Source organism: Lactobacillus sp. M0393 (assembly GCF_016102025.1).
In the GTDB taxonomy this organism is placed as follows: Bacteria; Bacillota; Bacilli; order Lactobacillales; family Lactobacillaceae; genus Lactobacillus; species Lactobacillus melliventris.
Map to the genome: position 1 here is coordinate 1 of NZ_JACFPK010000008.1, position 90,816 is coordinate 90,816.

The following is a 90,816-nucleotide window of genomic DNA, read 5'->3' on the forward strand; positions in this document are numbered from 1 at the left end:
GTAGAGCGCTTGACTGTTAATCAAGATGTCGTCAGTTCGAGTCTGACAGCCGGAGCAAAGAGAGAAGAGGACCTGGAAAGGTCCTCTTTTTTTGTGCCTGATGATGTTTAAGTGACGATGGCTATTATATTAGAAATACGTGAGCTAATTTTTAAAGAATGTGACATCAAACCTTTTTAACGATAAAATAATATTGGATATGTTTTATCTAAAGGAGGAAATCTCATGGTAGGAATTATTTTAGCCAGCCATGGTGGTTTTGCTGACGGTATTGCGGAATCTGCGCAGATGCTGTTTGGCGAACAAGATAATTTTGCTCATGTCATTTTGAAACCTGATGAAGGTCCAGATGATATTAGAGGCAAAATGGAAACGGCAATTGCTTCATTTGCAAATCAAGATGAAGTTTTGCTGATAGTTGATTTGTGGGGAGGTACGCCATTTAATCAAGCTAATGCCCTGCTTGAAAAGCATCCTAATTGGGCTATTGTTACTGGTATGAACTTACCAATGGTTGTTGAAGCACTAACGCAGAGAATGGCCAATCCCGATGCTACTGCTCATCAGATTGCAAGTGCCATTATTGAGCCGGCAAAGGACGGTATTAAAACCAAGCCAGTTGACTTAATGCCGCAGGAATCTGCAGCAGCTCAAAAACCGTCCCAACCTGCTAATTCAGCTAATAAGAAAACTATTCCTGAAGGTACAGTTGTTGGTGATGGTCACATTAAGTTTGTCTTAGCGCGAATTGATTCACGTCTTTTGCATGGTCAGGTAGCAACGGGCTGGATACCGACTATGCACCCAGATCGTGTAATTGTAGTTTCCGATAGTGTAGCTAAAGACGAAATGCGTAAAAGCATGATTCGTGAAGCCGCTCCTGCAGGGGTCAAAGCGCATACTGTTCCGTTGAAGAAGATGGTAGAGATTGCTAAAGATCCCCGTTTTGGTAATACACATGCCTTATTGCTTTTTGAAAACCCGGAAGATGTTTTAAAAGTAATCAAAGCAGGTGTTGACATTAAGACTGTTAATGTCGGTTCAATGTCTTACAAAGTCGGAGACGTCAATGCAAATAACGTATTGTCTATGAATCAAGAAGATGTTGATACTTTCCACGAACTTGAAAAAATGGGAGTCAAGTACGATGTGCGTAAAGTTCCAACAGATAAAGAAGGCAATATGGAAGCTATTTTAAATAAAGCCCAAAGTTTGCTTGACGAACAAAACAAGTAGGAGAATAGGAGTAAAAAATGAACGCTATTCAAATGATTTTAGTTGTCATAGTGGCCTTTCTTGCAGGTATGGAAGGTATCTTAGACCAATGGGAATTTCACCAACCATTAGTTGCTTGTACATTAATTGGTCTTGTAACTGGTAATCTAGTTTTAGGTGTTATCCTAGGTGGATATTTACAAATGATTGCCTTAGGTTGGGCTAACATTGGTGCTGCTGTTGCTCCTGATGCCGCTTTAGCTTCAGTAGCTTCCGCAATCATTTTGGTTCAAAGTGGTCAAGGAACAAAAGGAATTGGTATGGCTACTGGTATTGCTATGCCTTTGGCCGTTGCCGGACTCTTTTTAACCATGATTGTGCGGACTATTTCTACTGGTATTGTCCACATTATGGATGCTGATGCTAAAAAGGGTGATTGGCGTAAAATTAATATGTGGCAATGGCTTGATGTTTGTCTACAAGGGTTGAGAATCGCTATTCCGGCTGCATTGCTGTTAGCTATTCCTGCTTCACAAGTTAGATACTGGCTGGGCTTAATGCCAGCATGGCTGAGCGACGGTATGTCAATTGGTGGTGCTATGGTTGTTGCTGTTGGTTACGCAATGGTTATCAACATGATGGCTAGTCGTGAAGTTTGGCCATTCTTTGCCATCGGTTTTGCTCTGGCAGCAATAAAAGATTTAACTTTGATTGCTTTAGGTGCAATTGGCTTAGCTTTAGCACTGATGTACTTATCTTTAGAGTCAAAAGGTGGCAATGGCGGTAGCTCAAATTCTGATAATGACGGTACCGGCGATCCACTCGGCGATATCATAGATGACTATTAGAGTGATATTTAAGAGGAGGATTTTATAATGGCTGATAAAAAAATAAAATTAACTAAAGCCGACCGCTTCAAAGTTATGTGGCACTCACAATTTTTGCAAGCTTCATGGAACTATGAAAGAATGCAGAACGGTGGTTATGCCTATTCACTTATACCCGCTTTAAGGAAACTTTATCCTAAAAAGGATGATATGGCAGCTGCTTTGCAAAGACACCTGGTATTCTTTAACGTTCACCCTTATCTGGTATCACCAATTTTAGGTGTTACTTTAGCCTTAGAGGAAGACAAGGCTAATGGTGCTAAAGTTGAAGACGAAGCTATTCAAGGTGTTAAGGTCGGAATGATGGGACCTTTGGCTGGTGTTGGTGACCCTGTATTCTGGTACACGGTAAGACCAATAGTTGGTGCCTTAGGTGCTTCAATGGCTATTCAGGGTAACGTGTTAGGACCGATTTTGTTCTTCGTTATTTGGAATGTAATTAGATTGGCCTTTATGTGGTATACACAGGAATTTGGTTACAAGGCCGGTTCTGCTATTACCAGTGATATGTCTGGTGGTCTATTGCAAAAAGTAACTCGTGGCGCCTCCATGATGGGTATGTTTGTTTTAGGCTCCTTAATTGAACGCTGGGTTAACATTAAGTTCACTCCGATTGTTTCAAAAACCCCTATTCAAAAGGGTGGCTATATTGACTGGGGATCACTTCCTGCTGGTGCCAAAGGAATTCAGCAAGCTTTAATAGATCAAGCCAACGGCTTATCACTAACCAAGTTTAAAGTAACTACTTTGCAAAACAACTTGGATAGCTTAATCCCTGGTTTAGCCGGACTACTGCTCACTTTCCTTTGTATGTGGCTATTAAAGAAGAAAGTTTCACCAATTTTGATCATTATTGCCATCTTTATTGTCGGTGTTGTTTTGCACGTTCTGCATGTGCTTTAATTTAAAATGGTTGAATCAAAAAATACTAAAGTTGATTTAACGGCAAATGCAACTTGGTTTCGTGCGTTATCAACATACGGTAAAGTAATGGTTGGAGATAAGGCGTTTGAATTCTATAATGAGCGCAATATCTCTGATTATGTCCAAATTCCGTGGCAAGAGGTTACCTACGTGGTAGCGGATGTTTATTTTCATGGACGCTATATACCTCGTTTTGAAATTCGCACTCGTGCAAGTGGTAAGTTTATTTTTACTACGCGAGACAATAAGAAAACTTTACGTGCTATTTGTCAATATGTTCCCGCTGAACATATGCGACAAGCGCTGGGATTATGGCAAAAAATCAAAAGAAGAATAAGACATAATTAAAAAAGTTCCTAGACAAAATCAATTGTCTAGGAATTTTTTGTTAATTATTGGTTTTAATACTTATGTCTACCACAACACCGAATTCCGCAGGAATTTTTTGTTTCAATGCTGGCATTGCTATGCCTTCTTTTCTTTGTGCCAAACTTTAGATACGGTTGACAAAACTATAAAGATTAACAGAGCTGAAACCATTGATACTCTGTTTGCAGGTAAAATTAATAGTAAAATTATCATTAAAATAAAAAAGATTAAAGTCATGTAATCTAAAAAAGGAAACCCTGGCATTTTGAAATCGGTAAGTTCTTGTGCAGGTGTCTTTTTCCGGTAGGCAATATGTGTTAAAAGCATTAGACACCAAATAATTAAAAACATACTGGTAGAAGTAGAAGAAATAAAATTAAAGGCCTCATTGCCAATAATAATAATAACAAATGGTGCTAAGGCCATTAGGCAGGCTGATAGAGTTAAAGCATTTTGTGGTAATTGTCTTCTTAAATGACCAAATGTCTGGTTAAATTTACCCTTACCGTTAAAAGTAACAGAAAATAATAATCGGCCTGCACTATACAAAATACTATTAGTTGAAGAAACAGCTGCTGAAATGACAACAAAGTTGATAATTGAACCAGCATTGCGAATGCCAGTTGCTGCTAAAGTCTGCACAAATGGGCTAGAGTTAGTAGCCACCTTATCCCAGGGAATAACGACCAAAATGGCGATAATAGCGAGAACATAAAATAATATTATCCGCATTGGTACTTCGTTAATAGCCTTTTTAATCGTTACCTTAGGATTTTGGGCTTCGGCAGCAGTCAATCCGACTAGTTCAACGCCAACAAAGCTAAAGATAACCATTTGAAAGCCAGAGAAAAAGCCGGTACTCCCTTTAGCAAAGAAGCCACCATGCGCAGACAAGTTAGCTAGAGTAACGGGACCAAAAGTGGTTTTGCCACCAGTTATTAACAAATAGGCTACTAAAATCACAAAAGCAATAACAGTCACAATTTTAATAATAGCAAAACTAAACTCCAAATTACCGAAAAGTCGGGCAGAAAGCAAATTAATAAATAGTAAAATTGCGATTGTGATCAAGCCAGGCACCCAGGTGGGCAAATGGGGAAACCAGTACTGGAAATATATACCTAGGGCTGTCATTTCTGCCATGCCTAACGTAACCCAACTAATCCAGTAAAGATAACCTGAGATAAAGCCAGTATTTTTACCTAAGTACTTTTCAATAAAATCAATATAGGTATGCTTGGATAAGTCTGAAACAATTAGCTCACCCAAAGCTCGCATTAGTAGAAATAAGAAAACACCAACGACGACATAAATCAGAATGACACTGGGACCGGCTCGTCTAATGCTATTACCTACGCCTAGAAATAAACCAGTACCAATTGTCCCACCCAGGGCAATCAATTGAATATGCGCGTTAGTCAAGGTTCGTTCGTAACCAGAACCGTTATTTTCCTCTTCTTCGCTCATTAAATCACTCCAAATACTTAAAAATTAGTTACATTATTAAATTATAGCATTATACATAAGCGTATGTTTTTAACCAAACTAAAATTTGAACAAATTGTAAATTTTGTTATGTTAAAAAGGGCTTTATTTAAAGACAAATTGTAGTATCATATATTTTATTAAAAATAAATTAAGGAGGAAGATTTAATGTTTACCATTGGCCAATTTACTGTTAATAACTTGGAGATTAGTTTGGTATTACCGGAAGTCAGTCATGCGGAAGCTTTATATAAAATTATTGTCCATGACCGTGATCAGCTGGCACATTTTTTACCTTGGGCAGGTAAGATAGCGAGTGTCAAAGATGAAGTTGATTTTATTAAGGCAATGCGAGTTGACACCGCTAATTATAAGAAACTGGTACTAGTTGTTCTTGTCAATGGCAAACCAGTGGGAATGGTTGACCTGCACAATATTAAGCTGAAAAATGAAAGCGGCGAAATAGGCTATTGGCTGGGACAAAAATATCAGGGTAACGGAATCATGACCCAGGCCGTTAAAAAGTTAGTAGACGTATCATTCAACCAATTTGGATTACACAGCATTAAATTACTGGCAGATCATAATAATAAACCTAGTAGAGCCATTGCAGAAAGACTGCACTTTGAACATGTGGCCAGGCTTAAAGATGAAGTCAAGTATCATGGCAAGTTCTGTGATATGGAATTATACATCACATTTAACCCTAAAAATTAGTCAAAAAAATTGCTGGTAAAATTTACCAGCAATTTTGTTATTTGTCTGCATATCCTTGAGGATGACTTTGGTGCCATTTCCATGCACTGGTCATCATATCTTCAGCGTTCTCATGTTGCGGCTCCCAGCCTAAAATAGTTCTGGCCTTAGCAGAATCTGCAACTAAGCTGTCAGGATCACCTGCACGGCGTGGCCCCATAGTATATGGAATTTCAACATTGGTAACTTTACGAGCCGCTTGTAAGATTTCCAAGTTGGAGTAGCCGTGAGCAGTCCCGAGGTTGAAAACATCAGATTTATTAGTTGTAACTAAGTGTTTTAATGCTAATAGGTGTGCGTCAATTAGATCTTCGATTTGAACGTAATCTCTGACGTTAGTACCATCTTTAGTGTTATAGTCGTTACCAAAAATGGTAAATTTGCCATCGCCACTGACAGCACTTTTTAGAATGTTGGGGATTAAGTGCGTTTCCGGAGAGTGATCTTCTCCGATTGACCCATCACTTGCGGCCCCAGCTACGTTAAAGTAGCGCAATGCAATTGACTTGATACCATCAGCTTTGTCTGCCCAGTGCATAATTTTTTCCATTATTACTTTGGTTTCGCCATAAGGACTGATTGGATTAAGCGGTGAATCTTCAGTAATTGGCAACTTCTTAGGGATGCCATATGTGGCAGCGCTGGAAGAAAAGACCAAATAATTCACACCCGCATCTTTCATTGCTTCCAATAAGGAAATCATGCCAGAAACATTATTATCATAATATTTAAGTGGCTTTTGCACAGATTCTGGTACTAAAGAATAAGCAGCAAAGTGCATGACTGCCTCAATCTTTTCTTTACGCAAAATTTGACTGACTAAAAACTTGTTTTCAATATCTCCTTGGTAAAACTTGGCTTTAGGATTAACTGCCATTCTGTGTCCTGTATATAAAGCATCCAGGACAACAACTTCATTATTTTGTTCGATTAATTTTTTAACAGCTACTGAGCCAATATAACCAGCACCGCCGATAACTAAAACGCGCATAATTTCCTCCACTGGATTAGTAATTTTGTATTCCGTCTAAATTTTAGCACATTCTGGCCGTTTAAAAGATAATTTATTGACAGTAAAATAAATTTGCAATAGAGTTACTTTTAGTAAGATAGTAAGAAAGAAGTATCAAAATGATTCATAATTCAACCATTAACCAGCAAATTAATCACCGTTCTATCCGTAAGTTTAAAGATCAAACACTAGATGCAGAACAATTAAATACTTTGTACACAGTTTTTCAACACACCGCGACGAGCATGTTTATGCAAAATGCAACAATGCTTCATATTACTGATGAAGGTAAAAGAGCTAAAATCAGGAAATTGTGCGGCCAAAAATATGTCGGGGCAGAAGGAGATTTGTTTATCTTTGTGGTAGATTTATACCGCAACCAGCAAATTCGCCGCCAGTTAGGTAAAGATGACGGCCGCGTTCATACCACTGATATTTTCTTTCAAGGACTGGAAGACACATTACTTGCTTGGCAAAATGTGGCTAATGCGGTTGAAAGCATGGCTTTAGGCTATGTGCCACTAGGCACTATTAATGATCACCCGTTAAAAATGTTGGAAGTGTTGAACTTGCCTAAACTGACATTTCCAGCTTTAGGAATGCAGGTAGGTATTCCCGACCAAGAGCCGCAATTGAAGCCGCGTTTGCCACTAGCATTTACTACTTTTGAAAATGAGTATCCGCGTGATTTTAAAGTGGGAGACTTGAAAGACTATGATCAAGTAGTTACCACTTACTATGACTTGCGGGATGCTAATAGACGCATTGATTCCTTTACCAAACAAATAGCCGGTGATAAATTAAATGATAAAAGAATTGACCGTGATGAGTTGCCGGAATTACTGCACAAGCAAGAACTTTGCCTAGATTGGAAATAAAATAAAAGTCGTACATTTGATTGCACGACTTTTTTTGTTTTGGTATAATTTAAACGTTGTGAAAGTTGCTGATTTAGCTCAGTTGGTAGAGCGTTTCCCTCGTAAAGAAAAGGTCGCCAGTTCGATTCTGGCAATCAGCATTCAGAAATTTTAGATAGCTCAAAACCTTTCAAGAAGTCCTAATGGGACAGCACTTGAAAGGTTTTTATATTGCAGCTGTATTAGCAAGATTTAGATAATTAGGTAAAACTTCAGAATAAACTGAAAACCTTTTGCGCATATAAATTTAGTATAAAAACAAAATATTTTTATAAATATATAAATTGTTGATTATCACTAATTGAGAGGTTAATAAAATGAGTAAAATTCCAACACCCACAATTGGAGAAATATTAAAGGAAGAATTTATGAAGCCGCTACAAAATTCAGCATATAGGCTAGCAAAATTAATAGGTGTGCCAACTTCAAAAATTCAAAATATATTGCATGATAGAGTTGGAATAACAGTCGATACTTCTATTAGATTAGGAAGAGTATTTGGCGTGAGTAACAAGTATTTTTTTAATTTACAGGAAGATATAGCTTTTCGTAAACAGATTTATCAATATATTAATTGGCTTAAAAGTAAAAGATCATTCATGACCTAATTGAGGTTAAATGAATGATTTTTTTATTTAAAAATAGCGAATTTCACTAGGAAGGCAGTTAAATTTATTCTTAAACTTTTGGTAAAAGAAAGTTTTGTTTGAAATTCCTACCTTTTGAATAATATCAGAAATTGACAAATTAGTTGAATTAAGTAGGTTGTATGCATCTAGTAGCCGTTGTTCAGTTAGTGCATCTGAAAAAGATTTACCCACAGTTTTCTTAAATAAATTGCCTAAGTAAGAGCGACTATAATTGGTCTTTTTTGCAATATAAGATAGAGAAATGTTGGCACTGTTAGCAGATATTTCTTTCAAAATATAAAGAATAATATCGGGAGTATTTTCTTTTAAAATCTTGTCAGAATGGATGTTGGTATTTCTTGATAACAATATCAATAACGAATTGAGGTAACTGTCAATTAGCTTATCAGAAAAATTCTTGTCAAAGTAATATTCTTCAATTATTAAATTGGCTATTTGGCGAATTGATGATTCAGTATGCTTTTTTCTATAAATCATAAAATCATGTGAGTTGTCATTGGCCAAAATAAAGCTGGACAGAACATTCTTGGTCTTGCCAATGGTTCTTAAATTTTCTAAAGAGAACTTGATGTTATTTCTGAAAATAATATTTATCAAAATGTCATCTTTACCCAGAGTAGCAATTGAATGGGTAGTGCCGACACCTAATAATAAAATATCGCCTTGGTTTAAATAAATGGTATGACCATTCACTTTTTCCTTGGCACTTCCTGATACCATATAATTCATTTCCAAGAATGTATGGGTATGTTTAGGATAGGGCGCAAAGCGGTTGTGCTTACTGACATATATATTTTTACCTTTAAAAAATTCCTCCGTAAAAATAGGCACAAATTTTTTGTCTGAAGCATGTAGCAAGGTTTTATCGTTAAAATCATTAATAAAAAGTTGTTCATTATATTGCTTTTTTTCCACCGGATTTAGTTCTTTTAGTTTGCTTAGTAATTCATTGTTCATCCATTTACTACCTCAAATATAACTACCTATCATATTGTTATTTGATATTATCTTCAGAATAGATAAGTTTATCAAAAATGCAATTAATACTTATGTTATGGTGCTATAAAACTAATAAATAAATAATTCAAATAAAAATCAACCTACCAATATGATACAATACGCAACCTTATATGTCATTGTAAGCGGTGACATTTTAACGTATAAATATAACTGTAAGGTTTGAAAGTGAGGTGATTACAATTGACAAAGACCTATGTGGCGGTAGACATTGGTGCTTCAAGCGGCCGTCTGATGCTAAGTCAATTAAAAAATGGCAAAATGGTCTTAACAGAAATGCATCGTTTTAAAAATGGTTTTACCTTAAAAAACGGACATGACCGCTGGGATATTGACCATATTATCAAAGAGATTTTATTAGGTCTTCAAAAAATAAAAAGAGCTGGCTTTAGTAAAATTTCTTTAGGAATTGATACTTGGGCAGTTGACTATGTTCTAGTAGGAAAAGATGGAAATAAGCTTGATGATCCGATTAGCTATCGTGATAAGAGAACCACGAATGCAATTAAGGAATTAACAGCTAAAGTATCTAAGGGACAGATTTATCAAAAAACAGGAATCCAATTTCTGGATTTCAATACTCTATACCAGTTGTTTGAGGAAAACAAGGAACTTCTGGCTCAAACAGATAAGATCATGATGATTCCTGATTATATCGGATATGTTCTCACCGGAGAAGCTGTTTTAGAGACAACAAATGCTTCAACTACGCAGATGTTGAGTCTCAGAGAAGGCTTGTTTGATCAGAATCTGCTAAAAGAAGTTAATGTGAGACAGGATCAATTTCCTAAATTAGTTGATGCTGGTACCCCGCTTGGTAAACTGAAGCGAGAAGAATTTCAAAGTTATGATTTGCCTGATACTGACGTGATTACAGTCGCAACCCATGATACAGCTTCAGCTGTAGTCGGCACTCCTGGAATAGGACATCACTGGGCATATATTTCTTCAGGCACATGGTCGCTTTTGGGAACAGAACTCAATGTTCCAGAAAATGGTCCAGATGCATATAAAGAAAATTACACTAATGAATGGGGAGCTTATGGCACCTATAGATTTTTAAAAAATATCATGGGGCTGTGGATGGTTCAATGTGTAAAACGTGATTTTAATGACAAGTATTCCTTCAGTGAATTAGCGCAATTAGCAAGCAAAACTAAACCGTTTAGTCAATTTATCAATATTAACGATGAACATTTTGTCAATCCCGAAAATATGATCCAAGAAATTCAAGCTTATTGTCAAGAAACAGGCCAAAGAGTTCCAAAAACACCTGGTGAAATAGCGATGGCGATTTACTCCAATTTAGCTTTATTTTATGCTTATGAAATACAAAAGTTAAATCATATTATAGGATACCAAATTGATACTTTGAATATTGTTGGTGGTGGATCAAACGTTGCCTTGCTAAATCAGTTGACGAGCACAGTTGCTGGCATTGATGCTTACGCTGGACCAAGCGAAGCTACAGCAATCGGTAATTTAGCAGTTCAAATGATTACCAGAAACGATGTTGCAAATGTTTCAGCGGCGCGACAAATTATTAAAGATTCATTTGCAATTAAGCATTTTAAACCTGAACAGGGTAAGTATTTAGGAACCCTTGATGACTACATTAACTTTTTGCACACAGCTAAACGGGGTGGAGCAATATAACAGTGGGCCCAGTTAAAATAAAAAATAAAATCAGTGTCAGAATGCATCATAAAAATCATATGCAATTGTCCACGATATTTGAACGAAAATTTGTGCAGTAAGCAAACCTTACAGTAGACCTATGCATGCAAGCTCAAGCGATAGTCTAGTTATTTATGTTTAGAAGTTTTTTAATAAAAGGAGAATAATGATGGTTAGTGAAAAAGCAGTTGAAACAGCATATCAAGTTGCTAAAGAACGCTACGCAGAAGTCGGTGTTGATACAGAAAAGGTTTTAAAGAAGTTACAAAATATTCGTGTATCTCTTCCTTGCTGGCAAGGAGATGATATCCACGGCTTCTTAACGCCAGATGCTGCTTTGTCTGGAGGAATTGGCGTGTCGGGTAATTACCCTGGCATTGCAAGAACACCTGAAGAATTAACTAATGACTTGGATGAAGCCTTTAAGTTAATTCCAGCCAAGCAAAGATTGCAACTGCACCAAATTTACGCTGTGACTGACGGTAAAAAGAAGGATGTGTCTGAAGTTGGACCAGAAGACTTTAAGTTCTGGGTTGACTGGGCAAAGAAGAATGATATTTACCTTGATTTCAATCCGACATTTTTCTCAAGTCCTAAAGTAAAAGAAAATATGACTTTAGCAAGTCCTGAAAAAAGCGTTCGCGATTACTGGATTCAAGTTGGTAAAAATGCACGTGCAATTTCTAATTACTTTGGCGAAGAGCAAAAAGCACAATCGATCGACAACTTCTGGATTATGGATGGTATGAAGGATGAACCTATCAGTAGATTGGATCCACGTGAGCGTTTGATTGATTCATTAGATCAAATTAACGAAGAGAAATATGATGAAAAGAACACCATGGAATCATATGAAGGCAAGTTGTTTGGTACCGGTGTTGAAAGTTATACGGTTGGCTCTCACCTCTTTTACAACAACTATGCTTTAACAAGAGGTAAAGATTGGTGTATGGATATTGGCCACTTCCATGAAGCTGAAGATCCTTCTGACTACTTGTCATCATTCTTAGCATTTGGCAAAGGCATGTTCTTACACTTATCTCGTCCAGTTCATTGGGACAGTGATCACGTACCTGCAATGAATGACATGTTAATTAAAATGATGCGGGCTTTGGTCAGAGATGATTTATTATCCAAGACAGTTATTGGCTTAGACTTCTTTGATGCCTCAATTAATCGCGTTTCTGCCTGGGTGATTGGTACTCGTTCAGCACAAAAAGCTCTGCTTTTGGCATTGCTGGCTCCAATCGACCAATTAAAAGATGCAGAAAATCACTATGACTATACCCTACGCTTAGCAGAAACTGAAGAATTAAAGTCATTCCCATTTGGTGCTGTATGGGATGAATTCTGCTTAAGAAATAATGTTCCCGTAGGGATGGATTGGTATCAAGAACTTAAGGATTATGAAAAGAACGTTCAATTTAAGAGAAATTAATAAGAAAGTTTCTGGAGATTAAATAATGGCTAAGTTTATCAATTCAACATTTGTTAAAGATATGTGTAATATCACTCGTCAAAGCTATGACAATGGCTGGGATGAGCGCAATGGCGGTAATATGAGTATCCGTATTATTCCTGAAGAACTAAAGGAATATGAAGACGTTAAAGAAGTAAAAAGAGTTTTTGATCTTGGCTTTGACGCTAGTTGTTTGAAGGGGCAGTATTTTCTAGTCACAGGCACAGGACGCTATTTTAGGAATGTTTTCCAAAATACCGAAAAAGATTTGGGTTTAGTTCGTATTAGTGCTGATGGCCAAAAAGGTGAAATTGTTTGGGGTTACACTGATGGTGCTTTGCCCACAAGTGAATTTCCAACTCACTTAATGAATCACTATGCTCGTTTAAAGCTCGATCCCAGGCAAAGAGTAGTTATGCACTGCCACCTAACCAACTTGATTGCAATGTCATTCACTCAGCCACTTGATGAAAAGTATTTCAGTAAAACTATTTGGAAGATGCAAGCTGAATCAATGCCAGTTTTGCCAGAAGGGATAGGAATTATTCCTTACGAAACACCTGGTACTACAGTTATTGGTGAGCACACAGCTGCTAAAGTTGCGGATGGCTTTAGAGTTGTTATGTGGCCACACCATGGCATATTTGCAGTGGGTGACACACCGGATGAATGCTTCGGTTTAATTGAAACTGTTGAAAAAGCGGCTACTATCTTTACAGCGATTCAAGCGCAGGGTGGTAACAGGTTAGACGAAATAACTGATAAGCAATTGGTGGAAATTGCCAAGTATTTCCATGTTACGCCCAGGGAAGGGTTTTTAGATTAAAAGCAAAATGAGTTGAGTATAAAAGAAAGTCGGAGTTAGTTAGCTTCGACTTTCTTTGTGTAAGGGAGATAACAATTATGAGTATGCCAATATTAGTTATTTTTTTAATTTTGATGGGTATCATTTCAGGCATTATTTCTGCCGTTGCCAGCATGGCATCTTTGGTATCTTATCCAGCCTTATTAATAGCGGGCTGCTCACCAATTGCAGCAAATATCACCAATACAGCTGCCTTAATTTTTACGGGGCCTGGCGTACTTTTAGCTTCTGCCAAAAAAATGAAAGGCCATTGGCAAGAGTTCAGCTTCTACTGTCTTTTCTTGTTATCCGGCGCGGTGGCAGGAGGACTGCTTTTAATCTCTTTTCCTGGAAAAGTCTTTGAAAAAATAGTCCCGTTTCTGGTGCTTTTATCTGCGGTTGGTTTAATAATGACAAGTGGCAAAAATAGTAATAAAAATGAAGCTAGAAAAAGAACTAAAGGGAAGGCTTTTTTAGCCTATATTGGTTTGTTTCTAGGAGGGGTTTACTCTGGTTATTTTGGTGCTGCTGCTGGTGTAATTCATTTGATTTGCATTAATTATCTATCTGATGATGAATTTTATACTATTAATGCTATGAAAGATATTGTAGGTGCTTTAGCAAATTTAGTAGCCTTAATTGTTTTTATTTTTGGTGCTCATGTCAACTGGATGATGGCTATATTGCTAGCAATTGGCTTATTTATCGGTGGCTATATAGGTCAATATAGTATTAAGTTCCTATCTTTAAAGATTGTATCTTGGATTACCTTTGCTTTTTCAATTGTTTTAGCAGGTTGGTTATTTTATACTGCTTATTTTGGCTAAAATGAAATTTTTCCACTTAAGGACTTATAAAAACAGTGAGTTAAGTACGAATTTGGATACTTAATTCACTGTTTTAATTTAAAAAGTTCATGGTTTATTTAACTGTTTTACGAAATTGGTCAGGAGTAACGTTATTTTGCTTTTCAAAAGTTTTAAAAAAGTAGCTGACACTTTTATAACCTATCAACCGTGAAATTTCTTCCACCGAATAATTTGTCTCTGATAAGTATTTTTTAGCTTGTTTCATCTTTTCTTGCATAATAATTTCTTTAATAGTCAGTGTAGTATGTTTTTTAACGTATCGTGATAAGTAAGCCGTACTGTAACCAAAATTTTGCGCTAATTGTTGGACAGTGATAGTTTGAACGTTATCTTTTATTGCGGATATTACGTTTAAACTTAGGCTATCGATTCCAGTGTAAGAATAATAATTTTCATGACTCAATTGGTCAAAAAAGATAAGTAATAACCCCAGCATTGCGTAATTATAATGATAATTATTGGTAACATATTCAGATAAAATTCCGTTAATTATAGGTAAATATCTAGATAAGCTGGTAGGGGAAAAATAGAGGTAACTGTTATTACCTTTATCACAAAGAAAATTACATAAATAATTGTCTTGCTGTAAAAATTCAGCAAAAACACCACCTGCAAAAATTTCCGGTTTAATGCAAATATTGATTACTTGTGTCTTAGGATCTTTGACCTTTAATGAGTGTGCACTATGTAAATTCATTAATAGTAACGAGTCGGGAAGTAAATAAATATCTTTATTATTAATATTGCTAATTGCAATACCATTAGTAATAAAAACAAATTCGTAAAAATCATGTTTATGAAAGGGTACAGGAATATCTAAATCGTGGCTTACCACAAAGATTTTTTCAGAATTTGGTATATTGCTTGAACGAACCAAATTTGGAATTTTAAAAAAATCATTTCTTGAAAGCTTAGGCAATTTATTAGAATCAATCAATTTCATTTTTGGTAATCCTCAATGTCATAAAAACACACAAACTTATCATAGCACAGTATTGTAAGCACTTACAATAAGCTGTTAATATGACCATGAAAAAAAGATAGGCCTATCAATGAAAGTTATTATGTAAGAGGTATTCGTTATGAATAAAACAAAAATGAAAATAAGTATTCTAAGTATGAGCTTACTAACAATGAGCTTCTTAGTAATCACTAATGCATTTGGGGCGATGACAAAGTCTTTTCCAGATGTTCCTGTCGCTAAAATTCAAATGATAGGAACAGTTCCTTCTTTAGGAACACTAATTGCCACAGTGGTAGTTGGAACTTTGGCCGTTAAATATTCAAAAAAATTGTTATCGTTAATTGGTTTGGGAATAGCTACGTTGGGCGGTTTATTACCGCTATTAGTTCATAGCAGCATTGATGTTTTAATCGGATGTGCTTTTATTCTGGGATTTGGCTTAGGCTTTGTTAACACCTTAATTCCTATGCTCATTTCAATCTTTTTTGAAGGAGAAGAAAGAAATGCAATGATGGGTAAGAATACAGCGATGAATAGTTTAGGCTCTATTTTAATGATGCTTGGCGGTGGACTTTTAGGAGCTAAGAATTGGGTTAATTCTTATTGGGTATTTCTTTTAGGTATATTTGTTTTTCTCCTAGTGCTGTTTGCCTTACCGAATGATAAAGTAGACCGTAGTGAAAAGAATGCTAGCGGCAATATTTTTGGGATTTTAAAACATTTAAATGGATATGTCTGGCTGATAGGATTTGTTACTCTTCTAATGGGGATACTTTACACAATCTATCCGACTAACTTGTCAATTATTATTGGACAAAAAGAACTAGGTAGTACTAGTATTACGGGTATTATCAATGCTGTTGGTACAGCGGGCGGCTTTATTGCCGGCTTTAGCTTAAAGTATCTGAACAAAGTATTTAAGGACAAAATAATTGCTGGTGGTTACATTACTTTGGGAGTTACTTTCTTACTGGGAAGAATTGCCAATAACCTTATTTTAATTGGTATTGGCGGTGTCCTTTCAGGTTTTGCCATGTCTATGATTATGTCCACAATTCCGTTTTATATGTCTGTCCTTTCACATAAATATGAATTAGCAGTATCAATGATGCTTTTCCAATTTATGAATTCCATAGGAGGTTTTATTAGTCCTGTATTATTAAATTTACTTCACATTAAAGTTGGTGAAAGTTCCTTTACTTTTGGGTGTGTAAGTTGCTTTGTAATTGGTATTATTTGTATTTTGACAAATCTTGGTAAAAAAGTTTTGTCTAATTCTGTCAAAGAGGGATAGTAGAAATGATTAAAAATAGTGAAGATAAATGGTTAGGAAAATGGATAAGTTCAGATTTTGCTGAGGTTAGTAAAGAACCAGAGTTTTCTTTAGCTGACATGTTTGGTGGCAAAAAGGCACCAGTTCCCAAGCCTGTTGCTGAACGATTACATGCGCCAATAGTTTTTAAGAAAATTTTTAATGTAGCTAAAACTATTAATTCTGCCAAACTAGCAATTACTGCACAAGGCTTGTATCAGGCATATTTAAATGGTCAGAAGATTGGTGATGCCATCTTTACGCCAGATTATACGCAATACCAAGAATATTTACTATATCAAACTTATGACATAAAAGATCTATTAGTCAGAGGGCAAAATGTGTTGACAGTAGTTGTAGTAGATGGTTGGTATGCCGGCAGAATCGCTGTTTCAGGCGAAAGTTGTCAGTTTGGTGATCGGTTAGCATTACTAGCTGACTTAACAGTTGAATATGAAGATCACAGCTTTTTAAAAATTGGTACGGATAAGTCTTTTACTGTTGGTACCGGCAAGTGGCGTTATGCAGATGTCGTTATCGGTGAAAAACAAGATCTGCGCATTAAAAATGAGTTAGCTACTAATACTCCTTTTGCTAAAAGAGCAGAAGTGATCGATGCAGATTATGAGCGCTTAGCCCCACAATTTGGCCCGCTGGTAAAACGAATGCAAACTTTAACAGCAAAAAAGATTTGGCAAGAAGAAAACAAGTTAGTAGTTGATTTCGGTCAAGTTATAACGGGACGAATTCGGCTAACAGCTACTTTTAAAAAGGATGTTGATATTAAGATTGAACATACTGAAGCTTTGGATCAAGATGGTCATTTCTTCAAAAATATCATTGGTCGTAATAAGGATCAAGAAGATCATGTGATTGGCAATGGGATGTTGGAAACTTTCGAGCCTGACTTTACGTATCATGGCTTCAGATATATTAGGATCACTGGCCTTGAGCAAGCAGATATTCAAGATTTGACTGCGATAGTTATTTTTAGTGATATGAAAAGAACTGGTGAAATAAGTACTTCTAACCGGCAAATAAATCGGTTACTACAAAACATTAAATGGAGTCAACAGGGAAACATGTTGTCTATTCCCACTGACTGCCCGCAGCGTGAACGTGCTGGTTGGACCGGTGATATGCAAGTCTTTGCACCAGCCTCTACTTTTTACTACAACGTAGAAAATTTGATTCGTCGCTGGCTAAAAAATGTGCGGATTGATCAGCAAAAGGACGGGGAAATTATTGACTACTCACCAGCTCCTGCCAGCTTTTATCAAAGCACGTTAGATTTTAAAGGCAGCTTAAGTTCAGCTGGTTGGGGCGATGCAATTATAATGGTCCCATGGACTTTATATCAAAGATATGGTCATAAAGAGATTTTGACCGAAAATTATGCTGCGATGAAGAAGTGGCATAATTATAGTGTCAAAAGTGCTGCCGGTGATAAGAGTGGCAATGATCGCTACATTTGGGATACTACATTTCATTATGGTGACTGGATGCTTCCAAGCATGATGATTGGAGATCCTAATCCAATGAAATCTGCTGCAGCAACCAAAGACGTGGTTGCTACTGCTTTTCTAGCTCGTTCTTCTGACCTTCTAGCTAAAATAAGTAATGTTTTAGGCGAAAATGGTAACGAATATACTGTATATTCGAACAAGGTTAAACAGGCATTTGTTGAAAAATTTGTCAAAGAGGGAAGATTAACTAGTGACTATCAGGGATGTTATGTTCTGGCCTTAGCATTTGATATGATTAGTGATACTAATACGAGAAAGAAATTACTAAGTAGATTAGTGGCATTAATTCATAATAATCATGACTGCCTGGATACAGGGTTTTTATCTGTTCCTTATTTGCTGGATGTATTAGTTGATAATGGAGAAACTGATTTGGCCAGAAAGGTCTTTCTCCAGAATAAATGTCCGTCTTGGTTATATGAAGTTGACCATGGTGCAACAACTATTTGGGAATCATGGGCAGGAATTCAACCAGATGGTAAAACAGGAACATTTTCGTTCAATCACTATGCGATGGGGTGTGTTCTTGACTGGTTTATTAGAAAAGTTGTTGGTCTAAAAGAGGTTAAACCTGGATTTAAGGAAGTAGAAATTAAGCCTCAGATAAAAGGTGTTGTTGATGATTTCCAAATGAAATACTTGAGTGAAAATGGCTTGTTTACAATAAAATTGCTGAATGGAAAATATGAATTTACTATTCCTGAGGGTTGTAAAGCGATAGTATATCTTCCAGATGCTGCTGGCTTTTTAAAGAAATACCCTGAAGCCAAAAATCAAAACACCGGAATTAGTGTAAAATCAGGTACTTATCAATGGGAATATTAATGCAATAAATAAAGGATTGGTCCAAACTGGTGGGCTGATCCTTTATTTATATGCGATTTTTCAAAAAGGTTAAAATGTTTGCCAACGTATGTACTATAATTTTGTAACTTAATATGATAGCAGGCATTATGAGACAAAAACAAACTTTTTTAGATAGAGTTTTGCGATTTGCTCAGGAATTAGGTAATGTAAAAATTGATTTACCCGCTCCTTATAAATTAATTATTCCTTATGGTGGCAGAAACAAAAAGCCTTTCAAAACAATTCTTAGTGAATTAGTATTTGAAAGGTTTTATTTTGTAAATATGATTACATGGATTAAAAAAGTTTACGCATAATAATCAATGATTGCTTTCAATATTTTCGCAGCGACAGGATTGCCAGTGCCTTTTTCATAATATTTGCTAAAACGTGGGTCACACACATACATTTGGGCAAGTTTCTTATGTGCTTCTCCCGAATACTGACCTTTAGGCCATATTGTCAATAAATATTCTTTATGTAGGTCAAAAAGATGTTTGCCAGCAGCTTGTTTGATATCAGCAGTCTTTTTAAAGTTCTTTAATTCAGTTAAAATTTCAGCGGACAATTTTTTGAAATGTGCTAATTCATTTTCAGATAAAGAACTAAATTTTTCATTACTAAGATCTATTTGAGCATCACCATATTTCTCCCTGATTTCTGCGCCAAATTGTTTTTCATTTTTGTTAATCATTTCTTTTTTTAATGTGGCAAATTTTTCCGTGTCAGTCATTTGTGCTTCTCCCTTCATTGTTGCAAGTGTCTTGTCTAAATTCCTAATCAAATCATCTAGATATTGCTCTTGAGCAACTAATTTGCTGCGCTGATTTCGTAAAACTTGATATTGAGTTTCCGGTGAAGTCTGCATTACTTGTTTTATTTGTTCCAGTGGCAAATCAAATAGCTTTAAAAATAGAATTTTCTGCAATTGATCAACTTCGCTTTCCTCATAATAGCGATAATTATTTTCGGGATTCCTGCGCGCTTTTAAAAGCCCTTGTTTATCGTAATAGCGTAAAGTTCGTGATGAAATGCCAGCTAGTTTTGCTAGTTCATTGATAGAATACGACATGTTTAAAATCTCCTCACTTGCAAAATTAAGTATATTGGTTGACGCAGCGTCAAGGTCAAGCACGGAAAATGATTTTTAAGAATAAAAAAGCCAGTAACTCAATCAAGATTACTGGCTTTTGACTATGATATTTAATTTACAACGTTTAATTTTTCACCTTTTAGAAATGCCTGCAGATTTTCAACGACAATACCCAGCAAACGATTGCGGGTTTCGCGCGGTGCCCAAGCAATATGAGGGGTAATGTAACAGTTCTTAGCAGAAAGAAGTGGACTGTCAGCAGGAATAGGCTCTTTTTGGGCAACGTCAATTCCCGCTGCAGCAATCTTACCTTCATTTAAAGCATCGGCGACGTCTTCTTCATTAATTAAACCGCCGCGAGCAGTATTAATTAAAATGACGTCGTCCTTCATTTGACTAATTGCCCCTTGATTAATCATTTCCGTAGTTTCTGGAGTTTGTGGCACGTGTAAACTGACGATATCTGCTTTTTGATAAAGTTCGTCAAGTTCAACCTGCTTAACGTAATCCGGTAAATCTGATTTTGGCCGATGGTTCCAAAAAATTATATTCATAGAAAAAGCATGACCGATTTCTGCCACTTTTTTAGCTATGTTGCCAAAGCCAATTAATCCTAAAGTTTTACCGTTTAGTTCCATTAACGGTTTTGCCCAAAAAGTAAAATCAGGGTTGCTGCTCCAGCGACCTTCATGGACTAATTTGTTATGTAAGCCAACTTGACTGGTAATTTCAAGTAGCAAAGCAAAAGTAAATTGCGCAACGGCATCAGTACCATAAGTAGGGATGTTAGTTACAGGAATGCCAGCTTTACGAGCTGCATTGGTGTCAACAATGTTATAACCAGTAGCAGTCACACCAATATATTTAATGTTGGGTGCCATTTTTAGCACTTTTTCGTCAAGGGGCGTTTTGTTAGTCAAAACAATTTCTGCGTCTCCAATACGTTTCAAAATTTTAGTATCATCGTCAACTGGTGTCCGATCATAAAATTTGCATTCACCTAATTGTTCAAGTGCTGACCAATCTAAATCACCAGGATTCAAGGCATAGCTATCTAAATTAACAATTTTCATATTTTTGACCTCATATTAATATATCTGTACTTCTTAAGTTTACTACATATTTTACGCATATCGATAAATTGTAGGACAATCAATAAGGAAGAAGTTGAGAGGTAATAATGACTGTATTTCTATCCTTATTAATTTTGCTACCTTATATTAAGTTGAATATTACAAACTTAAATAATTTTATTTTAGTTAGTTTTTAAAGAAGCTATGAATGAAAGGCTTAATATGCCAAATAATAGCTAAAATTAAAATTTGACATTTAATATATAGATTGATTTTGGACGTAAAAGTTATCCATCCTTTAGAAAATTAAATCATTGAATTGAATGCCATAAGCAAAAAGTTTTGAGTCCAGTTACCAATTAAATTAACTTGTTGTATCTTAAGATCATTGAAATAGCAGAATTTAAATAAAAAAATATAATTTGGAGTATTTTCAGAAATTCAGAATATTTGAAATAAACATGAGCAGTATATAGTATTGATACATGAAAATATCTTTTGATTAATAAAGCGCTTTCTTTTTTAAATGAATAAAAGAACAATTTTTTAAAGAAAAACATCTGTTATAACTCTTAATATTGTGCTATTATTTTTATATAATAAGAAAGAGAGGTAGTTTTCTTCATATGCATGTATTAACTCAAATTGATGAGCCTTTTGCAATGGGGAAAGTGCGGCTTTCTTATCTATATAAATTGTTGCTGCTGTTTTTTAATATGATCAATAATAGACTTAGCTTGATACATTAGTATTATGCTAAGTCTTTTTTGATTGCAATATTTCCAGATTAGGAGGAAATCATGCCAAAATTTAAAAAGTTTTTAGTTGGTGCTATTGCAGTTTTAGGTACAGCTCTACTTGCCGGATGTTCTAATTCAGCTAAAAAGCAAGCTAATAGTGGTACACCAAAGTCTCTCAACGTACAGTTCGTACCCAGCGTTTCTGCGAATACGCTAGAAACTAAGGCAAAGCCATTAGAAAAAATGTTATCCAAGCGTCTGGGAATCCCAGTTCATGTTTCAGTTTCAACAAGTGGTAATGCATTGGTAGAAGCAATGAAGTCTAAAAAAGTAGATGTTGGCTTTTTACCAGGGGATGACTATGTGCAGGCTCATAAACAGCATGCAGCTGATGTTTTATTACAGTCAGAGCGTTTTGGCTTAAGCAGACCGGACGGCAACTGGACTAAAAAACTAGTTCATACTTTCCATTCCGAGATTTTAGTTAGAAAGGACTCTGGCATTAAGAGTTGGAAGGATCTTAAAGGTAAGAAAATTTCAATTCAAAGCCCAACCTCAACATCTGGTTATATTTTCCCAATTGCTGAGTTAAAGCAAAAGGGATTCGATGTTCCTCGTAGCTGCAAATTAGTTACTACCACCGGACACGATCAAGCCGTACTTAATGTCTTAAATAAAGACACTGATGCAGCTTTTGTTTTTGAAGATGCCCGCAACAATGTAATCAAGGATAATCCTAAGATTAAGTCTCAAGTAGTGCCAATTTACTATACTCGTGCTATCCCCAATGACACTATTTCAGTTATTCCTAGTTTGTCAAAATCCTTCCGGGAAAAATTAGCTAACGCATTTATTGCAATTGGCAAATCTAAAGAAGGTAAGAAAGTAATTGAACGTGTTTACTCACATGAAGGATATGTCAAAGCCAAAGATAGTGACTATGACACTGTGCGCAAATATGAAAAAATTTCTCAGTCAATTTCTAAATAGTCAGATTATTAATTAATAGTAAATGCATCTTTTCAGTTAAAAGTGAAATAGATGCATTTTTTGTGGATGAAATATAAACTAAATTCAGATAAAAATAAGTTTTTTTAATAATTGCGATCTTAATTTTGTGAAAAAGCTCCAAATTGTTTTAATTAACTTAAATGTAAATTGCAACCTTTTTAGTTCAGACTATAGCTATCGAACAATTTCAAACATTGACAAACAAAAGCTAACAACTATAATAAAAATGGACTAAGTTAGTTGCTTAATCTAGTTAAGAAGTAGGTTACTAATGTTAAAGAGTGAAAGACTGAAAACTATCTTACAAGTAGTAAAAACTCAGAAATTTGTTACAGTTGATGAATTGGCACGGGCTTTAAAAGTTTCGGATATGACAATTAGAAGGGATCTCAATGAATTGCATAAAGCAAATAAAATTTTGCGCATTCATGGTGGTGCTCAGTTATTATCTGATCAGATTCGGACCGAAAAAAGCTACCAGCAAAAACGGGAAATTCATAGTAAAGAAAAGTATGAAGTAGCTAAAAGAGCTTGTAACTTAATCCACGAAAATGACTCAATTTATGTCGGCCCGGGAACAACGTTAGAGTTACTTGTTGCTAACCTAAAAGTTAAGCATTTGAGAATAGTTACTAATTCATTACCAGTATTTGAAGCTGCAAAAGATAATATGAATGACTATGACTTGATTATGGTTGGCGGCTCATATAGAAGAATAAGTGGAGCTTTTGTGGGTGCTTTAGCTAACAATGAGTTAAAAACTATGTCTTTTTCTGTTGGTTTTGTCGGCGTTAATGGCATTAATGATACTTCTTTGACAACTGCTAACTTAGAGGAGGGTCAAACCGAAGGTATTGGATTAGACCGTTCTCAAATAAAATTTGTTGTTGCTGATTATACAAAGTTGGATCACAGTGATTTTCACCAATTTTACGATTTGCGCAATGTGGATGGACTAATTACTAACCATGGAATTGAACCTGAGTTGGAAAAGCATTACAGCCAGTTTACGACTATATATAAATAGTTTTGAGAGGAGATTTGACTATGAAGGTTGTCATTGGTAGTGACAAGGCAGGTTTTGCTTTAAAGGAAAAAGTAAAACAATACTTGCAAGCACACCATTATGATGTTTTGGATGTTACGCCGGAAGCCGCAGAGGACTTTGTTGAATCGAGTTTAAAGGTGACTCACGAAGTCTTAGATAATGGTATCAAAAAGGCCATTATGTTTGACGAATACGGTGTAGGCTCAGCTATGGCTTCAAATAAAGTTAAGGGCATGGTTACAGCAAACGTCAATGAAGAAAGAACTGCACATATGACCGCTATGCACAATGGTGCAAAGGCAATTGCGTTAGGTAGTGGCATCGTAGGCGAAAAACTAGCTTATTCAATTGTGCAGCATTACCTAGATACAGAATATGCTGGCGGACGCCATCAGGTTCGTCTGAATATGCTTGAAGAAATGATTTAAGGAGGCTTACTAATGTTAGATAATGATAGACCACAACCAGAATTTGTTGATCCTAAAGTTGACAAGCATACTGTTATTGCCTTAGGAAACGATCATATTGTAACCTCTGTTAAAATGGCCATTTCTGATCATTTAAAAGAAGAAGGATACCAAGTCATTGATGAAGGTACTCATGACAATACTAGAACTCACTACCCAATCTATGGTAAACGCGTAGCTGAAGATGTTGCCGATGGTCGTGCAGATTTAGGTATTGTTCTTTGTGGTACTGGTATCGGCATTTCTACTGCTGCTGATAAAAACGAGGGAGTTCGTGCAGCAATGGTAGGCGATGTTGCCCAAGCCGAATATGCTCGGCGTGAATTAAATGCCAATATACTAGGTTTTGGTGGTATTGTTTTAGGGCGCGACTTTATTTTTTACATTGTCGATTCATTCTTGAATGCTAAATATGAGTCTACCCCAGAAAGACAAAATTTAATTGCCAAAATAGACGGTATTGCTAAACCAAATCCTGATCAAAAGGATAATGTACACTTCTTTGATGAAGAAAATAAGAAGTGGGCTGAAGGCGTGTACCACGACTAACAGCTAAATAATAATCTAAAAATTTAAAGTTTTAATCGCACACAAAAACCATGACTTAAAAAAGTCATGGCTTTTATTTTGCTTAAGAAATTAATAGTGAATGTAAATCAAAAATGCGTAGTGCTAAAAAGTACAATATGATACTATTAAAGTTTTCAAATCGAATTATTTTGATTTTAGTAGTAGGACTAAATTTTTACAAGTAGTTTTTGTAGTTTAAATAGATATTAAAAATATATTGTTAATAATTTACCTACTCTTTGCTAGTTTAAATATTAATGTCAATTAAAATGTTTTATAATTTGATTGGACTATTATATTTTAATTTTGAAACATATTGTCTGGCATTTTCTTCTACCTGATCAAAGTTACCATTTGCTCCTGGACTTACAAGGTTACTGCCAATTCCCACTGCTGCAACGCCTGCTTTTACCCAGTCTGAAATATTATCTAAGTTAACTCCGCCAGTAGGCATTAAATTAGCATTAGGAATTGGTCCCAAAATACTCTTGATAAACTTAGGACCAAGAACATTACCTGGAAATACTTTGATTATATCAGAACCATATGATAATGCTGTTGTTATTTCTGTAGTGGTCATACAACCGGGGATGTATGGCCTTTGATATAAATTAGCAATAAGAGCAATTTCTTTGTTAAAGTTTGGTCCCACAATAAAGTCTGCGCCTGCTAAAATAGCTAAGCGTGCGGAAACTTCGTCTAAAATTGTGCCAGCACCAATTATTACATCATTTTGATATTTTTCTTTTAATTTTTTTATTACGCTATCAGCAGAAGGAACGGTAAAAGTTAGCTCGATGGTTTTAATTCCACCCTTAATGCATGCAGCAGCGTCGTTAAAGGCTTCATCAGCAGAAGCACCTCTAATGACTGCGACTAAAAAATTATGATTAATTGATTTTAAAATATTTATTTTTTTATCCATTTTATTGTCCTGTTTCCAAATAATAAATTATAATTACAAATAATAAATTCAAATTGAGTATAACGCTTGCAGTTTTTTTAATCAAGAAAGGAAAATAAATTATGACAGATAAACTTTATGGTACTGTTCTTCTCAAAGCGAAAAAGATAATGGATGTGCTTTCTGCATCAGAGACAAGCTTGACTTTAGAGCAAATTTCTAGTGCAGCAGGAATACCTAAGCCAACGACATTTAAAATATTGACTACCTTGGACTACATTAATTTTGTAAGAAAAGATCAATCTGAGAGAAAATATTCTTTAGGAACAAATTTAATTGGTTATGGCAGTAAAGCTATGAGTGGCTTTGATATAGTTTCTATTGCAGAACCATATTTGATTGAATTAAATAAAGTAACAAGTGAAACTGTTAATTTAGGAATTGAGGAGCATTCTCAAATTGTACTGTTAAAGAAAATTGATAGTCCTCAGCCAGTTAACTTAAATTCAAAAGTTGGAGGAACCCTTGAACTTTATTCTTCTGCTATGGGTAAAGCAATATTAGCAACTAAATCAGAAAGAGAGCTTGATCAATACTTTTCAAGCGTTGAGTTGAGGCCAAGTACACCAAATACAATTACAAGCATTGCTAAATTAAAAAAGCAGATCGAAGAGGTCAAAAAAACAGGATATGCAATTGATAATCAGGAAAATCAAGCAGAAGTAGTTTGTGTTGGGGCAGCGATTCAGAAATACGGCAAGGTTTTTGGGGCAATAAGTGTAAGTACGCCAAATTACCGTTTGGACGAGCTATTGTTTAGTGACTTGAAAAAGCTTGTTAAATCAGCAGTTGATCAAATTAATCAAATTATTTAAAAAAAATACTTGTAAAATCGCTTACATTGTATTATATTTTATTTGTTTGGATAAATAAGAAATATAATTTCTTATATGGAAAGGAAAAGCAATGTATGAAGACTTAACAAAAAAAGTTATTACCCTTGATCAAAAAACCTTTTTAAGCAAACAAGAGATTGAAGCTGCGATAAACACAGCAGTGAAGCAAATTAACCTGAATATCAAGTTTTTCGACAATCTTTATCCAGCTCCAGCTACCTCTAAAGGGATTTATCGCAAAATTACCAATACTGAATGGACAAATGGTTTTTGGACTGGAATTTTGTGGCTAGCTTTTCAGTATACACAAGATCCTAAATATAAAAGAATTGCGAAAAAAAACGTTGACTCATTTGAAAAAAGAATTAGTCAAAAGATTGCAGTAAATCATCATGACTTAGGATTTTTATATACGACTTCGGTAGTTAGTGATTTTAAAATTACTGGAAGTGAAAACGCCAGACAAATAGCCTTGAAGGCTGCTGATTGCCTGGTCTCAAGGTTTCAACCTAATGGTGGATTTATTCAAGCTTGGGGTGATCTAAATGATAACAATGAATATAGACTAATCATTGATTCTTTAATGAACATTCCTTTACTTTATTGGGCTGAACAGGTCACACGGAATTCTAAATACGGTAAAATTGCTGATCAACATTACCAAAATGTTATTAATACTGTTATTAGGGATAATGGTTCAACTTATCATACATATTACTTTGATAAACAAAATGGTAGACCTTTAAAAGGTATGACCAAACAAGGATATAGTGATGATTCAAGTTGGGCCAGAGGACAAGCCTGGGCCGTTTATGGTATTCCTTTACACTATAAATATCGTCACAAACAGGAAGATTTTAAACTTTTTAGAGGCGTAACTAACTATTTTTTAAATAGGTTGCCTAAGGATTTTATTCCGTACTGGGATTTGATCTTTAATGATGGTGATAATCAACCTAAAGATTCTTCATCTGGTGCTATAGCAATTTGTGGAATTGCTGAAATGCTAAAACATTTACCTGAATCTTTTAGCAACAAGTACGAATATGTATTGTTACTGCATAAAATGTTGAGATCTTTAATTGATAATTATGCAAATAATGATTTGAAGCCTGGTGCACCATTACTAAATCATGGTGTGTACTCTTGGCATTCAGGTAAAGGAGTTGATGAAGGAAATATTTGGGGAGACTATTTTTATTTTGAAGCACTTATGAGATTTTATGAAGACTGGAAAGTATTTTGGTAGAAAAGGGCGAAAGAAATGACGAATCCAAATATTGTAGCTGTCCGTTTGGATGAAAGATTAATTCATGGCCAGGGTAGATTATGGATTTCTAATTTAGGAGTTAATTTGGTCATAGTTGCAAATGATGAAGTTGCTAAAAGTTCAATTCAGCAAACTCTGATGAAGTCACTATTACCTGACTCAATTGGGGTTAGATTTTTCACAATTGCAGAAACTATTGACAAGATTTTTAAGGCGGCACCTCAACAGTCAATTTTTATAATTGTTAAAACTGCGGCTGACACGTTAAAACTAGTTGAAGGAGGCGTACCAATTAAGAAATTAAATGTGGGAAACATTCATTTTAAAGATGGAAAAACTAAAGTTACAAATTATATTTCGGTAGATAAGGAAGATATGACGGCTTTTAAAACAATGAGAGATAAATATCAAATTGATTTTAATACCCGTGTAACTCCGATTGGAAACGAAGTAGGATCAGACTTTAATTTAAATAAATATGTTGATGATTGGAAAGAAGAATAAATATGAACTTTACCGTTTGGCAAGCTATATTGGTAGGTTTATGGGCCGCATTTTGTTTTGCAGGACAAGTTTGGGGCACTTACACAAATAGGGCTTTGTTTATATCATTTGGTGTTGGCCTCATTTTAGGAGACTTAAAGACAGCAGTTATTTTTGGTGCTACAGCTGAATTAGCATTTATGGGCTTTGGTGTTGGGCCTGGAGGTTCTACTCCACCTAATCCGCTTGGACCTGGTATTGTAGGTTCAATTTTAGCAATTTCTATGCATAAATTATCGCCAAGTGCAGCATTAACTCTGTCATATCCATTTGCTATGTTAGTACCATTTATTATCACTTTGATTTTCACGATTAACTCAGGTTCAATGGCTTCTGCTAAAAAAGCCGTTAGTGAAGGAAAATATCATAAGTTCAATATTATGTCTAATTTAACTTTGTGGGAATTTATGTTATTTGCTTTTCTGTTTGGACTAGCAGCTACATTAAGTACATCAGCTTTAAGAGCATTTGTTATGATGATTCCTCAATGGTTGATGAATGGATTGACAGTTGTCGGTGGTTTGCTTCCAGCTGTTGGTTTTGCTCTTATCATGAGTACCATGCTTAAAAAAGAATATATACCAGCTATTATAGTTGGATATATCTGCGTTGCTTACCTTAAGATGCCGGTTATTGGTCTTGCATTTGTAGGTGTAGCCTTAGCATTTAACAATTACTTCAATCGTAAAAAATCTGGTAGTAATCATCAAGAGCAAAACAATGGAGGTGTAGAAAATGGCATCTAGGAAACCAGTTTTAACTAAAAAAGATTATGCCATATCTATTTTAAGATCATATTATCTGCAAAATGTCCAGAACTACGGCAATATGCAGGGAACAGGAGTTTTAAAATCTATTTGGCCAGAATTGCATAAAATCTATCAGGATGATGAACAAGAGTTTAGACGTGTAGCTATTTCTAACTTAGAGTTTTATAACACTAACCCACAACCTTATCCTTTTGTTACCAGCATTATGCTGGCTATGTATGATAGTGGTCAAAGTGAAAGTGATGTGCAAGCAATTAAGATGGCTTTAATGGGACCTTTGGCGGGTATCGGTGATGCGTTATCACAATTTGCCTTGGCACCATTGTTTTCAACTATATTTGCCTCACTTGCTTTACAAGGCATTATATATGCACCATTAATGTTCTTTGCCTGCTTATTTGGAATTACATTTGGTGTTAGATGCTTAATGGGTTACTTGGGCTGGAAAGTCGGTACTAGTATCATTGATACTTTGAGTGACAAGATGGCTGTTATAGCTGATATTGCCAGTACAATTGGTCTGACAGTTATTGCCGGGTTATCTGTTTCATTTGTTAAAGTAAATTTAGGCTTAAAATATTCTGCTGTAATCAAAGGTAAGACCCAACTAGTAACAGTGCAGGCATTTTTAGACAAAATCATGCCGTACCTATTGCCTGTATTACTAATTTACTTTGTTTATTGGTTAATTACCAAGAAAAAGTGGACAGTTTATAAGATTATACTTTTACTTTTAGTCTTAGGAATTGCACTTTCAGCCATGGGCATATTAGTTCCTTGAGGTAAATAGTTATGAAATATGATGTATGTATCATAGGACATGGTAATTTTCCTTCGGGCCTTAAATCGGCTGTCAAATTAATTGCAGGAACTTGTGATAGAATCACCTGCTTTAATTTAAATGAAGAAACTACTCATGAGCAATTTGAGCAAGATGTTGATCACTATATTCAATTACATACGAATGTAATTTTCTTTGCTGATATGGTTGGCGGTGCACCATACCAAATCGTAGCTAAAAAAGTTTTATTACAAAATGATGTACACAAATTTATAGTAGCTGGTGTTTCTTTAAATTTAGTTTTGGATATATATTTGAAAAACATGTCTGAGCAGTTGAACACTCAAAATATTGACAAAGAAATTAAGCACGTAATTAATGAATCAAAATCATTAATGAAAGAGATGTCATGTAAACAAGATTTAGAAAAAGAGTCCTAATAGTGAACTGGATCAATATTTTAATAACAATTATGGTAATTATCTTGGTAGTTCTTTATTTTGTTATTATTCCTATTGCCAGAAAAAAAAGCAATGAAAGGAAAAAGGCAGAGATGGATAACTTTTTTGCTTCACTACATGAAGGTGAAAAAGTTATGCTGCTTAGTGGTGTTGTCGGTACCATAAAAAACATAACAAAAAATTATGTTGATTTAAAAGTAACAGATAATGCTGTAGTCAAAGTCAATAAGCACGGGATAGCTTCGAAAATAAAAAATGAAACCAAATAATCTAAAAGAAAAAATAAATTTAAATAGTTTTATTCACGAGGGTAGGATTTCATATGCAAAAGATTATTTAGACAATGCAAAATTATTATTGAATAGCCAATTCCGTTTTCAACATGTTTATGATATGGAACCCAGCCCTGAAGTATATCAATTAAATAGTTGGCAGAAGTCTCCTAATGGTGACCCTGAATGGCTTTATGTTTTAAAACGTCAAGAATATTTACAGGATCTTTTATATTCTTATCTTCGGACAAATGATAGTGAGTATTTATTTCAAATAAAAACCTTTATTTTTGACTGGATACAAAATAATGACGCAGACAAATCAGCGCGTTATAAGACATGGCGCACAATTGATACCGGAATACGGCTGTTAAATTGGTCAAAGCCCCTTAGCTATTTAAACGACAGAAATATCATTAGTTCGGAAGAAGAAAGTCAAATTAATCAATCAGTCAAGTGTCAAGCTAAGTATTTAGAGGATAATTATATTGAAAAGTATGATCTAAGTAATTGGGGAGTACTAATAACCACTGGTATACTAGCCTTTTCTGCTGAACACCCTAATATAATAGATGATCAAATTTCAAATTGGGCCTTGGATAAGTTAATTCAAGAGTTAAAACTGCAAGTAGATGAGACGGGCCTTCAATGGGAGCAATCACCACTGTACTTCATTGAAGTATTTAGAAGCTCATTATCAGTTGTTGCTAGTTTTAAGGCTAATAAAAAGTTTGTTCCTGCAGAAATTACGAATGTATTAAAAAGAATGCTTAAAGCAAGCAAATTTTTAATTAAACCTAATGGCAATCTTTTACAGCAGGGAGATACTGATTCAATTAAAATAGCTGACTTAGTTGCAACAGCAGAATATATTTTAGCTGGCAAATTCAATTCGAATTATAAATATGATTTTTTACTGATTTCTTTGGCAGATAAAGCAGAAATAACTTTAGGCCAAAAAAAATTAGATGAAAATACCTATTTTGATTCGATTACTTCAGGAAACTTTTTCTTTAAAGATACTAATAGCAAGAATTATTGGCACATTTATAATGGTAATTTAGGAAGCGGACACGGTCATGCTTCTTCCGGTCATTTAGACTTGGTAATTAATGATGATGATATATTTCTTGATCCTGGAAGGTATACATATGTCAATTCGCATGAGCGTAGATATTTGAAGTCAGGCTTTTCACATAATGTTATTTTAGTGGATAATACTTTTCCTACTGTACCACTAAATTCTTGGAAGTTTAGTACGGTAGTTTCAAACCAGAGAAATGAAGTAGCCCATTTTAAAACCTTTGACAGTGTCAAATGTACTTATGTGGATAAGAAGATAAATTACATTGTGACAAGGTATTTTATCTGGATTAAGACTGTTGCAGTTATGGTTATTGTGGATATTGTCGAAGATTCTGGCCAGCACTTACAAAGCAATAACTGGATTTTAAATCCAGTATCTCAAGTAAAGGAAATAACACAAAACCAAATTAAAATTAGTATTAACCAAAATGAATACTATTTATTTCATTCTTCAAAACAAGTTGAAATACAAAGGCAATTACTTTCAGATAGATATAATCAGATCCAGCAAACTTCGAAACTGATTATTTCTGATAATTTTAATAATAGTAATGTTTCTTACACTGTAATTGGTAAAAAAGAGGTTATTGCAGGTGTTAACCATGTGGACTCAATGAGGAATGGCAAGGTTGATACAAGCGCTATCCATAACTACGGAATAGTTATTTCTTTGAATGGAAGAAAACCGATAACTGTTAATATTCAACATGAAAATACAATTAAGGGGAATAAGTTATATTTTGTAAATAATATTCCTTTTTATGGCAACATCAGTGTTGAGGAGTAGTTTTAATGTCAAAAAGAGGTGAGCGAAGATGAAAAAAAAGAAAATTTTTTGTTTCATTTTAACATTTGCTATAGCTATTTTAGGAATTGCATTTGCACAGACGAGTGTTAAAGCAACTACTTATTATGTTGATCCTAAAGGATCGGATTCAAATAGCGGCACAAGTAGAAATTATGCGTGGAAAACACTTGCTAAAGTTAATTCTGTTCAATTTGTACCCGGCGATAAAATTCTTTTTAAGAGCGGGGCAGAATGGAACGGTCAGCTTCATCCCAAAGGAAGTGGCAATGAAAATCACCCAATTGAAATAAATAAGTACGGGGGAAAAGAAAAACCTCGTATCAACGGCAATGGTACTTCAAATTATGTTAGAAATTCTGGAACTGTAATGCTTATTAATCAGCATGATTGGGTGATAAGCAACTTAGAAGTTACAAATTATAGTTCACAAGTTTATTCTCAGAGGTCAGGAATTTTAGTTATTAATAACGGAAATACACCAGAAAAAAATATTACAATTGCTAACAATTTTGTCCATGATGTTAATTCTGACACACAGGTAGATCATGCCTGGAAAGTAACTGGTGGAATCATACTGATTGGTATCAATGAAGATCTCAATGGCAAAATAAATAATAATAAGAACTTTGGCTTTCAAAATGTTTCGGTCACAAGTAATCAAGTTAAAAATGTAGCAACAGCTGGAATTAGAAACAAAACTACGATGCTTTATTCTAATGGTTCAGAAAGTTACCCTAAGCTAAATAAAAATATTAGGTATGAAAATAATAAAGTTGACGATGTGTTTGGTGATGGATTAATTATTTCGGAAGTTGCTAGCGACGGTATTGTAAAAAATAATATAGTTAATAAATTTTGTAATGCAAATACTAGTTATAACTACGCTGGACTGTGGGTAATGTCCTCAGACAACGTTGTAGTTGAAAGAAATGAAGTTGCCAACGGAAAATATGGTTCTAATGACGGTACTGCGTTTGATATTGATTTAAACTGCAATAATGTTATTGTCCAACACAATTATTCTCATGATAATGCTCGTGGTACAGTGCTGTTTATGAATTATTCTAAAAACGGGGTATTTCGATATAACGTCAGCGTCAATGATGGTTGGGATAATAATAAATTGATTTCTTATCTACCTAAAGACAATGCTGAAAAAGTGGATATTTATAATAACCTTTTTATTACTAATCCAAATACGGCTGAAATATTTAAAACAAGTTCTAAAAAACGGACTTTGAGGTTTGTAAATAACGTCATTATTTCTAAATCGGAAAAACTAAAAACATTCAATTATGACGACATGACTGGTGATATTAATATTTGTAATAACGCTACTTATGGTTTTAATGATAAGTGGTTCACAAGTGGCGAGAATATTAAATTACAAAATCCCGTACTGGTAGAAAAATTACTTTCTGATATTCAGGATAGTGATTCAGGGATAAATAATTTGAATATCGCTGAGTTATTACAAATATCAGAATTACAGAAAGCTGGTACTACTATAGCAAGTAATATTACAGATTTTGCTGGTAATCCCATTTCAATTAATCCTTCAATTGGACCATTAGAATTTAAGTAATATAAAGAAAGGCTTTTATTTTTATGAAAATGAATATTAATTATGGTCATAACCCTGAAGATATAAAAAACTATTCAACTTCAGAATTAAGAGATCAGTTTTTGGTAGAAAAAGTATTTGAACCCGGAAAAATCAATTTGACCTATACTTTTAATGATCGAATGATTCTTGGCGGAGTAATGCCAACTGATAAGCCATTGGAAATAGTTCTAGATAAGGACTTAGGAGTTGACTACTTTTTGCAAAGACGTGAATTAGGAATTATTAATCTAGGAGGCGATGGTGCATTAGAAATTGATGATCAAAAAGAACAAATGACAAAACATGATGGCTTTTACATTGGTAAAGGAAATAAGCATGTGGTGTTCACTTCTGCTAATCCAAAAGAGCCGGCAAAATATTACGTAGTATCAACACCTGCTCAAAAAACGTATCCTAATAAAAAATTATTATTTAAGAATGCACTTAAGAAACGTTTAGGTGATCAGGAGCATATGAATAAGCGTACTATTTATAAATATATTGATGCCAGCCAGATGGATACCTGCCAATTACAAATGGGGTATACAGTTCTAGATAGTGGCTCAGGCTGGAATACAATGCCTGCGCATACTCACGCCAGACGTATGGAAGCTTATTTATATTGTGAGTTTGCTTCACCAGATACCCGAGTGTTCCACATTTTGGGTAAGCCGCATGAAACTAAGGAAATTGTTATTAGAAATGAACAAGCTGTAATCAATCCTAGCTGGTCAATTCACTGTGGAGTCGGAACAGCAAATTATGCTTTTATCTGGGCTATGGCTGGTGAAAATCAAACTTATGATGATATGGATACAATTCCAATGGAAGATTTAAATTAAAAGAGGACAAAATGGAACAATCAAAAGAAGAAATTAAAAATAACGAAAAAGCATTAGATAAATTTAAGATGAGCTTTTTTGATCTAACAGGAAAGGTTGCCGTTATTACTGGTGGTAATACAGGATTAGGTCAAGGTTATGCCGTTGCTTTAGCAGAAGCAGGAGCCGATATATTTATTCCTACTTTCGGTACACTTGAATGGGATAATACTCGTGCAATGATTGAAAAACGCGGCCGTAAAGTAGAGTTTATGGATGTTGACTTGACTAAGCCAGGCGTTCCTCAACAGGTAATAGATAAAGTACTAGAAACTTTTGGTCATATTGATATTTTAATTAATAATGCAGGTATGATTAGACGTAATCCTTTACTAGAATCAAAAGACGAAGATTGGGACAAAGTTATTAATATTAACTTGAATGCAGTTTACCATATGTCAATGGCAGCAGCTAAGGTAATGGCAAAGCAAAAGTCCGGAAAAATTATAAACATTGGTTCTATGCTATCCTTCCAAGGTGGTAAATTTATACCATCATATACTGCTTCAAAGCATGGGGTTGCAGGACTTACTAAATCTTTTGCTAGTGAGTTAGGTGCTTACAATATTCAGGTTAATGCTATTGCACCAGGCTATATTAAAACAGCTAATACCGCCCCAATTCGTGCTGATAAAGATCGCAACAAGGAAATTCTAGATCGTATTCCAGCTGGTCATTGGGCAGAACCTTCAGAATTGATGGGAGTGGCAGTTTTCTTAGCTAGTGCTGCTTCAAATTATGTCAATGGTATTATTTTACCAGTTGATGGTGGTTATTTAGTAAGATAGGATACTATGAAGCGGCTTAAATGCCGCTTTTTTATTGGTGAAAATAATGGAGTCTCAAAAAAATAAAGTTTTAACGGTAGGTGAGCCAATGATTGTGTTTAGCTCTAGAGACATAGACCAATCATTGATTGATTCTGAGAATTTCACAACGTTTCCTTCTGGTGCAGAGCTAAATGTCGCTGTTGGTCTCGAAAAGTTAGGAATAAAAACGACATATTTATCAAATGTGGGTAAAGATCTTTTAGGCAAAAAAATTGTCAAATTTATGCGAAAGCAAGAAATAGATATAAGATATTTGCGACAGGATGAGGAATGGCCTACGGGATTTTACTTTAAGGAGTTAGTGTCAAAGGGAGATCCGCAAGTTTCATATTGTCGTAAAAATTCTGCTGCTTCACATTTGTGTTGTGCAGACCTGGCAAAAATTAACATTTCAGATTTTCAGGCAGTTCATGTGACAGGTATTTTAGCTGCGTTATCAACTAGTACTTTACATTTAACTGAAAAGATTTTGACTGAAGCTGAAAAACAGGAAGTTATTAGTTTTTTCGATCCTAATATTCGCATGTCTCTTTGGCACGATAAAGAAAAAATGATTAGAGTCCTCAATGATTTATCATTTCAGTCTAAAGTTGTTCTGCCTGGAAGCAATGAGGGAAAAATATTAACTGGTACTTCTGATCCAAAAGAAATTGCTAGTTTTTATTTAAGTAAAAGTGATATCACAAAATTAGTAGTTGTTAAATTAGGAGCTAAAGGTGCCTATTACCAAACTAGCAGCGGTTCTAGTGGATATGTAAAAGGATATCATACAGATAAAATAGTTGATACTGTTGGTGCTGGAGACGGTTTTGCAGTGGGACTAATCTCAGGCTTGATTTCTGGCTTAGAAATAAAGCGATCTGTAAAAAGAGCTTGCGCAATTGGCTCGTTAGCTATTCAGTCTCGTGGTGATAACGATGGCTATCCTAATGTAAGTCAATTAGAACAATTTATGAGGAAAAATAATAAATGCGAATAAAGGTTAGCTTAAAAGATGCAGAAGATAAGGTGTTATTGGAACAAATGCAAGATGATATTACAGTTCTTGTGTTTAAAAAAAGATATCAATTGGGGGATTATTATGAAATTGAATTAGAAAAGCCTAATTCATATATAGTTGTTCAGCTTGATCCTATTTTAAATCCAGCATTAATATATATTCAGGGCAAGCACTGGCGGTATAATATTCCCTTTAATTTTCAACGCTACCCTGCTATGGCAGATGGTTCTTTTGGAGGGATTGCTCATTATGCCTACGTCCGAGAGGCAACAACAGAAGAAATATTAAGAGAACAGAACCTGGCATATAATTCACACGATCAGCACCAAAATAGCGGAGCCTTTCCTCATGTTACTGCCAATGCAGAGACCAGAAATGAAGATGCCTTTTTAGCTAAAAATGTGATTGATGGTTATTTAGCAAATAAAGGACACGGTCGGTTTCCTTTTCAGTCATGGGGAATAGACCAAAGAGATGATGCTGAATTAAAATTAGATTTTGGCCGTGAAGTGTTGGTTAAAAAAATTGGTATTCTTTTGCGTGCGGACTTTCCTCATGATAATTATTGGACTAAAGCAGATATTACGTTTTCTGATGGAGCAACTATAACATTAAATTTAGAAAAGACAGATAAAATTCAGTATTTTTCCGTAGTAAAAAAGAAAAGCAGCTATTTAAAAGTCAACCATTTGTGTAAGGCTGCGAATGGTAGTGAAGCTTTTCCTTCTCTAAGTCAGCTATTGGTGTGGGGAACGAATATCAATTAAATAGTTATTGTATTTCGGCTGATTCATTTTTTCTTTAAATTAATGAATCAATAATAAGTCAAAAACTTATTTACTTGAGTGAAAAATTTGGGGAAAATATTACTTTTAAAAATTAGTTGAATAAATCTAGTTAATACCATTAAGGGTTTTCTCTTAATGGTATTTTTAATCTGATATTTCATTTTTATTATTTATAAAACACTAAAATCAAATTGCAATGAACCGCTTTCTTTGATAAACTTTAAGTGGTATCAACCAGTTAATTGAGGAGGGGGTATTAATGGAAAAACCACTTTATCGACAAGTAATTTTAGACTTAGAAAAACAGATAAAAAATATGAAACCTAATGCCAAATTACCTAGTGAACGACAACTATTGGTTAAATATGGGGTTAGCCGTAATACAGTTAGGTTAGCATTTCTGGATCTTGAAGAACGGGGACTGATTTATCGTCTTCATGGTAAAGGTACTTTTGTTTCAAGTACTTTTCTTAATCAGCCTAATATTGGAGGGATGTACTCTTTTTCAGAAGAATTAAAACGAACTGGTCAGAAGGCTTCAACTAAAAATCAAAGTTTAGACTTGATTATCCCGGATAAAAATATTGCAGCACAGCTAAATTTAGGACCAACAGAAAAAACATACAAGCTTGTACGCTTGCGTCTTGCTAATAATGAGCCGCGAATTTTCAGTACGTCCTATTTACCGGAAAAAATATTCCCTGAACTTGTTATTGATGATTTAAAATCTAAGCCACTCTATACTGTTATGAAAGAAAAATACAACCAAATTAGTGTAATGGCTTTTGAAGATGTTGAAGCGGTTTGTCTTAATTCTGAAGAGAGTAAAAATTTGGCTGAGGAAGTCGGCGCACCGAGTCTAAAAATATTTCGAAAAACTATTAATGATAAAAATGTACCAGTAGAGTTTACAATTTCTTTGGCTAGAGGCGATAAATTCGTTTATCGTTCACGTCAATATAATGATTTATCTTAGTTATATAAGGAAGGAAAATAATTATGTTTTCAAAAACAGATGCAGAATTAGAAAAAATGGGCGCTAAAATTACTACTCGCGAAATTGAACAGCAGCCTGAATTATGGGGACAAACATGGTCAATTTATCAGAATAACAAGGCGAAAATTACCGAATTTTTAGACGAAATAAAGCAAAAATGCGGCAAAGTCAGAGTTATTTTCACTGGTGCCGGTACTAGTGCATATGTTGGGAATACGATTATGCCATATTTACAAAAGCATGGTGACAGAACAAGGTATGACTTTGAAGCTATTGATACTACTAAAATTGTCTCTACTCCGGAAGATTATTTGGCAAAGGATACTCCTACAATTCTGGTATCATTTGCTCGCAGTGGTAACTCACCGGAATCTGTAGCAACTGTAGAGTTAGCTAAAAAGTTAGTTAAAAATTTATATCAAATAGCGATTACTTGTGCACCAGAGGGCCACTTGGCACAAGACTTAAAAGGTGACCCTTCTGGATTAGTTTTATTAATGCCGGAAAAGTCACTAGATCAGGGATTTGCCATGACAGGCTCATTTTCCTGCATGAGCTTAATGGCATTGCTTGTTTTTGATACATTGTCAGATGAGCAAAAAGAGCAGATTGTTAAGCAAATTGCTCAGATGGGTAAAAGCGTCATTGACCGTGAAGATGAAATTCAATCTTTAGTTGATACTGACTTTAATCGTATTGCTTATATAGGAAGTGGCAGTTTAGGAGGTCTTGCTGAAGAAACGCGACTTAAGATTTTGGAATTAACTGCAGGAGAAGTGGCAGCACTATTTGATACATCAATGGGCTTACGTCATGGCCCTAAGTCATTTTTGGACAAAAAGACGATTGTTTTTGATTTTGTTTCAAATAATACTTATACCAGACAATATGATTTGGACATTTTAAACGAAATTAAAGATGACGAAATTGTACCGCTAGTGATGGCCGTGGGGCAGGAGAAAGAAGGACAAAACTTCTCAGGTAAATCATTTACGTTTGCTGAGAAAGAATTGTTGCCAGATGCATATTTGGCTTTACCCGATGTAATGTTTGGTCAAACAATTGCTTTGTTAACCTCAATCAAAGTTAATAATAAGCCGGATACACCTTCTCCAACAGGCACGGTTAATCGTGTAGTTAAAGGAGTCACAATTCACGAATTTCATTAGTATGCTTTTGTTGTTATTGAAAAAAGTATAATTATGTTTTCAAAAAAAGGCATTTTAAATATGCCAAAATATATATTGACAAAAATTGGTTGGCACCTTAATATTAGGGTTGAAAGCGTTTTTGTTAATATTTAGATTTCCTTAAAAGATATGGAGGAAGAAATATGAATATTGTAGGAGCGAGAGTTGATGAACGCTTGGTTCATGGTCAGGTGGCAAACTTGTGGACACCTCAGTTGCAAGTAGAACGAATTATTGTTCTTGATGAGAAGGCAGCTAAGGATGACATCCAAAAAAGCGGTTTGAGAATGGCTACACCTATGTCTACTAAGCTAAGTGTTTTACCAACTGAAATTGCTGCTGATCATCTTAAGAAAGATCGCTATAGAAAGCAGAGGGTGTTTTTGGTAGCTAAGAAACCGGATAAGTTTCTTGACCTACTCAATATGGGTATCAAGCTTGATACAATCAATGTTGGTAATATGTCTAAGCAAGATGATACTACTGAATTGACTAAGCAAGTTAATATCAATGAGCATGAAGCCGATGTTTTCAGAGAGATTTCTGGCAAAGGCGTTAACTTAATTGCTCAATTAAATCCTAGTGTTGAGTCACGGGATTTAATGAAATTGATTAATGAAAAGATGAAGTAGGAGGAGAAAAATGGCTTGGTGGCAAATATTACTGCTTACGTTGTATGCAGGATTAGAAATTTTAGATGAATTGCAAATTTATTCGTCATTAAACACACCAGTTGGTGCTGGGTTGATCGCCGGTCTGATCATGGGAGATCTGCCTACCGGTCTGTTTATCGGTGCATCAATGCAGTTGACAGTTTTAGGTATCGGTACTTTTGGTGGTGCTTCAAGAATTGACGCTACTACCGGTACAGTTTTAGCTACAGCATTTTCAACTAGTATTAAAGGTATGAGTCCTCAAACAGCTATTTCTTCAATTGCTGTTCCAGTTGCTGCTATTATGATTGAATTGGACGTTTTGGCAAGGTTTGCCAATACTTACTTTTCACACAGAATTGATCACTTGATTGATCAAGACAAGATTAACTATAAGGCAGTTGAAAGAAATGTTTTATATGGTGCAATTCCGTGGTCACTTTCACGTGCAGTTCCTGTCTTTATCGCATTGGCCTTTGGTCAGGGATTAGTACAACAGATCGCGAATGCTTTAAATGGAGATCTGTTATGGCTTGGTAATGGTTTGACTGTTGCTGGTGCCACATTGCCAGCCGTCGGTTTTGCGGTTTTGCTCCGGTACTTGCCAGTTAAGAGACATGCAGCATATTTGATCTTGGGCTTTACAATTACGACATTGTTCTCAGTGCTCTTTAGTGGAATGCAAGCTTTGGGTACAGGCTTAACAGCTGTTAACAAAGGCTTCACTACTATTTTCAATGGCTTGCCAATGCTTGCAATTGCAATGCTTGGATTAGCTCTTGCGATTTTGCATTACAAGAATATTCCGTTAAATAAAGGTACTGCTCAAGCACAAAGTACTGAAAGTCAAAGTAATAATGCAAGTTCAAGCTCTGATGACGATGAAGGAGAGATTACTGATGACGAACTCTAAACCTAAATATAAATTAACTGAACAAGACTTCAATCAAATTAACCGGAGATCTTTGTTTGGTTTCCAGTTAGGCTGGAACTATGAAAGAATGCAGAATAGTGGTTATCTATACACTATTTTGCCCCAATTGAGAAAAATTTATGGCGATGATACTCCAGAGTTAAAGGAAATGATGAAGACTCACATGCAGTTCTTTAACACTTCTAACTTCTTTAATACAATCATCACTGGTCTTGATCTTGCCGTAGAGGAAAATGAGGGTGTTGAAGGAAAAGACACCGTTACTGGTATTAAAGTTGGTTTGATGGGTTCATTTGCCGCAATCGGTGACTCTATCTTCGCTTCTTTAATTCCAACTATTTTTGGTGCTTTAGCTGCTTCAATGGCAACTCAAGGAAACCCAGTTGGTGTTATCATTTGGGTTATTGCCTGCCTTTTGATCTGTGTCTTCCGTTGGAAGCAACTTCACTTTGCTTATGACAAAGGTGTTTCTCTAGTTACTGACATGAGAGACCGTTTAAACGCTTTAACTGATTCCGCTACTGTTTTGGGTGTATTCATGGTTGGTGCCCTTGTTGCTACTATGGTTAACATTAAGTTTGCCTGGGCACCTCAAATTGGTAAAGTTACTATGAATGTTCAAAATAATTTGGACATGATTCTTCCTAAATTATTACCAGCAGCTGTTGTAGGCTTTGTTTACTGGCTTCTTGGTAAGAAGGGTATGACATCAACCAAAGCAATCTTTATTGTTTTAATACTATGTATTGTTTTAGGTGGCCTTGGAGTTATCGCTAAGATATAATTAAATATAGTAATTGCTTTAAGTAAAGCTGATAGTATAAAGTATTAAATAGAAAGATAAAGTATGGCAGAAAAAGAATTAATTTTAATTAGTCATGGCAAAATGGCTGAGGGCGTAAAAGCCAGTGCCGAATTAATTATGGGCGAACAAGAGCACGTACATACGGTATGTTTGCTTCCGTCTGAAGGTCCTGATGATTTTAAGAAAAAATTTGAAGAGCAGATCTCAGGAATGAATATCGAAGATATTACTGTTTTCGCCGATTTAATGGGTGGAACTCCAGCAAATGTGGTTAGTCGTCTGATTATGGGTGGTCAAAAAATTCACTTAATCTCGGGAATGAATTTACCACTGGTAATTGAATGGCTCAACAGTCAAATGAGCGGTGCAGCATCCGATTATGTGACAGCAGGTAAAGCTGGTATCGTTGATGTTACTGCAATGTTAGCTAATATGAAAAAGTAGAATTTGAATAAAAAATAGCGTCTAGTTCTAAACAAAGAGACTAGGCGCTATTTTTGACTTTTATTTAATTTAAAACAGTATTTGAATAGTTTCAAGTGGTGCTAAAGGCTCATCTATTGAAGCAATGCCATTTTCAACATTAATATGAATTTTTGTCTTCTTAACTGAATTACCAACTTTTCTAACTATCGTTGCCTCATTACTTACAAGTGGTGCTGCCAGATGCCATTTTATTTGCTGGTAACTATCTAATGTAAAGTTAGCGAGCCAAGCTTTTTGACCATTGTTTTCAACCAAGAGCCTGACGTTAGGCATTCCTATTAGGTAGTCCACAGGTTTAATGCTATCAAGCATTTGCTGGAGCAGTCCCTGCTTATACGTAGTAAATTGGGAATCCCAACCGTGGCGTGGATCTTGATCCATAGGTAAAACAATAATATGTTGATCAATAACAGCCATAACGTTGCCCAATTTTTCATCAATCGAGTTGTACGCAAATGACCATACGTTTACATCACTTTGAGGCTGATATTCAATTTTTAAATAATTACCAGTATGTTGCAACATTGTTATTCGTGGATTTTTGACGCCATCAACAATGTGTCTGTCGGCTTGTTCAAAGGATTGATAATTGGTGCGAACTGGATGCCACTCAGCATTGTTAACGTGCAATAAGTTACCCAGATTGCGGTCAAGCAAAACTTGCACGCTCTCGCCATCAAGCAATACAAAATTCTTTTTGAGCAATGCTGTAATCTGGTCATTTGCCAGATTACGTAAAAGTTGCCCGGAAACAGCAATAATTTCGTTTTCTAATGAAGTTTTTTGATTAACAGGTAAAATGCTTGTTGCAAAACTAAAAGCTCCTAATAGACTAGCCCAGTTTTTTTCGTGGGGCAAAAGTTCTTCCACATTTTTGCCGGCAGTAGTTTGTAAGTGATAACTGGAATCTTGATCAACCAGAACTTTAATCCCTCTTAAATGATCTAGCGGCAGGCGATTTTCTAATAGTTGATTAACGAATGGCTTGATGTCAGCAAGCATTTCAGCGTAATGCCAGCTTTCATTGATACCATTACCCATCATGTCATATAAGTTGAGTAGGATTCCCTGACTTCCGATTAAAGCAGCAGTGATAATTTGAAATGCAGTAAATGCATTTGATTTGACTAAAGGAGAATACATATAACTTTCTAATTCAGGGTAAAATTCAGCATTTTCTCCTAAAAAAGCAGCGGTAATACGAGTATACTCTTCAAAATTTCTACCATATGCTAGAGGCGCAACTTCATTGTAAGCAGGTAGGTGGGGCCGAGCCACCTTGGGATGACCTTCACCAGCTAAAGCCTTAAACAATTTTTCCCAATCACGACCTTCTAGAGCGTGCCAGTCAGGGTATGAAGTCATCTGTGCCAGATCTGTTTCGGGGCTGACTTCATGAACGGCTTGCTCAATTAGATGTTCATTTTCAATCATTTCTTGACGTGCTTGATCCAGGTAAATTTGGCGCTCCTTAGTGGGTTTTCCCGGTTGCAACATCTTTTTAACAAATTCAGCACGTGTTTCTTTTTTGCCTAATTTTTCATTATACAGTTGCATATGATAGTCGCAGAAACACATCAATTTTAAAGGGGTGTGATTATAGTGGCGAAAATCGTCTTCTAACCATAATCGACGGGGATGTATGCTGGCATATTGGGCATAAGTAGCAGCTAAATATTTGCGCCATGTAGGATCAGCCGGACAAGCCATATCCTTAGCCTTGTTACCATCAATGTCAACAAAAGTATTGAAACCAATCTCGGGATTAACTTGATAGCCTCGATCGGAGTGCATAATAGTTGTCCACGGGTTTAAGCTAGTAGTTACACCTATATCAGATAATTTCTTTTGTAAAGGCTTAATGGCATCTAGCCAGACTTGTGTTTCTGCTTTAGTTAAGTGACTGTGGTTTAATTCTTCCCCATTTATGAAAAAGGCTACATCATCAATTCGGCCTTTTTTAACAAAATCAATTAATTTTTCGTCTTTTGCTGGCGTATTTGTTCTTGGATCCAGCATATATCTTAATGTATAAATAAATGTCATATTATTGTTCCTATATAAAAATAACTGTATATCTTGTCTTAATTCTAGCATAATTTAAGGCTGTATACCTTGAGTTTTAAGTAGAAAGATAAATAAGTGGTTGGACAATAATTTTATATATAGCTATTTATCATTACCCTGATTTAGCATATAATCAATCCTATCAAACAGTTTTAATTAAGATTAATTTTCTTTTAATATGAAGGAGGAAAGCACTATTAATAAAAATGACACAAATCAGGTAACCAATTTTAGTAACTTGAAATTGCAAGCTATCACTGATGTGACTAAGCAATCAGGTTATTTTGAAATTAACTATCAAAACGGGCTGACAGCTCGCCTTTATATCTTGGACTCAACAATATTCAGATTATATATTGATCCGACTCAAAAGTTTCAAGAACCAGAACAATCAGAAGCTGGCTTACATGCTCAAATTTTTGTGAAAGATATTTATGATTCTTGCGGTATGAATGGTGCCAGTATTCATGCTACCAATACCGGTTGGCAAATTGATACGGGTATAATTGAAATTAATTTAAACAAAAACTCAGCTACTTTAGACGTCACTAAAAATGGCAAGACGATTTTTCAAGAAGCAAAGCCAGTTGAATTGAAGGATTCATTAACAGTCCAAACCCTAGTTGATTGCAATAGTAATTACTTTGGTGGAGGCACACAAAACGGGCGTTTCACACTAGCAGGAGAAAAAATTGCAATTGTTAATACCAATAACTGGGTTGATCATGGTGTAGCATCTCCTAATCCTTTTTACTGGTCAACGGCTGGTTATGGCGTGATCCGTAATACTTTTAAACCCGGACATTACGATTTTGACAGCACTTCTAACAATAAAATTACGACTGCTCACGAAGAAAAACGCTTCGATGCTGTCTATTTCTTTGCGGATTCGGCTTATGAATTGCTCAGTGCTTATCATCAGTTAACTGGCCAGTCGGCTTTAACACCAATTTTTGGTTTTTATGAAGCTCATTTAAATGCTTATAACCGGGATTATTGGGTAGAAGTAAATTCTAAAGAAAAGGGTGCTATCAAATATCCAGATGGCAAGTATTACCGCGAATATCAGCCCAAGGATTTACCTGCAGAATTAAAGCCAAAGTCAATTAGGGAAACGCTGAACGGCGAACATGGCGGGGTTTCCTATCAATTTAGTGCCCGGGCAATGCTTGACCAGTACCTTGAGCATGATATGCCTATAGGTTGGTTTTTGCCTAATGACGGCTATGGAGCTGGTTATGGGCAAACGGATACTCTAGCAGGAAATCTTAAGAACTTAGCGGAGTTTGTCAAATATGCTAATAGCAAAGGCGTGCAAGTAGGATTATGGACGCAGCAAAATTTAGCACCAGTTGATCCTGAAAATCCTAAGCCGGATGATCGCGATTTTGAAAAGGAACTAGTTGCCGGAGTAACTGCACTTAAGACGGATGAAGCATGGGTTGGCCATGGTTATTCGTTTGGGTTAAATGCCACGCAAAGTACAGCTAAAATGATTGCTAAAATTAAAGGTGATCAGTTGCGGCCGTTTATTATTACAGTTGATGGTTGGGCAGGAACGCAGAATACTAGTACAGTCTGGACAGGAGATGAAGTTGGTGGCGAATGGGAGTATATTCGCTTTCAAATACCAACTTATATCGGTGAAGGATTATCAGGCCAACCTAATGTTGCTTCGGATATGGATGGTATTTTTGGTGGGCAAAACCCGATTGTTAATACTAGAGATTATCAGTGGAAGGCCTTTACACCAATTCAGCTGAACATGGATGGCTGGGGCAAAAATCCTAAGAATCCATTTGCGTTTGGCGGGATCACAACTAAACTGAATCGTGCTTATTTAAAGCAGAAATCAATGTTGCTGCCGTATGTTTATAGTATTGCTGCCCAGGCAACTTTTACTAGTAAACCAATGGTACGTGCCATGTTTTTGGAGTACCCTAATGTTCCAGAATTTTATACAAATTTGGTCAGGTACCAGTATTTATGGGGAGATAATTTCTTAGTTGCTCCAATTTATCAAAACACTACCAGCGATGAAAAAGGAAATGATGTCAGAAACGAAATCTATTTGCCTGATAAAAAACAAATCTGGATTGACTACTTCACTGGTCAGGAATATCAAGGTGGACAAGTAATTAACAATTTTGCCGCTCCATTGTGGAAACTGCCGGTATTTGTTAAAGCCGGAGCAATTATCCCGGTAGCACCGGCAACTAACACGCCGCAGGAATATCTCAATTTAAAAAAGATGCGGCAATTTGTGATTTATCCCAGTGGTACTAGCAATTTTAATGTCTATGAAGATGATGGCTTCTCTGCCCAATATAAGCAAGACAGATATGTCCAAACTAAAATTAGCAGTAGTTTACGGGGCTCCAGTTTGACCATTAAAATTAATAAAGCTCAAGGTACTTATGCAAAGTTTGACCCTGAAAAGACAACTGAGTTAAGCATTAAAACTAATAAAGTACCAAGGACAATCGCAGTTCTGATCGGTAATAAAGAAGTTCATTTAACTGAAGCAGAAAATTTAGCGGATTTTCAAAAGCATGATAACTGCTACTATTTCGATCAGCATTATCTGACAAATCCATATTTAGCAGAGTTTAACTCAAATTTGGAGCAGACATTTTTAAGGATAAAGCTGCAACCGACAAATGTGTGTCAAAATGAAATCACTGTTGAAATTACAGGCATCGTTTCGACAGCAGTACCAGTTAATGAACTGCCGCTAAAAAATGAGGCTCTAATAGTTTCAGCTAATTTAACACAAAATGATCAAAAAACCACCTCAAATTCTATTACAGTATCTTGGCAGCCAGTATCCGGCTGTGACAGTTATCAGTTAAAAATCGATGGTTTGTTATATTCTAATATTGAAAGAACTGCTTTTACCTTAAATAACCTGAAACCTGATACGACACATACTTTTCAAGTTAGAGAAATTAAAGAACTGACAGCTTCTTCTTGGGGAGCAAAAATTATTTGCAAGACCAAGAAAGCCGTTAGCTCTAAAAAGAAATAATTTTGTATTTAAAGTAAATCTTTTCTAGATTATTTGTAATTGTGAAAAAGTTTACTAAAACTTCTGCTTTTCTTTAAAAGACTAAACTATCAGTATATAATAATAATTGTGCGATTAAAGATAATGTTAAAGGAGATATATAATGAAAACAATTTCTGCAGCAGTTGCCAAACATATGGAAAACTTGTCAACTACTGATGGTGTAATTAGTGCTTTGGCAATTGACCAACGTGGCTCTTTGAAAAAGATGTTAGCAGAGGCTGCTAATAAACCTGCTGATGAAACAACTATCGTTGATTTTAAAAAAGCAGTATCTAGTGAGCTGACACCATATGCTTCATCTATTTTGACTGATCCAGAGTATGGCTTACCAGCTACCAAAGTTAGAGATAAGAATTGCGGATTATTACTTTCTTATGAAAAAACCGGTTATGATACGACTGAACCAGGAAGAATGCCTGACTTAATTGCTAATCAGTCCGGATTAAGAATTAAAAATGAAGGCGGAGATGCCATTAAGTTTTTAGTTTATTATGATCCTGATGAGGGCCAAGAAATTAATGATAAAAAGCAAGCTTTTGTTGAAAGAGTTGGTGCAGAAGCTAAGGCCAATGAGTTACCTTTATTCTTAGAAGTTTTGACTTATGACGCTAACATTCCTGACGCCAAGAGCGAAGAATTTGCCAAGGTTAAAGCTGACAAAGTTTTGCAGACAATGAAAGAATTTTCAAAGCCTGAATATGGTGTAACTGTCCTTAAAGTTGAAATTCCGTTTAACATTAAATTCGTCGAAGGCTTTAACGGTGACAACAATGTTGTTTACACTCAAGAAGAAGCCAAGAATCTGCTTAAAAAGCAGTCTGAAATAACTGACTTGCCTTATATTTTCTTATCAGCTGGTGTAACCAGTGAAGAATTTATCGCTGAAATTAAAATGGCTGAAGAGGCTGGAGCTGACTTTAACGGTGTTCTTTGTGGTCGTGCTACTTGGAAACCAGCCATTAAACCGTTCGCTGCTGAAAGTGAAGAAGCAGGTAGAAAATGGTTATCTACTCATGGTAAAGAGAATATCGAAAACTTAAATGAAGCTCTTAAAGGTGCAAAATCCTGGCGTGATAAGCTGGAAGTTGCTGAATAACTGAATTTTTCAAACTTAAAAAAGCTTTCTATACTAATTTAAAGTATAGAAGGCTTTTTATTTGCTCTTGTAAAAATCACATCTAACCGAATAAGCGTCACAAAAGATGCGCGTCATTATTTGCAGTGGCAGGCGTGATCTAACCTCATATTCAGGAAAATAGTTAGTTTTTGATTTGTAGCCAGTGAAAATTAAAGTGGAGAAAGGCAAAATACTGCCTGATGAGTTAGTGGTAAATGTCAAAATTGGAACATCATTTTTATTTAAGGTTTTAGCTGCAGTTACTAATTCCTCAGTTTCTCCGTTTAAGGTAATAAAAATTGCTAACGAATCCTTCTTAATCTTGCTGGCAATTGTCTTGATAATATTTGGATCTGAGTGAAATTCACAGTATTTTCCGGTTAATTGTAATTTGACCATCATTTCGTGAGCAATTGATTCAGACAAACCACGAGCAAAAATAAAAACGATTTTAGCTTGTTTTGTCAATGAAATACTATCTTCGATTGTGCTATAGCTCAAATTGTGCAGCGTGTTGTTCATTTCAATTTCATTTTTAGTAATGACGCTTCTGATTTTATCATCAGCATCATTTAGCACACTGAAAGTAGAATTTGAATTGCTTTTTAGTTTCAAAGTTTCACGATAAGAAGTGTAACCACTATAGCCCATCTTTTGCATGGTGCGTACAATTGTTGCAGTCGAGACATTCGCGAATTGACTTAACTTTACTATTGACATATTAGCGATCTTTTGGGGATTATTTTCGACTATATTCCAAAGATGCAATTCTGCTGCTGAGAGTTCTTTTGTTGACATTTAAGTGCTCCTTTTGTAAATATTTTTCTTTTTATTATAGTAAACGCTGTCAATTCAGAAAAACGTTACACATATTTGTCTTTATAATAATAATACAAAAGGCAAAAAAAGGGAGAGAAATCTTTGATTTATACAGTAACGTTGAATCCAGCAATTGATTTAGTAATTGTCACTAAGAAACTGGAACCGAAGGTAGTTAATAGAACTGAAAAATTTGAATTACAACCTAATGGCAAAGGGGTCAATGTTTCATTTATCTTAAAGAAATTGGGTATAGATAGTGTGGCCACAGGAATTGGTGGTGGCTTTACATTAGATTATGTCATTTCTGGTTTAGCAGAGAAGGGTATTAAAACTAATTTCTTAAAGGTAAAAGAACCTACTAGAGTTAATGTCTTTACGGATGTTTTAGACGAAGGTACAGAATACAAACAAGTTAATCCGGGACCAGTAGTAAGTTCAGATAAACAAGATCAATTTTTGGATTATCTTGAAAGCACAGTAACTAAGGATGATATGGTAGTTGTTTCCGGTAGTTTTTCTCGGGGTATAAAACCAGACTTTTTAGTCAAACTGGCTCAGTTAGTCCAAAAACAGGGAGCTAAATTTGTGATTGACAGTAGTTACCTAGAAGTAATTGATACTTTAAAATACCGGCCGTTTTTACTTAAACCTAATGATAGTGAACTCGCTGCCTTCTTCAATTATGAGGGTGAGATGACTGCCGCAAAAACGGTCGAATTGGCTCAAAAATTAATCAAATTGGGTTGCCAAAATGTTCTCGTTTCGCTAGGTGCTGATGGTGCTGCTTTTATTAATAAATATCATGTTCTATTTGCCAATGCTCCGCAAATACAAGTGGTTAATTCAGCTTGTGCCGGAGATACCATGTTGGGTACTTTTATTGCCTTTTTGGAAAAGAACAAACCAGTTAGTGCTGCTCTTAAAATGGCTGTTGCCGCGGGTAGCGATACCGCTAGTCGCACAGGACTGACAGATTTTTCTTTAGATGAGTTATTACCGCAAATTTCAGTGGAAGAAAGGATGAAATAAAGTGGCTAATTATGATTTAGTGGGTGCTACTGGTTGTGCAACCGGTGTCGCTCATACATTTATGGCAGAAGAGGCCTTAGAAAAAGCGGCTGAAAAGCTTGGTTATACTATCAAAATTGAAACACATGGTCAAACGGGCATCGAAAATAATCTGACTAGTACGGAAATTGCAGATGCTCAAGCAGTGATAGTTGCTTCTGATATTGATGTTGGCTTAGATCGCTTTGCAGGCAAACGTCTAGTAGTAGTTCCGGTAGCAAGGGGTGTTAAAGAGCCAGATGCTTTAATTAAAAAAGCGTTGGCAGCACCAATTTATAAAGAAGGACAGGCAGCTGAAGATTCTACTCATGAAAGTGTAGGAAAGCAAAAGCTAGGCAACAAAATTTATACCTCTTTAATGAATGGCGTCTCTCATATGTTGCCATTTGTCGTTGCAGGTGGTGTGCTAATGGCTATTTCCTTCTTCTGGGGAATTGATTCAGCAAATCCAAAAAGTAGCGAATACAATCAATTTGCTGCGATGCTAAATACAGTGGGCAGTACTACTATGAACTTAATGGCTCCAGTTTTAGGAGCTTATATTGCAGAAGCTTTGGCGCAACGGACGGGTTTTGTAGTAGGCCTTTCTGCCGGTTTTATCACCTTCAACGGTGGCGGTGGCTTTTTGGGAGCCATCGTTGGTGGCTATTTAGCTGCGATCGTTGTTTTAGGCTTGCAGAAGCTATTTCAACCACTGCCAGATGATAAATTTAGAGGGTTGAAATCAATCTTTCTTTTACCTGTTCTCGGGGTTTTAATCACGGGATCAATTATGTATTTGTTAAATACCCCAATTAAAGCATTGAACGTTGGTTTAATGTCCTGGCTTAGAGGTTTTGAAAATACTAATCCTGCACTGTTAGGTATCATAATTGGCATCATGTGTGCGGCAGACTTTGGTGGACCAATTAATAAAGCGGCATACGTTACGGGAACCGTGCTGTTAGCACAAGGAAACTATTACTTTATGGCTGGTGTTTCTGCGGCTTGTATCGCTCCACCTCTAGCTACGGGCTTTGCGGTCTTAATGAATCGCAAAGCATATTCAAAGAGTGAAAGAGCTGCTGGCTATGTCAACTTTTTACTGGGATCAACTCATATTACTGAAGGCGCGATTCCTTTTGCTGCTAAACACCCATTATGGAATATTCCGGCATTTATGGTTGGTTCTGCAGTAGCATCAGTTTTAACTTACATAACGAAAATTAGTGTACCTGCTCCTCATGGTGGCTTTATTATTTTACCGTTAGTTAATAAACCGTTCTTATGGGTATTGTGGATTCTCATTGGAGCTGCTATTTCAGGAGCACTGTTAGCTTTAATTGCCGGTAGATTTGATAAAAAAGATAAGCTGGCTGCAGCAGCAGAAACTACTGTTGCACCTAGCGAGGCCAATATAACTAATCAAAATACTGAAATTAATACAGAAGCTTTTGAGCCCAGTGATATTCTTGAATTAAGGAACATTCAAGTTGGAGTTGCTGTTACTAGTCGTAATGATGCACTCAAATATCTGGCTGATTTTGCTGTCAAAAACCAATTAGCAAATGATAGTGATGCGGTTTATGATAGCTATCTTAAACGTGAAAAAGAAGGCTCAACTGGTATGACTGATGGCTTTGCAATTCCCCATGCTCAGTCAGCTGCAATTGCCAAGTCTTCAATGATAGTCTTAAAACTCAAAGAGCCAATTGATTGGCAATCTTTAGATGGCAAGAAAATTGATACAGTTATTTCTTTTTTAATACCAGAAACTGATAGCAATGCTCATCTGCAATACTTGTCAAATACTGCTAAATTGTTGACTCATGAAGACTTTATTGCAAGCCTTAAAAAGGCCAACACTCCTGAAGAAATTCAGGCTTTGTTTGAAAATAATTAATATACTAAAAACACAAGACTCTTAGTCTTGTGCTTTTTGGTTAAAGTTATAATTGCGCTATCTTACAAATGTGCTTGCTGCTGGAATAGATTTGATAATGTGATACCGCCAAAATATGGCTAATGAAAATCTTCTATGACTAACAAATTCAATTTTATCTTGCATAGACAATTTAGCCCCAAAATATTCCTCAAACTTGGGAGCAGGACATATTTGCTTTCTAGTCGTATTAACTTTTAATCTTCAATCTTTTTAGCTGCATTCAATGCCTTCATAATTGAAGGATTTTTTGAATGACAATCCTCAAGCATCTGTAAATCATTTTCATCTAATTTAACTTCATATTTACTCATTTTTCTTTTCCTTTCAGCTGAATATTAAATTAACTATAGCACTTTTGCAACAAAAATATTCAAAACTGGCTATTGTTTTTCATTTATGTTGCAAAAATAATCTATATTCGCTTAAATTTAAGTGTACAAACTCATGTTCTTGCTACTTACAACATTGCATTTTACCTTGCTATTATGGCTGTTTGTCAAATTAAATAACAGTTAACTTTGTGTTACAACTATGACATTTTTCATAAAAATGGTAACTAATTCTTAAAGGTTGAGTGATATTCCTGTTATCATTCTGCAATTTTACCGTTGTAGTATATATAACATCAAATTGATTATTAGTTTACTATTTTTGATTTGAAAAACATATTATGGATTTTTATTTAAGGAGAGAATTTTTTTGAAGGTAAAATCTATTTTAGTTAAATCAGCAGCAGTAGCAGCATTATCTGCTTCTGGGGTTGCAGTTATAGGCAGCGTTGCAACTAGCGACGTTCAAGCAGCTACCGTTGAAAATGATGCAGCAGTTGTAACTGTTAACTATGTTGATGGTAATTCAATTCATGTTTGGAACAGTTATAAACACCCTAAGGCTACTGGTCAAATTTTACCAAGTAATTCTTCTTGGAAAGTCATTAAGACTGCTTATGACAAAAAGGGTCACAAGTGGTACGACTTAGGCAAGAACCAATGGGTTAAGGCCAAATACGTCAATAAAGGCTATCATCCGGCAAATGAATCTCAAAATACAGCGGTAACCAGCAGTCAGACTGAAGACAGTACGGTTGCAAATAACACTGAGTCTACATACGCTACTAATATTAATTACACTACTGCTTCAAGTGACTCAGAAGCAGGGGCAAAAGCGTGGATTGCTAGTCGTGAATCTGGTGGCTCATACAGTGCGCAAAATGGTCAGTACATAGGTAAATACCAACTTTCTGCCGCATATCTTAACGGCGATTATTCAGCCGCTAATCAAGAGCGTGTTGCTAACAACTATGTTGCTGGTCGCTACGGCTCATGGGCAGCAGCTAAACAATTCTGGCTTGCTAATGGTTGGTACTAATTAGTTAGTCAAAAGTTAAAACAGAATATTTATAAAAGTAAGCAGACACTAGTAGAAAACACTAGTATCTGCTTTTTTGATGCGTTCTAAAGAAAGCCTTTACATAAAATGCAATTGAGTGTTAATATTAGGTAGACATGTTAATACAACATTAATTTACGCGTAAATAAAATTTACAAGGGAGATGCTCATATTAAAAGCAAAAATGATATCAATGTTAATTTTTAAAAATACAAGAGTCATTTAGCTATGGAAAGTTTCACCTTTCAGAAGTAAATAAGCTATAGGCTTATTAAAAGATATAAATTTAGTGTCTAAAAATAAAAAAGAAAGGAGAGCTACCAGTTAGTGAGTTAATAAGAAAATCATGTAAGGAGTACAGATTATGATAAAAGTAATTAGAGTTGATCATCGTTTGCTTCATGGACAAGTAATATTTTCTTGGACGAAATCTGCAAATATAGAACGAGTGATTATAATTGACACTAACACTGCAAAAGATGATTTTAAAAAAATGTCCTTAAAATTAGCTAAGCCAGAAAATGTGCGTCTAAATGTTTTTAGTTTAAAGATGGCAATTGACAAGCTTGACCAGATAAAATCCTTGGATGAAAATGTCATGCTCTTGTTCGAAAATGTCGAAGAATTAAATTCATTTATAAAATACTATGGCAAGGTTGAAGAAATTAATTATGGACTAATACCATCTAAGCCCAATGCAAAAAGATTTTCTAATGTAATTTATTTAACACCAAAAGAAATTGAATTAACTAAAAATTTGTGTGATCAGGGTATTAAAGTTTCCATGCAACCAGTACCTTCGGATAAAAAAGAGTTTCTAAATAATATTATTTAAAGAAGAAGGAAATAAAATGTTCGGGAAAGCACTAATTGTTGGATTAATTGGCGTTCTGGCAATGTATGATACACGATTGCTAGGACATGAAAATTTTAAAGAGCCATTAATAACTTGTACACTTGTCGGTTTAGCATTAGGAGATCCTGCAAAGGGATTATTAGTTGGGGTTACTCTTGAACTAGTATCAATAGGAATTGTGGCTGTTGGTGCCGCAGTTCCACCAGATATGACTTTAGGATCGATAGTCGCTTGTGCATTCGCTATTCTTTCACATACTTCGGCTCAAGCTGCACTAACTGTAGCACTGCCAGTAGCAGTTTTAGGTCAGATTGTAGCAATACTTGTTAGAATGTTGCTTTCATCTTTTAACCAGTTAGTTGAAAAAGCGATAGATGCTGGCAAATTTAAAAAGGCGCGTAATTATCATATAGTTTATGGCCCCATAATTTATGGATTAGTATATTTTATACCAATCTTTTTAGCTATTTATATGGGAACAGGGGTAGTTACTAATATTGTAAAAATGATACCCGCTTGGTTAACTAATGGGCTGACTCTTGCAAGCAAGATTTTACCTGCATATGGGTTTGCTTTACTTATGTCGACTATGATTGATAAGAAAAACGCTGTTTACCTTTTCATCGGATTTTTTATTGCAGCATACGGTAAATTATCAATTGTAGCTGTTGCAATTTTTGCAACTTTATTAGCTATTATTCTGAATAAATTAATGTTCAGAGGTAAAAAAACATCAAAAGATGAAAAGAATACTGAAAGCGATAGTCTAGATGATTTAGAAGAATTGTAGGAGGTAAACGTAATGGCTGATAATAGCAAACAGAAATTAAGGCGTAAATTTTGGCAATTCTTTTGGAGATCATGGGCAATTCAAACTTCATGGAATTATGAAAGACAAATGAGCATGGGTTTTATGTATGGAATGGCACCAACAATTGATGAAATTTACGGAAAGAACCCTGATACGCCGGAAAAATTACAAAAGAAAAAAGATGCTTATCACAGACATATGGCATTTTTTAATTGCACGCCTCAGTTAACCTCATTTGTCTTAGGACTATCTTCTGCTATGGAAGAAGAATACGCAGCCAATCCAGATACTTTTGATCCTGATTCGATTAACGGAGTGAAAACTTCACTAATGGGACCTTTATCTGGTATCGGGGATTCATTTTTTCAGGGTACAGTGAAAATAATAGCTTTTGGATTAGGAATAAATCTTGCCCAAGAGGGAAATATTTTCGGACCAATTTTAGCAATGATCATTTCTCTTATTCCAGCAGTAATTATTACTTACTGGGGAGGCAAGTGGGGATATTTACAAGGTAAGAAGAACATTCAAAAGTTAATTAGCAACGGTATGATCAATAGAATAATGTCTTTGATGAACGTTATAGGGTTAATGGTTATAGGGGCAATGATTGCAACAATGATTGGAATCACAACTCCGATTAAGTTTGGTAAAACATTTGTTTTACAAAAAACATTAGATTCAATCTTTCCACAAATGCTACCATTGCTATTTACCTTAGGAATGCTGTATTTAATTAAGAAGAAAGTAAGCTCTTTTTGGATTATGATCATCTGTATTATAGGTGGCATTTTGCTTAATGTTTTAGGCATATTCAATTAATAAAAAGAATAATAGAAAAAGAGGTATTTTATTTATGAATTTTGAAAAAGTTAGAGATATTATCAGTGACATAAAAAAGAAGCAGCCTAAGGTTGATCGTGTACTGTTTGTAGGCTGCGGTGCTTCAATGGCGGACTTATATCCTGGATACTATTTTATTTCTCATGAAAGCACCAAATTATTGACCTCGATTCATACAGCTAATGAATTTAACTATGATACACCGAAGGGCTTGGGTAAAAATACAATTGTGATCACGGCCTCCTTAGGTGGATCAACTCCAGAATCAGTTGCAGCAACAAAAAAGGCTAAAGAAATCGGAGCTCATGTTATTAGTCTATCAGTACACGCAGATTCACCAATTATTCAAGCAACTGAGTATAAGTTGGTTCATGGCTTTCAAGAGGGTAGTTCTGCCAAAACAGAAAAAATGGCCTATTGTTTAGCCTTAGCTATTGAAATAGTGAATGAATTCGAAGGATATGAATTTTATGATGAGGCAGTTGAAGCCTTTGATGGAATTTCGGGACTAATTGATAATGCAACTAAGTTTGTGGAGCCGGCTGCTAAAGAATTTGCTGAAAAATATAAAAATGAAAAGGAAATATTCGTACTAAGTAGTGGTGCTTCTCTTGGAGTAGCATATTCCACAGCTTCATTCATATTTATGGAAATGCAATGGATTGTAGCACCAACAATTCATAGTGGTGAATATTTCCATGGACCATTCGAGCTGACTTTAAAAGATACACCATATTTACTATTCATGAATGATGGTAGTACTCGTCATCTTGATGCTAGGGCTTTAACATTTTTACAAAGATTTGATGCTAAGATTACAAATATTGATGCAAAAGATTTCGGATTGAGCAGTATTGCAAGTAAAAACGTAATTGATTACTTTAATCCATTGCTGCATACTGGTGTAATGCGTAGTTATGCTAATGAGCTAGCAAAAGCAAGGAAGCACCCCCTTACTAAACGTCGCTATATGTGGAAGCTTTCATATTAGATCACCGTAATTTAAAAGCAGATATTATAAAGATTCTTGGAAGAAACCATTATTCATACTATCAAAAAGGCACTGAGTTTTATTTCTCAATGCCTTTTTAGATACAATTATGTGGTAATAGATATTAATAAAATTTTCTCAATATCTTGATCGAATACCAAATTTTCAATTCAATTAATGCTATGCTTATTTTTGCATGATTTTGGTTATTTCATTTTATTATGGTCAAAAAATGGCTAGAATTAAGTTAGTTATATTAATATTTCTAAATTTATCTTAAGTTTGATAAATTGTGTATTTTTTGCAGACTTATTTCATATATAAATTAGCCAAAATGTATATGCCTTTAAAAACCGATATGATCTAGTCTTGAAAAAATAAAGGATATTTTAGTATAATTTATTTGAAATTATTCACGATATTTAATGAAAATTTTAAATTAATATTACTGACCATATTTGCTTATCATCTATATATTTATTCATGTCGTATGACTATTTTAAAGCGAAAATTTAATTATTAGTTTTATTGAACATCTATTTATGTTTTTATGTTATATGAGTTAGGAGTTTTTTTTGTCAAAAACAAGTTCTTTATATTCTCAAGTAACAGAGAAAATAAGAGAAAAAATTATATCCGGAGAGTATCCGATTAATAGTAAATTACCAAATGAGTTTGAGTTAAGTAAAAAGTTTAATGTTAGCCGTGTAACTCTTAGAAGAGCCATTGAGGGTCTAGTTCAGGATGGCTTGGTTAAAAAAGTACGTGGGGTAGGCACTTTTGTACAGAGACCACAGAAAGTAAAAAGAATGGTCAGGACAACATCAATTGAAAGTTTCTCTAAAACGGCAAAAAAGGAGGGCTTTAATTATAGCGTACAAGTAATTAAGGCTTCCGAAGTTAAAACACCTATAAGATATGAATCCATACTTAAAAGCAAGAACTCCATCTTTATAGAAAGACTACACTTAATAGATAATGAACCCGTTATGCTAGAATATAATTATTTTCCTGTACCTAGATTTTTAGGCTTGGAGAAAGTTGATTTAACCCAGTCTTTATATACAATATTACAGAGTAACTATCATATTTTGAAATTATCCTCTAGGGATATGATAGTTAGCGCGGTTTCTGCCTCAGTAGATGAAGCTAAATTTTTAAAAAAATCTGTTGGCTATCCATTGCTTTTACTTAAAAATTGTGTAGAAGATGAAAATGGTAAAATTGTTCATACCGGAAGGCATTACGCAGTTTCGGACAGGTATGAATTCCATATTTAAAGTGAGTTTCTGTACAATATTACAGACTGTTTCTTAATTGAAAAAATAATTTAATTGGCAATTTTTCATAATAAGTTTAGAATTGAGTTTGTACCATAAAGAGCCAATTTAAGAGTAACTCTCGAGGAAGAATATGAAGAAAAGCAAATTTGCTATTGCCGTAGTTAATATTATTTTTTTATTTACCATTCCAGGATTAACTCTAGGCGGGACTGAACAAGTAGCAGCAGCCACTATTAAGGGCTATGTTAAAGTTAAAAAGAAGAAGAAAGTTCGCCTATATAAAATATCTGGAAAGCATTCTAATTTTTATGCAAAAGCTAAATATAGCTATCCATATAGTGCGAAGAAAAAAATTGGTAAGAAAAAAAGACCTGCTTATAAAATCGGTAACAATTCTCATTGGATTTTAGCTAAGGATGTTAAAGTCGTTAAGAAAAGTTTCCCCAGAGTATATACTCAGGCAAAAATGAAATTACCAAAAGGTTACACTAAAAGCGAATTGCTGCTCGCTTATCAAGGCAAACCTACTAAGAATTTTGTCAATGCTTCAATGCGAGGGATGAAAGCTAATGATTTCAGCCGCCTTAAAGTGTCTGAAAGTAAAGCTGATGATTTGACTCAAGTTGACTTAAATCAGCTTACACCTAAGCAAATTAGCGATCTAACTGCTTTTTCGCTTCGTCTTATTAATGAAGCTAGGAGTGACCTAAATTTGTCACCTTGGGTTGAAAGTAATGGAACCGGTAAGTTAGCAGCTGATATTGCCTTGGAATATAGTAAGAATAATAAGACTATTAAAGATAGTCACTATGTTCCGGGTATTGTTCGTGCTTGCCATGCTAATGGCCTTAATCTTGATGATAATTTTGTCGAAGATATGGCCGGCTTTTATAATATTAGTCAGACAATGTCTATGACCGAATTAAAGAAAAGCGTTTATTTTGGCTTAAAACAAATGATATTTGGTTATGTTGGCAGTGGAGAAGAGGAACGATCTAACAGAAGCTACTATCAAGAATGGGAGCATGCTGGAGATTTGTTTAATACACAAGGGTCGCTTCACGATGGAGATTACAACTATTATGGCTTCAGTATTTCCCATAATGACAATGTTTGTTCTCTGCATTTTATTAGCGTTCCTACATATGTAGTTAACAGTAAAAAGTATAATAAAGGTTTTAAACCGTAAAAAACAGCCTAGTAATTGGGCTGCTTTTGTTTTACAATTATTTCTATATATTTTTAAGTAGGGTAAGAAAAATGTTAATTTATATTCGGATGGCTGAAAAAGAAGATCTTGATCAGATCATGACCATTATTGATGAAGCAAAAGCGTTGCTAAAAAAAGACGATAATCCCCAATGGCAGAATGGTACGCCCAGTCGTGAAATGCTGACAGAAGATATAAATCTTAAGCGCGCATACTGTCTTGTAGCAAATAAGGAAATAGCTGGTGTCGCGGTCTTGCTGACAACACCGGATCCTAACTATGCTGAAATAGCTGGAGCCTGGTCTAATAACAAGGAGCAATATGCCACAATTCACCGAATTGCCATTAGTTCCAAATTTCGCGGGCAACACCTCAGCCAATTTATGATGTCCAATTTAATCTCTCGCGGGCTCATGCTTGGCATTCGTAATTTTCGTATTGATACCCACGCGGTCAATAAGCGGATGCAGGGCTTAATTAAAGGTTTAGGCTTTGAATACCGGGGGATTGTTCAGGTTGACCAAACTGAAAATGGCGCTAGAAATGCCTATGAATTAAATTTATAGCGGGAAAAAAGTTATTTTGTACTTGACTTGCAAGACACAATTTCCTATACTATTTAATGTTGAGCAATCAAGTAAAAGCTCAAATGGTATTGGGTTATAGCCAAGCGGTAAGGCACTAGTTTTTGGTACTAGTATGCGCTGGTTCGAATCCAGCTAACCCAATTGTTCTTACGAACACCCAACCCGAAAAATGGCAGGTCTGTAAAGGACCTGTCTTTTTTTGCCCAAAATTCATTGCAAAATTTCTTTACTTTTTTAGTCTTTCATATTTAAAAAATAGCTAAATGGGTTTATTATACTCATTATGTTTTGTTTGTAATGTTTATCTTTTTGATGAGGTTTAACTAATACAAAAATATGAATAGCAGTAAAAGTAAGACAATAGTATTTGGACATAGAGGCTATCCTGCTAAATTTGCAGAGAATTCTATGGAAGGCTTTCGTAATGCTGTTGCAAATGGTGCTGAAGGCGTTGAATTTGATGTTCACTTGACCCAAGATGGTGTCCCCGTAGTTATGCATGATGAAAAAGTTGACCGTACAACAGATGGCACCGGTTATATCAAGGACTTCACCCTTAAAAGGCTGAGAAAATTACATTTATCAAACGGTGAACCCGTACCCACTTTGCAGGAATTATTTGAACTTCTTGAAAATAAAGATATTCAAATAAATTTGGAATTTAAAACCGGAATCATTCACTATCATGGTATTGAAAAAACCGTTTTAAGTTTGGCTTATCTATATCATTTTATGCATCCTATTATTTATTCATCCTTTGACTATGTCACTCTGAAGAACTGTCAAGAAATTGATCCTAATCAAATTTATTGTTACTTAACGGATGAAGAAGTAGTTAATTCAGCTAAGCTGGTCAAAGATAATCATTTTGCTGGTATCCATCCAGGTAAATTGCTTCCAACGCGCGAGGCAGTTACCGAGCGAATTTGGACGGTTGATGACCCGCAAATAGCTAAGAAGTATTTTCAAGAGCATGTTGCGGGAATTTTTACTAATAATTATCCTTTAATGATTAAATTACGAGATCAAATACAGGGAAAGGGATAACCGAATATTAAAACTAATAATTTTAGAAGGGTCTTAACTTCAGTTGTAAGGCCTTTTTTTGCTAAATTAGTTTGAAATTAAAAAAATATTGTAGAAAAATAATTTTTTAAAAGGTATAATTTTTATAACTAAAAAGAAAGTTAGGTGAAAACATGGCAGATTTAATTAAATATGTACGAAAAGGTCTGGCTGAATCCCCTTCTAATCCAATTTTAAAATTTGCGGATTATGCCAGTAAAATTCCGGATGTTGTGAAATTTACTCTAGGTGAGCCTGATTTTAATACACCGGATCACGTTAAGGAAGCAGCAAAAAGGGGAATTGATGAGAATCATTCTCACTATGCTGCTTCAAACGGAACAATTGGTTTGCGCAAAGCAGCAAGTCAATTTTTAAGTAAAAAATATGGTCAAAATTATGATCCCGAAACTGAGGTTTTGGTTACAAATGGTGTTACTGAGTCAATTTTTGATTCAGTTATGGCGACTCTGAATCCTGGCGATATTATGGTTGTTCCTACTCCATTGTTCCCACTTTATATGAGTGATGCAGGTTTAATTAATGAAGGCGTTGAAATAGTTAAAGTAAACACATCAAATGATGGTTTCAAATTGACTCCTGCAAAATTGCAAAAGGTAATTGACAAATATGGTGACCGGGTTCGCATGCTGGTATTGAATTATCCTACTAATCCAACAGGGGTAATGTATAGTCAAGATGAATTGGATGCTTTGGCGGATGTTATTCGCGATAAACCAATTTTTGCACTATGTGATGAAATCTATAGTGAATTGAACTATGACCAACCTCATGCGTCAATGGAAAAATCATTGCATGACCAAGTAATTTTAATGAACGGCGTTTCCAAGTCATGGGCCATGACCGGTTACCGGATTGGTATTGTCTGTGCGCCAAAAGATATTTTGCAACAAATTGCGAAAATTCACCAAGCAATAACGACTACTGAACCAACTCCTATGCAAGATGCAGCTGAAGAAGCTTTTAAAAACGGCATGGATGATTCTTTGCCAATGAAAGAAGAATTCCAAAAACGGCGAGACACTTTGTATGCCGGATTGACCAAAATAGGTTTTGAATGTGCTAAACCCCAAGGTGCATTCTACATTTTTGCTAAAATACCAGATGGTTTTGAGCAAGATGATAATAAATTCATTTATGAGCTGGTTGACAAGGCACACGTAGCGGTTTCTGCCGGATCCAGCTTTAGTGAAGGCGGAGAAGGTTATATTAGATTCTCCTATGCTGTTTCAATGGATCAAATTGAAAAGGGGCTTCAACGACTAGAAAAGTTCGTTAAAGAAAATAAGAAGTAATTTTAGGCAAATTTTGCTTGCAATCGCGCACGTTTTTCGGTATTATAATTAACGTGCGTGACGGAGGAGTAGCGAAGTGGCTAAACGCGGCGGTCTGTAAAACCGCTCTCTCTGAGTTCGGCGGTTCGAATCCACCCTCCTCCATCATTATTGGGTTATAGCCAAGCGGTAAGGCACTAGTTTTTGGTACTAGTATGCGCTGGTTCGAATCCAGCTAACCCAATAAAAAAGACGGCTCTTGTGAGTCGTCTTTTTTGTCGGCTCAAAATTGTTATTTGCATATCTGTTTTCAATAAATGTTATGGGACTTCTATTTCTGAAATTGCTTGACCCTGTTAGCTATAACGCAGGCTGACTGCCATCAATTTTAGTGAGAGCTCTAGCTTCTTGCTAGCCAAATGAATTACCCCTCAATTTTTACTGCTTAAACTGGTATTTATCTTGACCTCAAACAATTAACGATAATTCCGCGTTTTATCTTAAAATATTGCAAATGATTTTTTAAATCTTAAGAATTTGGTTGTTAAAGTTTACCTATTTTCATTTCAATGATAGTACAATAGTAAGAGCTAACTTTTATTAAGAAGGGAAATATATGTCAAGACTTGTGCGCGTTGGTGCTGGAGGTAAAGAAATTAGCTGGCACAATGCCTTAAATGATTTACGTGCAGATGATGTTTTGCTTCTGGAGCCGGGATTTTATGAGTTACCCGCAGGAATTTTCTTATCTGATATTACTATTAAGGGAACAGGTAATCTTCCAGAAGACACAACAATATTAGGCTTTGTCAATATTGATGCCGGCAGCCAGTTTGTTAATTTAGAGAATTTGTGCATCAACACGGTAACTGATGCGAATAGTTTGTTCGTTCCGGCCGAAGCTAATACTTTTTTGTCATTGCGTAACTGTGTTGTCAAGGGCTTTGGTGGTGATACAGCGGTTATTGCTGCTAACGGTAAAGTCACCTTGGAATTATTCTCAACTGTGGTTATGAATGGTTCTGTGTCATTATTTGCTGATTCGAATTTTCGCTTAGAGATGAATGACTCAACTATTAAAAATACTGTGAAAGACATTGGCGCCTTAGCGCTTGAAGGGCATGGCACCGCTGTTATTAATAATTCACGTATTCATGGCAGTATTGATACTTTTAGCAAGTCAAATGTGGAATTAGATATTAATAATACTGTTGTGAATGCACTGCTTATTCAGGGACAAGCATGGCTAAACATGCTTAACAGTATGCTTTTGTCACAAGAAGATACTGCAATGTTCATCACGGATAAAACTTGGATTAATATTATTGGCAGTGAGTTTAAAGGCGGTATTTATTTTGAAAAAGAGCCGCATGTGATTATCCAAAATAGTAGAATCGACCGCTTGATTGCCACCGGAGAAGCCCAAATCACCCTGAATAATTCTGTTATCGTTAATCATGCCGATTTTCAAAATAAAGTTAATTGCAATTCTAGACGGGCAACTTTTAATGGCGGAAATGAATATGAGTATTTTTTGGTTCTTAGTGATCAGGCAGAATTTGAGGGTCATGATCTGATTTTCAATTCTAACGGTGCTACTTTAGCTGTCGAAAATCAGGCTCATTTGCATGCTAGCGTCATCGCAACAAGTGATAATTCAATTATGGTGGAGTGCGGACAAAATGCAGAATTCCGTTTATGGGGCATGAAATGGACCACTAAAAAATAAATAGCTTGCTTTATTATAATTTGTAACATATCATACGAAGTAGACCAATTTAGATTATATAAGATGTGTAATGGGGGTATATTTATGGAAGAACCAATGTACATCAAAATTCATAATCAAATCAAACGTGAAATTGAAAATCATGACTATAAAGTTGGTAGTAAAATTCCAGCGGAAAGACAATTAGCTCAAAAATTTGGCGTCTCGCGGATGACTTTGCGTCAAGCAATTAAAACTTTAGAAGATGAAGGCATTTTAGAGCAGCGGGTTGGTAGTGGTACCTATGTTGCCAATCAAAAAGTGCAGGAAAAAATGTCGGGCGTTATGTCTTTTACTGATATAACTCATGCAAATGGTCAAACACCTTCTAGTAAGCTAATATCCTATCGCTTTGGTAAGCCTTCCTTATCGGAGATGGAGCGTCTTAATCTGGATGATAAGCAGGAAGTTCTACGGATGGAACGTATTCGCTATGCGGATGATGTTCCAATTTGTTATGAAGTCGTTTCTATTCCACAAAGCCTGGTTAAAAATATGTCGAAAGCTGATATTTCTTCACATTTATACCAAACTTTGGAAAAAAATGGTTATAAAGTAGGACGTGTAACAGAATATATTTCTGCAGCCGTTGCAAATGAAAACTCAGCTAGACTTCTTGATGCCAAAAAAGGTGAAGCGTTAATCACGCGCTTGCAGGTAACTGAATTATCAAATGGCATGCCATTTGAATATACAAGGGCAAACTATGTTGCGGATCGCTTTGAATTTACCTTTGCCAAATAAAAAACTCCGAATTAACTATGTTTAGTTAGTTCAGAGCTTTTTTATTTTAAATCATCTTTGATTTTAGTGGTAGAAATTCCTGGTGTGCGTGGCAAATAAACTACTTGGCAGTAGGGCTTTAAAAAGTCAAACTTGCCTTGCCAGTCATTACCCATAACAAAAGTATCAATATCATATTTTTGAATGTCGCCAACTTTTTGTTCCCACCCTTTTTCTGGGATAACTTGGTCTACGTAGCGGATTGCTTCAAGAATATATTTACGTTCGGCGTAATTGTTATAGGACTCCTTGTGCTTTTGCAACTGGTTAAATTCATCAGTAGACAATCCAACAATGAGGTAATCGCCTAGTTCACGAGCCCTTTTTAGTAAACGAACATGACCGTAATGCAATAAATCAAATGTGCCATAAGTAATTATTTTTTTCATAGTTCCCGTACTCCTATCATTTTGACGAGTTAATAGTATCATATTTATAGAAAAGGTAAAGCGTATTCTGAACTGGTTGTTATTTTGGTAAAATAAGGTAAATTGCGGATTAGGAGATATAGCTATGGCTAAGGTAAATGTTTTAGGTGTAAATTTCGATAATAAAAGTTTTAATCAATTTCAAAATGAATTTATTGGCAGAATTAATACCCACCAATCAACTTTTATTGTTACTGCCAATCCTGAAATTGTCATGTCAGCAAATGAAAACCCTGAATTTATGAAGATCCTGACTTATGATGCTGACTATATTACTGCTGACGGTATAGGCATTGTCAAAGCAAGTCATATTTTAGGTCAGCCACTTAAAGAACGGGTAACCGGTTATGATTTATTTACTTGGCTAATGAAGCTGGCAAATGATCGGGGCCTCAGAGTTTATTTAATTGGCGCTCGCTCGGAAGTGATGCATACGATTCAGGCTAAGATTGCACGAGAATATTCTGATATACAGCTAGTAGGAGCTGAAAATGGTTACTTTAAAGAAGATCTGGAACTAATTGCTTACCAAATTGAACGGACAGAACCGGATTTAGTTTTTGCCGCCTTGGGTTCACCCCGTCAAGAACAACTTTTATCCATTCTCCGGAGAAATCTCCTGCCAGCTTTAATGATGGGAGTAGGAGGCAGCTTTGATGTCTTTTCAGGTAAAGTAAAACGTGCTCCTCAAACTTGGCAGAATGTCCATTTAGAATGGCTTTACCGTCTGCTTAAAAACCCCTCACGCTTAAAGCGAATGACGATTTTGCCTCATTTTGTGCATGAAGTTTATCAGTCAAAAAAGGAAAAAATCTAATTATGAAGGTTTTGCATGTTAATGCCGGGCTTGAAAATGGTGGTGGCTTAACTCATATTATTAATTTGCTGAAACAAGCAAAAAATGAAGAGCAGGATTTTACATTATTATGTTTAGCTGACGGCCCTGTTGCCCAAGCTGCACGGACTGCAAAATTAAAAGTGCAAGTTTTGGGCATCAATAGTCGCTATGACTTGGCCGGCTTAAATAAGCTGGCTCATTTTATTAATAATGCTGGCTTTAGTATTGTCCACACGCATGGTGCGCGGGCTAACTTATTTGTCTCTTTAATTAGGCACAAAATTACCGCTAAATGGTGCGTAACTGTTCATTCTAATCCTTATCTTGATTTTGCTGATCGCGGCTTCACAGGGAAAATTTTTACCAAATTAAACATTCAGGCCATTCGCAAAGCGGATTGCGTTTTTGCTGTTACTAAAAGATTTGCTGATTTGTTAGTTAAAAAAGCTAAAATCAAGCGGGAAAAAGTTCACGTGATTTACAACGGTACTTTTTTTCATGCAGACAGTCAAATCCCTGCTAAATATGAGCACCCCAACTTTAATATTGTAAACGTAGCCAGGGCTGAAAAAGTTAAGGGCCAAGACTTGTTACTGCAGGCTCTAAAACAATTAAATAATGCTAATGTTCATTTGTTTATTGCCGGAGACGGTTCTCAATTAAGATCACTAAAGGACCTGACGCAAAAATTAAACTTGGGTCCACAAGTAACTTTTCAAGGTTTCATGACACATAAACAGTTAAAAAATCTTTATCGCAGAATGGATTTGGCTGTTCTGACATCTTATTCTGAGAGCTTTCCTCTAGTGTTGCTGGAAGCAAGCGATAATTTGTTGCCACTTTTGTCAACTGCCGTTGGTGATATTAGCATGATGATACCAGATAAAGAACATGGTTTTGTTGCCAAAGTCGGTGAGATAGATTCAATTTGTTCAGCTTTAAAGCAAGCTGTGAACACGCCTAAAACTCAACTTAGAGAAATGGCGCAGCTTGAGAAAAATTATGTTGAGCGGCATTTTTCGTTACACGAGCAATTAAGTAGTATTTTACGGGTATACGATGATATCGTTTAAATTGGTAAGTTTGTTAAAAAGGCCACAAATGTTTATAATAAAACAAAAATATTAGTGGATTTAGTTAAGAGGACAGAATGTTTTACCAAGAATTGGATGAAGACGATTCATTAACCCTTCATACAGATTTGTATGAAATTAATATGATGTATACCTACTTTAAAAAAGGTATTTCTGAACGCAATGCTGTTTTTGAAGTTTACTATCGGAAAGAGCCTTTCGGCAATGGCTATTCCGTATATGCAGGCTTAGAACACGTCATTTTATATTTACAAAACCTGAAATTTAAAGCAAGTGACTTAAAATATTTAAAAGAAGAAATTGGCTATGATGACGATTTTATTGATTATTTACGTCATTTGAAATTGCAGCTTACTGTACGATCGATGCCTGAAGGAGAAATTGCTTTTGCCAACGAACCCTTATTGCAAGTTGAGGGTCCACTTGCGCAATGTCAATTGGTTGAGACAACTATCTTAAATATTATTAATTACCAAACTTTACTGGCCACTAAAGCGGCGCGCGTCAAGCTGGCCGTTCAAGGTGACGGAGTGATGGAATTTGGTACCAGGCGTGCACAGGAAGCAGATGCAGCTATTTGGGGCACTCGTGCTGCTTATATTGGTGGCTTTGATTCCACCAGTAATGTTCGGGCAGGCAAATTATTTGGTATCCCAGTTTCTGGCACACATGCCCATTCCTTAGTAGAAGCCTTTGGCAGTGAATATGAAGCATTTAAGGCCTATGCAGAAACGCATAAAGATTGCGTCTTTCTGGTAGATACATACGATACAGTTAGAAGCGGCGTACCAAACGCAATTCGGGTTGCTGACGAAATGGGAGACAAGATTAACTTCCAAGGCGTGCGTATTGATTCGGGCGACATGGCCTATATTTCAAAGCAAGTACGCCGGGAACTGGATAATGCTGGTTATACTAATGCTAAAATTTTTGCTTCAAATGATTTGGATGAAACTACGATTACGAGCTTAAAGATGCAAGGAGCAAAAATTGATGTTTGGGGGATAGGGACTAAATATATTACGGCTTACGACCAGCCTGCCTTAGGCGCTGTTTATAAATTAGTTTCAATTGAAGATGATCAGCACCATATGCGTGACACTTTAAAAATTTCTTCGAATGTAGAAAAGGTATCAACTCCAGGTAAAAAACAAGTCTGGCGTATCTCAGCTAATACTGCTAAGAAAAATGAAGGTGACTGGATTGCACGGGCCGGTGTAGATCCGCGTAAATTTGATTCATTGTACATGTTTCATCCGCAGTATTCTTATATCAATAAAGTGGTGACTGATTACACTGCAGAACCCCTTTTAAAAGATATTTTTGTTAAAGGCAAATTAACATACCAAAAGCCCAAACTAATAGATATTAAGAACTTTTGTGCAGCCAATCTGGGCGGACTATGGGATGAATACAAGCGCAGCTTGAACCCCCAGGAATATCCTGTTGATCTTTCTCAAGATTTATATGACAGTAAAATGACTATTATTCAGGATATTCGCACCAAAATCAATAAAGGAGATACTGCACAATGAGACCGTTACAAAAAGAAATTATAAAATATGAGCATGTTTTGCCTCAAATTGATCCGCAAAAAGAAATTAGACGTTCAGTTGATTTTTTAAAAGATTATCTCAAAGCAAATACCTTCTTAAAGTCTTATGTATTGGGTATTTCTGGTGGACAAGACTCTACGTTAGCAGGAAAACTATGTCAAATGGCAATTTCGGAAATGAGGAGTGAAACTGGCGATAATTCATACCAATTTATTGCAGTGCGCTTGCCTTATGGAGTTCAAGCTGATGCACAAGATGCGGCAGATGCTGTGGCTTTTCAAAGACCGGATCAAGATTTGGTAGTTAATATTAAACCGGCTGTTGATGCCTTAGTTTCTACTTTGAATGAAGCTGGGCAGGAGATTACCGATTTTAATAAGGGCAATATTAAGGCGCGCGAGCGCATGGTGGTGCAGTATGCTATTGCTGGTGCCCATAATGGTGCAGTTGTGGGGACGGATCACGCAGCTGAAAACTTCAGCGGCTTTTATACCAAATATGGTGATGGTGCGGCAGATTTAACTCCGCTGTTTCGTTTAGACAAGCGCCAAGGAAAACAGATGCTCAAGTTTTTAAATTGTCCGGAGCATTTGTATCACAAAGCGCCCACAGCAGACTTGGAAGAAAATAAGCCTGGCTTACCTGATGAAGTTGCACTCGGCGTCAGCTACAGGAATGTTGATGACTATTTAGAAGGGCACGAAGTTTCTGAAGAAGCAGCTGAAAAAATCGAATCTTTATGGCGTAAGAGTGAACACAAACGGCATTTGCCCGTAACCGTTTTTGATGATTTTTATCGTAAATAAGGACTAAGGCATTTTGAATTTAAATTTTACCTTAATAGGCCTGTTATTGACAAAAACTGTGCAAGTAGTACAATTACTGTTAACTTAAGATATGTTTTTTAAGAATAACAGTTCAAAGAGAGAGCCGCCTGGTGAAAATGGCTTACTGTTACTTAAAAGATGCTCCTTACAGTTCAAATAAATAAAATAATTAAGAGGTAACAAACACTGTTGCAATTGAGGTGGTACCGCGTTTAAAGGCGTCCTTAAGATAAGCAACGGTGTTTTTATTTTGGCAAAAAGGGAGATATATTTGATGAAGAAACTGACAAGTTCAGAATTTAGACAGATGTTTTTGGATTTCTTCAAGCAGCACGGCCACATGGTATTACCCAGTCAATCATTGATTCCGCAAGATGATCCAACATTGCTGTGGATCAATTCCGGTGTGGCAACGATGAAAAAGTATTTTGACGGCTCAGTAGTGCCCAAGAATCACCGGATCACCAGTTCACAAAAGTCCATTAGAACTAATGATATTGAAAATGTTGGTAAAACTGCCAGACACCAGACCTTTTTTGAAATGCTGGGTAACTTTTCAGTTGGCGATTATTTCAAAAAAGAAGCGATTACCTGGGCTTGGGAATTTTTGACCAGTCCCGACTGGCTCGATTTAGATAAAGAAAAACTTTACTGTACGGTTTATCCTAAAGATACAGAAGCACATAAAATTTGGCTTGAAGTTGGTATGCCTGAGGACCATATTGTTAAACTCGAAGAAAATTTCTGGGATATTGGTGAAGGTCCTTGTGGTCCTGACTCTGAAATTTTCTATGATCGTGGTCAAGAAAATAACGATGTGGCAGAAGATGATCCTGAAAACTTCCCTGGCGGTGAAAATGCCCGTTACTTGGAAATTTGGAATATAGTCTTTTCACAATATAATCATTTGGCAAATGGCAAATATGTAGATCAGCCACACAAGAATATTGATACTGGTATGGGCCTAGAGCGTGTTTTGTCTATTTTACAAGACGCACCAACTAACTTTGAAACTGACCTCTTCTTGCCAATTATTCATGAAACTGAAAAAATGACTGCTGCTAAAAAGTACGGCACAAATAAGGCAGATACGACAGCCTTTAAGATTATTGCTGATCATGTACGGACTGTTAGTTTTGCCATTGCTGATGGTGCATTGCCATCAAATACAGGTAGAGGCTATGTTTTACGCCGTTTGATTCGGCGTGCCGATTTAAATGGTCAACGTTTAGGAATTAAGGGTGCATTTCTTTACCAACTTGTCCCAGTGGTCGGTAAGATTATGGAGAGCCATTACCCAGAGGTTACAGACCAAAAGGACTTTATTGCCAAAGTAATTAAAAATGAAGAAGAAAGATTCCAGCTGACTCTTGAATCTGGGTTAACTTTACTTGATGACTTAATTGCCAAGGCCCAAAACTCTGAAGATAAAACAATTACTGGTAAAGATGCGTTCAAGTTATTTGATACATATGGCTTTCCTTATGAATTGACTTTTGAAACTGCACAGGATGCAGGCTTAAAGGTTGATCAAAAAGGCTTTGATGCTGAAATGAAGGCCCAAAAAGAACGTGCACGTAAAGCCCGTGGTAATTTGCAATCAATGGGTGCACAGGATGAAACTTTGATGAACTTAAAGGATAAATCAGAGTTTGAATATGGTGTTTATGAAGAAAAACATGCCAAATTAATTGATATTATAGTCAATGACCAATTAGTTGATAGAGCAGATGGTGATAATGCGGTTTTAATCTTTGATCGGACACCTTTTTACGGTGAACGTGGTGGCCAGGTAGCAGATCACGGTAATATCTATAATCAGGAAGGTGAACTGGTTGCTCAGGTAACTGATGTGCAGCACGCGCCAAATGATCAAAATATGCACTTTGTCGATGTGATTTTACCTCTGAAAAAGGGTGAAGAATACACTCTAAAAATTGACAGAGTTCGCCGCGAAGGCCTGCGCCACTCACATACAGCCACACACTTGTTGCATGCGGCTTTGAGAAGCGTTCTGGGTGAACATACACATCAAGCCGGCAGTTTGGTGGAACCTGATTATTTGCGTTTTGACTTTACTGCACTTGAACCAATGACTGCTAAGGAAATTAAATCAGTTGAAAACTTGGTAAATCAAAAGATTTGGGCAGCAATTGATGTCAAAACTACTATTACCGATCCTGATACTGGTAGAAAAATGGGAGCTTTGGCTTTGTTTGACGGGAAATACGGTGATAAAGTTAGAGTTGTGCAAATGCAAGATTTCTCTATTGAATTCTGTGGTGGTACTCATTGCGCTAATACTAACCAAATAGGTATTTTTAAAATCATTTCTGAATCTGCCATTGGTGCTGGAATGAGAAGAATTGAAGCGGTTGTTTCTAAAAAGGCTTACGAATATCTGGCTAACAGATCTGAACTTCTGGATGACATTCAAGCGGAAGTAAAATCAACCAAGCCTGAAGATATAATTGATAAAGTTGATTCCCTTGAACAGGAATTACATGATAGTCAAAAGCAGGTTGAAGATCTGAATCTGCAAATTAATCAGAGTAAAGCAAATTCAATTTTTAATAATGTAAAACAAGCAGGAGATTTGACCATTATTGCTCAAAAAGTTGATGCCGGTGGGATGAATGATTTGCGTGAGTTCGCCGATACTTGGAAGAGTGGTCAGAAGTCTGATGTGCTCGTTTTAGGAACTGCCAGTGATGGCAAAGCCAATATGATTATTAGTTTGGGTGATAAAGCTTTGGCAAAGGGGCTTAAAGCAGGCGCACTAATTAAACAAGTCGCACCAATCTTTGGTGGCGGCGGTGGCGGTCGACCAAACATGGCTCAAGCAGGTGGTAAAAAACCTGAAGGTCTTGAAAAGGCTATTCAGACAGTGGTTACAACGATTTCCGAAAAATAATTAATTGAGTTTGTGCTGTTTTTCAAGTAAAATTATGCTAGGAGGAATAATTATGAGTTCGCTAGATAAGACAATGCATTTTGACTTTAACGAAAATAAAGGCAAAAATGTTCATGATACTCTGCAAGACGTTTATAATGCTTTGGAAGAGAAGGGTTATAATCCAGTTAACCAGATTGTCGGCTACTTATTGTCTGGCGATCCAGCTTATATTCCACGGCATAATGATGCTCGTAATTTAATTTTGAAGCATGAACGCGACGAAATTATCGAAGAGCTTGTCAAGAATTATCTTGGAAAAGATAAATAATGCGACTAGTTGGTTTAGATGTTGGATCAAAGACAGTAGGCGTTGCTGTTAGTGATGAATTAGGAATAACTGCGCAGATGGTTGAAACCATCCCCATCGATGAAACGCGTTATAATTTTGGTATGCGTGCAATTAAAAAAATTGTCCGCCAATATGAACCAGAGGGATTTGTGCTGGGTCTGCCTAAAAACATGGATGGCTCTTCAGGTGCTTCAGTTAATCGCAGTAAAGCATATGGTGAAAGACTGGAGAAAAAGTTTGGTTTGCCAGTGCATTATTTAGATGAGAGACTAACGACAGTAGAATCTGAAAGAGTTTTAGTTGAAGAGGCAGGAATGCATGATCGCCATAAGCGCAAAGAAGTTATTGACCAAATGGCTGCTGCTTTGATTTTACAGAATTATTTGGATCTAAACCGAAAGGATTAATATGGCACAAGAAATTAACGGTGATGACCGTCAGATTACCCTGATTGATGATCAGGGTAATGAAGAATTATACGAAATTTTATTTACGTTTCATTCAGATGATTATGATAAATCATATGTTTTGCTCTATCCGGCAGCTGCTAGTGATGATGACGAAATTGAAGTCTTAGCATTCAGCTATGATTCAGATTCCGCAGGTGATGTTACCAGTAGTGATTTACACGAGATTGAAGCAGATGATGAATGGAACATGGTCCAAGGAGTCTTAAATACATTTTTGGACGATGACCGATTAAGTGGTGAATAAGAAAGACTGGCTGGGCCAGCCTTTTTTATTAAAGATTAATAATTTAGAAAAATAATGAATGATAAAATATTAAAAACTTTAGAATTTGCCAAAATTACTGAACAATTACAACAAATGGCAGTTACTACACCAGCTAAAATGACAGCATTCAATTTACTGCCAAGTAATGATTTTGCTCAAGTCGAACTTAGTTTGAAGCAAACCCTTGCTGGTACTGATATTTTGCGGGTTAAAGGGCAATTGCCATTGACAGATTTTGCTGATGTTACTGCAAGTACCAAGCGTTTGCGGATCAAGGCAAACTTAAACGCCAAGGAATTGGGTAATTTGTTATTAGTTTTGGCGCTTGCAAATGAAACAAATGAATTTTTTGGTGAAATTGATGAGGAAAAACTAGATTTAACCGCCATAGATTCTATTTTGGCACAATTAGCTGTACCTCAAACTCTGTATCACAAGCTTAAACGTTCTCTAGATTTTGATGGAGAAGTGCTTGATACTGCTTCTAGCGAACTAGCTCGTTTACGTCACGAAATCAAAAATAATGATGCAGAAATTAAAGAGAAAATGGATGGCTATATAAAGGGCGGTACCAGCAAGTATTTGTCCGAGCAGATTGTGACAATTCGTGATGAACGTTATGTTATTCCGGTCAAGCAAGAATATCGCAATAAATTTGGTGGAGTCGTTCATGATCAAAGTGCCAGTGGGCAAACGCTTTTTATTGAGCCCAGTGCAGTTTTAAATCTTAATAATCGTCAGCAAAACCTTCTGGCACAAGAAAGAAGAGAGATCAGTCATATTCTGCGTAACTTGTCTGATTTGGTGCGGCCTGAAGCTGGTAGCATTGATACGATTGCAAATGCTTTAGTTAAACTCGATTTTATTCAGGCAAAAGCGAAACTAGCTCGTGCTATGAAAGCAACTGAACCTAAGTTGACTGACGATCAGTCACTGGTATTTTTACAAGCAAGACATCCGTTAATTAATCCGGAGACAGTTATTGCCAATGATATCCGTCTGGGTGAAGAATACGATACCATGTTGATTACTGGTCCTAATACCGGTGGAAAGACGATTACATTAAAAACTGTGGGTATTTTACAGTTGATGGCACAATCAGGCCTGTTTATTCCAGCTGCAGAAGGAAGCAAAGCCGGTGTTTTTGAAGATGTCTGCGCTGATATTGGGGATGAACAATCTATTGAGCAATCTCTCAGTACTTTTTCTTCACACATTAATGGCATTGTCAAAATTATGAAAAAAGTCGATGCCAAGACACTGGTTTTGATTGACGAAATTGGCGCGGGAACGGACCCAGAAGAAGGTGCAAGTCTGGCTATCAGTATTTTGGACTTTTTACGGCAAAAGAAAGCTAAAATTATCGTCACTACCCATTACCCAGAACTGAAACTATATGGCTATAATCGTGAAAGAACAACAAATGCATCAATGGAGTTCGATCTAAAGACCTTGTCGCCCACATACCGTTTACAACTTGGGATTCCCGGTCATAGTAACGCATTTGCAATTGCCCGCAGGCTGGGGATGCGCGAAGACGTAGTTAAAAAAGCTCAAGGGCTAATGAGTGATGAAAACGTTGATATTAACCAAATGATTACTGAGTTAACGAAGCAAACTAAGGCTGCCTCAGATGCCCGCAGTCATTTAACTACCAGTCTTGATCGTGCTAAGAAGCTGGAGAAGAAATTGCAGCAAGCACTCGACTGGTATAATCAACGTGTGCAAAAGCAGTTGGAATTTGCTCAGGAAAGAGCTAATGAAGTAGTTACTAAAAGCCGTAAAAAGGCTGATAAGATCATTGCACAACTTGAGCAGCAAAAAGGGAATATTAAACAAAACGAAGTTATTGCCGCCAAGGGCGAATTCAATCAGCTTGAACGGCAAAACGAGAATCTGGCTCATAATAGGGTTTTACAGCGCGAAAAAAGAAGGCATCATGTTAATGTAGGCGATCGGGTAAAAGTACTGTCTTATGGGCAAACTGGTACGATTACCAAAAAATTATCCGAACATGAATATGAAGTCCAGATGGGTATTATTAAAGTTAAAGTCAGTGACCGAGACATTGAAAAAAGCACTCAGCATGAAAAGGCGCAAACACACTCTAAAGTGCGTGCAGTTAGTGCAAACAGACGCAGTAATGCTAAAAGTGAGCTCGATTTGCGCGGTCAGCGTTATGATGAAGCAATGACTAATTTAGATCGCTATATTGATTCGGTGTTATTGTCTGGATTGGATGTTGTTACCATTATTCACGGTATAGGTACTGGTGCAATTAGAAAAGGCGTTTGGCAATACTTACGGTCAAATAAGCACATTAAAAGCTACAATTACGCCCCAGCAAACGAGGGCGGAAATGGTGCAACTATTGTTCATTTGCAATAATTTACTTTACTTGTAAAAAGTAAGTCTGGTTGCTATAATGAAAATATCAATAGAATAATATTTTTCCCTAAAGGAGGTTTTTTCAATGGTTGATGAACTTACAGATCAAAACTTTGAAGAAGAAACAAAAGATGGCGTCGTGTTAACGGACTTTTGGGCAACCTGGTGTGGCCCGTGTAAAATGCAATCTCCGGTAGTTGATGAATTGGCTGAGGAGAGACAAGACGTTAAATTTACCAAAATGGATGTTGATCAAAACAAGGAAGTACCAAGTTCTTTGGGAGTTATGGCTATTCCGACTTTGCTAATCAAGAAAAACGGTGAAATTGTAGATCGCATTACGGGTTACACACCTAAAGCAAAATTGAGTCAAATTTTGGATCAATATACCAATTAAAAAATTCCTGCAACTGCAGGAATTTTTTTAATTGCTTTTTTCTTTTAATAGATCGCGAATTTCTTTCAAGTAATCTTCAGCGGTTGGGCCAGCTGGTTGTTGCTGGTCGTTATGTCTTATTACTTTATTGACAGCTTTAACTAGCAAAAAGACGATGAATGCAATAATCAAAAAGTTAATCACAGTATTGATAAATTCACCGTATTTAAAAGTAGCACCTCCGGCTTTAAATACCAGATTGGAAAGATCAATTCGTCCGATAAATAGACCCAAAAGGGGATTAATTAAATTGTTTACCAATGAATTAACAATGTTGGTAAAAGCTCCACCGATGATTACACCAACAGCCAAATCGATAACGTTGCCCCGTTGAATAAATTCTTTAAATTCTCTAAGCATTTTGTTTCCTCCATTCTTACTTTAATAATATTGCAAAAATGGTAAAAAACTAAATTATTTGTTTCAAAGTGCTTAATCAAATTTAGCGATTAATTTTACTATTTTTTTATGTTCATCAACCTTAATTTCGCATTCAGTAGTGCGACCAGTTTCTTTTTCAACTGCTTCTGCAATTATTCCTGCTTCAAGGGAAAATTCCTTATTACCACTGCTAATCCGATCGGCTACATTTTGTCCGGTTAATTTGAAAATTTTTTCACTATGATGGGCTCTTGCTTTTTCAATATTGCCAAATTCAGTAGTTGTAAAAAAGCTGGCTACATCTTCAAAGGACGCTAAGTCATATTTACGGGCTATGCGCTTGCCACCCCAATATAGAATTACATCATTGTCTTTGCCTAAGATCGTTGGCAGTAAAAAGTCCCGATAAAGCTGATTTACAAAATAAACATGTTCATGTTGCTGGTTATTGTCTTGCATAAAGAAATTCATCCCTTTTATTTTCTTTTATTTTACCGTAAAATTGACTGAAGTATAAATTATTTAGGGAGTCTTTTAATATGGATAATCGACCAATTGGCTTATTAGATTCAGGAGTTGGCGGCTTAACGGTAGTCAAAAAAATAATTGCTAAAATGCCTCATGAATCAACTGTTTTCATTGGTGACAATGCTCATGTTCCCTATGGAGATAAGTCTAAGGCGGAAATTATTGCGCTAACAAAGCAAAGTGTTAATTTTTTATTAAGTAAAAACGTTAAACTAATTGTCTTTGCCTGCAATACTGCCACGGCAGTAGCTATGAATGCTATTCAAAAAGAGATTGAGCCGCAAATTATCGGCGTAATTCAATCGGGCGCTCTAGCGGCAGCGCAAGCTACTAAAAACAAAAACGTGGCAGTTGTGGCGACAAAAATGACTGTTAGTTTAAATGCATACCAAAAGGAGATTCAAAAGCGTGATTCCCAAATAGTTGTGCATGAAATAGCAGCCCCCCAGATTGTACCCCTAATTGAAGCTGATGCAGGTCATCAGGCGTATGCCTCTGCACTGCAAGAACTTTTGCTGCCAATCAACAAGCTGGACATAGATACTCTCGTTTTGGGATGTACGCACTATCCTATTATTCGCAGTGAGTTTGCACAATGTTTAAAACCAAATGTTCAAATTATTGATCCAGCTGACCAGGTAGCGCAATATACGTATAATGTAATAAAACGTGACGGCCTTTTTGGCAGTAATTCTAATGATGGTGCGCACGAGTATTACACAACGGGGGACGTCAGAATGTTTAACGAATTGGGTAAAATAGTATTAGACGAGCAATACGTTAGTGCAAAACACCTTTAAGAAGAAAGGAGAAAAAATGGAAGTTTTATTTGCAACAACTAATCAGGGCAAGGTAAAAGAATTGAGAGCAGCTTTTAAAAAAGCTGCGCTTAACCTCACAGTTAAGACTAATGCCGATTTAGATAGGCCGCCAATTGTTGATGAGTACGGTACAACATTTGAGCAAAATGCTAAGCTAAAGGCACATGAATTAGCTGACTATAGTCAGCTGCTGACAATAGCGGATGACTCCGGCTTAATGGTTGATGCACTTGATGGTGCTCCTGGAGTTCACTCGGCGCGTTTTGCCGGTCCTGAGCATAATGATCAAAAGAATAATGCTAAATTACTGGCCGAGCTTGGTGGTGTGCCGTTAGCAAAAAGAACAGCTAGATTTAATACTACAATTGTAGTATCAATGCCAGGTCATTTTGAAAAAGATTTGGTTGTCTCAGGCCAATGTGAAGGCCTAATTTTACCAGCGCCTGAAGGTGAAGACGGCTTTGGCTATGATCCGCTTTTTTATGTACCGGAAAAGCAAAAAACTTTTGCCGAAATGACAACTGCAGAAAAAAATAGTCTTTCTCACCGGGGAAAAGCGCTTGCCAAATTATTAAAGTGTTTACCAAACTGGCTCGCTCAGTTTGAATAAATATCTAAAAAACTGCTAAATATTATTTTTAATACTTTTTACTGGAAAAGTGTTAAAGACATTTAGCAGTTTTTATTTTATTCTGCTAAAAGAACTTGGTTGCTTTGCAGGACGTTTAAATACTGCGTTAAGTATTTATCCTGCACTTCTTTTTCATAACCGGGTTTAACTTGAAAATGAATCACATAATTAACAGTTTGTGCTGTTTGCGTAGCGATGCCAATAATTTTAGGTTCTTGCACTAAAAAATTAATATCGGTACTCAATTTTTTGTTTACCTGTTCAATAAGACTATGAACTTTTGCAAAATCGTTATTAGCTTTTAGTTGGATTTCAATATCTAAGCCAATGCCACCGTGGGCTAAATTTTGTACGATTGAAATATTACGATTGGGGATGTAGATTAGAGAACCATCAGACCCTTTAAGTCTGGTAGTCCTTAATCCCAACTGAACCACTACTCCAGTTTGATTGTTGATTGAGACAATATCTCCTACGTCAAACTGGTCTTCACTTAAAATGAAGAAGCCGTTAACTAAATCGCTGACAAAGCCCTGGGCTCCCATCCCTAAAGCCAGAGAAAAGATACCAGCACTCGCAAGTAGCGTACCAATTGGAATACCTAGGATAGATAAAACAGCAAACAAGTAGAAAAAAATCACAGTGTATTCAAAGATACTGTTAATTAATGCAGTAACTGTTTGAGTTCTCTTATTTTGTTTTCTTTTACTATGCTCTAAATAATGTTTAATTATTTTTTTACCAACATGGTCGATCAGGTAAAAAACTAAAGCTGAAACTAGGAGCTGCCAAATAATTGTCAGAACTTGTTCTCCCAGCCTGTCCCAGTTAAACTTGAGCACGTTTTTATTGATTTGAAATATTTTATCCATAATAATTACCTTTCGTATATGCATATTAACTATAACAAAATATTACATATAGATTGAGATTGAAGCATTTTCATGCTAGACTTTTTTTAGGTATAGAATTGGAGGTAAAAGATGAAATTTTCTTATGGTGCATTAGCAGGTTTAATAGCCGCCATTGCATTATTAATTTTAGTACTTTTCACAATTCCAGTGCTTATACGTGCCGCAAAAGCGACTAGAGAAGCAGAAAAAACGATCCAGAGTGCTAACGAGTCAATTCAACAGGTCACTGGGGATGTAAATGATTTACTTCATCAAACCAGTGATTTGCTTGATAAAACTAATGTCTTGCTAGCAGATGTTAATGTTAAAATGAAAACTATTGATCCTGTTGTGCAAGCAGCAGCTGATTTAGGCGAAAGCGTTTCGGATGTCAACACATCTACCAGAAATATGGCAAAGCGTTTCAATAATTTTCATTGGAAACGTAACGGGTTGATGTCTTCTGCTTTAGCATCAGTGTTTGCACGGCATAAGCGGCGTAAAGGTGAAGATTAGTAAAAGGAGTTACTTTTATGAAAAATTTTGCAAATTTTGTTTTAGGTACTATTGTCGGAAGTGCTGTAGGGTTCCTAGCCGGTTCCTTATTAGTCAGTGATGAACAAATTGACGAACTGAAGAAAAAAGTTAAGAACAATGAAACTGTTCAAGACTTAAAGAAAAAGTATGATAACGGTACTGAAATTGTAAAGAATCAACTGGCCTCATTCCCCAAGAATGTAGAAGATGATTCTGAACTGAAAGATTTTGATGATATCGTTATTGATAGTTCAAAAGATACTGATGCACAGCAAAAAGATCATGCTGCAGATGTAGCTGATGACTTGCACCATGCAGAGGGTCCAGATGATTTTAATCACTCGGAACCCTCAGACCCAAAGCCTGAAGGCCCTGCAGATGCACCTGTTGATCCATATTCTAGACCATAAACACGATTTTAGTAAAATGGCACTGACAGAAAATAAAATCTGTCAGTGCCATTTTTATGCAATAAATAAAGTGAGTTTATTTAAAGAGGTAAAACTTTTAGTTCCTTACTTGTATGAGTAAATGGTTCATAGCCGTTTTTAGTTACAACACCACAATCTTCGATTCTAACCCCCGCTACGTTAGGAATATAGATACCAGGTTCAATTGAAAAACACATACCTTCTTCAATGATCAAATCGTTGCCTTGAACAATTGAAGGGTATTCGTGTACTTCTTTACCAATGCCGTGACCCAAGCGGTGAATAAAGTATTCACCATAGCCCGCTCTAGTAATAATATCACGAGCAACACTATCTAGTTCAGAAGCTGTCATTCCCGGTCTCACCGCGTCAATTGCAGCTTGTTGAGCTTCACGATCAATTTCGTAAATTTCTTTTTCTTTGGCTGATGGTTCACCATAGGCAACTGTTCTACTGGAATCAGAAGCATAACCGTTATGCATAGTGCCCAGATCGAACAATACCAGTTCGTTAGGCTTAACTTTGTTCATAGTAGGACCTAAATGAGGATTAGCGGCGTTGGCACCGGCTTGTACAATGGTTTCAAAACTTTCATGCATTACGCCTTTTTGTACCTTTAGCTGATATTCAATCTGACCAGCAATATACCTTTCAGTAACACCTTCCTTAATGGCGTCAAAACCAATTTGAAAAGCAAAGTCTGCCTCACGGCCAGCGGCTTGCAATTGCTTAATTTCCTCCGGTGTTTTATATAAGCGAATTTTTGCAACAAAATTAGAAACATCACCGTCAAAATTAGCATCTGGAAATTGCTCATGGATGAGTTGATAATGGGAAACAGAGAGGTTATTTTTTTCTAAAGCCCATTTTTGATAATCTTTGGTTCTGCTTTTCACTTTGTCAGCAATAATTGCCCAGGGATCTTCTGAGTCAAGATAACCATATACATCACCGTTCCAAGCTGAATTTTTAGCTTCTTCAACATTTAAAGCTGGAACAAAGACGAACGGATCTTGATCTTTAAATGCTAAAAGGGCAAAGATTCGTTCATGTGGCTCCATGTCATATCCTGTAAAGTAAGCAATTGTCGTTGGATTAGAAATGTAGGCAACATCGCAATTGGTACTTTGCAGCCATTCTTGTAATTTAGTTAAGTTCATAGCTTCTTCCTTCCATCTTGATTTTATGATTAAAATCAGTATATCATGTTCTAGACCTGAAAAAATGAAAGAATAGTTGTAAACGTTTGCAATTTGTGAGAAAGAATGATAAATTTTATACTAGTAATTTTAAGATGGGGGAACCAAAATGCGAAAACAGGATATTACAATTTATGATGTTGCTCGTGAGGCTAAAGTTTCAATGGCTACTGTCTCACGAGTTGTTAACGGCAATACAAATGTGCGTAAAGACACTCGCGAACGGGTAATGAAGGTAATCAACCGGTTGCATTACCAGCCAAATGCGGTGGCACAAGGACTGGCATCTAAAAGAACCACTACGGTTGGTTTAATCGTGCCGGATTTAACTAATCTTTATTTTGCGGAATTGTCAAAAGGAATTGATGATATTGCGCTTTTATATAAGTACAACATTATTATCACCAGTATTGAAAACCGCTTAATGAGAGAAGATCAGGCAATTCAGGGATTGCTTAATAAGCAGGTCGATGGTGTGATTTACATGTCAGACAATTTGCCGGAAGAAGCGGTTGAGGCCTTTAAACGGACTGATACGCCAGTGGTTTTAGCTGGTACTAAAGATAGTCACAGTGAATTTCCATCAGTTGCGATTGATTATCAAAAGGCCGATACAGAAGCTTTAAACCTACTGTATAATGATGGCAGGAGAAATTTGGCCTTAGTCTTAGGCAATCCAGATACTGTGGTTAGCGCTGAAAATAGAATTCCGGCTTACAAAAAATTTATGGCTGATCATGGTTTAGGGGAAGGTCATATCTATACTAAGATTAAAGACCATTCTGATGGCTATAATTTATTATCCCAACTGGAGCAGGACGGTATTGATGGCGTGATTGTCAGTCGTGATGTCACTGCAGTGGGAATTTTGAATTCTGCTATTGATGCTGGTAAAAAAGTGCCGGAAGATTTAGAAATAATTACAGCCAGCGCAACACAAATTGCTTCAGTTGTGCGCCCAGCGCTAACAGCCATTCGTCAGCCGCTTTATGATATTGGAGCGGTGGCAATGAGAATGTTGACTAAATTGATGAATAATGAAGAAGTGCCAGAGAAGCAAATTGAGCTTTCTTATGAGATATTAAAAAAGCAAAGTACTACAAATGAATAATATTATTCACACAAAAAGTGTTGCAGTTAATTATGCAGCACTTTTTTAGTAGTTATTTTTTTAATTTGCTTGATCTTCTGCCACGTGTTTAACGTCTTTGCTGGTTGCAGCTGTAAATAAGGAGTTAAAGCAATATTTGAATAACGGCTCATTCGCGGCAAGCGGCGATAATTTTGCCAATTTGCGTCGTCAAAGAAACCATAGAAAAGAATATCACGTGCTTTGATCCAACCTTGGGAGGTAAAAAGCCATAAACTTTTAGGACTACCATTAAAATTCTGAATTTTAAAAAGAGTATTTGCCGGTAGCAATTTTTTTGTTTTGGCTTGATTATCAGGGTAACGATAAATTCGAACATCTTTTTGCGGTTTAGCAATAATTTGCTTACTTTGATAAGGTGCAATATCTGCTGGTCTTAAGTCCATGTTGACAAACTCAGCTGAGATAAATGTTTGATTTGCAATCTGATAATAAAGTTGATTATGCGCCCTGACACCATACATTACTTGAAATTTTTGTCCCGGATAAACATATTTATTTTGCATTTTCTGTACATAAGGGTTCATCATTGTTTTGGCTTTCTTTTTGCCAAAATAGCTGCCTTTGCGGTGGATAGCATACTTTTTGGTGCCTTCCTTAGCCAGCTTGTACTTAAATCCGGTGCTGGGAAAATTGGTTACTACGCCATCGACATTTTTATTAATCAGCCATTGCCATAAATCAGGCGATTCGTCCATTTCTGTCCAGACATAAACCTGTTTATTTAACTGATGTAGCCAATGTATCAACCAGGAATGATTTAAAATCAGGTCAGAGGAAACATTGACGGCATTGACTTGCGGTAAATTACTAAAATTCATTCGTTTAAGACTGCCGACAATTAGAATTAAGTAGGCATCGGGCATAATTTTACGAAAATGAAACAAACTGGCTGCAGAAAATGAATGAATCATTATTCTTTTTTCCATATGATATTTCTTCACAGTGGCGGCAATCTGATCTTCTAATTCATAAGAAGGATCAAGTCCATGGTCAATTTTAGTTTCAAGAATAAATTTGGTATTAGGCTTTTTTTGATAATATTCAAATAGCTCTGGTAAGCTCAGCACATGTTCACCATTGTCGTAGGTCAATTGGCTAAGTGCCTGCCAATAATTTTGTGATACAATTGCATGTGTATGGGTCACTCGAAATAGGTCATCATCATGTGATACAACTAGTTCACCGTCTGCAGAAAGGCGCAGGTCAAGTTCAACGTAGTCTGCACCTGAATTAAAGGCAGAGTTGTCACTTTGAATAGTTTCTTCAGGATATTTGCTGGGGTCTCCGCGATGGCCGACCACAGTGAAACCACTAGTTATGATAAATATGATGCTAAAAATGAGAGCCTTAAACAGTTGGCTTTGATATTTCATGTGTACACCTCTGTTGTTAATTACAATAGCATGGTTGCACATTTTTTGCTATATGTCACAGATTTAATTTATACGGGGAATATTGATGAATAAGCAACAATATGAAGAATTAGATTTAATTGAAGAAATTGTGCGCAATGACGGCAGCAAGTATTTTGAAATTTCTAATATTGATCAGAATGGTATAGCGGAACTTGCAGCTGACAGAGGAAAAATTAAGAGTGTTCGTATTTTACAATTAAATATTCCACGTACTAAAGCCCTTGTTACTTATGAAGAATATATCAATCAGAACTATAAACTTGAGACTTTGATAAACGAAGATGATTGGGAAAATCCGGATTGGGTAGAATGGCAAAAGCCTAAGGGAAAAGTTCTAGACGCCTATAACATGGTTTTAAAGTCGAATCAAATTGGATAGAGAGCAAGGATAATGGAAAAAATTCGCATTTTACATACTAATGACTTACACTCACATTTCGAACATTTTCCCAAAATTGGCCGGTATTTGCGGGAAGCTCAAAAAGATCAAACTGTCGATCAGGTGTTTACTTTTGATGCTGGAGACTTCATGGACCGCTCACATCCTTTGACTGATGCAACTTATGGCCAGGCTAATATTCAATTAATGAATTCTTTTCATTACGACGCAATTACTATTGGTAACAATGAAGGTATTTCCAATTCCCACGCTGTAGTAGAAAGACTATTTGATCATGCCGATTTTCCCGTTATTTTAGCCAATTTGCGTGAAGAAGATGAATCTCTGCCTCACTGGGCAGTTCAGGATAAAATCTTAACTACAAAAAAGGGAACACGCATCGGTCTCATCGGTCTGACTGCCGCATACCCACTTTCTTATGAACCTAATCACTGGCACGTCAAAATGCTGAAAGAAACAATGGATAAGGTTTTGCCACAAATAAAAGGCCAATATGACGTGTTAATTTTAATAACTCATATTGGCTTAGATATGGATACCTTTTTAGCCAAAAATTATCCAGAAATTGATTTGATTGTGGGAGGCCATAGCCACGACTTGCTTCCCCATGGTAAAGAAGTTAAGGGTGTCTGGATTACTCAAACCGGTAAATGGGGCAACTATGTAGGCAATACGTATATGGAAATTGATGACAATCACCATGTACGCAAGATTACGCCGCACGTTGAACCAACCAGTTTGATGAAGTCTCATTCAGCTGATGAAGACACTATTTTAGGATACAGGCAAAAGGGCAAAGAAATTTTGAGTCGAGAACTTGTTGCTGATTTGCCCGAAAAATATGATGGTGACCGTGAAGCTGCAATCCAAGTTTCAATGAATGCAATTGCTCATTTTGCAGGAACCGATTTGGCAATGCTCAGCTCGGGTCTTTTCTTAACCCCTTTTAAAAAAGGCATTATCACTAAATATGATTTGCAAAAGTCTTTACCGCATTCAATGCATGTAGTGCGTTCTACTTTAAGAGGCAGTGATCTATGGCGCCTAATTATGGAAATTGAAAAAAACCGGCATTTTTTAGATCAATTCCCTTTGCAGGGAATGAGTTTTCGGGGGAAAATATTTGGTCAAATGCATTATAAGGGTATTAAATTTGACCCTATGAGTAGAGTAGTCTTCGTCAACGGCAAAGAAGTTGATCCATACCAGGAATATCAAATTGCTGTTTTGGATCATTATGTTTTGGTGCCGTTTTTTCCAACTCTCGCAATCGTGGGCGACAATGACTTTTTGTTTCCACAATTCTTGCGTGAGGTGATTGGAGACTATTTGGCACAAAAATACCCTATAACTGGAAGTGAAAATAATAGTGAAAAAAATAAACAGTAATCAACTACAAGAAAATAAATTTGACCAGGAGCAGCCTCTGCGCCATCCCCTGGCAGCAGTGGCTTTGGATAATGAGCAGTTAAAAATTAACAAACAATTGTACCAGGTAATAGTTAATAAGGATGATGCTCTGGATCTTGAACTTTTGCGGCAAAAATACGACCCATATCTTGATCAATATGATTTTATTGTAGGAGACTTGTCTAGTGATCATTTGCGTTTGAAAGGTTTCTACCAGGATAATGCTCAGGCTGCAATCGATCGTAAAAAACAAACAATTGCGGATTATTTGCTTGAATATTGTAATCCTGGCAGTCCGTATTTTATCTTGCAGTTGTTAAGTCCAGTACATCATTATCATAATAATAAAAGAAAAAGGCGACTAAATTCGTTTAAAAATCGGGGACAAAATATACACAGAAAGAAGCTTTACAAATCGTTTAAGAGTTACCATGTTCGCCAACCTAAGATAAAGAAGCCCGAAACAGTGGCAATAAAAAAAGAGCGTGCGAATAACCATTCTTTTGTAATCAAAAAAAGGAAGGGCAGCAAATAAGTGAAAGATTACCGTTTATTTTTAATTGATCTTGATGGCACCATTTATCGGGGCAAGGAAACTATTGCTGCAGGTGTTCGTTTTGTTAAGCGCCTTGAACAGGCACATAAAAGCTATATTTTTTTGACTAATAATACTACTCGTACGCCACAAATGGTGGTGGATAAGCTTAAAACGCATGGCATTAAAACCGATGTTGCGCACATTTATACTCCTTGCATGGCAACGGTAAGTTATATTTTAAACCGTGAAAAGAAGCGGCAAAGTAAAATCGGTATTTATATAATAGGTCAAATTGGTTTATGGCGTGAATTTTTGCAAAATTCTGCTTTTGAAGTCACTGATTTTAATCCCGAATACGTGATTGTGGGGATGGATACGGACTTGACTTATCATAAAATTCAAGTGGCCGCTACTGCAATTAGGAATGGTGCTACTTTTATTGGGACTAATGCTGATTTGAATTTGCCTAGTGAAAAAGGTTTATTGCCCGGTAATGGTTCTCAGTGTGCGATGATTGCAGCTTCTAGTGGCCATAAGCCATTTTTTATCGGTAAGCCGTCTTCCGTGATTATTGATATGCTGTTAGCTAAACTACAGTTTTCTAAAGAAGATGCACTTTTAGTAGGTGATAGCTACGATACTGATATTAAGGCTGGGTTTAACAGTCATGTTGACCAATTACTAGTAACGACGGGTATTACAAAATTGGCTGACATTGAAGGAAAAAGGCAGCCGACAATTGTAGTTGACAGTTTGGATCAGGTTAAATTATGAGCAAAAGAAATAATATATTTACTATTATTTATCATTTTATTTTTGCTATTTCTACTAGTGTGGTGACAGCCCTTATTGCAAGTTGGCCACTGTTATTTGTATTTGTATTAGTGCAAAAAACAAATAAAACAGTCAATTTATCGATTGAACAAGTGATGAATAGTTATAATCAGTTGTTGTGGTACCTCATTTGGCCATTTAAGCGTAAGCTGCACATGCGTGATTTTCATACGTCTGCAATGGCTGCCAGGCATTTTGCTGATGTCAAAAAATTATTTGTTTTGGCGATCGTTGCCTTCTTGTGCTGTTTGGTCATATATTTTTGGTGTAAAAGACAAAATCAAAAATTTTTGCGCTTAAATAAGGTTTGGGCGTTATTATTTTTACTATTGCCGATTGCCGTTTTACCGTTTGCTTTGGCAAATTTTGATAACTTTTTTATTACATTTCATCATTTGTTTTTTGCTGGCAGCAATACTTGGCTATTTGATCCCGCTACAGATCCGATTATTAATGTGCTCACAGAAGGTTTTTTTGCTTCTTGTTTTGCGATTGCCGGTATCGTCTATGAATTGTATTTTGCTGATAAATTATTACAAAAATAAAAAGGAGTCCTTAATGGAACTCCTTTTTATTTTTAATCCGTTTTTTTAACGATACTATAAAAAGCGGCAGAACCGAGATTATAATTATTGCAAGTATTAACATTGAGAAATGATTTTTGACAAAAGGGATGTTGCCAAAGAAGGCACCAAGTATTGTGAACAAACCACTCCAAAATATTCCGCCAACTACGTTATATAAGGCAAACTTACCATAATGCATGTTACTTCCACCTGAAATGAAAGGGACAAAAGTTCTGATAAAGGGGATAAATCTGCCAATAACAATAGTAATTGGTCCATGCCGCTCAAAAAAGTTTTCAGCTGCCGTCCGATTTTTTTGATTGATTAAGCTATTAAACCAGGTATGCTTAGAGCCTTGTCTAACCGACCAGGCACCTATTTCATAATTACAGGCATCGCCTAGTATTGCTGCCAGCAGCACTGCAAAATAAATCCACCAGATATTTAACTTGTATGCAGGATTAACTGCTAAAGAACTGGCAGCAAAAATTAATGAATCACCTGGTAAAAAGGGAAATATAACTAATCCAGTTTCGATAAAAATAATGGCAAAGATAATCAAATACGTCCAATTGCCAAACTGATTGACTATTTCAATCAGATGGTGATCGATATGCAAGATAAAATTGATTACTGTCATAAACATCTCCTAAATGCTGGTTGAATGTATTGTTAAGGTCTTTTCAGGGAAAAGCTTACGCATAATTGTAGTAATTGCAATTTGTGCTTCTCCAAAGCCCAGTCCAATAAGTGGGACTCGGCCAGAATAAGTAGTGACATCGCCTATTGCATAAATACCAGGTATATTGGTTTCCATAGAGCGAGAAACTTCTATTTGGTTATTAACTAAATTAACACCCCATTTTTTTACAAACTGATTATTAGCTCGAAAGCCGTAGCCAACGATTATTTGATCAAATTGCTCGTCAGTAATAGCGTTACTTCCAATTCTTTTCAAGCTAATATTAAGTTGATTATCTCTAATTTCAATTGATTTAGGAAGATAAGGGGTCTTTATTTCAACATTTTTTAAACTTTTTAGTTTGGTGACACTTGATTCGAGACCGCGAAATTCATTTCTTCTATGAACTAGTTTGATTTTGGCAGCCGGTTGATTTGCTAATTCAATTGCCCAGTCAAGAGCTGAATCGCCACCGCCGAAGACACCTACTTTTTGATGAGCAAAATCCTGGGGATCTTTAACATAATAGTGAATCCTTTTTTCAATTTCCTCGTTCGTTTTTAGTGGAAATTTTTTAGGACTGAAAAACCCAGTCCCAGTGGCAATAATGACGCTTCTAACAGAATAGTCGTCATCGATAACAAATTCATTGTTACTTTGCTCAATGGCTCTAACTGGATGATTTAAAACAAATGTTGTATGTTGTCTGGCATCATTTTGTAATTTGGTAATTAATTCATGAGCTAAAATAGAACTGTAAGCTGGTATATCCAAAATTTCTTTAAAAGGATAAAGTAGTTTTGGTTGCCCGCCAGCCTCAGCTAGTGAATCAAAAATTATTGTATTTAGACCATGAAGATGAGCAAAATTGGCACAGAATAACCCTACGGGACCTGCTCCTATAATTGCTAAATCAAATTTTTTTATTTTGAAAACTCCCCTCTAAACGTTGATATGACAACTTTATCATGAATAAAGAAGATAGTCACTTGAATAATTTGCAAAAAAGACTTGCAAAAAAGGAAAATACTTGCTAGTATTAATAACTGTCGTCGGGCAATGAGCCGCAAGGCAAGAGCACGAAGATAGCGTTAAAAAATCAAGCAAAAGCAGTTGACAAAAGTCAATTGTTTTAGTAAGATAATAAACGCTGTCCGGTAAGACGGCAAAAATAAGTCAGAAAAAAGTGCTTGACAAAAGCAACTGAAT

90 protein-coding genes and 4 tRNA genes are annotated in these 90,816 nt (G+C 35.9%); 77 read left to right on the forward strand and 17 right to left on the reverse strand.

What is annotated here, in order from left to right; all coding sequences use genetic code 11:
• Positions 1–225: 225 nt before the first annotated feature.
• The 4 genes from H3R29_RS07665 to H3R29_RS07680 are packed head-to-tail and all read left to right on the forward strand — an operon-like array spanning position 226 to position 3,374.
• A complete protein-coding gene (locus H3R29_RS07665; protein WP_122025685.1) occupies positions 226–1,236 on the forward strand; it encodes a PTS sugar transporter subunit IIB in 1,011 nt (336 codons plus the stop codon).
• A 17-nt stretch (positions 1,237–1,253) separates the two neighbouring features.
• Positions 1,254–2,063 (forward strand): PTS mannose/fructose/sorbose transporter subunit IIC, encoded by an 810-nt coding sequence (locus tag H3R29_RS07670; RefSeq protein ID WP_046324358.1) that lies wholly within the window; start codon positions 1,254–1,256, stop codon positions 2,061–2,063.
• 27 nt (positions 2,064–2,090) lie between these two features.
• Complete coding sequence (locus H3R29_RS07675; protein ID WP_122025686.1) at positions 2,091–3,005, forward strand: PTS system mannose/fructose/sorbose family transporter subunit IID; 915 nt, start codon at positions 2,091–2,093, stop codon at positions 3,003–3,005.
• A gap of 6 nt (positions 3,006–3,011) precedes the next feature.
• Positions 3,012–3,374 carry a DUF956 family protein gene (locus H3R29_RS07680; RefSeq protein ID WP_198203032.1) on the forward strand — a complete coding sequence of 121 codons (363 nt, stop codon included), beginning with the start codon at positions 3,012–3,014 and terminating at the stop codon, positions 3,372–3,374.
• Between the two features lie 117 nt (positions 3,375–3,491).
• Here H3R29_RS07680 and H3R29_RS07685 read toward each other — a convergent pair whose 3' ends face one another.
• Positions 3,492–4,862 carry an amino acid permease gene (locus tag H3R29_RS07685; protein ID WP_110445633.1) on the reverse strand — a complete coding sequence of 457 codons (1,371 nt, stop codon included), beginning with the start codon at positions 4,860–4,862 and terminating at the stop codon, positions 3,492–3,494.
• A gap of 186 nt (positions 4,863–5,048) precedes the next feature.
• On the opposite strand from H3R29_RS07685, the gene H3R29_RS07690 reads away from it, so the two are divergent.
• Positions 5,049–5,597 (forward strand): GNAT family N-acetyltransferase, encoded by a 549-nt coding sequence (locus H3R29_RS07690; protein ID WP_198203031.1) that lies wholly within the window; start codon positions 5,049–5,051, stop codon positions 5,595–5,597.
• A 37-nt stretch (positions 5,598–5,634) separates the two neighbouring features.
• Here the strand turns inward: H3R29_RS07690 and galE are convergent, their stop codons facing one another.
• Positions 5,635–6,627 carry a UDP-glucose 4-epimerase GalE gene (gene galE / locus H3R29_RS07695; protein WP_198203030.1) on the reverse strand — a complete coding sequence of 331 codons (993 nt, stop codon included), beginning with the start codon at positions 6,625–6,627 and terminating at the stop codon, positions 5,635–5,637.
• Positions 6,628–6,767: 140 nt separating this feature from the next.
• On the opposite strand from galE, the gene H3R29_RS07700 reads away from it, so the two are divergent.
• From H3R29_RS07700 to H3R29_RS07710, 3 genes are all read left to right on the forward strand, one after another.
• Positions 6,768–7,526 carry an NADPH-dependent oxidoreductase gene (locus H3R29_RS07700; protein ID WP_198203029.1) on the forward strand — a complete coding sequence of 253 codons (759 nt, stop codon included), beginning with the start codon at positions 6,768–6,770 and terminating at the stop codon, positions 7,524–7,526.
• Between the two features lie 67 nt (positions 7,527–7,593).
• A tRNA-Thr gene (locus tag H3R29_RS07705) sits at positions 7,594–7,666 on the forward strand.
• 216 nt (positions 7,667–7,882) lie between these two features.
• On the forward strand, positions 7,883–8,173 hold the full coding sequence (locus H3R29_RS07710) for a HigA family addiction module antitoxin (protein WP_198203028.1): 291 nt from the start codon (positions 7,883–7,885) through the stop codon (positions 8,171–8,173).
• 27 nt (positions 8,174–8,200) lie between these two features.
• Here H3R29_RS07710 and H3R29_RS07715 read toward each other — a convergent pair whose 3' ends face one another.
• Complete coding sequence (locus H3R29_RS07715) at positions 8,201–9,172, reverse strand: helix-turn-helix domain-containing protein (RefSeq protein WP_198203027.1); 972 nt, start codon at positions 9,170–9,172, stop codon at positions 8,201–8,203.
• A gap of 243 nt (positions 9,173–9,415) precedes the next feature.
• Here H3R29_RS07715 and rhaB point away from each other — a divergent pair, with 243 nt between their 5' ends.
• From rhaB to H3R29_RS07735, 4 genes are all read left to right on the forward strand, one after another.
• Positions 9,416–10,888: a rhamnulokinase gene (gene rhaB, locus H3R29_RS07720; protein WP_198203026.1), complete on the forward strand. Its 1,473-nt coding sequence runs from the start codon at positions 9,416–9,418 to the stop codon at positions 10,886–10,888.
• Between the two features lie 190 nt (positions 10,889–11,078).
• The gene (locus H3R29_RS07725) at positions 11,079–12,347 is read left to right on the forward strand and encodes an L-rhamnose isomerase (protein ID WP_046324383.1); all 1,269 of its coding nucleotides are present in this window, start codon (positions 11,079–11,081) and stop codon (positions 12,345–12,347) included.
• Between the two features lie 25 nt (positions 12,348–12,372).
• Positions 12,373–13,194, forward strand: a complete 822-nt coding sequence (gene rhaD, locus H3R29_RS07730) for a rhamnulose-1-phosphate aldolase (RefSeq protein WP_046324384.1) — start codon at positions 12,373–12,375, stop codon at positions 13,192–13,194.
• A gap of 77 nt (positions 13,195–13,271) precedes the next feature.
• A complete protein-coding gene (locus H3R29_RS07735; protein ID WP_198203025.1) occupies positions 13,272–14,039 on the forward strand; it encodes a sulfite exporter TauE/SafE family protein in 768 nt (255 codons plus the stop codon).
• 94 nt (positions 14,040–14,133) lie between these two features.
• Here the strand turns inward: H3R29_RS07735 and H3R29_RS07740 are convergent, their stop codons facing one another.
• Positions 14,134–15,024, reverse strand: coding sequence for an AraC family transcriptional regulator (locus H3R29_RS07740; protein ID WP_198203024.1), 891 nt, complete (start codon positions 15,022–15,024; stop codon positions 14,134–14,136).
• Positions 15,025–15,163: 139 nt separating this feature from the next.
• Here H3R29_RS07740 and H3R29_RS07745 point away from each other — a divergent pair, with 139 nt between their 5' ends.
• The 3 genes from H3R29_RS07745 to H3R29_RS07755 all read left to right on the forward strand — a co-directional run bounded on the left by H3R29_RS07745 (position 15,164) and on the right by H3R29_RS07755 (position 19,046).
• Positions 15,164–16,339, forward strand: a complete 1,176-nt coding sequence (locus H3R29_RS07745) for an MFS transporter (protein ID WP_046324387.1) — start codon at positions 15,164–15,166, stop codon at positions 16,337–16,339.
• Positions 16,340–16,344: 5 nt separating this feature from the next.
• Positions 16,345–18,708, forward strand: a complete 2,364-nt coding sequence (locus tag H3R29_RS07750) for an alpha-L-rhamnosidase (protein WP_232352256.1) — start codon at positions 16,345–16,347, stop codon at positions 18,706–18,708.
• A 128-nt stretch (positions 18,709–18,836) separates the two neighbouring features.
• Positions 18,837–19,046 carry a hypothetical protein gene (locus H3R29_RS07755; protein ID WP_198203023.1) on the forward strand — a complete coding sequence of 70 codons (210 nt, stop codon included), beginning with the start codon at positions 18,837–18,839 and terminating at the stop codon, positions 19,044–19,046.
• On the opposite strand, the gene H3R29_RS07760 is transcribed toward H3R29_RS07755, so the two are convergent.
• Together H3R29_RS07760 and H3R29_RS07765 are read right to left on the reverse strand one after the other, a co-directional pair.
• Positions 19,037–19,801 carry a MerR family transcriptional regulator gene (locus H3R29_RS07760; protein ID WP_198203022.1) on the reverse strand — a complete coding sequence of 255 codons (765 nt, stop codon included), beginning with the start codon at positions 19,799–19,801 and terminating at the stop codon, positions 19,037–19,039. The genes H3R29_RS07755 and H3R29_RS07760 overlap by 10 nt on opposite strands.
• 131 nt (positions 19,802–19,932) lie before the next feature.
• The gene (locus tag H3R29_RS07765; protein WP_198203021.1) at positions 19,933–20,895 is read right to left on the reverse strand and encodes a D-2-hydroxyacid dehydrogenase; all 963 of its coding nucleotides are present in this window, start codon (positions 20,893–20,895) and stop codon (positions 19,933–19,935) included.
• An 800-nt stretch (positions 20,896–21,695) separates the two neighbouring features.
• On the opposite strand from H3R29_RS07765, the gene H3R29_RS07770 reads away from it, so the two are divergent.
• From H3R29_RS07770 to lacB, 4 genes are all read left to right on the forward strand, one after another.
• On the forward strand, positions 21,696–22,625 hold the full coding sequence (locus H3R29_RS07770) for a phosphate/phosphite/phosphonate ABC transporter substrate-binding protein (protein WP_198203020.1): 930 nt from the start codon (positions 21,696–21,698) through the stop codon (positions 22,623–22,625).
• 292 nt (positions 22,626–22,917) lie between these two features.
• The gene (locus H3R29_RS07775) at positions 22,918–23,673 is read left to right on the forward strand and encodes a DeoR/GlpR family DNA-binding transcription regulator (RefSeq protein WP_110445648.1); all 756 of its coding nucleotides are present in this window, start codon (positions 22,918–22,920) and stop codon (positions 23,671–23,673) included.
• A 20-nt stretch (positions 23,674–23,693) separates the two neighbouring features.
• Positions 23,694–24,122, forward strand: a complete 429-nt coding sequence (gene lacA / locus H3R29_RS07780; RefSeq protein WP_110445649.1) for a galactose-6-phosphate isomerase subunit LacA — start codon at positions 23,694–23,696, stop codon at positions 24,120–24,122.
• A gap of 12 nt (positions 24,123–24,134) precedes the next feature.
• Positions 24,135–24,710, forward strand: coding sequence for a galactose-6-phosphate isomerase subunit LacB (lacB, locus tag H3R29_RS07785; RefSeq protein ID WP_198203019.1), 576 nt, complete (start codon positions 24,135–24,137; stop codon positions 24,708–24,710).
• A gap of 295 nt (positions 24,711–25,005) precedes the next feature.
• On the opposite strand, the gene H3R29_RS07790 is transcribed toward lacB, so the two are convergent.
• Complete coding sequence (locus tag H3R29_RS07790) at positions 25,006–25,656, reverse strand: bifunctional 2-keto-4-hydroxyglutarate aldolase/2-keto-3-deoxy-6-phosphogluconate aldolase (protein ID WP_046324397.1); 651 nt, start codon at positions 25,654–25,656, stop codon at positions 25,006–25,008.
• 101 nt (positions 25,657–25,757) lie between these two features.
• Here H3R29_RS07790 and H3R29_RS07795 point away from each other — a divergent pair, with 101 nt between their 5' ends.
• The 19 genes from H3R29_RS07795 (at position 25,758) to H3R29_RS07885 (ending at position 42,650) form a co-directional block, all read left to right on the forward strand.
• Entirely contained in the window at positions 25,758–26,510 is a 753-nt protein-coding gene (locus H3R29_RS07795) for an IclR family transcriptional regulator (RefSeq protein WP_198203018.1), read from the forward strand.
• A gap of 91 nt (positions 26,511–26,601) precedes the next feature.
• Positions 26,602–27,780: a glycoside hydrolase family 88 protein gene (locus H3R29_RS07800; RefSeq protein WP_198203017.1), complete on the forward strand. Its 1,179-nt coding sequence runs from the start codon at positions 26,602–26,604 to the stop codon at positions 27,778–27,780.
• 15 nt (positions 27,781–27,795) lie between these two features.
• Positions 27,796–28,305, forward strand: a complete 510-nt coding sequence (locus H3R29_RS07805; protein ID WP_198203016.1) for a PTS sugar transporter subunit IIB — start codon at positions 27,796–27,798, stop codon at positions 28,303–28,305.
• Between the two features lie 2 nt (positions 28,306–28,307).
• Positions 28,308–29,090 (forward strand): PTS sugar transporter subunit IIC, encoded by a 783-nt coding sequence (locus H3R29_RS07810; RefSeq protein WP_198203015.1) that lies wholly within the window; start codon positions 28,308–28,310, stop codon positions 29,088–29,090.
• Positions 29,080–29,895: a PTS system mannose/fructose/sorbose family transporter subunit IID gene (locus H3R29_RS07815; RefSeq protein ID WP_046324402.1), complete on the forward strand. Its 816-nt coding sequence runs from the start codon at positions 29,080–29,082 to the stop codon at positions 29,893–29,895. Before H3R29_RS07810 ends, H3R29_RS07815 begins: the two co-directional genes overlap by 11 nt.
• A gap of 11 nt (positions 29,896–29,906) precedes the next feature.
• On the forward strand, positions 29,907–30,335 hold the full coding sequence (locus tag H3R29_RS07820) for a PTS sugar transporter subunit IIA (RefSeq protein WP_198203014.1): 429 nt from the start codon (positions 29,907–29,909) through the stop codon (positions 30,333–30,335).
• 2 nt (positions 30,336–30,337) lie between these two features.
• The gene (yajC, locus tag H3R29_RS07825; protein WP_046324404.1) at positions 30,338–30,625 is read left to right on the forward strand and encodes a preprotein translocase subunit YajC; all 288 of its coding nucleotides are present in this window, start codon (positions 30,338–30,340) and stop codon (positions 30,623–30,625) included.
• Positions 30,612–32,501 carry a heparinase II/III family protein gene (locus H3R29_RS07830; protein WP_198203013.1) on the forward strand — a complete coding sequence of 630 codons (1,890 nt, stop codon included), beginning with the start codon at positions 30,612–30,614 and terminating at the stop codon, positions 32,499–32,501. Before yajC ends, H3R29_RS07830 begins: the two co-directional genes overlap by 14 nt.
• A gap of 28 nt (positions 32,502–32,529) precedes the next feature.
• The gene (locus tag H3R29_RS07835; protein WP_198203012.1) at positions 32,530–34,107 is read left to right on the forward strand and encodes a hypothetical protein; all 1,578 of its coding nucleotides are present in this window, start codon (positions 32,530–32,532) and stop codon (positions 34,105–34,107) included.
• Between the two features lie 17 nt (positions 34,108–34,124).
• A complete protein-coding gene (gene kduI, locus H3R29_RS07840; protein ID WP_370567396.1) occupies positions 34,125–34,970 on the forward strand; it encodes a 5-dehydro-4-deoxy-D-glucuronate isomerase in 846 nt (281 codons plus the stop codon).
• A gap of 11 nt (positions 34,971–34,981) precedes the next feature.
• Positions 34,982–35,797, forward strand: a complete 816-nt coding sequence (kduD, locus tag H3R29_RS07845; protein ID WP_046324407.1) for a 2-dehydro-3-deoxy-D-gluconate 5-dehydrogenase KduD — start codon at positions 34,982–34,984, stop codon at positions 35,795–35,797.
• A gap of 46 nt (positions 35,798–35,843) precedes the next feature.
• The gene (locus tag H3R29_RS07850) at positions 35,844–36,818 is read left to right on the forward strand and encodes a sugar kinase (protein WP_046324408.1); all 975 of its coding nucleotides are present in this window, start codon (positions 35,844–35,846) and stop codon (positions 36,816–36,818) included.
• The gene (locus tag H3R29_RS07855) at positions 36,809–37,606 is read left to right on the forward strand and encodes a hypothetical protein (RefSeq protein ID WP_046324409.1); all 798 of its coding nucleotides are present in this window, start codon (positions 36,809–36,811) and stop codon (positions 37,604–37,606) included. The genes H3R29_RS07850 and H3R29_RS07855 overlap by 10 nt, the downstream gene beginning before the upstream one ends.
• Before the next feature lie 280 nt (positions 37,607–37,886).
• Positions 37,887–38,603, forward strand: coding sequence for a GntR family transcriptional regulator (locus tag H3R29_RS07860; protein ID WP_198203011.1), 717 nt, complete (start codon positions 37,887–37,889; stop codon positions 38,601–38,603).
• Positions 38,604–38,626: 23 nt separating this feature from the next.
• A complete protein-coding gene (locus H3R29_RS07865) occupies positions 38,627–39,793 on the forward strand; it encodes an SIS domain-containing protein (protein WP_198203010.1) in 1,167 nt (388 codons plus the stop codon).
• Between the two features lie 164 nt (positions 39,794–39,957).
• Positions 39,958–40,446 (forward strand): PTS sugar transporter subunit IIB, encoded by a 489-nt coding sequence (locus H3R29_RS07870; protein ID WP_187157373.1) that lies wholly within the window; start codon positions 39,958–39,960, stop codon positions 40,444–40,446.
• A 10-nt stretch (positions 40,447–40,456) separates the two neighbouring features.
• A complete protein-coding gene (locus H3R29_RS07875; protein ID WP_122037293.1) occupies positions 40,457–41,380 on the forward strand; it encodes a PTS sugar transporter subunit IIC in 924 nt (307 codons plus the stop codon).
• On the forward strand, positions 41,367–42,185 hold the full coding sequence (locus H3R29_RS07880; RefSeq protein WP_046324414.1) for a PTS system mannose/fructose/sorbose family transporter subunit IID: 819 nt from the start codon (positions 41,367–41,369) through the stop codon (positions 42,183–42,185). The genes H3R29_RS07875 and H3R29_RS07880 overlap by 14 nt, the downstream gene beginning before the upstream one ends.
• Before the next feature lie 63 nt (positions 42,186–42,248).
• Positions 42,249–42,650, forward strand: a complete 402-nt coding sequence (locus H3R29_RS07885; RefSeq protein ID WP_110445659.1) for a PTS sugar transporter subunit IIA — start codon at positions 42,249–42,251, stop codon at positions 42,648–42,650.
• A 69-nt stretch (positions 42,651–42,719) separates the two neighbouring features.
• On the opposite strand, the gene H3R29_RS07890 is transcribed toward H3R29_RS07885, so the two are convergent.
• Entirely contained in the window at positions 42,720–44,738 is a 2,019-nt protein-coding gene (locus H3R29_RS07890; protein WP_198203009.1) for a hypothetical protein, read from the reverse strand.
• A 199-nt stretch (positions 44,739–44,937) separates the two neighbouring features.
• Here H3R29_RS07890 and H3R29_RS07895 point away from each other — a divergent pair, with 199 nt between their 5' ends.
• Positions 44,938–47,787: a TIM-barrel domain-containing protein gene (locus H3R29_RS07895; protein ID WP_198203008.1), complete on the forward strand. Its 2,850-nt coding sequence runs from the start codon at positions 44,938–44,940 to the stop codon at positions 47,785–47,787.
• A 142-nt stretch (positions 47,788–47,929) separates the two neighbouring features.
• Positions 47,930–48,925 carry a tagatose 1,6-diphosphate aldolase gene (locus H3R29_RS07900; protein WP_046324417.1) on the forward strand — a complete coding sequence of 332 codons (996 nt, stop codon included), beginning with the start codon at positions 47,930–47,932 and terminating at the stop codon, positions 48,923–48,925.
• Positions 48,926–48,982: 57 nt separating this feature from the next.
• Here the strand turns inward: H3R29_RS07900 and H3R29_RS07905 are convergent, their stop codons facing one another.
• On the reverse strand, positions 48,983–49,744 hold the full coding sequence (locus tag H3R29_RS07905) for a MurR/RpiR family transcriptional regulator (protein ID WP_046324418.1): 762 nt from the start codon (positions 49,742–49,744) through the stop codon (positions 48,983–48,985).
• 123 nt (positions 49,745–49,867) lie between these two features.
• On the opposite strand from H3R29_RS07905, the gene pfkB reads away from it, so the two are divergent.
• The 17 genes from pfkB to H3R29_RS07990 all read left to right on the forward strand — a co-directional run bounded on the left by pfkB (position 49,868) and on the right by H3R29_RS07990 (position 65,602).
• Entirely contained in the window at positions 49,868–50,797 is a 930-nt protein-coding gene (gene pfkB / locus H3R29_RS07910; protein ID WP_110445664.1) for a 1-phosphofructokinase, read from the forward strand.
• Position 50,798: 1 nt separating this feature from the next.
• Positions 50,799–52,718, forward strand: a complete 1,920-nt coding sequence (locus H3R29_RS07915) for a fructose-specific PTS transporter subunit EIIC (protein WP_198203007.1) — start codon at positions 50,799–50,801, stop codon at positions 52,716–52,718.
• A gap of 741 nt (positions 52,719–53,459) precedes the next feature.
• Positions 53,460–54,128 carry a hypothetical protein gene (locus tag H3R29_RS07920; RefSeq protein WP_198203006.1) on the forward strand — a complete coding sequence of 223 codons (669 nt, stop codon included), beginning with the start codon at positions 53,460–53,462 and terminating at the stop codon, positions 54,126–54,128.
• A gap of 385 nt (positions 54,129–54,513) precedes the next feature.
• Positions 54,514–54,984, forward strand: a complete 471-nt coding sequence (locus tag H3R29_RS07925) for a PTS sugar transporter subunit IIB (protein ID WP_174795227.1) — start codon at positions 54,514–54,516, stop codon at positions 54,982–54,984.
• A 16-nt stretch (positions 54,985–55,000) separates the two neighbouring features.
• Positions 55,001–55,795 (forward strand): PTS sugar transporter subunit IIC, encoded by a 795-nt coding sequence (locus tag H3R29_RS07930; protein WP_198203005.1) that lies wholly within the window; start codon positions 55,001–55,003, stop codon positions 55,793–55,795.
• 12 nt (positions 55,796–55,807) lie between these two features.
• The gene (locus H3R29_RS07935) at positions 55,808–56,638 is read left to right on the forward strand and encodes a PTS system mannose/fructose/sorbose family transporter subunit IID (RefSeq protein WP_187157364.1); all 831 of its coding nucleotides are present in this window, start codon (positions 55,808–55,810) and stop codon (positions 56,636–56,638) included.
• A 34-nt stretch (positions 56,639–56,672) separates the two neighbouring features.
• A complete protein-coding gene (locus H3R29_RS07940; protein ID WP_187157363.1) occupies positions 56,673–57,650 on the forward strand; it encodes an SIS domain-containing protein in 978 nt (325 codons plus the stop codon).
• 575 nt (positions 57,651–58,225) lie between these two features.
• Entirely contained in the window at positions 58,226–58,930 is a 705-nt protein-coding gene (locus H3R29_RS07945) for a GntR family transcriptional regulator (protein ID WP_174795223.1), read from the forward strand.
• A 133-nt stretch (positions 58,931–59,063) separates the two neighbouring features.
• On the forward strand, positions 59,064–60,122 hold the full coding sequence (locus H3R29_RS07950; RefSeq protein ID WP_046324437.1) for an SEC10/PgrA surface exclusion domain-containing protein: 1,059 nt from the start codon (positions 59,064–59,066) through the stop codon (positions 60,120–60,122).
• 71 nt (positions 60,123–60,193) lie between these two features.
• On the forward strand, positions 60,194–60,709 hold the full coding sequence (locus tag H3R29_RS07955) for a GNAT family N-acetyltransferase (protein WP_046324438.1): 516 nt from the start codon (positions 60,194–60,196) through the stop codon (positions 60,707–60,709).
• Positions 60,710–60,799: 90 nt separating this feature from the next.
• Positions 60,800–60,871, forward strand: a tRNA-Gln gene (locus H3R29_RS07960).
• A 195-nt stretch (positions 60,872–61,066) separates the two neighbouring features.
• Complete coding sequence (locus H3R29_RS07965; RefSeq protein WP_046324439.1) at positions 61,067–61,777, forward strand: glycerophosphodiester phosphodiesterase family protein; 711 nt, start codon at positions 61,067–61,069, stop codon at positions 61,775–61,777.
• 152 nt (positions 61,778–61,929) lie between these two features.
• A complete protein-coding gene (locus H3R29_RS07970; protein WP_198203004.1) occupies positions 61,930–63,111 on the forward strand; it encodes an aminotransferase class I/II-fold pyridoxal phosphate-dependent enzyme in 1,182 nt (393 codons plus the stop codon).
• Positions 63,112–63,173: 62 nt separating this feature from the next.
• Positions 63,174–63,255: transfer RNA gene (locus H3R29_RS07975), tRNA-Tyr, on the forward strand.
• Between the two features lie 7 nt (positions 63,256–63,262).
• Positions 63,263–63,334, forward strand: a tRNA-Gln gene (locus H3R29_RS07980).
• A gap of 372 nt (positions 63,335–63,706) precedes the next feature.
• Positions 63,707–64,819 carry a hypothetical protein gene (locus H3R29_RS07985; RefSeq protein ID WP_198203003.1) on the forward strand — a complete coding sequence of 371 codons (1,113 nt, stop codon included), beginning with the start codon at positions 63,707–63,709 and terminating at the stop codon, positions 64,817–64,819.
• Between the two features lie 84 nt (positions 64,820–64,903).
• The gene (locus H3R29_RS07990) at positions 64,904–65,602 is read left to right on the forward strand and encodes a GntR family transcriptional regulator (RefSeq protein WP_110445677.1); all 699 of its coding nucleotides are present in this window, start codon (positions 64,904–64,906) and stop codon (positions 65,600–65,602) included.
• Between the two features lie 41 nt (positions 65,603–65,643).
• Here the strand turns inward: H3R29_RS07990 and tagD are convergent, their stop codons facing one another.
• Positions 65,644–66,030 carry a glycerol-3-phosphate cytidylyltransferase gene (gene tagD / locus H3R29_RS07995; RefSeq protein ID WP_198203002.1) on the reverse strand — a complete coding sequence of 129 codons (387 nt, stop codon included), beginning with the start codon at positions 66,028–66,030 and terminating at the stop codon, positions 65,644–65,646.
• Positions 66,031–66,154: 124 nt separating this feature from the next.
• Between tagD and H3R29_RS08000 the strand changes: the two genes are divergently transcribed.
• The 10 genes from H3R29_RS08000 (at position 66,155) to trxA (ending at position 77,149) form a co-directional block, all read left to right on the forward strand.
• Positions 66,155–66,886, forward strand: a complete 732-nt coding sequence (locus H3R29_RS08000) for a WecB/TagA/CpsF family glycosyltransferase (RefSeq protein WP_110445679.1) — start codon at positions 66,155–66,157, stop codon at positions 66,884–66,886.
• Positions 66,887–66,888: 2 nt separating this feature from the next.
• Complete coding sequence (locus tag H3R29_RS08005) at positions 66,889–67,980, forward strand: glycosyltransferase (protein WP_174795218.1); 1,092 nt, start codon at positions 66,889–66,891, stop codon at positions 67,978–67,980.
• 77 nt (positions 67,981–68,057) lie between these two features.
• Positions 68,058–69,536 (forward strand): nicotinate phosphoribosyltransferase, encoded by a 1,479-nt coding sequence (locus H3R29_RS08010; RefSeq protein ID WP_198203001.1) that lies wholly within the window; start codon positions 68,058–68,060, stop codon positions 69,534–69,536.
• A complete protein-coding gene (nadE, locus tag H3R29_RS08015) occupies positions 69,533–70,363 on the forward strand; it encodes an ammonia-dependent NAD(+) synthetase (protein WP_198203000.1) in 831 nt (276 codons plus the stop codon). Before H3R29_RS08010 ends, nadE begins: the two co-directional genes overlap by 4 nt.
• A gap of 295 nt (positions 70,364–70,658) precedes the next feature.
• Positions 70,659–73,298: an alanine--tRNA ligase gene (gene alaS, locus H3R29_RS08020; protein ID WP_198202999.1), complete on the forward strand. Its 2,640-nt coding sequence runs from the start codon at positions 70,659–70,661 to the stop codon at positions 73,296–73,298.
• Between the two features lie 52 nt (positions 73,299–73,350).
• Positions 73,351–73,608, forward strand: a complete 258-nt coding sequence (locus H3R29_RS08025) for an IreB family regulatory phosphoprotein (RefSeq protein ID WP_038521496.1) — start codon at positions 73,351–73,353, stop codon at positions 73,606–73,608.
• A complete protein-coding gene (ruvX, locus tag H3R29_RS08030; protein ID WP_198202998.1) occupies positions 73,608–74,036 on the forward strand; it encodes a Holliday junction resolvase RuvX in 429 nt (142 codons plus the stop codon). Before H3R29_RS08025 ends, ruvX begins: the two co-directional genes overlap by 1 nt.
• 1 nt (position 74,037) lies before the next feature.
• Positions 74,038–74,343, forward strand: a complete 306-nt coding sequence (locus H3R29_RS08035) for a DUF1292 domain-containing protein (RefSeq protein ID WP_046324450.1) — start codon at positions 74,038–74,040, stop codon at positions 74,341–74,343.
• Positions 74,344–74,397: 54 nt separating this feature from the next.
• A complete protein-coding gene (locus tag H3R29_RS08040; protein ID WP_198202997.1) occupies positions 74,398–76,752 on the forward strand; it encodes an endonuclease MutS2 in 2,355 nt (784 codons plus the stop codon).
• Positions 76,753–76,837: 85 nt separating this feature from the next.
• Positions 76,838–77,149, forward strand: coding sequence for a thioredoxin (gene trxA, locus H3R29_RS08045; protein WP_046324452.1), 312 nt, complete (start codon positions 76,838–76,840; stop codon positions 77,147–77,149).
• A gap of 27 nt (positions 77,150–77,176) precedes the next feature.
• Here the strand turns inward: trxA and mscL are convergent, their stop codons facing one another.
• Complete coding sequence (mscL, locus tag H3R29_RS08050; RefSeq protein WP_046324453.1) at positions 77,177–77,548, reverse strand: large-conductance mechanosensitive channel protein MscL; 372 nt, start codon at positions 77,546–77,548, stop codon at positions 77,177–77,179.
• Positions 77,549–77,620: 72 nt separating this feature from the next.
• Positions 77,621–78,040: a DUF2507 domain-containing protein gene (locus tag H3R29_RS08055; protein WP_370567394.1), complete on the reverse strand. Its 420-nt coding sequence runs from the start codon at positions 78,038–78,040 to the stop codon at positions 77,621–77,623.
• A gap of 68 nt (positions 78,041–78,108) precedes the next feature.
• Here H3R29_RS08055 and murI point away from each other — a divergent pair, with 68 nt between their 5' ends.
• Both murI and H3R29_RS08065 read left to right on the forward strand, forming a co-directional pair.
• Positions 78,109–78,897 carry a glutamate racemase gene (gene murI / locus H3R29_RS08060; protein ID WP_198202995.1) on the forward strand — a complete coding sequence of 263 codons (789 nt, stop codon included), beginning with the start codon at positions 78,109–78,111 and terminating at the stop codon, positions 78,895–78,897.
• 16 nt (positions 78,898–78,913) lie between these two features.
• Positions 78,914–79,528, forward strand: a complete 615-nt coding sequence (locus H3R29_RS08065; RefSeq protein WP_198202994.1) for an XTP/dITP diphosphatase — start codon at positions 78,914–78,916, stop codon at positions 79,526–79,528.
• A gap of 77 nt (positions 79,529–79,605) precedes the next feature.
• Here the strand turns inward: H3R29_RS08065 and H3R29_RS08070 are convergent, their stop codons facing one another.
• Positions 79,606–80,421: a mechanosensitive ion channel family protein gene (locus H3R29_RS08070; protein WP_198202993.1), complete on the reverse strand. Its 816-nt coding sequence runs from the start codon at positions 80,419–80,421 to the stop codon at positions 79,606–79,608.
• 111 nt (positions 80,422–80,532) lie between these two features.
• On the opposite strand from H3R29_RS08070, the gene H3R29_RS08075 reads away from it, so the two are divergent.
• The gene (locus H3R29_RS08075; RefSeq protein WP_046324457.1) at positions 80,533–80,958 is read left to right on the forward strand and encodes a DUF948 domain-containing protein; all 426 of its coding nucleotides are present in this window, start codon (positions 80,533–80,535) and stop codon (positions 80,956–80,958) included.
• 17 nt (positions 80,959–80,975) lie between these two features.
• Positions 80,976–81,389, forward strand: a complete 414-nt coding sequence (locus H3R29_RS08080; protein ID WP_174795209.1) for a YtxH domain-containing protein — start codon at positions 80,976–80,978, stop codon at positions 81,387–81,389.
• Positions 81,390–81,469: 80 nt separating this feature from the next.
• Here the strand turns inward: H3R29_RS08080 and H3R29_RS08085 are convergent, their stop codons facing one another.
• Positions 81,470–82,570: an aminopeptidase P family protein gene (locus H3R29_RS08085; protein WP_198202992.1), complete on the reverse strand. Its 1,101-nt coding sequence runs from the start codon at positions 82,568–82,570 to the stop codon at positions 81,470–81,472.
• Positions 82,571–82,718: 148 nt separating this feature from the next.
• Between H3R29_RS08085 and H3R29_RS08090 the strand changes: the two genes are divergently transcribed.
• On the forward strand, positions 82,719–83,720 hold the full coding sequence (locus H3R29_RS08090; RefSeq protein WP_046324460.1) for a substrate-binding domain-containing protein: 1,002 nt from the start codon (positions 82,719–82,721) through the stop codon (positions 83,718–83,720).
• Positions 83,721–83,746: 26 nt separating this feature from the next.
• On the opposite strand, the gene H3R29_RS08095 is transcribed toward H3R29_RS08090, so the two are convergent.
• A complete protein-coding gene (locus tag H3R29_RS08095) occupies positions 83,747–85,135 on the reverse strand; it encodes a glycerophosphodiester phosphodiesterase (RefSeq protein WP_198202991.1) in 1,389 nt (462 codons plus the stop codon).
• An 85-nt stretch (positions 85,136–85,220) separates the two neighbouring features.
• Here H3R29_RS08095 and H3R29_RS08100 point away from each other — a divergent pair, with 85 nt between their 5' ends.
• From H3R29_RS08100 to H3R29_RS08120, 5 genes are read left to right on the forward strand one after another with little or no spacing between them, the layout of a single operon-like run.
• Entirely contained in the window at positions 85,221–85,556 is a 336-nt protein-coding gene (locus H3R29_RS08100) for a hypothetical protein (RefSeq protein WP_198202990.1), read from the forward strand.
• Between the two features lie 12 nt (positions 85,557–85,568).
• On the forward strand, positions 85,569–86,966 hold the full coding sequence (locus tag H3R29_RS08105) for a bifunctional UDP-sugar hydrolase/5'-nucleotidase (protein WP_198202989.1): 1,398 nt from the start codon (positions 85,569–85,571) through the stop codon (positions 86,964–86,966).
• Positions 86,944–87,522 carry a YutD family protein gene (locus tag H3R29_RS08110; RefSeq protein ID WP_110446688.1) on the forward strand — a complete coding sequence of 193 codons (579 nt, stop codon included), beginning with the start codon at positions 86,944–86,946 and terminating at the stop codon, positions 87,520–87,522. Before H3R29_RS08105 ends, H3R29_RS08110 begins: the two co-directional genes overlap by 23 nt.
• On the forward strand, positions 87,523–88,299 hold the full coding sequence (locus H3R29_RS08115; protein WP_198202988.1) for a TIGR01457 family HAD-type hydrolase: 777 nt from the start codon (positions 87,523–87,525) through the stop codon (positions 88,297–88,299).
• Entirely contained in the window at positions 88,296–88,904 is a 609-nt protein-coding gene (locus tag H3R29_RS08120; protein WP_198202987.1) for a TIGR01906 family membrane protein, read from the forward strand. The genes H3R29_RS08115 and H3R29_RS08120 overlap by 4 nt, the downstream gene beginning before the upstream one ends.
• A 10-nt stretch (positions 88,905–88,914) precedes the next feature.
• On the opposite strand, the gene H3R29_RS08125 is transcribed toward H3R29_RS08120, so the two are convergent.
• Entirely contained in the window at positions 88,915–89,565 is a 651-nt protein-coding gene (locus H3R29_RS08125; protein ID WP_198202986.1) for a VTT domain-containing protein, read from the reverse strand.
• Between the two features lie 9 nt (positions 89,566–89,574).
• On the reverse strand, positions 89,575–90,534 hold the full coding sequence (locus tag H3R29_RS08130) for an NAD(P)/FAD-dependent oxidoreductase (protein ID WP_198203033.1): 960 nt from the start codon (positions 90,532–90,534) through the stop codon (positions 89,575–89,577).
• Between the last annotated feature and the right edge of the window lie 282 nt (positions 90,535–90,816).

Bases quoted from the DNA above. Each gene is read 5' to 3' on its own strand.
- H3R29_RS08105 (WP_198202989.1), top strand. From the start codon at position 85,569: ATGGAAAAAATTCGCATTTTACATACTAATGACTTACACTCACATTTC.
- H3R29_RS07880 (WP_046324414.1), top strand. From the start codon at position 41,367: ATGACGAACTCTAAACCTAAATATAAATTAACTGAACAAGACTTCAAT.
- H3R29_RS08125 (WP_198202986.1), bottom strand. From the start codon at position 89,565: ATGACAGTAATCAATTTTATCTTGCATATCGATCACCATCTGATTGAA.
- H3R29_RS07760 (WP_198203022.1), bottom strand. From the start codon at position 19,801: ATGTCGTATTCTATCAATGAACTAGCAAAACTAGCTGGCATTTCATCA.
- H3R29_RS07680 (WP_198203032.1), top strand. From the start codon at position 3,012: ATGGTTGAATCAAAAAATACTAAAGTTGATTTAACGGCAAATGCAACT.
- nadE (WP_198203000.1), top strand. From the start codon at position 69,533: ATGAGACCGTTACAAAAAGAAATTATAAAATATGAGCATGTTTTGCCT.
- alaS (WP_198202999.1), top strand. From the start codon at position 70,659: ATGAAGAAACTGACAAGTTCAGAATTTAGACAGATGTTTTTGGATTTC.
- H3R29_RS07750 (WP_232352256.1), top strand. From the start codon at position 16,345: ATGATTAAAAATAGTGAAGATAAATGGTTAGGAAAATGGATAAGTTCA.
- H3R29_RS07735 (WP_198203025.1), top strand. From the start codon at position 13,272: ATGAGTATGCCAATATTAGTTATTTTTTTAATTTTGATGGGTATCATT.
- H3R29_RS07940 (WP_187157363.1), top strand. From the start codon at position 56,673: ATGAATTTTGAAAAAGTTAGAGATATTATCAGTGACATAAAAAAGAAG.
- H3R29_RS07970 (WP_198203004.1), top strand. From the start codon at position 61,930: ATGGCAGATTTAATTAAATATGTACGAAAAGGTCTGGCTGAATCCCCT.
- H3R29_RS07765 (WP_198203021.1), bottom strand. From the start codon at position 20,895: ATGAAAATTGTTAATTTAGATAGCTATGCCTTGAATCCTGGTGATTTA.
- H3R29_RS08095 (WP_198202991.1), bottom strand. From the start codon at position 85,135: ATGAAATATCAAAGCCAACTGTTTAAGGCTCTCATTTTTAGCATCATA.
- H3R29_RS08070 (WP_198202993.1), bottom strand. From the start codon at position 80,421: ATGGATAAAATATTTCAAATCAATAAAAACGTGCTCAAGTTTAACTGG.
- H3R29_RS07690 (WP_198203031.1), top strand. From the start codon at position 5,049: ATGTTTACCATTGGCCAATTTACTGTTAATAACTTGGAGATTAGTTTG.
- H3R29_RS07820 (WP_198203014.1), top strand. From the start codon at position 29,907: ATGAAATATGATGTATGTATCATAGGACATGGTAATTTTCCTTCGGGC.
- H3R29_RS07905 (WP_046324418.1), bottom strand. From the start codon at position 49,744: ATGTCAACAAAAGAACTCTCAGCAGCAGAATTGCATCTTTGGAATATA.
- lacA (WP_110445649.1), top strand. From the start codon at position 23,694: ATGAAGGTTGTCATTGGTAGTGACAAGGCAGGTTTTGCTTTAAAGGAA.
- tagD (WP_198203002.1), bottom strand. From the start codon at position 66,030: ATGAAAAAAATAATTACTTATGGCACATTTGATTTATTGCATTACGGT.
- trxA (WP_046324452.1), top strand. From the start codon at position 76,838: ATGGTTGATGAACTTACAGATCAAAACTTTGAAGAAGAAACAAAAGAT.
- H3R29_RS07835 (WP_198203012.1), top strand. From the start codon at position 32,530: ATGAAAAAAAAGAAAATTTTTTGTTTCATTTTAACATTTGCTATAGCT.
- H3R29_RS07990 (WP_110445677.1), top strand. From the start codon at position 64,904: ATGGAAGAACCAATGTACATCAAAATTCATAATCAAATCAAACGTGAA.
- H3R29_RS08010 (WP_198203001.1), top strand. From the start codon at position 68,058: ATGTTTTACCAAGAATTGGATGAAGACGATTCATTAACCCTTCATACA.
- H3R29_RS08055 (WP_370567394.1), bottom strand. From the start codon at position 78,040: ATGAATTTCTTTATGCAAGACAATAACCAGCAACATGAACATGTTTAT.
- H3R29_RS07850 (WP_046324408.1), top strand. From the start codon at position 35,844: ATGGAGTCTCAAAAAAATAAAGTTTTAACGGTAGGTGAGCCAATGATT.
- H3R29_RS07725 (WP_046324383.1), top strand. From the start codon at position 11,079: ATGGTTAGTGAAAAAGCAGTTGAAACAGCATATCAAGTTGCTAAAGAA.
- H3R29_RS08025 (WP_038521496.1), top strand. From the start codon at position 73,351: ATGAGTTCGCTAGATAAGACAATGCATTTTGACTTTAACGAAAATAAA.
- H3R29_RS07675 (WP_122025686.1), top strand. From the start codon at position 2,091: ATGGCTGATAAAAAAATAAAATTAACTAAAGCCGACCGCTTCAAAGTT.
- H3R29_RS07900 (WP_046324417.1), top strand. From the start codon at position 47,930: ATGAAAACAATTTCTGCAGCAGTTGCCAAACATATGGAAAACTTGTCA.
- H3R29_RS07795 (WP_198203018.1), top strand. From the start codon at position 25,758: ATGACAGATAAACTTTATGGTACTGTTCTTCTCAAAGCGAAAAAGATA.
- galE (WP_198203030.1), bottom strand. From the start codon at position 6,627: ATGCGCGTTTTAGTTATCGGCGGTGCTGGTTATATTGGCTCAGTAGCT.
- H3R29_RS08100 (WP_198202990.1), top strand. From the start codon at position 85,221: ATGAATAAGCAACAATATGAAGAATTAGATTTAATTGAAGAAATTGTG.
- lacB (WP_198203019.1), top strand. From the start codon at position 24,135: ATGTTAGATAATGATAGACCACAACCAGAATTTGTTGATCCTAAAGTT.
- H3R29_RS07855 (WP_046324409.1), top strand. From the start codon at position 36,809: ATGCGAATAAAGGTTAGCTTAAAAGATGCAGAAGATAAGGTGTTATTG.
- H3R29_RS07950 (WP_046324437.1), top strand. From the start codon at position 59,064: ATGAAGAAAAGCAAATTTGCTATTGCCGTAGTTAATATTATTTTTTTA.
- H3R29_RS07830 (WP_198203013.1), top strand. From the start codon at position 30,612: ATGAAACCAAATAATCTAAAAGAAAAAATAAATTTAAATAGTTTTATT.
- rhaD (WP_046324384.1), top strand. From the start codon at position 12,373: ATGGCTAAGTTTATCAATTCAACATTTGTTAAAGATATGTGTAATATC.
- H3R29_RS08005 (WP_174795218.1), top strand. From the start codon at position 66,889: ATGAAGGTTTTGCATGTTAATGCCGGGCTTGAAAATGGTGGTGGCTTA.
- H3R29_RS07985 (WP_198203003.1), top strand. From the start codon at position 63,707: ATGTCAAGACTTGTGCGCGTTGGTGCTGGAGGTAAAGAAATTAGCTGG.
- H3R29_RS08120 (WP_198202987.1), top strand. From the start codon at position 88,296: ATGAGCAAAAGAAATAATATATTTACTATTATTTATCATTTTATTTTT.
- ruvX (WP_198202998.1), top strand. From the start codon at position 73,608: ATGCGACTAGTTGGTTTAGATGTTGGATCAAAGACAGTAGGCGTTGCT.
- H3R29_RS07885 (WP_110445659.1), top strand. From the start codon at position 42,249: ATGGCAGAAAAAGAATTAATTTTAATTAGTCATGGCAAAATGGCTGAG.
- H3R29_RS07715 (WP_198203027.1), bottom strand. From the start codon at position 9,172: ATGAACAATGAATTACTAAGCAAACTAAAAGAACTAAATCCGGTGGAA.
- H3R29_RS07865 (WP_198203010.1), top strand. From the start codon at position 38,627: ATGTTTTCAAAAACAGATGCAGAATTAGAAAAAATGGGCGCTAAAATT.
- H3R29_RS07740 (WP_198203024.1), bottom strand. From the start codon at position 15,024: ATGAAATTGATTGATTCTAATAAATTGCCTAAGCTTTCAAGAAATGAT.
- H3R29_RS07925 (WP_174795227.1), top strand. From the start codon at position 54,514: ATGATAAAAGTAATTAGAGTTGATCATCGTTTGCTTCATGGACAAGTA.
- H3R29_RS07755 (WP_198203023.1), top strand. From the start codon at position 18,837: ATGAGACAAAAACAAACTTTTTTAGATAGAGTTTTGCGATTTGCTCAG.
- H3R29_RS08075 (WP_046324457.1), top strand. From the start codon at position 80,533: ATGAAATTTTCTTATGGTGCATTAGCAGGTTTAATAGCCGCCATTGCA.
- H3R29_RS07815 (WP_046324402.1), top strand. From the start codon at position 29,080: ATGGCATCTAGGAAACCAGTTTTAACTAAAAAAGATTATGCCATATCT.
- H3R29_RS08065 (WP_198202994.1), top strand. From the start codon at position 78,914: ATGGAAGTTTTATTTGCAACAACTAATCAGGGCAAGGTAAAAGAATTG.
- H3R29_RS07965 (WP_046324439.1), top strand. From the start codon at position 61,067: ATGAATAGCAGTAAAAGTAAGACAATAGTATTTGGACATAGAGGCTAT.
- H3R29_RS08000 (WP_110445679.1), top strand. From the start codon at position 66,155: ATGGCTAAGGTAAATGTTTTAGGTGTAAATTTCGATAATAAAAGTTTT.
- H3R29_RS07775 (WP_110445648.1), top strand. From the start codon at position 22,918: ATGTTAAAGAGTGAAAGACTGAAAACTATCTTACAAGTAGTAAAAACT.
- H3R29_RS07935 (WP_187157364.1), top strand. From the start codon at position 55,808: ATGGCTGATAATAGCAAACAGAAATTAAGGCGTAAATTTTGGCAATTC.
- H3R29_RS08090 (WP_046324460.1), top strand. From the start codon at position 82,719: ATGCGAAAACAGGATATTACAATTTATGATGTTGCTCGTGAGGCTAAA.
- H3R29_RS07955 (WP_046324438.1), top strand. From the start codon at position 60,194: ATGTTAATTTATATTCGGATGGCTGAAAAAGAAGATCTTGATCAGATC.
- H3R29_RS07670 (WP_046324358.1), top strand. From the start codon at position 1,254: ATGAACGCTATTCAAATGATTTTAGTTGTCATAGTGGCCTTTCTTGCA.
- H3R29_RS07745 (WP_046324387.1), top strand. From the start codon at position 15,164: ATGAATAAAACAAAAATGAAAATAAGTATTCTAAGTATGAGCTTACTA.
- H3R29_RS07770 (WP_198203020.1), top strand. From the start codon at position 21,696: ATGCCAAAATTTAAAAAGTTTTTAGTTGGTGCTATTGCAGTTTTAGGT.
- H3R29_RS08080 (WP_174795209.1), top strand. From the start codon at position 80,976: ATGAAAAATTTTGCAAATTTTGTTTTAGGTACTATTGTCGGAAGTGCT.
- H3R29_RS07710 (WP_198203028.1), top strand. From the start codon at position 7,883: ATGAGTAAAATTCCAACACCCACAATTGGAGAAATATTAAAGGAAGAA.
- kduD (WP_046324407.1), top strand. From the start codon at position 34,982: ATGGAACAATCAAAAGAAGAAATTAAAAATAACGAAAAAGCATTAGAT.
- H3R29_RS07870 (WP_187157373.1), top strand. From the start codon at position 39,958: ATGAATATTGTAGGAGCGAGAGTTGATGAACGCTTGGTTCATGGTCAG.
- H3R29_RS07875 (WP_122037293.1), top strand. From the start codon at position 40,457: ATGGCTTGGTGGCAAATATTACTGCTTACGTTGTATGCAGGATTAGAA.
- H3R29_RS07700 (WP_198203029.1), top strand. From the start codon at position 6,768: ATGATTCATAATTCAACCATTAACCAGCAAATTAATCACCGTTCTATC.
- H3R29_RS08040 (WP_198202997.1), top strand. From the start codon at position 74,398: ATGAATGATAAAATATTAAAAACTTTAGAATTTGCCAAAATTACTGAA.
- H3R29_RS07810 (WP_198203015.1), top strand. From the start codon at position 28,308: ATGAACTTTACCGTTTGGCAAGCTATATTGGTAGGTTTATGGGCCGCA.
- murI (WP_198202995.1), top strand. From the start codon at position 78,109: ATGGATAATCGACCAATTGGCTTATTAGATTCAGGAGTTGGCGGCTTA.
- H3R29_RS07930 (WP_198203005.1), top strand. From the start codon at position 55,001: ATGTTCGGGAAAGCACTAATTGTTGGATTAATTGGCGTTCTGGCAATG.
- H3R29_RS07800 (WP_198203017.1), top strand. From the start codon at position 26,602: ATGTATGAAGACTTAACAAAAAAAGTTATTACCCTTGATCAAAAAACC.
- H3R29_RS07685 (WP_110445633.1), bottom strand. From the start codon at position 4,862: ATGAGCGAAGAAGAGGAAAATAACGGTTCTGGTTACGAACGAACCTTG.
- H3R29_RS07790 (WP_046324397.1), bottom strand. From the start codon at position 25,656: ATGGATAAAAAAATAAATATTTTAAAATCAATTAATCATAATTTTTTA.
- mscL (WP_046324453.1), bottom strand. From the start codon at position 77,548: ATGCTTAGAGAATTTAAAGAATTTATTCAACGGGGCAACGTTATCGAT.
- H3R29_RS07890 (WP_198203009.1), bottom strand. From the start codon at position 44,738: ATGACATTTATTTATACATTAAGATATATGCTGGATCCAAGAACAAAT.
- H3R29_RS07895 (WP_198203008.1), top strand. From the start codon at position 44,938: ATGAAGGAGGAAAGCACTATTAATAAAAATGACACAAATCAGGTAACC.
- H3R29_RS07805 (WP_198203016.1), top strand. From the start codon at position 27,796: ATGACGAATCCAAATATTGTAGCTGTCCGTTTGGATGAAAGATTAATT.
- H3R29_RS07860 (WP_198203011.1), top strand. From the start codon at position 37,887: ATGGAAAAACCACTTTATCGACAAGTAATTTTAGACTTAGAAAAACAG.
- H3R29_RS08035 (WP_046324450.1), top strand. From the start codon at position 74,038: ATGGCACAAGAAATTAACGGTGATGACCGTCAGATTACCCTGATTGAT.
- H3R29_RS08085 (WP_198202992.1), bottom strand. From the start codon at position 82,570: ATGAACTTAACTAAATTACAAGAATGGCTGCAAAGTACCAATTGCGAT.
- H3R29_RS07665 (WP_122025685.1), top strand. From the start codon at position 226: ATGGTAGGAATTATTTTAGCCAGCCATGGTGGTTTTGCTGACGGTATT.